We start from the raw sequence: 109,516 nt of genomic DNA on the forward strand, positions 1-109,516 counted from the left end.
GTTTCTGGAAGCCATTGCCCAATGCGGTCGGCCTGCGCGCCGACAACAGCTTTTTCATGAAGCGCACCGAAGTCCATTGCCGCCGCTGCGGCGGCCATATCGGCCATGTCTTCGACGATGGGCCGCGCCCGACCGGCAAGCGCTATTGCATGAACGGCGTGGCGATGCGCTTCGCCCCCGCCTGACGCTCAGGCCGCGATCGGGAAGCGGAGCAGCCGGTCTGCCACCGGCACCAAAGCTTCGGCGGACCCGCCGACGGCGCGGATGATCTCGGGATGGCAGGCATCGAGCCCGCCGGTGAGCGACCCGAAGGCGGGGAGGATCAGCTTGCGGTCGGTGGCGACGAAGCAGCGGCGCGAAATGTGCCGCCCGCGCTGCGTGATCCGCAACTTGGGGTGGAAGTGGCCGGACAGTTCGGGCCGAGTCTCCGCCGGATCGGCTTGGTGCCGCAGCAGCAGCCCGTCGACCTCGGCCTCCTCGACGATCTCGCCGCCGCAATGGTCGGCGAAGCCGGGATCGTGGTTGCCGGTGATCCAGGTCCAGCGCGTCGCCGCGGTGAGCGCGAGCAGCCGCTCGCGCGCCGGGGCGGGCAGCCGGTCGCAGCCGTGGCGGTCGTGGAAGCTGTCGCCCAGGCACCAGATTTCGCCGGCGCCGGTCGCTTCGACGATCGCGCTCAGCTCGGTCAGCGTCGCGATCGAATCATAAGGAGGGAGCATCTGCCCCAGCCGCGCGAACCAGCTCGCTTTTTCCAGATGGAGGTCCGCCACCAGTAGCGCGCGCCGCGCCGGCCAGAAGAGCGCGCCCTGCGGCAGCGCCATCAGATCGTGTCCGGAGAACGAAAAGCGAACCATTGCCCCGCTATAGTCGCGCGGCGGCGCGGTTCAAGCGCGCTCGGTTCAGGCCTGGAGTTTTTCGACCGCCTGCGAGATCTGGCTGCTCTCTTCGGTGGAGACGCTGCGCGGCTCGTTGGGCGCAGTGGCATAGAAAATGACCGCGCCGGCGACGAAACCCTGGACGACCAGTGCGAACGGGTTCTGGAGCTTCTGCTTCATCTTCATAGTCTTTGCCTTCGTCCCACCGTGGTGCTGCACGCCTCACAAGACGGTTGCAGACCCTTCCGGCGGCGGGTCCTTACGCTGCCGGAAATAAATTTGCATCAACAAATTCGGGTCTGCCGAAGCTCACCTAAACCGGGGCTGAATCGGCGACGACCGCCGCGCGACCAAGCCGCTCAACTTAGCGACGAAAATGTCAGCTCTCGCCGTGATGCTTGCCGGGCAGGAAACGCTCGACGGCGCGGACGGCGGTGAGCAGCACCAAGGCAAAGCCGAAGCCGACCGCCACCACCCGGTAATGGCCGAGCCCGCAGGCCATGCCGACCGCGGCGGCAATCCAGATGTTGGCGGCAGTGGTCATGTTCACGACCGCGCCGCGCCGGACGAAGATCAGGCCGGCGGCGATGAAGCCGATCGCCTGGCTGAGGCCCTGGATCGAGCGCAGCGGATCGGGCGCGAAATTCTCGGTGCGGAGCTGCTGGTAGACGATCAGCGACGAGATCATGATCATCGCCGAGCTGAGCGCCACCAAAGCGTGGGTGCGGATGCCGGCATCATGGCCGCGCACTTCGCGGTCGAAGCCGAGCGCGAGCCCCAGGAAGGACGCGAGACCGAGGCGCAGCAGCAGTTCGCTCCAGGTGAATGGCGTCATCGGGTCGCTGTCAAACATCGGCCCGGTCTACAATGCGCCGAGTCCCGGCGTCCAGCCATGGAGCCCCGGCGCCGGGCGGTGCCGGCGCCGGGTAGTCAGGTCAGGCCGCTTCGGCCTCGGCCTCGATCGTCCTCGTCTCGTCGGCCTGGGCTTCGATCGGACGCGCCGCGCCCGAGTTGATCGCGATCTTCTGCGGCTTCATCGCCTCGGGAATCTCGCGCACCAGATCGACGGTGAGCAGGCCGTCCTTGAGTTCGGCATTCTCGACCCGCACGAAATCGGCGAGCTCGAAGCGGCGCTCAAACGCCCGGGTGGCGATCCCCATGTGGAGATAATTGCCGTCACGCCCGCGATTCTCGGCCTTGCGGCCGGCGATCACCATCAAATTCTGGCGGGCCGTGATGTCGATCTCGTCCTGGCTGAAGCCGGCGACGGCTAGCGTCACGCGGTAGCGGTCGTCGCTCACCTTCTCGAGGTCGAACGGCGGATAATTGTCCGACGGTTCGGACCGCGCGGCATTTTCCAGGAAGTCGAACAGCCGGTCGAAGCCGACCGTGCTGCGGCGGTAGGGGGTAAAGTCAAAAGCGCTTCTCATGATCACATCCTCCATTGAGCAACATGATGATGAGGGGCGTTCGGCAGAGCAGGACGCCCCGTCGTCGGGCACCTTTTGGCCACCCGACGGCGGGAATCTAGGAAGGCCATTTTCGGCCTTCAAGACCCCCGCTTGGGCGTTTTTTCGACTTTATCGGACCCGCGGGCGGATCAGGATTTCTGCGCGCCCTTTTCGGCCGCGCGCATCACGCGCAGCAGGTTGCCGCTCCAGATCTTCTCGATGTCCGCGTCCGAATAGCCGGCCTGGTGGAGCCGCGCCGTGATCCTCGGCAAAATCGTGATGTCTTGCATGCCGTTGAGGCCGCCGCCGCCGTCCCAGTCGGCGCCGAGGCCGACATGATCGACGCCCATCACCTTGATGGCGTGAAGGATGCTCTTCATGAACAGGTCGAAGTCGCCGGTCATGGCCGGCTGCTTGGCGTCCAGCGCCGCCTGGTCGGCGATCAGCTGGCGGCGTTGCGCGGCGGTGAGGTCGAGCCACTTCGCCTTGCGCTTCTCGATCGCGCTCCGCTCCGGCGAATTGTCGCTGGCGGCGAGGAAGACCGAGTTGATCTGCATCACGCCGCCTGCCTTGGCGAGCCTGCGCAGCCGCTCGTCGTCGATGTTGCGGGGATGGTCGTAAAGCGTCTTAGATCCCGAATGCGACAGGATGATCGGGGTTTTCGACAGCGCGAGCAGCTGGTCGAAGGCCGCGTCCGACGAATGGCTGCCGTCGATCACCATGCCGAGCCGGTTCATCTCGGCGACCCATTGCTTGCCGAGCGGGCTGAGCCCGTTCCAGCGCGGCTTGTCGGTGGTGCTGTCGGCGAGTTGGTTGTTCTTCGAATGGACCGGCCCGGCCATGCGCACGCCCATCCGGTAGAAGGTGCTCAGCAGCGACAGGTCGTTGCCGAGCGGATAGCTGTTCTCGATCGACTGATAGACGATGCGCTTGCCGCTCTTGTGGATCCGCTCCGCATCGGCGGCCGTGTAGGCCAGCTCCATCTTGTCGCGATTCTGGGCGACCACGCGCTGGATGGCGAGGCCGCGCATCAATGCCCTGTCCCGCGCCTGCTGGAAGCCGGCCGGCGTCAGCTCGCCCTGCGGCGTATAGATGACGAAGAAGCCGCCATCGAGGCCGCCCGCTTCCATGCGCGGCAGATCGACCTGGCTGTGGTCAAAGCCATATTCGTGCCACTCGTCGAAATTCCAGCCGTTGCGCTCGAACAGGACCGGCGTGTCGAGATGGGTGTCGAGCACCAGCATCTGCTCGTGGCGCAACCGGTCGACGTCGCCGACCGTGTCGTGCGCCGAAGCGGGAATGGCGAGCAGGAGGGGCAGCGACAGGAACAGGGCACGACGCATCGGATACTCCTTTGGTTTCGGCCGCAGCATGGAAGCCGCTCCCGGCGAAGGCAAGTCGTTGCGGATGCGTCAGCCGAGCGGAGCGGGATCGAGCGCGATGCGCCCGCTTGCGAGCCGCAGCCGCGCCGCGAGCACGGCGCGGAAGCTCTTGTAGCCGCTCGTCCCGGCTGGATAGGCATGGAGGAAGAGGGTCGGCTGCCCGTCCGGGCCGGCGGCGACGGAGGGGTGGCCCGGGCCCCACCATTCGGCGGTGGACCGGATCAGCGGCGCGCCCGCCTTGCGGAAGGGACCTCGCGGGCCGGGCGCCACCGCATAGCCGATGCCGTAATTCGCGGTGGAGAAATCGTTCGCCGAATAAATGAGATAATAAAGCCCGCCGGCTTCCCACAGGCACATGCCCTCGATCAGCGCGCCCTCCCACGGCAGGTCGTTTTCGATGACCGGGAAGGGCTCGTCCACGAGCCGAAGATCCGGCGACAGGCGCTGTCCGCGGACGGGGGTGCGGAAGGCCTGGACGATCGGAGCGATCGCCGCTTCCTCGCCGGCGATGCCGCGCAGCCGCGCCTCCACGCCGGCGAGATCGTCGCTCACCGCCTCGATCAACAGCTGGAGGATGGAAAAGCGCTCCATCGGCTCGCGGGCGGCGGCGAACGGCCAGAGCGAGGCAAGGAAGCACGCCGTGCGGCGATCCTCCTCGGCCGGAAAGATCTGGTCCGCCAGCCCCGGTCGGCGATGCAGCAACTCGGCCAGCAGCGACGGCCAGCGGCCGTTATTGTCCTCCTTCCAATAGAGATAGAGGCTGCCGTCGCGATCGGCGAACAGGTGCGAGTCGATCACGCCGCCGGTCAGCAGCGGCTGAGGCGCCGCTTCGTACGGCCCTTCCGGCCGGTTCGACCAGGCAAGGCCGATCGCCAGCTCGCGCGACTGCTGCCGTGCCGAGAAGCAGAGGATGTAGCGGTCGCCGCTGCGGATGATCTCGGGCGCCCAGAAGTCGCCGACGCCGAAGCCTGTCGTCGCCCAGGCCGGCGTCGCGCCTTCCGGAAAGGCGAAGCCCGCCAAGCTCCACGCGCGCAGATCCTGCGAGCGCAGGATCGGAAAGGCGGCGGGCGCATCGTTCGACGTCGCCGCCAGATAATAAGCGCCGTCCGCATGAAAGACCCACGGATCGCCGTAGCCGTAGAGGATCTCCGGCGACACGCTTTGCGTGAGGAGCGGCTGCAAGCCCGGGTTCGAGGGCGCCGGGGCGCGCTCGGCATGGCTGCCCGGCTTGCGCGTCCCGAAATCGTCGGCGAGGCGCGCGAAAAAGGCGCGCCAGCTATTCTGATCCGGGCCGTGCACCCGATAGTCCAGCCTGCGCCCCTCCGCGGTCACGGCGATGCGGCGCAAATCGCCCTCTTGATCGATCCGAAGCTGGAAACCCACGCCCGCTGCCATCCGCGGACAATCCCCCGGGGGCAAAATGTTTCCCGGGCGACCGGAACCCTCGCCGGGCCGCGCCGCTTCTAGCTGCCGACGGGAGACTGAGCATGGCTGCATCCACCACCGAGTGTCGCGCGGCGACGCCGGCCGAGATTTCCGGGCAGGGGTGGAAGCAGGTGCTCGTCCGCACGTGGAAGGAAGCGTCCCGCGACAATCTCAATCTGATCGCCGCGGGCGTTGCCTTCTACGCTTTCCTCGCCTTCGTGCCTTTATTGGGCATTTTGGTGCTGACCTACGGGCTGGTGGCCGACCCCGCTTCGGTCGTGGAGCATTTCCAGGCGCTGACGCGGGTGATGCCGCCCGAGGTCGCGCGTATCGTGGGCGAGCAGATGCAGTCGATGGTCGGCACCGCGACCGGCCAGAAGGGCTTCGCGCTCCTGCTCGCCTTGCTGATCGCCATCTACGGCGCGATGCGCGGCGCGAAGTCGATCATCACCGCTCTCAATGTCGTCTACGGCGTCGCCGAGGATCGCGGCTTCCTCCGCACGACCGCATTGGCGGTTCTGATCACGCTCGGCGCGGTCGTCGCCCTGCTCGCCGGCATCATTGCGATCTCGGCGCTGGCTGCGCTGGAGGCATTGCTGCCCTTCTCCTCGCCCTTCGTCCGTGGGCTGCTGAAGAGCCTGTTCTGGATCGCAGCCGCGGCGGCGGTCACCTTCGTCATCGCCGTCATCTACGGCTATGCGCCGAACCGCCCCAAGGCGAAGTGGCGCTGGATTTCGCCCGGCTCGATTGCGGCCACTCTGGTGTGGCTGGCCGCGACCCTCGCCTTCGGCTTCTACGTCGCGAATTTCGGCAGTTACAACGCCACCTACGGGTCGCTGGGAGCCGTCATCGTGTTCCTGACCTGGCTCTATCTGTCCGCCTACATCCTGCTGATCGGCGCCGAGCTCAACGCCGAGCTTGAAAAGCAGACGGCGTGCGATACGACCGGTCCCTAGATGGATTGGCAACTGATCTGGACGGCGTCAGGCGCCAGCTTCGCCGCGGGCATGGCCACCACCGTCGGCGCGCTGCCGGTGCTCGCAATCCGCAGCATCTCGCCCCGGCTGCAGAGCGCCTTTCTCGGCTTCTCGGCCGGCGTCATGCTCGCCGCCTCCTTCTTCTCGCTGATCATCCCGGGGCTCGAGGCGGTCGCGGAGCAGGGCGGCACTCCGACCACGGCCGCTCTGGTCATCTGCGCCGCGATCCTGCTCGGCGGCATAGTGCTGCAGACGGTCAACCGCTACGCCCCGCACGACGTCTTCACCAGCCGCGCCGGCGCCGGCGTGGGTGCAAGCGTGTCGACGCTGCGCCGCATCTGGCTGTTCGTCATCGCCATCACGCTGCACAATTTTCCCGAAGGGCTCGCCGTCGGCGTCAGCTTCGGCGGCGGCGCGATCGACAACGGCACCGCCACCGCGATCGGCATCGGCCTGCAGAACATCCCCGAGGGGCTGGCGGTGGCGGTCTCGCTCGCCTCGGTCGGCTACAGCCGCCTTTATGCCTTCGTTGCCGCGATGCTGACCGGACTGGTCGAGCCGATCGGTGGCTTTCTCGGCATCGCCGCAGTGTCGATCGCGGAGCCTCTGCTGCCCTGGGGTCTCGGCTTCGCCGCCGGCGCGATGATCTGGGTCGTCACCAGCGAGATCACGCCCGAAATGCACCGCGAGCGGCGCCAGGAAATGGCCACCGGCGCTTTGATGTTCGGCCTGGCGCTGATGCTTTTCCTCGACTGGACTCTGGGCTAGACCTGCCACTCCAGCACGAAGTCGCGCAGAGCGCGCGCGTCGTGCAGCGCATTGTGCGGCACCTTGCTGATCGCCGCGGTGGAGAAGCCGGGGCTGCTGACGAACTCGAACCGGAGGCTGCCGACAGGCGCCATGTCGCCCGCCTTGGTGACCAGCAGATGGCAGAAATAGGCGATGTCGTCCGGCCAGTCGGCGACGATCAGCGCGTCATTGTCGTGCTGCAGATAATGCGCGATCTCGGCCGCCGCCTCCAGCCGCGACATCGGGCGCGGCTCGAGCTGCGGCGGCACCGAACGCAGGTAGGGGACGACGTTGCGCTCGACCCAGGGATGGAGGACGTCGGGCAGGTCAAGCAGCACGTAGAGCTCCTCGTCGCCATGTTCGGGCACCAGGGCGACACTGATCAGCTCGCCGCCGAAGCCGTTGAATTCGGTGTCCAGGAAATAGCGCATCAGGCTGGACGCTATCCCCGTTTCGTCCTTTACTGTCCACTTTGGCTTACCGAGGGGGAATTGCATGCACGACGAACCGCGCTTCCAGGCCGACCGCCGCACTCTGATGAAAGGCGCCGCGGCCGGAGCGATGCTGTTCGCCCCCGGCGCCGCCCTCGCCGCGTCCGGAGACCTCGCCGCGATCCGCAAGGCGGTCGAGGCGGGCCATGACGAGAGCGTCCGGCGCATCCAGGACTGGATCCGCAATCCCTCGATCGCCGCCGAGAACCTCAACATGGAGCAGGGCGCCGATTACATGGTGCGCCTCGCCCGCGACGCCGGCTTCCAGCATGTCGCGAAGGTCCCGACCGACGGCCATCCCGGCGTGTTCGCCACGCTCGACGCCGGCGCGAAGCGGACCATGGGCATCTATTTCATGTACGACGTGAAGCAGTTCGACCCGAAGGAATGGTCGTCGCCGCCGCTCGAGGCGCGTCTGCTCGACAAGCCCGGCTTCGGCAAGATCATGATGGGCCGCGGCGCGGTGAACCAGAAGGGCCCCGAGGGCGCCTTCCTCGCCGCCCTCCACGCCTTCCGAGCCGCCGGCCGCAAGCTGCCCGTCAACCTCGTCCTGATCGCCGAGGGCGAGGAGGAGATCGGCTCGCCCCACTTCCACCAGATCGTGCGCCGCCCCGAGGTGCTTGCCGCGCTCCGCAAGTGCGAGGGCGTGATCATTCCCTCGGGCTGGCAGGATCCGGACGGCAGCGTCCAGATCAATCTCGGCGCCAAGGGCGTGATCGAGATGGAGCTCGTCGCCAGCGGCGAGAAATGGGGCCGCGGGCCGAAGAAGGACGTCCATTCCAGCCTCAAGGCCCAGGTCGACAGCCCCGCCTGGCGGCTGGTCGCGGCGCTGCAGACCCTGGTCACGCCGGACGGCAACACGCCCGCGATCGACGGCATCTTCGAGAAGGTGCGGCCGCTGACGCCGCGCGAGAAGGCGCTGATCGCCGAGACCGCCCGCGTCAGCAACGAGGCCGACGCCAAGAAGGCGCTCGGCGTCAGCCACTGGATCGACGATCTGCCCTGGCAGCAGGCGCTCGAGCGGCTGGCTTCGCAGCCGACGGTCAACATCGAGGGGCTGGTCGCCGGCTATACCGGTCCGGGCGGCAAGACCATCCTGCCCTCGCGCGCGGTCGCCAAGCTCGACATGCGCATCGTGCCGAACATGACCAAGGACGACACCGTCGCCAAGCTGCGCGCCCATCTCGACAGACGCGGCTTCCAGGATGTGGAGGTCAACGTCTCGGGCGGCTACGATCCGACCGAGACCGCGGAGAACAGTCGCGTCATCCGCGCCCAGCAAGCGGTCTACAGCCGTGCCGGCGCGCCCTTCACCCTCTATCCGCGCCTCGCCGGCTCGTGGCCCGGCTTCGTCTTCACCAGCGCCCCGGTCTCGCTGCCCGCCGGCCAGTTCGGCCTCGGCCACGGCAACGGCGCCCACGCCCCCGACGAATATTTCGTCATCGAGAGCAGCAACCCGAAGGTCGAAGGGCTCGACGGCGCTACGATGGGCTTCGTCGACTTCCTCTACGAAATGGCGACGATCAAATAGCGGTCAGCCGCCGAGATTTGCCTCGAGCGTGATCTCGGCGTTGAGCAATTTCGAGATCGGGCAATTGGCCTTGGCGTCCTCGGCGATCGCGCGGAAGCGGGCTTCGTCTATGCCTTCGATGGTCGCCTGCAGGCTGAGGTCGGAGCGGCTGACCTTGAAGCCCTCGCCCTCCTTGTCGAGCTTCACCCGTGCCGTGGTCTCGAGCGTGCCGTCGCTGAGCCCTTCCTTGGCGAGCGCGAACGACAGCGCCATGGTGAAGCAGGCGGCGTGGGCGGCGGCGATCAGCTCCTCCGGGTTGGTGCCGGGCGCGTCCTCGAAGCGGGTGTTGAAGCCATAAGGATTGTCGGAAAGCACCCCCGACTGGGTCGAGACATGTCCCTTGCCGTCCTTGCCGAATCCTTCGTAACGCGCCGATGCCGTGCGAGTGATCATGTGCCGCTCCTGCTTGCTGGTCCTTCGTGAACGGTCAGGACGATGGAAAGTTCGCACCCTTCGGGCGTTGCAGGGCCGTCACGATAACAAGGGGGAAGTCGCTTGCATCTCGTCTCCGGCGCCGAACCGGCTCTGCTGGACCTCATCGCCGCGCTCGATCGCGCCGGCTATGATTTCGTGGCGCCGACCCCGGCCACGCACGCCCGCGTCCTCGCGCGACCGGGCAAGGCCGTGGCGAGCGACCTGCGCGACATATTCGGCTGGAGTCTTCCTTTCCGGCCCGCTTTGCTCCCGGCGGAGATGCTCGCCTGCCTCGAACGCGCGGGGTTGGCCAGCCGCGAGGGCGAGCTGCTGAAAAGCGGAGTCCGCGTCTCGCGCATCGGCAGCCAGCTGTTCCTGCATTCGGCCTATCCGACCGACGATGCGCAGAGCGTCTTCCTCGGTCCGGACAGCTACCGCTTCGTCGATTTCATCCGGTCCGAAATCCCGCGCACCGCCGGCGTCCGCCGGCTGGTCGATATCGGCGCCGGCGCCGGCGTCGGCGGCATCATGGCCGCGGCTTTGCTGCCGGGCGCGCGCATCACGCTGGTCGACGTCAATCCGGCGGCGCTGCGGCTGGCCTCCGTCAATGCGCGCCATGCCGACGTCGAGGTCGAGCTGCTCGAAGGCGAAGGAATCGGGGCGGTATCCGGGCCGATCGACCTCGCGATCGCCAACCCGCCTTTCATCATGGACGAAGGCGGCCGCACCTATCGCGACGGCGGGGACATGCACGGCGCGCGTCTCTCGTTCGACTGGGCACTGGCCACGGCGCGGCGGCTGGAGCCGGGCGGGCGCATGCTGCTCTATACGGGCGTGGCGATCGTCGACGGGAAGGACGAACTGCGGACCGCGCTGGAAAGGGAATTGCCGGCGCTCGGCTGCACCCTGCGCTATCGCGAGCTGGACCCGGACATATTCGGGGAGGAGCTTGATCGTCCGTCCTATCGCGACGTCGAGCGCATCGCGGCGGTGGGCGCGGTGGTGGAGGCCGCCCGCTAAAGGCGGCCCCGCACGATTATTGGGCCACGTCCTCTTCGATCTTCTCGACCCACTCCGGGTAGAAGGCCGGCTCGCGGTTCGACCAGCCCGGCGCGGTCGCGGCGGCTTCGCTGATCGACTGGAGCAGGCTGCGCCGACGCTCCGGGTGGAGGTGCGGCAGCGCGGCGGCGGCGCAGAAGGCCGCCGGCAGCCACGGCCGCACCGCAGCGCCGATCAGCCGCTCGTAGAGGAAACGGTAGGACGCGAAATCGGGCAGCCGGTCCTGGCCGAGGTCGAATGCGCTCATCGTGACGAGCGGAGCCATCATCGGCTCCATTACGTCGAGACCGCTGTCGTCGGGGACATAGTCGCGGATATGATCGAGCCGCTGGTAGATGCGGGCCTGGGCGCGGATGCTGGCCGCTTCGCCGACGTCACGGGACCAGCGCTTCATGGCGTTGCGGCGTCCGAGGCCGATATCGAGCGAGCGACGGATGTAGCGCTGCGTGCCCTTCGAGAAGCCCGCAAACTCCTTCATTTCGACCAAGGTCAGCGCGCCTTCGGCGGGCTTGGTCTGCGTACCCATGATCCCACTCCTTTTACCCTGGCGAGGATCATACGCTCCAAAGCTTTTCCAAGCGCTTAACCAGAACCTCGCCCCCCGTTCATAATAGAATCAGAAGTGGAGTCGGGCGGCAATGTCAAAGATGGGCAGGGCCTTCCTTGGTCGGGGAATTGTCTCATTTCCGCAACAGCGGGTGCGTAACGATCCAGCATTTCCGCGGCCTCTTCACGGCCGCTTTCGGCTGCAACACTTTTCCGCATCGGCGGATTTGCGGTCACTACTTAAGAGATGCTTTGCGGTTACTACTTAGCCGCGCCGCCGGCTTCGTCAGCTGCCGGATCGACACGCTTCACGCTCACTTCCTGTCGGCACAGCTCAGCGCTGCCGTCGAACACGGTCATGAAGCTGATGTCGCCGGCATCGCGACCCACGCCGATCCGCACCAGGCCCTCGACCGGCGCGAGGCCGGTGGCGTCGACCAGATACCAGCCGCCGTCGAGATAGACCTCGACTACAGCGTGGAAGTCGGGCGGGTCGAGCTGCCACGCGTAAGCGCTGACCATCCGTGCCGGAATGTCGAAGGCGCGCGCGAAGCTGATTAGGACATGCGCGAAGTCGCGGCATATCCCCTGGCGCTGGTGAAAGCTGTCATGGGCGGTCGTGCTAGCGTCGCTGCAGCCAGGTTCGTAGCGCATGGTGCCGCGCGTCCATTCCGCCATCGCCGCGACCGCCGCTCCGCCCTCCAGATGGCCGAACTGCTCGACCGCAAACTCCTTGAGCGCTTCGGACTGGCAATAGCGGCTCGCCCACAGATAGTGGATCACCCGCCCGGGCAGCTCGCGCCGCGGCACCGGCGCGATCCGCGCCAGGTCCGGCGCGGTCCGCATCACGTCGACCAGGGCGGTGTAGCGCGCCTCGAAGCGGAACTCGCCCGCCGTCCAGAGCCGCCGCCCGATCCCCTGCTGTCCGGTGACCGGCGTCAGCGGGGTGTCGCTGGTCACGGTCAGCCGGTCGCTGGCGAGCAGCTGGTCGGGCATCTGCGCCACTTCCAGCTGCAGCAGCACGTCGGCTCTTTGCGGAAAATAATAATCGAGCGTCGCGTCGATCTGCAGGCGCATGCGGTCCGGGTCTCCTCTGCTCCACGAACCGCTCACCGGCGGCTCCGTTCCCGGTGCGAAACGGAAAGGGTGCATCCGGCCCAAATGCGCTATAAGCGGGCAACACACCGGGAGGGTGGATGGCCGATCGAGTCGACCAGCGCGTGGAATTGGACCGTCTTTTCGGGCCTGATGCGACCGGTTACACACCGGCCGGACGCGCTTTTTCGACCAACGCGCTCCGCGCTTCTGCCAACGACCCCGCGCGGGAACGCTTTCCGCTGAATGCTGCGTTAACAGGGGCTATGGATTTGCAGCACCGTTCCGCGGTCGTGCGCCGCCTGCCCGACATCGGCATCGCCGTGAAGTCGATCATCGGCTTCTGGCTGCTCTACATGCTGCTGGTCACCTTGCGGTCGATCGTGCTGCAATATCCGGAATTCTGGGATCTGGTCGCGCGGCGCTCCGTCGCCGCCACGGTCGGCGCCTCGCTCACCTTCCTGGTCTACCTGGCGCTGCGACCGCTCGCGCTCGCCAGCCTCGAGTTGAAGGCCGGCATCGCCGCCTTGCTCTGCCTCCCGGCCTCGCTCGCTTTCTCCGGCTTCAACTATTTCATCTTCTACATCATGAAGCCGCTCGACGATTCCAAGATGGACAGGATGTGGAAGGGGATGAGCGAGGCCGAGATGGCGTTCCGCTCGATCGTCGAGGGGTCGCTGAGCTGGTACTTCCTGTTCGCCGCCTGGGCCGCGCTCTACGTGGCGATGAGCTATGCCAGGCAATTGCGCGCCGCCGACAACCGGGCGGCGGCCTATGCGCGCGAGGCGCAGGAAGCGCAGCTGCGCGCGCTCCGCTACCAGATCAATCCGCACTTCCTGTTCAACACGCTGAATTCGCTGTCGTCGCTGATCCTGTCGCAAAAGGGCGACGTCGCCGAGCGGATGATCATGAATCTCTCCACCTTCTTCCGCACGACCTTGTCGGCCGATCCCACCGCTGACATCGCGCTCGAAGAGGAGATCAAGCTCCAGCGCCTCTATCTGGATATCGAGCAGGTCCGCTTCCCCGATCGCCTCAAGGTCGAGACCGACGTTCCCGATGCGCTGCGCACGGTGCGCGTGCCGGTGCTGATCCTCCAGCCCATCGTCGAGAATGCGATCAAATATGGCGTCGCCAAGTCGCGCGGCACGGTGACGGTGCGCATCTCCGCCTATGAGGAGGCCGGCCGTCTCCACATCAAGATCAAGGATAATGGCGACGCGCCGCCGCCCGAGCATGACGGCCGCGATTCCTGTGGCGTCGGCCTCAAGAATGTCTGCGAGCGGCTGATCGCCCGCTACGGCGTCCAGGCCGGCTGCTTCCACGGCCCCGATCCCGAAGGCGGCTATACCGTCCACGTCATCATGCCGGTGATCCGCAATGCCTGAAGCCCAGCCGCTGCGCGTCCTCGCCGTCGACGACGAGCCTCTGGCCGTCGAGCGGCTCCAGCTCCTGCTCGCCCGCTGCCAGGGCGTCAGCCTCGTCGGCACGGCCTCGGACGGCGAGGCGGCGCTGCGCATTGCCGAGGCGGTCGAGCCCGACGTGATGCTGCTCGACATCGCCATGCCGGGGATGGACGGAATCGAGGTCGCCCGCGCCCTCTCCGCGTCGCGGATCGACCCGGCGGTGATCTTCGTCACCGCCTTCGACAATTTCGCGGTCTCGGCGTTCGACGTCGCCGCGGTCGACTATCTGATGAAGCCCGTCGATCCCGAGCGCCTGACGCGCGCGCTCGAACGCGCCCGCGAGCTTCTCTCGCGCAACGGCGAAAGCCGCGGCCCGGCGCCCGGCCGCTATGTCGAGGAATTCTGGGTGCCGGACCAGACCGGGCTGGTCCGCATCGCCGTCCGCGACGTCGATCGCATCACCGCCGAGCGCGATTATATGCGGCTCCATGTCGGCCGGCGCAGCTGGCTCATCTACCGCACGATCGCCAAGCTCGAATCGGAGCTGGACCCCGAAATCTTCATCCGCGTCCACCGCTCGGCGATCCTGCGCCGCGACACGATCGTCGGCCTGACCCGCGACGCGATGGGCCACTGGGCGGCGCGCCTCGTCGACGGCAGCGAGCAGCGCATCGGCCGCAGCCATATCGCCGACGTGAAGGCGCTCGCCGGCCGCGCCTGAAGATTAGCGCGTGTGGCGCATCGACCAGATCAGCAACCGCCCGAGCAGCGGCCAGCCGCCACGATGATGAGACATTGTCGACAAACCCCGCATGACCGACTCCTTTCGGTTTCAACCGATGAGGAAAGGTCGCACACGAGCGTTGCCGTCGCGTTACCTGGCTGTTGCAGAACGATGACTCGTCAGGCGACCCGCTTCAAATCGTGCTGGCGGGTGCCGACCTTGCGGTAGACGCGCGGGCCGAGGTCGAGCCGGAACGGCGCCATCTTGGCCGCCGGGGGATCGCTCTCGCGGCCGACGATATAGGATTGCGCGGTCTGCCCCTTGCGGCCGTCGCCCCAGTCGTAGAGCACATTCACCGCCACCAAAGGAATGAATAGGCTGCGGTCCTGGATCTGGATCACCTTCAATTCCTCGCGCGTCATCGCGAGCGCGCCCTTGAAGCTCTCCTCCGCGCCCGGCACCAAGGTCCGCGGCGCGCCGACCGGCTCGAAATCCTCGGCATAGAATTCGGTGAGCCGGGCGTTGAGGTCCGGCGTCGTATTCATCATCTGGCCCGTGATCCGGACCCGGTGCGCCGGCAGGTCGCCGCGGTTGCGGACGATCAGCTCGAACTGGAGCACCGTCTGCTCCTGGGTCGCGCTCGCCGTGCCGGGCCGGAATTCGACCTCCAGCCAGGGGCGCGGCTCGGCTGCGGGCGTTGGAGCGACTGGGGCGACGGGCCGTGCCGGCGGCGACGGCTGGACCAGAGGCGCCGCGGCCTCCTCGACGGCGCCGAAGGGCTCGACGGCCTCGTCCGTGCCGCGCCGACGGCGGCGGAGCAGGAGAAACCCCCCGATAAGCAGCGCGGCTAGCAGCGCGCCGCCGCCCCAAATCATCCAGTCGTCCGATGCCGCCGGCGATGCGGTCTCGAGCGCAGCCTCGGGGGCGGGTTCGGCGGCCATGGGCGCGTCGACCGGCGCGGCTTCGGGCAGCGGTGCGGGCGCAACTTCGGGCGTCGGGATCGGCTGCGTCTCGGGCGGCGCCTGCGTAGCCGGATCGCTCCGGGCCGGGGCCGCGGCCGGCGCGCGCACCGGTTGCGGACGGGTCTCGGTCGGCGTCGGCCGCGCGCTGGACGGCGCGGGCTGGATGACCGGCGGCGGCGGCGCGATGACGGTCGGCTGCGTCTGCGCCGGTGCCGGCCGCTTGACCGGTGCGATCAGCGGCTCGTCGGGCGCCACGGGTTTCGGATCCGGCCGCAGCTGGAAGTCGCGCAGTTCGGGCGGCGAATTGGGAATCGCCTCCTGGGCCAGCCCGGCGCCGGCCGCGACGGCGAGCGTGAGGGCGAGAGCGCCAAGAATCAGGGACCGGCGAATGTTCGGCATGGACAACAAGGAACCTCGTGATGGGGCCGTCATCCTAGGCGCGCTGCGGCGCCCGGTCCATATTTTCGGGCCGGCTCCGTCGCGGCGCGCGGCGGCGATGCGCCCAGCACAGCGGCAAATGCGCTGAACCGCCACTGAATGCAGCCCTGCGCCGACGGAGCGACGCCCCGGCAGCGGCCGACAAAAAGGCGGCGGGCCGGGGCCCGCCGCATTCTCCCCGCAGAGAACTGGGAAACTACGAGCCGGGCGCGATCAGCACGGCATAATGCGGCGCAGCCGAGCGCAGCAGCTGGTCGCGCGCGCTGGCGGTGAAATTGTCGCGGCACTCCTGCGCGCGCGTGGTTGCGGCGCTGCCGCAAGCCTGGAGCGCGCCCTCGGCGATCCTTCGCTCGAGCGCGGACCTGCCACGGCTGGTGGCGAGATCGATGTCGCCGGCCGAGATGGTGACGAGATAGCTTCCGCCGGCATGGGCCGGAAGGGCGAGGCTGGCGGCGGCTGCGGCGGCGAGCGCGAGGGCGACAATCTGCCGATTCATCGGGCGGTCCTTCCCTTGGGCCGGAATGGGTTCGACAGGGAGCCGTGCCGGCGGGGGGGCAACAGCCTGGAACAACTCCCTGTCTCGTTTTCCATTAGGCCAGGCCGGCCGCGCCGTGCTGCCGTGCTTCGACCATCGCCGCCGATTCATCGTCAAACCCGCTGGCCATTCGACGAAGGCCGCATTTGGCGAGACGAACGGACGGAAACGGGGGCTTTCTCGGCTTCGCGGCGCCGACTCAGGCCAGAACTTTGTAGACGCCCCAGAGGCTGGTCAGCACCAGCACCGTGCCGACCATCACCATCAGGCCGCGGGCAGGGACGCGCTTGGCGAACATCGCGCCGAACGGCGCCGCCGCGACGCCGCCGATCAGCAGGCCAGCGGTGGCGACGGTGAACGCCTCGAACCCCAAAGTGGCGATGAAGCTCGCCGAGATCGTCATCGATAGGAAGAATTCGACGGTGTTGACGGTGCCGATCACCTTGCGCGGCTCGGCGCCCTGGACGAGCAGGTTGGAGGTGACGATCGGCCCCCAGCCGCCGCCGCCGCTCGCATCGAGGAACCCGCCGATCAGGCCGAGCGGCTCGATTACCTTGGGCCGCTTGACCATCGGCGCCGTGCGGACGCCGCGCCACAGCAGGTAGATGCCGATCGAGGTGAGGTAGATGAGCACGAACGGGCGCGCCGTTTCCGCATGGATGTTGCTCAGCACATAGGCGCCGAGCACGCCGCCGATGACGCCCGGGACGATCAGCCGCGCGAACAGCGTCCAGTCGACATTGCGGTGCGCGACATGGCTGATGCCCGACACCCCGGTGGTGAAGGCCTCGACGGTGTGGACTCCGGCCGATGCCGCCGCCGGCGGGACACCGAGGCTGAGCAGCAAGGTGTTGGAGATCACGCCGAACGCCATGCCGAGCGCGCCGTCCACGATCTGTGCGGCGAAGCCCACCATGATGAAGGGGAGGATGTCGAGCAGCGTGACGTCGGTTAGATCGAACATGGTTCTTCTGCCGCTCGGGATCCCAAAATCGCCCCTTGCGTCGGTTTCGGCCGCGGCACAAGCGGTTTGGATTCTCGGCGCCGTATCGATCTTAAGGTCGCCGCTCGCCCCGTCCCGCTCCGGGACAGTGGGAAATGGGCCGAAGACACGTGGCCCGGCAAGGGTTTAGCGTCCTTGGGCAGGCATTTTGGCCCGCACCCCGATCGGCGGTCTATGGCAAGATTCTGGCACAAGCGGAGGCGCATGCGGCGAATGCTGCGGCCCCGCGCGCCCGCCGCATTGCTGCTGCTGCTCGCCACGGCATCCTGCATTCACGAGGGCGGCCCTTCCAGGCTCGTCCCGGCCGGCACCATGCCGCGCGTCGCGACTGTCCCGCCGGCCGCGCTCGCTTTGGCCGATGCCGCGCCTGCCCCGCCGTCCGGTCCGAGCCTGCCGCCCGCGCAGGCCGAAGCCGCCAATGCCGCCCTTCCGTTCGCGGCCGGAGCCGTCACGCCCGCCGCCGCCTTCCGATTGAACGGCGCCGTTCCGGACCGGATGCGCGCGCTCGATTGCCTCGCCGACGCCATCTATTACGAAGCCGCCAGCGAATCCGAGGAGGGCCAGCGCGCGGTCGCCCAGGTCGTGCTCAATCGGGTCCGCCATCCCGCCTATCCGAACAGCGTCTGCGGAGTCGTCTACCAGGGGCCGATGCGCGCTGGCGGCGGCTGCCAGTTCACCTTCACCTGCGACGGGTCTCTGCTGCGCGGACGGGCCGGAGCGGCCTGGGCCCGCGCCCGCCGCATTGCCGCCGACGCGCTTGCCGGCCGGGTCGACACGCGCGTCGGGCTCGCCACCCATTATCACACCTCGGCCGTGTTCCCGCACTGGGCCCCGAAGCTTGAGAAAGCGGCGGTCATCGGCGCCCACATCTTCTACCGCTTCCCTGGAACAGCCGGGAAAATGACGGCCTTCGCCCAGGCCTATGCCGCGCGCGAGGCCGGCCGGCGCCCGTTCGTCGCGCCCGAGATCGCCTTGGCCCGCCGCGCCGCCGCGGCCGGAGCCGGGACGTTCGCCCTGGTCTCCTCGCCTCTGGCCCCGGCCGCCGCAGCGCCGGCCGCGCCGGCCGAAAGCGACCCGCTGCCGCCCTCCACGGTCCGCGAGGAATATCGCCATGCGGGCGCATGGCGCGACGGACTGAACTGAGCGCGGTTGCAGCCCCGCGCTTCCGGCCGCACAGTCTCCGCATGACCAGATGGCGTGCGATCCAGGCCGACATCACGACGCTCGCGCTCGACGCGATCGTCAACGCCGCCAATAGCTCGCTGCTCGGCGGCGGCGGGGTCGACGGCGCCATCCACCGCGCCGCCGGTCCCGGCCTGCTCGCCGAATGCCGTACCCTTGGCGGCTGCCCGCCGGGCGAGGCCCGCATCACCGGCGGCTACGACCTCCCGACCCGCCATGTAATCCACACCGTCGGGCCGGTCTGGCGCGGCGGCTCCGCCGGCGAGCCGGAGATTCTTGCCGCCTGCCACCGCAACAGCCTCGCCCTCGCCCGCGCGCATGCTCTGCGCACGATCGCCTTCCCGGCCATCTCGACGGGCGTTTACGGCTATCCCGTCGCCGCCGCTGCGGACGTGGCCGCTCGAACCGTCGCGACCGAGCTGGCAGATTTCGACGAGATCCTGTTCGTTTGCTTCAGCGCGGATGCGCTGGCCCATTATTCGACCGCGATCGCGCGCCACCGTCCGCGCTGAGCGGCGGGCCTCCAATGTTCCCCGGCGAAAGCCGGGGCCCAGACGCACCCAACCTGACATACGCGCAGAAGCCTGGGCCCCGGCTTCCGCCGGGAAACAACAATTCCCTGACCCACCCTTCAGGCGGCGATCGTCGCCCTGATATGGGCGCAGCAGACCGGGCAGAAGGGCGCGGCCGTGCTGCGCATGCGGCAATCGGCGGCCGGGCGGTAGCGGCCGAACTGCCGATAGCGCGCGCCCTCGAACGTGCCGACCGTGCCCGCCGGGACGCTGAGCGGCGCCCCGGCAGCGCAGGTCGGATCGTGGGACAGGCCCGGCGAACATAAAGGCGCCCAGCCTGTCTGCGCGGCGTTGCGGGCGCGGCTGACATTGGGTTCCAGCGTCGCCGGCTCGTCGCCGACCCCGGTCGCTTCATATTCGTCGGCCAGGCCGAGGCTGTGGCCGAGCTCGTGCAGCGCTACCGCCTGCCACTCCTCCCCCTGCGCGCCGGTGATCGTCGACCAGGCCGGCTCCTTGCCAACACCGCCGGCCCCGCCGCGCTTCGGACTGTCGATCAGCACCAGCACCTTGTGCCCGCGCACCCGCGCTTTCTTGACGAAGTCGCGCACCAGCCGGCCGTCGCCCAGGATGCGCCGCACCACCGTCTCGGCGGTGTTGAACAGGCCGCCCGGGCCGCTCCTCCAGAACAGGCCGGTCATTCCGAAACGCGATTGCACGCCGGCCTCGTTGAAGGGCGCCTCGCGCGTGATGAACTGGAAGAGCTGGTCGCAGGCGTCGAAGAAGCGATCCTTGTCGCCGAACATCTCGGACACCACGATCAGGGTCCAGCCATCGCTCGCGCCCCAATGGCGGGTCGCGTCCGGCCTGCGCGCCCGTCCGGCGCGAACCGCGGCCAGCGGGAAATCCCGGGCAGTCCCGCCGGCGGCGGCCCGGACCGCGACCGCCTGCCCGGCGCCGTCGAGGTCGAGCGAGAGCGGCGGCCGCACCTCGCTCCAGCCCGGCCCCTCCTCGGACCAGCTTTCCACGGCGATCGGCTCGGGCAGAGCGAGCGCGATCGGCTCCGCCACCTTCTCACCCTTTTCGTCGAGGAAGGTGATCTCGATCGATTCCGGCTCGGCAGCCGCAGCCGCGGCCCGGCTGCCCGGCGGCGGCACGATCGCGTCCAGCCACAGTGACATCGTCTCGGCCATGGCGCACCTCCCGATGCGCCATGTTACCGGGCAGCAGCGGCGTCCTCAATCGAGACGGGCGAAAGTATCGGAAATGGACCTACTCTATATCCAAAGTTGTAAATCTGGATTTTAGCTATTGTTCGTAGCTGCCTAGCGAACTGAAGGCCACTTCACCTGTATCCTTTCTACAACAGCGGTGAAGCTTTCGCGTAACTCCGCTTGTACGGATGTACGGCACGGATATTCTTCTCCGAAATAAAGCAGACCGGAGGAACGCTATCATGTCGAGCCCGAAGCCCGTCTCGTGGAAGAGAGCCGCTCTCGCAACCGGAACCTCGCTCACCGCCTTCCTTGCCTTCAGCTCGGCGGCCGTGGCCCAGACGGGCACTGCGACGCAGGACACGACCGCCGCTACGCAGCAGGGCGATGCCATCATCGTCACCGCGATGAAGCGCGCCTCGACGATCCTCGACGTGCCTTTCTCGATCAACGCCCAGAGCGAGGAAGACATCCAGCGCTCGGGCGCGACCACCGTCGAGGATCTCTCCCGCAACGTCGCCGGCCTCACCGTGCAGAATCTGGGACCCGGCCAGAGCCAGGTGTCGGTGCGCGGCGTCTCGGCCGGCCAGATCGTCCGCGATCAGCCGGGCGTGAAGGAGCAGGTCGGCGTCTATCTCGATGAATCGGTGATCTCGCTGTCGCTGTTCACGCCCGATCTCGACCTGTTCGATCTCAATCGCGTCGAGACCCTGCGCGGGCCGCAGGGCACCCTGTTCGGCTCGGGGTCGGTCGGCGGCACGATCCGCTACATCACCAACCAGCCCAACGTCGATCGGCTCGAAGGCCAGGTCGAAGGCAACCTCAACCTCGTCGACGGCGACGATCTCGGCGGCCATTTGAAGGGCGCCATCAACCTGCCGCTGGTCGACGGCATCATGGCCGTGCGCGCGGTCGCCTATCACACCCAATATGGCGGCTTCATCAATGCGCGCCGCGAAGGCGGCGGGATCGACGAGGACGTCAACAGCGGCCACCGCACCGGCGGCCGCCTCGCGCTCAGCATCCAGCCGAGCGACAATGTCACGATCACGCCGCGCGTCGTCTACCAGAAGATCGAGGTCGACGGCTTCAACCGGCAGGAGGTGTTCAACCTCTATGCCAATCCGCTCACCAACGCCGCGGCGCCGGGCGGCCGTCCGCCGGTGACATTCGACGAGCGCGAACACTTCCTGCTGCTCGACGAGAAGTTCAAGGACGAGACGGTGATCGCCGATCTGACCGCGAGCTTCGGCTTTGGCGGCGTTGAGCTGACCAGCGTCACCAGCTTCATCGAACGCGACATCCTGGTCAGCCGCGATGCCAGTGCGCTCACCGGCAGCGTCTCGGTCGATCTCGGCTTCCCCGATGCCGGCGTGCTGCTGCCGTCCAACCTGCGCGACACCACCGATCTCCAGACCTTCACCCAGGAACTGCGCATCGGCTCGACCGGCACCGGTCCGCTGCAATGGGTGATCGGCGGCTTCTATTCGGACATCAAGCGCGTCTACGAGCAGCGCCTGCCGACCCCGGGCTACGACGCCTTCACCGATGCCGAACTCGGCGCCGGCACCTCGGCCGCGGTCGCCAACGGCTTCGGGCCGAACTCGCCCTACAATGCCGACCTGCCCTACGACATTAAGCAGAAGGCCCTGTTCGGCGAGGCGAGCTACGACCTCACCGATCGCCTCACCGCTACCGCCGGCGTGCGCTATTACGACTTCAGCGAGGAGCGCGACTTCATCTCGGGCGGCCTGTTCGCCAATGGCGACCGCCGCATCGGCGACAAGACCTCGTCGAGCGGCTTCACGCCGCGCTTCCTCGTCACCTACGAGGCCTGGGACAATGTCAATTTCAACGCCCAGGTGTCGAAGGGCTTCCGCCTCGGCGGCGTTAACGATCCGCTGAACCTGCCGCTCTGCACCGACCAGGACGAGGCGATCTTCGGCCCGTTCGCCGGCTCGTTCGACGACGAGACCCTGTGGAACTACGAAGCGGGCGTGAAGGCGCAGGTCGGCGGGCTGAGCTTCAATGCCGCCGGCTTCTACACCGACATCTCGAACCTGCAGGTGACGCTCGACGCCGGCTCCTGCTCGTCGCGCATCGTGTTCAACGTGCCCGAGGCCCATACGATGGGCGTCGAGTTCGAGCTCGCCGCCACGCCGATGGAGGGGCTGGACCTGTCGCTCGCCGGCAGCTGGGTCGAGGCCGAGTTCGACTCGACCGTCACCACCGGCACCGGCGCCGTCGTCGGCGGCATCCGCGAGGGCAACCGGCTCCCGACCGTCCCCAAGTTCCAGATCGCGGCCAGCGCCTTCTACACTGTGCCGTTCGATGCGCGCGGCACCAATGGCGTGTTCGGCGTGACCTTCCAGCATGTCGGCAGCCGCTACACCCAGCCGAGCGACCAGGAGCCGGGGGCGGGCCTGTTCACGCACAATCTCGCTCCGTTCGGGGGCCTGCCGCCGGGCGCGACGACCCTGATCGATCTCAAGCTGCCGAGCTACGAACTGGTCAATCTCAGCGCCGGCATCGAATGGGACAACGGGCTCAGCCTCACCGCCTACGTCAACAACCTGTTCGACGAGAATCCCTTGCTCTCGTTCGATCGCGAACGCGGCGGACGGGCGCGGCTCGGCTTCAACGTCGGCCAGCCCCGTACCTACGGGATCACCGGCCGCTTCCGTTTCTAAGGCGGGCGGCGTGGCCGAGCTAACCCGCCGTACGGCCCTGCTCGCCGGCGCCGGGGCGGCCACGGCGCTGGCCGCCCCGGCGTTCGCGCAGGGCGGCAGGGGGCCACGCAGCGTCGTCATCGGCGCCGGCGTGTTCGGCGCCTGGACGGCCGAGCAGCTTCGCCGCCGCGGCCACCGCGTCACCTTGGTCGACGCCTGGGGCCCGGCCCACAGCCGCGCCTCCTCGGGCGGGGAATCGCGGATGACGCGCGGCGCCTACGGGCCCGACGAGGTCTATGCGCGCATGGCCTGGGAATCGCTGGCCGAGTGGCGGCCTTTGTCCGACCGGGCGGGTCTGCCAATCTTCCACAAGACCGGCGTCCTATTCTTCTTCCCGAAGATGGAGGCCTATGCCGAGCAGTCGCTGGCCGTCCATCGCCGGCTCGGCTTCCCCACGCAGGCACTCGATCCCGCCGCCCTGCGCCGGCGTCTCCCGCAAATGGACTGGAGCGGAGTCGCGCTCGGCCTCTACGAGCCCGAATTCGGCGCGCTGATGGCCCGCCGCGCGGTGCAGACCCTGGTCGCCGAGTTCGTCCGCGGCGGCGGCCGCTACCTCCAGGCGGCGGTGGCGCCGCCCGCGCCGGCTTCGCGCCTCACCGAACTGCGCACCGAAAATGGCGACAGGCTCGAAGCCGATTTCTTCGTCTTCGCCTGCGGCCCCTGGCTTCCCAAGCTGTTCCCGGCCTTGCTCGGCAAGCGCATCTTCCCGACCCGGCAGGAGGTCTTCTTCTTCGCGCCCGAGGCCGGCGACGACCGCTTCGGCCCCGCGCACCTCCCCGGCTGGGCCGATTTCAACGGCGGCGACATCTATTACGGCTTCCCCGATCTCGAGGCGCGCGGCTTCAAGATCGCGCACGACGCGCACGGCCCGGCGATGGACCCGGACAGCGCGGACCGCCGGCCGACCGCGCAAGCGCTGGCCGACGTGCGCGCCTTCATGCGCCGCCGCTTTCCCGCCCTGGCCGAGCGTCCGCTGACCGAGGCGCGCGTCTGCCAATATGAGAATAGCGGCAATGGCGACCTGCTGATCGATCGCCACCCGGACTGGGCCAATGCCTTGCTGGTCGGCGCGGGCTCCGGCCACGGCTTCAAGCACGGCCCGGCCGTCGGCCGCTACGCCGCCGGACTGCTGACCGGAACGCTCGCCCGGGTCGAGCCGCGTTTCTCGCTCGCCAGCAAGAGCGAGACCGAGGCCCGCGCCGTCCACTGACGCGGGTTGTCAGTGCCGTTTCGGGCACGGGTCGCCGCGCGCGCCTGTGCCGATTTTCGCCATTTTGTGATATACTTCGCGTCTGCTGAGTCTTCGAAGGAGACGGGCCATGGCCGATACCAATCCGGTCATCGACTACGGACACGAATTGATTTCGTCGCGCCGTGTGGAAGGGACCCCGGTCTACAACCGGGCCAATGAGAAACTGGGTACGATCCATTCGGTGATGATCGAGAAACGGAGCGGCAAGGTCGCCTATGCGGTCCTGTCGTTCGGGGGTTTTCTCGGCGTCGCCGAACATGTCCACCCGGTGCCGTGGGACATGCTGACCTACGACGTCGATCTCGACGGCTATGTCGCCGATATCGCCAAGGACCAGATCAAGAATGCCCCGGCCTTGGGCCTCGACGAAGCCGATCGCCCGCGCGACCGCGCTTATGACGAGGAAGTGTCCGGCTATTATGGCCGGCTGCCCTGGTGGGGCCTGTAAGGATCGATCGGCTGACGGCCGCTCGATCCGGTCCCGAAAGCACCATCTTTCGCGCGCCGTCGCGAAGGGGCGTTTCTTGCGCCCCGGCCGGGCTGCATCTCCGCCCGACTTTCCGCCGCATTGGACCCAACAAGACCGCGCATTCGATGTAGCGTGGAGCGCCCTGTTAAGGGGGATCCGCATGATCGCTCTGCGCGCGGCCGCGGCCGCCTTTCTCCTGGTCCCGCCGGCGATCGCGCCGGCCCAGTCCGCAGCCTCCGCCCAGGGCCGGCCGCATTGCGTGGCGCCCGCCAGCGCCGCCCGCGATGCCTGGCGCCGCGACCACCTCTGGCGCTACGCCAGCGCGGAGGATGCCGATTGCGCCTATGTCCTCCTCTACCGCAGCCAGACGCCGTGGCCGAGCTGGCACAGCCCGAGCTACCGCTATCTCCCCGCGGGCACGCGCTTCCAGATGGCGTTCAGCCCGGGCCAGCCGCCCGAGCGGCCCGGCGCGTTCGGCACATTCGATCCGATCCCCGACGTCCGCTACGTCCGACAGGCGCTGGCAGTGAAGGAGGCGTGGAAGCCCAAGATAGACCGGGTCGTGACGTTCGAGGTGCTGGAGCCGCTGCCGGTCGACGCCGGCACCGTCGGCCCGCAGATCGACGGCGTCCGCTATCTGCCCGGCGGCGGCTCGCAGTTCCAGATCCTCGTCCCCGGCGCGGTCCGCATCGCCTATTTGAAGGTGGTGGACGTCCGCCCGATCCGGTGAGGGCGCCTCAGCTCGGCTTGCGGAAGCGGTAGACGACGCGGTCGGTCTTGCCGCGCACCGCCGGGTCGAACACGTTCTTCTGATGGTCGTCGGCCGGGTTGCGCAGCAGCGCGCTTTCGCCGTCGAGGACGAAGCCGGCGCGCTCGAAATCGGCCTTGATCACCGCCGGATCGATCCGGTGCAATGTCTCCACCACTTCGCGCGTGTCGCCGCCCGGCGTCGCGACATGGTCGATCACCCCGACCACGCCGCCCGCCTTGGTCGCCGCGAACAATTTGCCCAGGAATTCCCCCGGCTCCATCCGCGGGAATTTGTACTTTTCGCTTTCCCAATATGTGTCGTGGTAATTGAGGTGCAGCATCGTGAAATCGAAGCTGTCCGGCGCCAGCACCAGGCCCTTGGCGTCGCTGACCAGCAGCCGCACGTTGGGCGTCCGCGCCGTCAGCTCGGCCAGCGCCTTCTTGCCCGCTTCGTCGTAGAAATTGGCCGGCTCCCAGGCGACGACCGAGCCGTCGCGGCCGACGGCTTTGCCGATCAGCTCGGCATAATACCCACTGCCGGTGAACAGATCGAGTGCGCGATCGCCCTTCTCGAGCCCGAGAAACCGCAGCACCTCCGCCGGCCGCCGGCCCTCGTCCAGCTTCACCGCCTCGGCCGGCCGTCCCTTGCCCGCCACCGCCGCCGCAACGTTCGCCGGCGCCGCGAGCGCGGGCACGGCGCCCGCCAGCAGCATGGCCGCCACGGCCGTCATTCCAATCCCCTTCATGATGGTCCTCCCGTCTGGATCGCCCCGCCGAAACGGCCCGAAGCGCCCGGCGACAGCCGCTTTCGACGGAACGCCGCCAGGCTTCTGCGAACGGCCGCCGGCTTCGTCCGAAACGGTCCAAACAGATTCCATAGTCGACACGGTTCCAATGGCCGTCGGCGCGCCCGCGGCCGATGCTGCGGCGATGAGCAACCGGCTCTATTATGCGGACAATCTCGACGCGCTCCGCGATCACGTCGCGGACGCCAGCGTCGATCTCGTCTATCTCGACCCGCCCTTCAATTCGAACGCCAATTACAACATCCTCTTCCGCTCGCCCGCCGGCCGCGCCGCCGACAGCCAGATCGAGGCGTTCGAGGACACGTGGCACTGGAACGAGGCGGCCGAGGACGCCTTCGAGCAGGTGATGCACGCCGGTCGGCCCCGCGCCTTCGAGCTGCTGCGCGCGATGCGCAGCTTCCTCGGCCACAATGACATGATGGCCTATCTGTCGATGATGGCGATCCGCCTGATCGAGCTCCACCGCGTGCTGAAGCCCACCGGCAGCCTCTACCTCCACTGCGATCCGACCGCGTCGCATTACTTGAAGCTGCTGCTCGACGGCGTGTTCGGGCCGGACAATTATCTGAATGAGATCACTTGGAAACGCACGACTGCGCACAGCGATTCTGGCCGGTTCGGGCGCAACACCGACATCATCTTTTTCTACGCCAAGGGGCCAAAGCGGGTCTGGAATCCGGGGTACAGCGCCTACAGCAGCGACTATGTGAGCCGCTTCCGCAACCGCGATCCGGACGGCCGGCGCTGGATGGACGACAATCTCACCGCCAAGGGTTTGTCGGGCGGAGGCTACACCTACGATTATAAGGGCCGGACTTCACTGTGGCGGGTCCCTCCGGAAACGATGCGCCGGCTGGACGAGGAAGGCCGGCTCCACTTCACGCGTGCCGGCGGCATCCGTCTCAAGCGCTATCTCGACGAAGCTAAGGGCATCCCCGCACAGGCTCTGTGGGACGACATACCGGCCATCAATTCCCAAGCGCAGGAACGGCTCGGCTACCCCACCCAGAAGCCGCTGGCTTTGCTCGAGCGGATCATCTCGGCCTCGTCCAACCCCGGCGATGTCGTGCTCGATCCGTTCTGCGGCTGCGGCACCGCAATCCATGCGGCCGAGAAGCTCGGTCGGCAGTGGATCGGCATCGACATCACCCATCTCGCCATCTCGCTGATCGAACGGCGCATGAAGGAGGCGTTTCCGGACGCCCGCTTCACGGTGGAAGGCACGCCCAAGGACCTTGCCTCGGCGCTCGATCTCGCCCGCCGCGACAAATATCAGTTCCAATGGTGGGCGGTGGCGATGGTCGAGGGCGTGCCCCTGGACGGCAAGAAGAAGGGCGCCGACGGCGGCATAGACGGCCTCATCTATTTCAAGCCCGACGGCAAGCGCACCGAGAAGGCTCTGGTCTCGGTGAAGGGCGGCCAGCATGTCGGCGTCCAGGCGGTGCGCGACCTGCACAGCGCGATGGAACGCGAGAAGGCGCCGATCGGAATCATCGTCACCGCGGCGCTTCCGACCGGCCCGATGCTGCGCGAGGCCGCCGCCGTCGGCCGCTTCACCGACGAATGGGGCCGCGGCTGGCCGCGTCTCCAGATCCTGACCCTGGCGGAACTGTTCCGCGGCAAGCGGCCGGCCATTCCCTTTGCCGACCCGCTCGCCGCATTGCGCCGCACGCGCCGCGAACCGGCGGAGAAGCAGGACAGCTTCCTCTGATCCCCGCTCCGCGCTTCAGGCGAAGGCGCCGCTGCCCCAGCGCTCGCCGGCGAGCTTGGCCTTCACCTTGCCGATCTCGGTCGCGACCGTCTTCACCCGGTCCTTCCAGCGCACGTCGCTGCCGCCGATCTTGGCGAGGGCGGCGTCGGGGTCGCTCGACTGGATCGCGTCGCGGATCGTCGCGTAGCGGCCGCGGCCGTGGTGCAGGATGTCGGCGACCCAGATCAGCCGGTGCACGGGCTGCGTGGCGAGGTTCACACCGTAGCCGCTGCCGAGCCGGTTGACGCGCTGGGCGAAGCGCTTGATCCCCAGCGCGACCTGCGCCTCCTTGACGTCGTCGGACTCGATCGACCAGCCCATCAGCCGCGCCGCGCTCTCGACCTCGGTCGGCGAAACCGAGGTCGCGTCGGGATTGAGATAGGCCATGAAGTCGGTCAGCCGGCCGTTGGCGCCGACCTTCTCGAGCGAGGCCGTGCCGCTCGCCGTCCGCCGGTGGATCTGCCCGTTGACCAGGCGAAGGTCGGGGAACCAGCGCTCCGCATCCGGCAGCGCCATCAGCCGGCGGAAGAGCAGGATCAGGTTGTCGTCCGGCGTGTGCGAGGCGAACTGCAGCGCGCCAAAGGTGAGGCCGGCGCCGTCATAGGTATTGACGCGGCCGAACAGCCCGCCGCTCTCGGCGATGATGGTCGGCGCCAGGAACCAGGCCCACGGCCCCTGCGCGCCCAGCGCCGTTTCCCAGTCGCTCGGGTCGTAATGGCCGCCGGGCAGGTTGGGCAGCTTCGCGGACGGCTGGTAGATGCCCTGGAAGCTCGCCCATTTGACGCTGGTGCCGACATAGAAGCCCTGGCCGCCGTCGATCTTGGCCGTCCAGTCCTTGGCCTTCTGCTCGACGGCGATATCGTGCGGCGGCGCCGGCAGCGGCGGCGGCGTCTCGATGATCGCGATCGACGGCCGCGGGTCCTCCGACGGCAGCGTGTCCACCACCGCGTCGGCCAGCGTCGGCAGCGTCACGCCGAGCGCGGCGGCCGTATTGGGCCCGACGATCCCGTCCGCCTTGCCCGTGCCGAACTCGCGCGTCTGGAAGGCCATCAAGGCTTCGATCGTGTCGCGCCCGAAATCGCCGTCCACCGCGCCGAGCTCGTAGCCCTTGGCGATCAACGCCGTCTGCACCGCCTCGACCAAGGCGCCGGACGATCCGAAACGGACCGATTGCCGGACCTCGCTGGCCGGCTTGCCCGCCACCATCGCCGCCTCGGCCCCGCCGAACAGCATATAGGTGAAGCGATTCTGGTTGCCGCCATAAGCGGTGTCGATGAAGCGCTTCCACGGCCCGGTCTCGGGCCTGTTCTGCCGCGCCGGCGATTTGGGATGGCCGCACACGACCTGGCAGCCCGCGCTGCTGAAGCCCGGCGTGTCGAGATTGTCGTGATAGGCGCAGTGGAGATTGTCCCACACCAGGTCGCCGTCGAGATCGGGCGCGTCGCTGAGGTCGTAATCGAGATCGTCGCTCGTCCGCCACACCGGGAAGAACACTGCCTGGCGGAAGGCGCGATGCCCGCCCGGCCGGCCGATCTTGTGGACGCCGCGGACAAAGGAATAGCGGCCGAGCATCAGCATGTTGGCGCCCACGCCCCGCCGTGCCCGCGCGGCGATGATGTTGGCCATCGACGGCACGGTCGAGCCCGGAAACACCGCCAGCCCGCTTTCGTCGCCGCGCATCTGCCCGAGCGTGCAGCGCATCCGGACATGGTCGATGTCGGTCAGCCGCATCACGTGGCCGGCCGCGAACGGCGTGCCCGATATGTCGAGCGGCAGCGCCCCGCGTATGCCGAAGAAGACGAGTGCGTCGTCGGGCATGAGGAAATTGTTGCGCGCCGCCAGCCGGCCGAGCAGCGCCTGCGTGATCGTGAAGTCGGCCATGGGAAGTCCTCCCGCCCCGCTCGCGCATCGACTCGCGACGCGCGCTCCGATCTTCCGCCCGGGCCTTCGCCCCGCAAAGCGTTATTGGAACCGGAACGGCGCGATCATGGCCGATCTTGCGCATCCGCCCGCGCGCACCCATCTCCGTTGAGCCGCGTTGACGACGTCATGCTGCCCCCTTGCACCTCAAGAACAAATATGGAACAGCCTCCCTTATGCTGACCCACCTAAGCGTCCGCGGCGCGCGCGAGCACAACCTCAAGGGCGTGGACATCGACATTCCGCGCGAGACGCTGACGGTGATCACCGGGCTGTCCGGATCGGGCAAGTCCTCGCTCGCCTTCGACACCATCTATGCCGAGGGGCAGCGTCGCTACGTCGAGTCTTTGAGCGCCTATGCGCGCCAGTTCCTCGAGATGATGCAGAAGCCCGACGTCGACCATATCGAGGGCCTCTCCCCGGCCATCTCGATCGAGCAGAAGACGACCTCGCGCAATCCGCGCTCGACGGTCGCCACCGTCACCGAGATCTACGATTATATGCGCCTGCTCTGGGCGCGCGTCGGCGTGCCCTATTCGCCCGCCACCGGCCTCCCCATCGCCGCCCAGACCGTCAGCCAGATGGTCGACCGCGTCATGGCCCTGCCCGAAGGCACCCGCCTCTATCTGCTCGCTCCCGTCGTGCGCGGCCGCAAGGGCGAGTATCGGAAAGAGCTGGCCGAGTGGCAGAAGGCCGGCTTCAGCCGCGTCCGCATCGACGGCATTTTCTACGACATCGAGGACGCGCCCGCGCTCGACAAGAAGTACAAGCACGACATCGAGGTCGTGGTCGACCGCCTGGTCGTCCGCGAAGGCATCGAGACCCGCCTGGCCGACTCCCTCGAGACCGCGCTCAAGCTCGCCGAAGGCCTCGTCTACATGGACCCGGCGGATCCCCCGAAGGACCAGGCGGACGCTGGAAACTCCGTTCGCCCTGAGCCTGTCGAAGGGCTTCCTTCTTCGGAAGAGGGGAAGGCTTCGACAAGCTCAGCCCGAACGGTTCTGGGCGACAACGCCCCCCCGGGCCGCATCACATTCTCCGAGAAATTCGCCTGCCCGGTCTCCGGCTTCACCATCGCCGAGATCGAGCCGCGCCTGTTCTCGTTCAACGCTCCCCAGGGCGCGTGCCCGGCCTGCGACGGCCTCGGCGAGAAGCTCTATTTCGACCCCGACCTGGTCGTCCCCAACCAGAATCTCTCGATCAAGAAGGGCGCGGTCGTGCCCTGGGCCAAGTCGAACCCGCCCAGCCCTTATTACATGCAGGTGCTCGGCTCGCTCGCCCGCCATTTCGATTTCAGCCTCGACACCCCGTGGAACCAGCTGCCCGAGGAGGCGACCGACGCCATCCTCCACGGCACCAAGGGTAAGCCGGTCACCCTGCGCTTCATCGACGGCCGCAAGTCCTACGAGGTCAAGAAGCCGTTCGAGGGCGTGATCGGCAATCTCAACCGCCGCATGCTCCAGACCGAATCCGCCTGGATGCGCGAGGAGCTCGCCCGCTACCAGTCGGCCGCGCCGTGCGAGACCTGCGGCGGCGCCCGCCTCCGCCCCGAGCCGCTCGCGGTCAAGATCGCCGGCGAGGACATTTCGATGTCGACCCGCCGCTCGGTCGTCCAGGCGCTCGCCTTCTTCTCGACGCTCGAGGAGAAATTGAACCCGCAGCAGCGCGAGATCGCCCGCGCGATCCTCAAGGAAATCAACGAGCGCCTCGGCTTCCTCAACAATGTCGGCCTCGATTATCTCAACCTCGATCGCACCTCGGGCACGCTCTCGGGCGGCGAGAGCCAGCGCATCCGCCTCGCCAGCCAGATCGGCTCGGGCCTGTCGGGCGTGCTCTACGTGCTCGACGAGCCCTCGATCGGCCTCCACCAGCGCGACAACGACCGCCTGCTTGTGACCCTCAAGCGCCTGCGCGATCTCGGCAACACCGTGCTCGTCGTCGAGCATGACGAGGACGCGATCCGCACCGCCGATTATGTGATCGACATGGGCCCGGGCGCCGGAGTCCATGGCGGCACGGTCGTCGCCGCCGGCACGCTCGACGAGGTGCTCGCCAACGAGAACAGCCTCACCGCCGATTACCTGACGGGCCGCAAGGCCGTCGCCGTCCCCGCCACCCGCCGCAAGGGCAACGGCCGCAAGCTGACCGTCCACGGCGCCACCGCCAACAATCTCAAGGACGTCACCGCCGCGATCCCGCTCGGCACCTTCTGTTGCATCACCGGCGTCTCGGGCTCGGGCAAGTCGAGCTTCACGATCGACACGCTCTACGCGTCGGCCGCGCGCCAGCTGAACGGCGCCCGCATGCTCGCCGGCAAGCACGAGAAGCTCGACGGCCTGCAATATCTCGACAAGGTGATCGACATCGACCAGTCGCCGATCGGCCGCACCCCGCGCTCGAACCCGGCCACCTACACCGGCGCCTTCACCCAGATCCGCGACTGGTTCGCCGGCCTGCCCGAGAGCCAGGCGCGCGGCTACAAGGCCGGCCGCTTCAGCTTCAACGTCAAGGGCGGCCGCTGCGAGGCGTGCAAGGGCGACGGCCTCCTCAAGATCGAGATGCACTTCCTGCCCGACGTCTACGTCACCTGCGACGTCTGCCACGGCCAGCGCTACAATCGCGAGACGCTCGAGGTGAAGTTCAAGGGCAAGAGCATCGCCGACGTGCTCGACATGACGGTCGAGGACGCGCACGCCTTCTTCAAGGCGGTGCCGCCGATCCGCGACAAGATGGCGATGCTGGAGGAAGTCGGCTTGGGCTACGTCAAGGTCGGCCAGCAGGCGACCACACTCAGCGGCGGCGAGGCCCAGCGCGTCAAGCTCGCCAAGGAGCTCTCCCGCCGCGCCACCGGCCAGACCCTCTACATCCTCGACGAGCCCACCACCGGCCTCCACTTCGAGGACGTGCGCAAGCTGCTCGAAGTCCTCCACGCCCTCGTCGACCAGGGCAACACCGTGGTCGTGATCGAGCATAACCTCGAAGTCATCAAGACCGCCGACTGGGTGATCGACCTGGGGCCGGAGGGCGGCGACAAAGGCGGCGAGATCGTCGCGACCGGCACGCCCGAGCAGGTCGCCGAGGAGCCGCGCTCCTACACCGGCCACTATCTCAAGCCGCTGCTCCAGGGTTCGAATGTCGAGGTGGTAGCCGCAAAGCCCAGGAAGAAACGGGGATCCTCCTCAATGCGCCAGCGAGAGGCGGCCGAATAGGCCGCTGTCGCGCCCGTAGGGCCGGCCGTCCGGGGGAATGAACGGGACCGGCATGCCCGGGGCATGCCGCAGGCCGTTCAACGGATCGAGCATACGCGTTAGCGAGCGGCCATCAAGCTGGAGGAAGAAGTTTCGGCCGTCGCGCCACGCTTGGATCGAAAGAAGCGGACATCCGCCTCGAGTCGCGGAATAGATGCGGTCAAATGGAGGCTGTAGGGCGAGCTAGGTTGTCGAGCTTTTGATCGTCGTAAACAGGCCCCTCTTGCCATTTCCGCCATGACATGATTCACACGGATCTAAGCAGCAGGAGCACTTGATTGATCACCATCGGTCTGAGAGCCGCACCGCGCTCAGTCACCTTTGCCGTCTATGATACGGATGTGAACTCAATATTGAATGTTGAGGAAATTAGAGCGCCCGCTGCATTTGCTACGCCAAACATACTGAAATTCCTGAGGATTAATCTCTTAGACGTTCTGCGCGAATACAAGGTGAAACGAGCGGGCATCCGACTAGCGGAGCCAATGGCGCAGTCCCCAAATCTGGAGCGCATTCAAATCGAGGCGGTGATGCAAGAAGCTTTCGCGAGCAGCACCCTCGACGGGTATTTTGCTGGTCCAATCGCAACGATAACTGCCCGTCTTGGGATGGAGCGTTCGGACTTCAAACCGCACGTCGAAGGTCAGCGTGAGTATCCCCTAGAAGGGTGGGCAAATATGTCGCCTGTTCAACGGGAAGCGGCTCTTTGTGCCGTGGCTGCGGCCGATGTTTAAGGCATACAACCGCGCCGAGCTGCAGTTTGATCTGGTTCATGAGATCGGTCATGCCGGAAAGAACTCTCGCACCTTCACGGCACGTGATCATCAACTGAATGCGGACATCGTTATGAAGCGCCTCGAGAAGGCGCGCATGAACGACCCTGCAGAATTTTTTGCAGAATCAGCCGCTCTCTATGCCAGTTCTCATCCGCATGTCGTGCAAGTTCACTACGCCTGCGAAGACGCCGATTTTGTCTACTTGGCTATGCCATATTATCGCCAAGGCTCCGTGAAAGGCCTCATGGCCGCCGGATTTCTCACCGTTCGAGAGGTGATTACGCTCGGCGCGCAGACGCTTAGCGCGCTGCACAACATCCATTCCAAAGGCCTTATCCACTTCGATGTGAAACCTGACAACATACTTTTGTCAGATCGGCGAGAGGCCCTGCTTTCTGATTTCGGGTTGGCGCGGCAAGTCCGTGGAGGTCTAGCTGGTCAAGACAGACTGTACCTCAAAATGGTACCGCCTGAGGCTTTCGCTCGTGATCACTTCGATAGGACTTTCGATATCTTTCAGCTCGGGTTGACGCTGTACCGCATGTGCAACGGAGACGAAGTATTTTACCAACAGTTTGATCGGTTTGGGGCAGGTGCCGCTTTCGATCGACATACCTTCCGACACGCGGTGGCAAACGGGCATTTCCCCGATCGGTCTCGGTACCCTGCCCATGTGCCGCTGAAGCTTCGCAACGTGATCCGCCAATGCTTGGCGACCGACCCGAATGATCGATATCAGTCTGCTCTAGAGGTATCCAACGAACTGGCTGATATCAGCGGCCGCCATTTGGACTGGCGGCTTGCACCTCACCCTGATCGTAGGGTATGGACCAAGAACATTGAGGGAACAGAATTTGAATTCGAGGTCACCTGCGCTGGGGTTTCCACACTTCGGCGCCGTTCGCCTGGCGGTGCCTTCAGGCGCATTGGAGATGGTTGTCGAGCAGGAGTGTCAGAGACGGACGTAAAGCGGATTTTGGGAGCGTACTAATGGGTAAGATTAAGCACGACCCGAAGCGATACCTTCGCCGTTCCGACATAGGCTTTGATGCGCTCGCCGTCTCACAGAACCGAAAGACCAAGACCAAGACGGCCAAGTCTTTGCTCAATGCTGTGGTAGACTCAGGGTTTTACATCGATTTTAAGCCTGGCAAAACCACCTAGCGACGGCCACCTGCAGCGCTTACGCATCTTCCGGACTCCGACGCCACAGTTTTTCTTTACCGATCAGTTGGTGCTGAAGCAGGTCACTTGAGATCGTATTCCGGCCTCAACTCCTCCCAAAGTGCGAGAATGCGCTCGTAACGGGCTGCAAATAGCGCCTCCTCGTCACCTCTCAGGAACGTCGACGCGCCAGAGAACGAACGCCCACGGAGGACGTCTAGGATTTCCATACCCGACAGCTCGAACTCCGATAGCGCATCGCCCATCAACCAAAGCCCTACGCGCGCCCATTTTTCCTCCAGAGCAGGTTCCTCCGAGAAGTACGGGTAAACGAGTCGATGTTGGTCTTCGCCCAGCTTGAGGGCCAAGATGTTATCTACCTTTACTGTAAGCTCCATGCCGGGCACGACATAATGGGTGTGCACCTGCTCTTCGCTCCAACCTATTGTCAGGTTCGTGTTACGGCGAAACAGCTCGAACCAGCGAAGGAAACCTTGGGTTAGGAGTGGATAGAGACGCTTTCGCCCCGAAACTTCGCTCAAACGATCAGTGGCCTCGCGAAGATCTTCGAGACCGACCGCGTGATCCTTGGCTGCGTCCCACCAGGGATAATGAAAATGACCACCGCCGACCTTACGGCCGATCATCTTGTTCCGCTCTGTTCGGAGGTCATTCCTCAGTGCTGAGATCAGTTTATTTTCTGACAGTTCGCAGAGACATAGGAGTTTGTTGAGGTTGATGACCTTAATCGACATCAGACAACACCTTTCGTAGCTCGACCCACTATCTGGGCGACACCTGCTCCCCTTCCCCGTTAATTATGTTGTGTTATGAATGATCTTTAGCACTCGCCGCCGTTGACTGCCATACGTTTCTGATGCGTTCCGATTAAGAAGAGCTCGTTTTTTTGGGCTCGCCTCTAACGCTCGCCCCCTCGTTCCACTACCGCTGGCTCGGCAGCGGCAGCGCCTCTCCGTCGGGCGGGTCGCGGGTGAGGTCGAGCCTGGGGCCGCCGATCTTCATGTTGCGCTCGGCGAGGCACGGCATGCAGCGGGCGTAGCGCTTTACCTCGATCAGATGGTCCGGCTTGCCGCGCAGCGACAGGCGTAGCCACAGCGCCGCCGCGTGCAGCACGCGGGCGTGGCCGCACTTCCAGCAGGTGAGCCGCACGTTCCAGCCAAGACGCGCCGCCTCGAAGATGCTCTCGATCTGGGGCGGCCTCTCCGGCCCGGGCGACTCGCTCATCGCGAACATATAGCGAACGCGGATCGTCCCGGCACCCGCTTGCGCCTCTTCATTCGCGCCGCCGCAGCCGCTACACCGCATGCATGTGCAACGAACAGCGCCGCCGCATCGCGCTCGACCAGATCCGCAACGACTGGAGCCAGACGCGCATCCCGCTGCGCTTCCCCGAAGGCCTCCCCAACCTCGCCCCGCTCGACTCGATCCGCATCACGGACCCCAATGCGATCATCCGCGCAGCAGCGCCCGCGAGCAGCGAGGCCGGCGCCGATGCGCCGCCCGAGCAGCAACCGGAGTCGCTGCAAGCCGGCCGACCGGCAGCGGAGCTGACCGAATCGACGGGGTCAGGCCGCCCTGACCCCGCAGCAGCGCCCCCCGCAGCAGGCAGCAAAGAGGGTCCCCATGAAAGTACCACTTTCATGGGAGAAGCCGAACTGATCATCCGCCGCTGGTCCTGGCCCGGCCCGGGCGGCAAGCCGGTCTACAATTTCCGCTCGGACGGGCGCGAGTTCGGCAACAGCGCGCGCGGCGGCCGCTGCCTGATCGTCGCCGACGGCTTCTACGAATTCACCACGCCCGAGGTCGCGCCCGGCCAGCCGAAGCCGAAGCGCAAGCACAAATGGCTGTTCACCAAGCCCGGCGAGGAGTGGTTCTGCATCGCCGGCCTGTGGCGCGCCACAGCCGAGGTCGGCGAGGCCTATACGATGCTGACCTGCCCGCCCGGCCCGGACGTCGCCCCCTATCACGGCCGCCAGGTGGTGGTGCTCGACCGCGCCGACTGGGCCGCCTGGCTCGACGATTCCAACCCCGCCGCCCGCTTCTGCCGCCCCCTCCCCGCCGGCACCCTGGCCGTCGAGCAAGTCCAGTAAAGGGCCGCTTCCTTTGCGCCTTGGCGCCTTCGCGTGAACCCTTACCTTCTCCTCAGAACAAACAAAGAACTTGCAAAATAGGATTTCGTCTGTTGGGATGGAACCGCCTCGGTTTTTCCGGTTGCCGTCGGCGGCAGTCGGGGCCCGTCGCCGCTTGCTCTTTCTCAGCCCGCAACCCGCATTCAGCCCGCCTGGAAGGACGGCCTGCCCGATCAAGCGTTTTGGTGTGACCCAAGTGTGACCTTCCGCGCCAAGCCGCCCGGCCGCAGCGAAGCCGGCGCACGCGCCGCCTGAGCAGCGCGCGGAGTCGGCGCAGGCCGGCCGGCGGGGCGCTCGGCTCACCCGAGCGAACCCGTCCGACGCGGTCAGGCCGCCCTGACCGCGAGCCGCCCGCAACGACCCACCCGCGTTCCCCGGCGAAAGCCGGGGCCCAGACTCCACCGCACTGGACCCCGGCTTCCGCGGTCCCCGCAAAGTACTACTTTGCGGGGTGCCCTTCCGCCGGGGAGCAGCTCTCCGTCCACGCCACCACCCCGTCATTGCGAGCGCAGCGAAGCAATCCAGCCCCTCGGGCCAAGCCGCCGCCCCCCGAAAAATGCTATGACCCTCCCGCCCCCACGGAAGGAAAACCCATGCTGAAGGACCATGACAGCTCCGCCATCCTCGCCGTCGCCGATCTCGCCCGCGCCCGCGCCTTCTACGGCGAGACCTTGGGCCTCGAACTCGACGAGGAGGGGACGGAGGAAGGCGTGCTCGTCTACCGCACCGGCGCCACCCGGCTCGTCGTCTACCGTTCGGACCATGCCGGCACCAACCGCGCCAACGCGGTCGTCTGGGGCGTCGGCGAAGAGCTCGACGAGATCGTCGCCGCGCTCGAGGCCAAAGGCGTGACGTTCGAGCACTATCCCGACATCGGCCGCCTCGAAGGCAATATCCACGCCGCCGGCGACGCCAGGCTCGCCTGGCTCAAGGACCCCGACGGCAACATCCTGCATCTCAATAGCTTGTAGCCAAGCCGCCCGGCCGCAACGAAGCCGGCGCGCACGCCGCCTGAGCAGCGTCCGGAGCCGGCACAGGCCGGCCGGCGGGGCGCTCGGCGACCCCGAGCGAGCCCGTCCGACGCGGTCAGGCCGCCCTGACCGCCTAGCCGCCCGGACGCAGCGAAGCCGGACCACGGCCGCGCGAGCAGCGCCCGGAGTCGGCGCAGGCCCGGCCGGCGGGGCGCTCGGCCCGTCCGAGCGAACCCGTCCGACGCGGTCAGGCCGCCCTGACCGCCACTCACCCCTCCCGCCAGCGCCGCATCGCCTCCCGATAGGCCGCCTCTTCCGTCTCCCGGAGCGCTGCGAGCCGGGCGCGCTCCTTGTCCTGGCGCGCCTCGAGCGCCTTGCGCTCCCGCGCCAGCGCCGCCTCGCGCTCGCCCAGGCCCTTCAGCTCCGCCGCATACCGGCCTTCCGCCGCGGCCAGCGCGGCGTCGGCATCGTCCAGCTTCGCCCGGGAAGGGCGCGGTTTCGGCTTGGGAGGCGGCTTCGGCTTCTCCTTGCTCCCCGGCGAAAGCCGGGGCCCAGACCTGGCGCCCGAACTGGACCCCGGCTTTCGTCGGGGAACATCCGCAGGCTCCCCCTCTCCCAGCGCCGCAATCTGCTCCGCCGCCGTGCCGCGCAGCCGCTTGATGACCTGGCCGGGGCTGGCGAGCGGCGCCTCCGTCAGCGCGGGATCGGTGACCAGCTCGGCCTCCTTGCGGGCGAACACGCCGCTGTCCGTCCCCCACGCCTCCGCCGCCGCCTTCTGGCTCGGCGCCGCGACATAGGCGTCGTGGAAACCGATCGGCAGCCGGAACACCTTGAGCTTGGCGGCCCGCGCCATCGCTCAGCCGCCCGCCATCTCGATCCCGGCATAAGGCCGCGCCTGCAGCAGGCCGGCGAGGTGGGCGGCATTGGCCGCGGCCATCGCCGCCGATTCCCGCACCTTGTCGGGGATCGCGTCCAGGTCGCGGAAGTCGATCTTGCCCATCGCCTCGCCGACCCAATAGGCCACGGCCGAGGCCGGGATCGTCCAGCCGGTGTCGGCCAGCGCCTGGTAGAGATGGGCGCTGACGCCGTGGGCGCCGTCCTCGTTGCCGACCACCGCCACCAGCGCGACCTTGCCGAAGCTTGGCATCCGCCCCCGATCGTCGGTCTCGCCGAGGAAGGCGTCCATCCGCTCGGTGACGCGCTTGGCGATGCTCGACATCTGGCCCATCCAGATCGGCGTGCCGAAGATCAGGATGTCGGCGGCAAGGATCTTGGCGCGGATCTCCGGCCATGCGTCGCCTTCGCCCTCGTCGGAGGTGACCCCGGGCTTCACGTCATGGTCGGCGATGCGGATCGTCTCGGCGAAGGCGACGCCCTGCTTCATCAGTTCGGAGACGACGAGCCCGATCATCTTGTCGGTCGACGAGACCTCGTCGCCGGCGCTCCCCTTCAGGGTGCAATTGATCGCGATCGCGGTGAGCGCCATGGCCGTCTCCTCCTCGGGAAGCCCCGTGTCTTCGGAGACGCGCCACGGCCGCGCCCGGTTCCCGCTCCGGCCTAGCCGCCGGCCAGCGCCCGGGCGAGCCAGTCGGGGAGGAATGCGTCGCCCAGATCCTCGACGCGGCGATGCTCCACCGCCAGGCCGAGCTCGGGATAATGGATCCGCGTGCGCGCGCCGGGGGCGTCGGCGGGCACGACGACGAGGCGGCGGTTGACCTTGGAGCGGTAGTTCATCCGCGCCGTATTCTCCTGGCCGACATAGCAGCCCTTGGCGAAGCTCACCCCATTGAGCTCGGCGGCGTTGCATTCGAGCCAGAGAATCTTGTCGGATCCGAGCTCGGCCACGCCCTCGGTCACGCCCAGGCCGAGGCGGTGGGCGAGCCAGCCCTCGGCCGGCTCCGAAGCCGGCGCCAGCCAGCGCCAGCCGAGTGCGGCCAGGCGCGGATCGGGCACGCCGGCCGCGCCGTCGGGAGCCCAGTGCACGGCCAGGCCTTCGTCGCGGGCGATCGTGATCGGGCGGCGCAGGCGGTAGAGCGAGAGCCGCCTGGCCAGAGCCTCGGCCTGGTCCGCCTCGCAGTCGACCAGCACGTCTTTGCCATCCGCCCACAGGATGAAGTCGAACAATGCCTTGCCCTGCGGCGTCAGCAGGCCCGCCCAGAGCGGGGTTTCGGGGGAGAGCAGGGCGACGTCGTTTGTGACGAGCCCCTGGAGGAAGCCGCGCACGTCCTCGCCGGAGAGGCGGAGCAATGCGCGATCGACAAGGGTGGTTGCAGCCATGGTCCTTTGATAGGGGGGCGGCATGAGCGAACCAAGCACTCTCGTCATCCGCCGGCCCGACGACTGGCACGTCCACCTGCGCGACGGCGACATGCTTCGCGCGGTCGCGCCCTACACCGCCCGCCAGTTCGGCCGCGCGATCGTCATGCCCAACCTCGTCCCGCCGGTGACCGACGTCGCCGCCGCCGCCGCCTATCGCGAGCGCATCCTCGCCGCCTTGCCGGAGGGGAGCGGCTTCACCCCGCTGATGACCTTGTACCTCACCGACCATGCCGATCCGGACGGGATTGCGCACGGCCATGGCGAAGGCGTGTTCACCGCCGCCAAGCTCTATCCGGCCAATGCCACCACCAACGCCGCCCACGGCGTCAGCGACGTCAAGACGCTCTATCCGGCGCTGGAGGCGATGCAGCGGATCGGCATGCCCCTGCTCGTCCATGGCGAGGTGACCGACCCCTCGGTCGACATCTTCGACCGCGAGGCGGTGTTCATCGAGCGCGTGCTGACGGGCGTCGTCCGCGACTTCCCGGGCCTCAAGATCGTGCTCGAGCATATCACGACCGCGGAAGGCGTGGCCTTCGTCGAAGGGTCGGGGCCCATTATCGCCGCGACGGTGACGCCGCAGCATTGCCTGATCAACCGCAACGCGATGTTCGAGGGCGGCATCCGCCCGCACGCTTACTGCCTGCCGGTGCCCAAGCGCGAGCTGCACCGCTCCGCGGTCGCCAGGGCCGCGACGTCGGGCTCGCCCAAATTCTTCCTCGGCACCGACAGCGCGCCGCATGCCGTCGAGCGCAAGGAGGCGGCCTGCGGCTGCGCCGGAATCTTCAACGCGCCTTATGCGCTGGAAACCTATGCGATGATCTTCGAGGCCGCGGGCGCGCTCGACCGGCTCGAGGCCTTCGCCTCGCTGAACGGCGCCAATTTCTACGGTCTGCCGGTCAACGGCGAGACGGTGACGCTGGAGCGGTCGCCGGTCGACGTGCCCGAGACCCTGCCCGGCGCCGGCAGCGCGATCGTTCCGTTCATGGCCGGTCGCACTTTGCCCTGGCGGCTTGCAAGCTGAGCGGCAGGCGGCTGGCCCCTCGGCGGGCCAAAAGCTCCGCTATGGACGTGATGCGGAGGGCCGCTCGCGCCGCCCGCCCTTTCTGCTATCCTGCTTCCGATCTGAGCAGGGGGGAGCGGTGGCAGTCGCGCGAAGGTTCGGCCGGCACATTTGGATCGCACTGCTGCTGCCGGCTTTGCTCGGCGCCTGCGCTCTGTTCGCACCCGCTTACGACGCCGAGATCGGCGCCCGCACCAACGAAGCCTATGCCGCGCTCGCGCAGCTGCTGTCCGAGGCCGAATATGGCAAGTTCCGGACACCGGCGACGTTCGAATCGGCGCTGGACCGCTATGCTGCGATCGATGCGCAGCTCCAGACCATAGCTTTGCGCGCCGGCGCCTTGCCGGTCTCGACCCGGCGCGCGGGCGCGGCCCGCGACCTTCTCGTCCGCCAGATCGAGGGCTGCCGCAGCCGGGTCCGCACGCTCGCCGGGATCCACCAGCGCGAAGGCATCGCCCCCGGGGCCGGCCTCACCGAGAATGCGCGCGTGTCATGCGACCTTGCGGCGCGCGCGGCCAACGCGATGCGATAGGAGCCGCCATGACGGATCTCAGCCAGTTCAACCCGACCAGTCTGGACGCGTTGCTGGACGCGATGCTGACAGAAGGGCGCAGCGCCGTTGAAGGGGTGCTCGACGACGCCATTACGGTCCGCGCACATCTCAAGACGCTCGCCGATGCCAGCCTGAAAACGATGAAGGCCTTGGGCGAAGGTACGATCAGCGCCGAGACAGCAGCCGAAATCATGGAAGAACGCAAGAAGGTGCTTGGTCAGATGCTCGAATTCGAGCTGTTCCTGGCCCATGTCGCCGCGCAGAAGCTGATCGACGCCATATTCCGCGTGATCGGCTGGGCGTTATTCAATCGCACCGGAATCAATCTAGTCCCCGGCCTCGTCCAGCCGGGCTAGGCGGATTAGAACGGCACCCAGCGGTTCTTTTCGGAGAAGCGCATGTAGCCGGCGTTGATGCCGAGCCGCAGGCCGACGCCGAGCCGGACCGGGATCAGGACGATGTCGCCCTGGCGGTGGTAGCTGGCAGTGAAGCCGCCGACGACATAGGCGTTGCCCTCCGCGCCCGGGAAGCGCTTGAACAGGTCCTGGCTGTCGTGGAGGTTGTAGACCAGTACGAAGACCTTGTTCGCATCGGCGCCGAAATCGAAGCCGACCGACGGCCCGGTCCAGTATACCGCGCGCTGACCCTCGACCTGGTGGTGCATCGTGCCCGAGCCGTAGCGGACGCCGACGACGAACGCGCCGCCCGCTTCCTGGCCGGCAATATAGGCCGAGGGCTGGCCCTGGTCCTTGAGGATCTTCTCGATCAAATTGGCGAGCCCTTCGGCGCCCTTGCCGAACACGCCCTCGGCGGCGCTGAACACGTCGTCGCGCGGCACGGTGTCGCCGCGGGTCGTGCCTGCAGGCGCACCCGGCGCCGGCGCCGTGGACGGCGTGCTGGCCGGCGGTGCCGAATCGAGCGGGACATAGTCGCTGGCGGGCGGGGCTTCGTACGGCGCATAAGGCGCGGGCTCGCTCGCCGGGACGCTGGCGGCCGGCTCATATTCCCCGGCATCGTTGGGATCGATCTGGGTGATCTGCGCGCTCGCGGGACCGGACAGGATCAGGCCCGCCGCGGCGAACAGCTTCAGAAACGCATCTTTGGACATCGTACAAACCCCCGGCACTCTCCACCGCTCATAGTGCCGGGGCGCCTTGCTCCACAATGAACGGGCGACGAGCCGAGTCCTTATCGCGACGCTTCGCCGCCGCGCTCGCGGCCGGATTCCACTTCCTCGGGGCCGAAACCGCCGGGTCGCGTCGGCGGACTTTGCCGGATCCAGCGGCTGGCGATCCATTTCTGCCCGTTGCCGACCGGGCAGCCGGCATGGCTCGAACGCGGATCGGGGCGGCCGTCGGGCAATGCGTTGCGGAACAGGAGGCCGTCGCCGCGCCGGCCCTTCACCGACAGGCCAAGCTCGGGAAAGGCCGTCTCGCCGCCCTCATAACCGTCGTTCAGATAGACGATCACTGTCAGGGCGCGCTGGTTCTCCAGTTCGGGCATCGCGTCGAGATGGAGCTTGTATTGCTGGCCGGGGCCGTAGCGCAGGATCTGGAGCGTCTCGCCCTGGGCCACATCGGTCGCGCTGGCCGCGGCGATGCGCCGGTTGAGCGCGTGCACCGCCGGCCATTCGAGCAGCAGCGGAAAGCCGGCCGCGTCCGAATCGCGGATCGGATGGCGGACGAAGCGCTGCATCTGCTCGTGGAAGATCTTGGCCGGCTGCAGCCGTGCCTGCACGATCTCCATCAGGAAGCGGCATTCGTCGTCCGAGAACAGGCCGGGCAGGCGGACAACGCGATCGCCCTGCGCGAGCGGCTCGCCCGCCGGCACCGCGCGCGGCGCTCCGTCCGCGTCGAGGTCCATCGCGGCGATCAGCGCGCGTTGCCGCTGCGCGACCGGATCGCGCTCGGCCCAGGCCTCGAGCACAGCGAGCGCCGCCGGCCAGTCGGGCGCGGCTCCGGCGCCATTGGCGAGCAGAGCGGCATGCGCCCGCGCTGCGTCGCGGCTCCCGGCGTCGGCGGCAGCGGCGATGTCGGCGCGCGCGCCCGGCAGATCGCGCGGCACCAGCCGACCCTCGAAGCGCCACAGGCCGCGCAGGAAGGCAGCGGTCGCGTCGCCGCCCGCTGCGGCCTTGCCGAGGAGGTCCGCAGCCTCGGCCACTTTGCCTTGGGCGGCGAGCGCCTGCGCCGTGCGCCAGGGAGGATCACTCTGCATCGCGCCTCTATGCCAGCCGCCTTGGGCGAGGGCCAGCCGCCCGCAAATCGGCTTTTATCGCGGACCGCATTGAGCCGGTTGAACAGTCGAAACCTCCCGGCTATAGCCGCGCTTCGGCGCATCCGGAGACGTGGGTGAGTGGCTGAAACCAGCGGTTTGCTAAACCGCCGTAGGGATAATTTCCTTACCGAGGGTTCGAATCCCTCCGTCTCCGCCAAGTCCACTTTCGTGGCCATTCGTCGCCCTTCGGCAACGCCCCCGAAAACTGCGACGGTTCCCTAGCTGTTCCTTCGCTGCCGTTCGTTGACATTCGCCTAAAGTCGGCTCATTGTGTGGGAACGCATGAGGTAACGGCTGTGCCCCTGACTGCTCTGCAAGTCCGCAACGCCAAGCCCGGCCGCCATTCGGACGGCAAGGGACTCTATCTGCTGGTCAAGCCAAAGCCGGGCGATCCTGAACAGGGCGGCGCCAAATCTTGGGTGCTTCGCGTCCAATATCGAGGGCAAAGGCATGATTTCGGCCTCGGCTCCGTCACGCTCGAAAAGTCGGGCGTCGATGATTCGGTGATCCCATTGACGCAGCGCAAGGCCCTGACGCTTACCGAGGCGCGAGAGAAGGCCCGTATCGGTCGGGAGCTGGCGAAGGCGGGCATTAATCCTTCGGAGGAGTGGCGTCGGGAAGAGCTGGTGGTGCCGACATTCGAAAAGGCGGCGCGGCAATATCACGGCCATGTCGAGAAGGCATGGCGCAACGGCAAGCACGGGGCGCAATGGCTCACGACGCTGGAAACCTACGCCTTCCCCACGCTCGGCTCTAAGCCGGTCAACGAAATCGACGCCTCGGACATTCAGGCGGTCTTGCTGCCGATCTGGTTGACGAAGAGCGAGACGGCGCGGCGCATCCGCCAGCGGGTCTTGGTCGTCCTCGACTATTGCAAGGGCAAGGGGTGGCGCGAGACTGAGGCCCCGGCCCGCGCGCTGTCCCAGCTCATGAAGGGGATCAAGCAGCCGAAGAAGGGCAACTTTGAAGCCCTGCCCTACAAAGAGATGCCGGGCTTCATGGCTCGACTTCGCGCGTCGGAGCCCTCGGTTGGTCGTTACGCGCTGCAGTTCCTTATCCTGACTGCGGCGCGATCGGGCGAAGTGCGAGGCACCAAGGAACAGCCGGCGACATGGCGCGAGATCGATTGGGAAGCCGCGGAGTGGCGGATTCCACCGGAGCGGATGAAGGCGGGCAAGCTGCATATCGTCCCGCTGGTCCCCGCTGCCATGGACATCCTGCATGAGATGAAGGGGCTCTTCGGGGTCGATCTCGATGCGCCGATCTTCCCCGGCATGAAGGGCAAGCCGCTAAGCGATGCCACGCTGGCAAAGGCCCTCCGGGTGGCGGGCGGCGGCTCTTCAACTGTTCACGGCTTCCGGTCCAGCTTCCGCGATTGGGCGGCTGACACCGGCTTTGCCGACGCCTGGGCGGAAGCGGCCCTTGCTCACACGGTCGAGGGCAAAGAGGGAAAGACGGTCGCGGCCTACAAGCGCACGGCCTACCTCGAGCAGCGGAGAGAGAAGTTGATGCCGGGGTGGGCCCGCTATGTGCTTAGCGACGGCTCGAACGTGGTCAGAATGGCGGCGGCTTCATAATGGCGGAAGAAACTCGACGCAGGTGCCTAGAAGAGGGTGAGGTGGTGCCTCCGCCTTTGTCGGCGCGGGCCAGAATGTATCTCGATCTTGCTGCCGAGCGCATCGCGGCAGCCGATATGGAGCCCGAGGGCAGCCCCGCCGCTCTGGCGTTGGCACAAGAGGCGATCGGCTACACGGCGTTCGCGGCAAGTCGGCACTTGGATGCCGCCTATCCTGCGACCGACATGAGGGAACGGGATCAATGGCTGGCCGTGCTGCGCTTCCTCTCAGGCACGCTGATGTTCCAGCAGCCCTTGGAAACCCTCACGCTCGCCCTCACGGAGTTAGATCGCGGAATAATCCCTGATGGGCTCAGGAAGACGGGGTCGGCTCAAGGCGGGGTGCCGACTGAGCGGAAGCTGCTGTGGATGCGACGGGCGGTCGAGGTAGCTGACGAGTTCGTCCGCCAGCATGGCGGCCACAAAGGAGACGCGGAAGCCTTCATGGACGAGCTAGAGGGGGTGTCCGCAAGCACAATCCGGAAGTGGCGGAAAGCTCTCGCCCGCTTGGCTCCCGAACATCACCCGCGCAGCTTTCGCCGTTGGATGCCAGGCCACGCCGACAAGACTGCGGTTCGATCATATGTCATCGAAGAAGGCTTAGGCGACCCGGACGACCCAGACACTGTTGGGGATTCAGAGATTATCAAGCGCGCCCGGCTGGCTCCACTGTCCAAGCAGCTCAAGACCTTCTGCGAGCTCGCGAAAAAAGATATTTCCTAGTCGATCCAAATGGTTAACCAGACTTCGCGCGGAAGCGTGGACGGGATTACCCGCTTCGCCGCCGGTATTTCTCTGCGTGTCGCTGGCGTTCGTAGCCAGCCGTTACGCGGAGACGAAGAATGGAACCTGTAGCAGTTAGGCCCAAGGACGCATTTGCCGCCATCGGCGTCGGCGTCACCAAGGGCTATGAGTTGATCGGCGCCGGCGAGCTGGAAGCCATCAAGATCGGTCGAGCAACCCGGATCACCGTCGCCAGCATCAAGGCACTCGTCGCCAGGCGTGTCGCCGAGCAGCGGATCGCCGCGTGAGCCCATGCCGAACCTCTGTAGGCACTCGCCCGAAAAGCGAGACAGCCGCCAGCCTGAAATGGGCTGGACGGCTCCCGTTTGTTTGCTTGGCGGCGAACTCCCCGTTGATAGCGAATATTGGGCCCAGACACAAGTTTTAGCGGCCCGCTATGGTATCTCGATACCGCGCGCGCACATGGTGCTGTCTATGCTTCGCGAGCGTCCGGAGCATTGGGCATGAGCGCCCGCATGCTCTCGGGGCAGCATCCCGACAAAGGGTTGCTGTTCGCGGCGATCGACCCGGCCGTACGCTTCACGGAGCCGAGGCTGGGGGATAGTCGGCTGGCAGCGCTGCTGGCGCCCTATCCATCGGAGGCGGACGCACGGGCGGCGCTGGAGAGCGCCGGGGCGGTGCTGCAATGAGCGTTGCACCGTTCACCGTGCCGCGCGATGCCGCCCTGTCCCTGCTCAACCAGGGCGGCCGGCTGACGCGCAAGGCCGGGAGCTTCCTCGGGCAGCTCGCGGTTGATCCAACCCCACTGACGGATGCGCAGCGGGGCTGGCTGGACACGCTGCTGCAGCGCGCCGGCCTGCCTCCGCTCGTCGATGGTGGCGAGCCATGAGCAGGTACAAAGGGCAGAAGCCTGACGCTCGCGGCGGTTCGTTCCTGCTGCTGCCACACTGTCTCCTGAAAAGCCCCGCGTGGCGGACGGCGTCATATCGCGCTCGAGCCGCGCTGCATGTCCTGTGCCTCAAGCACAACGGCTTCAACAATGGCTCGATCGCGCTCAGCTCGGCCGATCTGGCGGACGGCCTGGACTGTCAGAACTTCGCGGCGAACGCCGCCGCGGTGGGCGAGCTTTGCGCGCGGGGGATCGTCGAACTGACGAAGAACTATCCCCGCGGGGTGAGGATGGCGCGGGAATATCGCATTACCTTCATTCCGACCGCCAACGCGTCGGCCACGCACGATTATCTGACCTGGCGGCCGGGCGATGCGGGGACGAGAGGAAAAAAGAGGCTAGCGATAACCGCAAATGAAACACACGTTTCACTTGCGACCATCGCAAAGGAACGGAAACTTTCTATTGCGGTCATCGCAGATGAAAACGTTTCACCTGACGCGAAACAGCCAAATTTTCCAAAGCCCTCATTGGCGATAGTCGCAACACATATAGGTAACCATGTAGGGGGATCACCGGGTTCTGATCTGAATCCGAGTGAAAATGGCGGCGGGCCTCGCTCGCTTGCTTTCGGGATTTGTCCACAACCTCACGTCATCTCGTCGGCGCCGACTGCCGACGAGCTGCGGGAGCGCGTGCTTGCCCATCTCGGCACCTATGGCCGTGGCGCCCAAAGCCGGCTCGCCGAACAGGCGGACATCCCCGGCGGCACCTTCTCCAAGTTCATCAAAAGCGGCGGGCCCCTGAACGTCCAAGCCCGCCTTCGTCTCACCTGCTCCCTTCCGCGCGCAGCGGCCGAGGAGCGCAAGCTTGAAAGGGTCACTGCATGACTGGCGGTCTGAACGACAATGACACTCTCGATCTGTTCCCCAATCATCCGGGTTTCAAGGAACAGGGCGGCACCTCGGAAGATGCGGCGAAGCTGGCGGCCGAAACCGCGCCTATGCTTCGCGAGCGGTGCTTCGATCTCATCCAGGCGTCGCCAACCGGACTGACGGGCGATGAAGTCGCGGAGAGGTTGGGCTGGGGAATCTGCTCGATCCGCGCTCGCTGCTCTGAGCTCTACGCTATGGGCTGGGTCCGGAAGTACGGACGGCGCGCCAACCGACATAGCCGCGCTTCGTCCGTGGTCTGGAAGGCTGTCCCTGCCGGCGAGCGTGAGAGTGTCGCGGCGCACGTCAAGGCGGAGGCCAAGCGCCGGGCATCGGCCCGGGCGGCTCTTGTGGCGGAGGCGGCATAATATGGCGGATTTTCGCTTTTTTAGAGTCCACGTCTCGGCTTCTCGACGCTGATAATACAGCGCCGAATAAGCGACCGGGCGAGCCGTAGCATTCTGCCAGCCCGCCCGCAGGGGCAGCGCATGTTGACAAATGTTGACATCGGGAGCGCGCCAAAATCACGCATCAGGTTCAGGAAGCGCGGAAATTCGCTTTTCTGCAGTCCACCTCCGGGCGTCGATCGCGCGTGACAGTCAGTGACGCGCAAGGGCGGAACCTGAGAAAACCTGAAGTCGATGGGCGAGTTTCAGGAGCAGTACGCGCGCTCGAGGCCGCGGGCTCGAGCATGACCACGACGGATTTTGTCAGGCCCTAAAAAAGGATCGGATGTTAAGGAATGTTCAGGTTGCCGAGGCCAGTCAGCCGGGCAATCCGGGCAACCCAATGGGCAACGACCGTTGAACGAGCGTTGAGCCCACCCACGCTGTTAATACAGCGTGGAAACAGCGTGGCGGGCATTTCGCGTCGTCACTAAAATAGTGGGAAATAGTGTCGCGCAAGCCAATGGCTGGGTCCTTTTTTGGGGCGTCGATCGCACAGACAAGTCAGCTAGTTTTTCCTACGTTAAATCAGGCACTTGGCGCGGGCTACAGTAGCATCTCCGCGAGAGCGACAGGGCCGAGAACCTTACAAAACCTGACATCGCCGCGGCTTGAAATTTGCGCCGTTTTGTGTCAAGGTCGGCGCGCTTGGTTGGCGATAATTCGCTTACGAGCGTGAAGCGGCCCTCAGTGGGCGAGAGGATGCGGAGCCAAGGGCTCCCGACCAATCACCCCGACAGGAGGCCGCGATGGCTCTGCAAATCGAAGAATATCGGGAGCCGGGACGCACTGCCCCTGTCCCGCTGCATCCGCCTTTGGCGATCCAGGCCGTAGCCATTGGGGCCAGCTCCATCCAGTCAGTGACCCTCAATGCCTCTACCCGGATTGTGCGGCTCATCTCGGACGCCGAGTGCTATTACAAAGTCGGTCAGAACCCGACAGCAGCCGCGGGCAGCACGTCGTGCCGCCTACCGGCCAACACCTTCCTTGATATTGGCGTGGACACCGGAGTCAAAATCGCGGTGGTGCAAGCCTGATGCCGGGGTTGATGATGGGCATGGGGCTGGGCTTCGTCACTCAGCGAAGTCCCGCCGCGCCCGCGATTCAGGTTCCGGCGATCCTCGAGGCGCGTCGGGCGCTGAGTGCGCCGAGCTACACCGATCCGGCTTGGCCGGTATATACAGTGACATCTTTGACGGCCGACGCATCGACTGCGGGTTCGTTAAAAAATGGCCTCAACACCGCGCCGACGACGGGTCGGATCCTGCAATTTGCCGTTGGCGGCACGATCGATCTGACATCGGGCTTCACGGTCACGAAGCCGAACATCATCTTCGCCTGCGAAACGGCGCCCAGCCCGATCGCCTTCGTGGGTCCGATCACGTTGTTGCGGGTCCTGGCCCCTGGCGTTCTGGTTCGCCACGCCAGCTTCGTCACGACCGGGCCTGAGACGATCGGTGACAGCACGGAAAACCGTGATCCGGCCCAGGTCGAAACCGGCGTCGGCGGTTATGCGGCCAATATGGAGAAGGTCGCTTTCGTCAACTGCGCCTTTTACGGCGGCACAGACGAGAACGGCGTCAGCGTCTTTCCGAACATCAACTATCCGAGCCGGCTCTTCTCGAAGTTCCTGTTCTTCCGCTGCCTCTTTGCAGATCCTGTCGGTGGCCCAACCGTCCGCCCCGGTGATCCGAACCACGCCTTCGGTCCCGGCGTCGGCTCGCCCAGCCTGCCAGCGACTCCGGTGGAACAGGCGATGTACCTTCAATGCCTGTTCCTTTCGCACCGGGACCGTCATCCGCGATGGGGTCACGGCTCGTCGGGCTGGAAGATCAACTGCCTGACCGTGAACTACGGGCGCCGGGCCAACGAGTTCGGCTTCGATCCGCTGCTGGTCCCTTATGCGACGGCCGCTGCCGGACTGGCGGCGCGGCCCACCGAGGGCGCCTATTGGCCCGCATACGATGCCAGCGAAGTCTATGCCTATCAGACAGTCGGCGGCGTCGCGGTCAAGGGGCCGGCCATCCCGTCGAAGCTGTCGACCCGTGTCTCGTTCGTCGGCAATTCGAAATATCGCGGCCTCGACACCGAGGACACGCAGTGGGGCATCTTCTTCGAAGGCGTTCCCCCGCTGTCGAAAGCATGGTGGGACAACAACTGGAGCGAGGGCGTCACTGAAACGATCACGGCTGCCGATATAGCGGAAGCAATGGCTTCGGGCGCGACTGACCCCAGGGCGGGGGTTAGCACCCACCCGATCGCGCTCCCGGCCAACCTGTCCTATTTCCATGACGCATTGGACATCCCGATCTCGATCATCACCGACCGGGCCACGATGGAGCAGACGGTCCTGACCAACGCAGGCCCGATGCCGCATGTGCCGCAGTTCCTGAACGAGCGTGCGATCCATGAGGCCTCGACCAAACAGGGTGCCCGCATTACCGACCAGTGGCGCACCCGCGTCTCAGTTGCCGCGACGGTGCCGACACTGAGCTCCAACACTGTGAAGCGTTACGCCAAGCCGGGAACTGTCATCGGCGCTCTGTCCGGCTTCGCCGAGGCTGCGGTGGTGCCCTTGCTCAACACGACGGACGGCAACAGGCTCGCCACGTCGAAGCGGAATATTCTTGTCGGATCTGCAGGGGTGGCAGACCGGCGCAACTCAGGGATTGCGATCAACGTCCTTCAGGACTGGTACGGGCAGACGCCTCGCCAAGTCACTACTCCGTTCACGATCCAGGTCAGCGACGATGCCGACGCGCTCAGTGTCGATGCGCTGGCAACATCGCTATCGGCAACCCGCAAGTGGAAAGCCGCAAACGTCACCAAGACCGGAGCTAATTGCACGGCCTGGGCGAGCGACATCGGAACGCACAACATCCCCGCGCTCGGGGTCCCCACGTACAATACCTCGGGCATCGGGTGCGCTGGGCCTTTTGTCAGCTTCGACGGTGTCGATGATGCTTTCCGCACTGCCGGCGGTGCAAACCCCGCCAACATGGCGTCGGGAACGGATCCTTGTTGGATGGTCGCCTTGATGCGCGATAGCGCCTCGGACCTCACCAACACGCGGACGGCCTTTGGGTATGGCGGCACGGGCGCCTCGGACGCGCGCTGGATTGGCTCGCTGCCAAACGGGGGCACGCGCCGGTTCCGGTATGGCAAGGGCTCGAGTGGCGGCGTCACCGACGCGAATAGCAACCTCCGGACTTCTGGCTGGGTCCTCGTGGTCGCCAACTTCGTCAACACGCCAGGCGTGAGCGGGCAGGTGGACGGGGTTGCCACTAGCTCGGGCGCGCTCGCCTTCTCGAACCCGGCGACCGGGGTTCGTACCGCCATCGGCTGCGATCTCGGCTCGACCGCTGGTCAGTTCTGGGGCGGGGATTTGGCCTTCGCCCTCTACGGTCTCGGCAACCTCAATTCCACACAGATGGACGAGGCGCTGAAAACCGGCTGGGCCTATCTGCAGGGCTTGGCTGCCTAAACCATGCCCTGCAGGTGAGCGACTAACACCGTGATTGCGGCGGCGCCGCAGATCATGAGGACGATGACAGCTTCTGCGAAGAGGTCGCTTCTGTGCATGGGCGGCTCGCGAGCTCGGGTTTCGGAAGCCTGTGGCCGAGGTTCCTGATCGGGGTCTCGATCAGCTTGAACGACAGTCCGCAGACGACGAAGGTAAGCAGGAGACAGGCCGGGCCCGCGATATATTTGGGGAGTGGGCCGGCGAACTTCTCAATGATGTCGGGCGTCCAATTGTGGACGACGTAGAGGCCGTAGGAGATCTTGCCCGTGTAGACGGCGGCGGGGTGCACCAGGATCGTTCCCAGCGTTCCCTGAAAGCCTGCTGCGGCACTGAGAACGAGCCAGCCGTAGGCAACCGCCATCGCGCCATCCATGACCAGATAGCGCAGCGGGTTCGGTCCCGGCAGCGAGACGACGACGGAGAAGACGAAGGCTCCGGCGGCAAGATGGAAATAAGTCCGCCGCCGAGATGGGGTGAACCACTCGAGCTGGTTCGGCTTGCCGCCGCGGAATGAAACGATCGCAAGGAAACAGCCGACCGCCAGGGGCTCCAGATTGCCCAGGAGGGCGGTGTTCACCGCGGGTCTGTAGAGTCCGAACAGGAGACCGCTGAGCTTCCATAGGACGGCGGTGAGGAACATGGCGGCACAGACCGGCACGAGCCAACGCCGAGGCGCGAAGGCGATAACGAACGGCCACAAGACGTAAAACTGCTCTTCAACGGCAAGCGACCAGAACACGGTCTTGTCGCCGCCAGCTGCGACGAGAAAGTTCGAGGCGTAGAAGGCGTGCCAGTGCCAAGTGCTGGCCATCGCACCGATACCCATAACAGCCAGGGCAGCAACGGCCATGTATAGCATCGGCGTCAGCCGGAGCAGGCGGCGGACGTAGAAGTCGCGCCAGGCAATGGCCTTATGCTCGGTGCCGGTGAAGGCGCCAAGAAGAAGCCCGGTGATCAGGAATCCGCTAAGCGTGAAGAACAGATTCACGCCGAGTGCGCCTGCTCCGATCGGAACGAAGCGGTTGAGCGCTTCGCCTCCAAAATGTTCGAACATCACTGCTGCAACGGCAAACGCTCTAATGCCGTCCAGTTGCGGCATATACTGCATCGGGAGTCTTCCTTCCCTCGCTTAGTGGGGAAATTGCTCCTCGGATTCACATAGGTCAACGCCCGCCCAAAGTGGGATTGGTCCAAACTGGATGTAGTCTCGGTCTATGTCGTCGGAGCCCACTACCGCCGACCGTCGATCGAATCCTTATCACAAGCGGTTCGGCTGACATGGACTCCGCCGCACTCGACGGCGTGAGCGTTGCTATTCCGCCACTTTCGCAAACATCACTCCGATCGCTCCCTCATTTGATCCCCCATTTCTTGCGCGCGTAGGCGTGTTGTGGTAACAGGATACCACTACGATCGAGGAGGTTATCGATGCGCCGTTCGGTCCATGATTCCACCGTTCGCTTTCGGGCAAATGAGGAACTTGTCGCTCAGGCAGAGGCCAAGGCCCGCGAAGAGAAAATGACGCTTTCCGAGCTGATCCGGCAGGCGGTGCGCCGCGAACTGCAGGACGCCGCCTGATGGCTGATCAAGATCTCGTCGAAGAGGGTTTGCTGAGGCGGGCTCTGGACGGCGACCGCCAGGCCGACACCGAGGTCAGTGCCCGCGCCATGGCGGGAAGCTTCCGGTGCCAAGTCGGCTTGCTCTACGCGCTGGGCTCGGCCCTTAGCGCTGGTCGCATCTCGGCCGGCGATTATCTCGAACATGCCGAAGCACTCGCTCGGATGTCTGCGGCGACTGGCGACAGGGCCGAACGTCGCCGGCTCGCGTGTCTGCTCGACCTCAAGGCGCTCGATCTTCGCGGCCGGGGAGCGGAAAACGCGTCGAAGATGGCGCATATCGAGTGCGCGATCCTCCTGACCCGCCTTGCTGACGAAGGCGATGACGACGCGCTGTCGCTGCTGAACAATCTCTCGGGCGGCATGCACCCGGACTCCCTCGCGGTGGCGAACATGGGGCTAAAGGCAATGGCGCCGCCCTTGGAAAGGGCTGAGTAATGGTTGAGATTCGCTGGGACGTACTTCGGCCCGTCAATGTTGCGGACGCCTTCAACCAAGGCTTCGACCGCAGCCGCGCGATGCGAGAGCGCCATGATCTGCAAAGCGCGATGGTGCGGCTGTCGAGCAATCCCGACGATCCAGAGGCGAGACAGGTGGTGTCGGCTTTGTCACCCCAATCGCTCTATGCGCTCGACGATGCCACCTACCAGCGCGGCGAACGCCAGCGGGCGGGTGAATTTCGCAGCGCGCACACGGAGTATTTGCTTGGCGGGGATGGTGCCGCGCCCAATGCCCTGTCGCCAGCTCCTGCGGAGGCTCATTCAGAACAGCCCGCGCCTCAGAACGCGCTGCTTGGCATGATGGCGCAGGGACCCGCCTCTCCGGCCGGCTCGGTAGCAACCCCGGCAACCCAGGGGGCTGCGGCTCCGCCTCCCCGCTCTGCCTTCGAGCGCTCAAGCGCATGGCGGCGGATGGTTCAGGCGGATCCGGCTGCTGCCCAGCAAATCCGCGGCAACCTCGCCAAAATGACGAGACTGGAAGTGGATGCGGTCGATGCGACCAACGATCAGGCTTTGGAAATACTCGCTACGGTCACCGATCAGGCGAGCTACGAGGCGGCGAAAGAGCGGGCCCGCGCGATGTATCAGCAGTACGGGCAAGACCCCTCGCTGATCGACACGCTCCCCGGCGCCTATTCGCCCGACACGATCCGTTCGCTCCGCACCCAAGCGATGGAGACGAAAGACCTCCTGACCGCGCTGCGGCACGACCGGAAGCTCGAATGGGACATCGAGGACGACGAGATCGACAATCAGCGCGACGATCGCAACGTCGATAGTCAGGTCGATTATCGTCAGGGCCAGCTTGCCAACACCCGCCGCGGTCAGGACTTGACCGACACGCGCGGCCGACGCGGACAGGACATTGGCAGTCGCGACCGCCAGCGCGGGCAGGACATCGGCAGCCGTGACAGGACGCGGGGCCAGGATCAGTCCAGCGCCGATCGCCGGCGGGGGCAGGATCTCCGTGGGCGCGGTCGGGGTCGTGGCCGAGGTGGTGGCAGCAATGCCGTCGTGGCTGAAGGCACCGTCATTCAAGGGCCGAACGGCCAGAAGGCGGTCAGGCGCGGCGGCCGGTGGGTTCCTGTTCAATGAGCAATTCCGATATTCCCCCCGGCTGGTCGGTCGTGTCGGAGCCGTCGCGTCGGCGCTCACCTGCGCCTGACCTGTTCGACCTTGAGCCGGCCGTGGCGCTAGGCCGGGAGTTCGGCGCGGTCACGAGCACGGTGCGCGATCCCGCCCGCAACCAACGCGTCGGGGGCGCGGCGAAGTCGTACCATCTCCCCTCCAGTGGGGGGCGGGCGGTTGACATCGCCCGCGCGCAGGGCGTGTCCCATGCTGACATTGAGGCCGCTTACCTCGCCAGCGGTGCTGAGCTGCTGGAAAGTCTGGACGAAGGGGATCACAGCCACTTCGCCTTCAAGGTTGGCCCGCGTACCGAGCGGAACATGTCGGCTCAAACGGTGGAGTCCGACATTTCGCCCGGCTGGGAGGTCATCACGCCGGAACAGGCCCAGCCCAATCCGGATCCGCTGCCGCCCGCCGATGCCGGGCAGGCTCCGTTGGTGCAAGGGACGAACGCGGGCATTGCCTTCAAGGATGAACTGCCGCCCGAAGTGCGGTCGAAGCTGCGGCCAGACCAGATAGCGAAGTGGCACGCGCTGGCGCGCGATCCCAAATCGACGCCGGAACAGCTCGAGGCCCTTGTGGGGGGCTTCGGCTTCACCCTTCACAATGCCAGCGAGATCGTGGACGCGCGCACCAAGGGGCTCGGGGTCCGCGAGGATATCGAATATCGTCACAATGCTCCGCGCGACACCGGGACGGGTCGCGGTGGCGCGATCATGCGGGCCGGGGCCAATGCGCTCACGGGCAACTTCGCCGCGGAGATTCAGGGCCTCGGCCGCACCGCGCGCGATTGGATCAAGGGGGATATTCCGGAGGGTTCCGGCTTCGGGGATCAGCTCGGCCGCAATACCGACTTCTTCGAGGGCGCCTACGCCTATGATCGGGAACGGTATCCTGTTGCCACCTTCGCCACTGAGTTGGGCACGGGCATGCTCATTCCTTTCGGCGCCGCCGCTCGAACGCCCAACGCGCTCGCCAAGGTCGGTGCTGCCTATGGTGCCGTGTACGGCGCGGGGGATGGCAGCGGGGACATCGTCGATCGCATCCCCAACGCGCTGCTTGGTGCCGGAATGGGCGCTGCCGGCGGCTATGCGCTCGGCAAGGGCATAGACGTTGCCGCTCCCCTCGTCCGCCGGGGCTACGAAAACCTGCGCGGGCGCATGGCGGGCGCCACGGCCCCGTCTGCCGACACTCTCGCTCCGGTGGCGCGCGAGGCGGCCTATGAGGCTGCGCCGATCGTTCAGGACGGGGCACAGGGGGCGCCAGGCTATCGGCCGGGAACGGCTCAAGGGGCTGTGGACGCGGCACATGACGCGCGGGCGCTTACGCGTGAATCGGTCGCCGCTCCTGACCCAGCGCAGCCCTCCGTTGGCCGGCTCTGGCAGGCGTCCCGCGCTGATCTGGAACAACTGCTCGCCGAAAAGGGGATGTCGGACAACGACAAGCTCGTTCAGGCGCTCGGGCCGGAAGGCGCAAAGCGGTTTGAAGTTCTCGACCGGATGCAAAACAGCACGAATCCTCGGATTGCGGACGAGGGCACTCGCCTCTTTGATGCCGAGTTCGGCAAACTCACTCCGGAGCAAGAGCGGCTGGTCTATGGGATTGGGGAAACCGACGCCCAAGCCGATGACATCCAAGTGCTGCTCGATGCCCACAACGATATGCAGTTGGGCGACGATCCGGACTGGTCGGCCTATATGGCAGCGGTCGCCGCCCGTCGTGTGGACCCGGAAGATTTCGCCGCGGTCGCTCGCGGGGAAGGTAGCATCACGGCTCAAGCGGGCTTTATCCGCATGGGGCAGACATATGAGAACCTGAAGCGTGCCGGCGTTTCCACGGCCGACATTCCGCACCACATGGCCGAGGCGCTGGTCCAGCGTGGCGGCTGGGATGAAGCAAGCGCGGCGGAAGTCGTCGGCCGCTTCGTCGAAGGCATGAACGGCTTGCGCGGCGCGGCGCGATCGGGCGGTGACAACTTCGCGGCCATGGCTTCCGACATCGACGTTCCGACGCTCACCGGGCCGGCTCCTCGCGAACGTGACTATATCCGGCTCGAGGATCTTCCGCCGATCCCGGAGGGCTTCAAGCTGGCCGACGACGTGCCGCTCGGCCGCACCCGTCCGATGGGCGAACAGCCGACGCCGGAGGAATTGGCAGCCGTGGCGCGCGGGATGCGCCCGGAGGACGTGACGCCTATTCCGTCCAACACGGTCGAAAGCCTGGACGAGTTCGAGCGCATGGGCGACCCCCGCCCACTGCTAAATGCTCCCGATGAACGCGCCGAGCTTTCGATGCGGACCCTTCCCAGCGGTCGCCGTCGTCGCGGGCCGCTCGACCTGATAGAGGACATCCGCTCGCAGCCTTGGGGGCTGGTCGACGAAGGGGGCGAGCTTGCCGCCATGGGCATAGGTCGGCGGCGTGACTTCGTCCGCGGCGAGGGAACGCTGGGGCGCATCATCGCCAGAGACGGGGACGAAGCCCGCTCGCTCGACATCGCCGCAGAATGGGCATGGGAGCGGGGCTACTTCCCGCATCACTCAGACCGGCCCACGGTCAACGAATTTCTGGATCTGCTCGACGAGACGAACCGGGGCACGCACCGCGCCTACAAGCTCGACGATCTGGACGAACTGGAGCGGTTCAACGAAGCTCAGGCTTCGCGCTTCGGGATCGAACAGGCTGCCGAGGAAGGGCGCCCGCTGGCTGACGACATAGGCCAGCCGATCGGGCGGGATGACCTGAAGGCCAATGAACCTCCGGCAACCGCCTACGAGGACTTGCCCAAGGTCGGGGCTCGGGTCGGCAATATCGACACGTCGAAGCTGGACACGCCACGCGCGATCGAACGGGCCATGAAGAACATCGAGTCTCGTGTCGGCGGCTTCGACGCTGCGAAGCGGGGCAAGATCACGCACGCCGAAACCGAGGCGCTGGCCGGCGAACTTGGGATGACGGTCGATAGCCTGCTCAAGGCGCGCAAGGGCCGGGCGTTCAATGCTGAGGAAGCGCTTGCCGCCCGGACCATCCTTGCCAAGTCCTATGACGAACTAGTGGACATGGCGCAGAAGTATGGCTCGGGCGCCTCTGACGAGGAATTGGCTTCCTTCCATGCCGCCCTGCTGCGGACGGCGGCGATCCATGAAAAGGTGACGGCGGCCACGGCCGAGGCGGGCCGGGCTCTCCAGTCCCTCAAGATCCACGCCAAGAGCAAGGCGATCCGGGGGCGCATCCATGAATCGATCGTCCAGGGCGCGGGTGGCCGGGACCGGCTTGAACAGGTCGCGCAAGGGATCATCGAGCTCCAGAACACGGGCCATGGCCCGGGCGAGGTTGCCAAGTTCGCGAAGGACGCGCTCAAGCCGCGCTGGTCAGACTATTTCGTGGAATATTACTACAACGCGCTGCTGTCGGGCATCTCAACCCATGTCGTAAACACGGTTTCCAACTTGGCGACCCAGCTTAGCCAGGTGCCCGAGTTCCTGATAGGTGCGGGTGTCGGGGCGGTGCGCCGGCCCTTCAACAAGGCCACGGCGGAACGGGTCACGCTCTCCGAAGTCGGGGCGCGCGCGATCGGCATGGTTCAGGGCGCGAAAGAGGGCCTGCACGCCTTCGCCAAGGTGATGAAGACGGGCGATCCCACGGACCCGCTCACCAAGATCGAGGCGCGGCGGCACAAGGTCATCCCCGGCGTGGCCGGCTCGATCATCCGCACGCCGACGCGCCTGCTGATGGCGGAAGATGAATTGTTCAAGGCCACGGCGCGGCGCTCGTCGCTGGCTGGTCTCGCCACGCGCAAGGCCAGGATGGAAGGGTTGAGGGGCGAGGAAGCCGGCCGCCGGATCGCGGAGCTGATGGCCAATCCTTCGGACGATATGCTGGAACAGTCGTTCGATTACGCTCGCTACATGACATTTCAGAATCCGCTCGGCGCGGTCGGCCAATCGCTTTCGCGTGCGACCGAGGCGGCTCCGGTGCTCAAGCTGGTTATCCCGTTCATCCGCACGCCGGTTAACCTGTTCAAATATTCGCTGGAGCGGACGCCGGGCGCTCAGCTCGCGCTCAAGCGGGTTCGCGACGATTACCGGGCCGGCGGCGCCCGTCGCGACATGGCGGTCGCTCGGGCCACGTTCGGCGGTGGCATCGGCGCAATGGTCACGATGTACGCTGCAGATGGGAAGATCACCGGGCGCGGGCCGTCCGATCCTTCGACCCGTCGCCTGCTCATGGCCGGCGGCTGGCAGCCCTACAGCGTCAAGATCGGGGACACCTATTACAGCTATTCCCGGCTCGACCCGTTCGCGACCATGATGGGGATGGCGGCCGATCTGGCGACCTATAACGAGCATCTGACGGAGAAGCAGAAGGGGGAGGCTCATGTCGCGCTGATCGATTCCATCCTGTCGCAAATCGAAAGCAAAACGTGGTTGTCGGGCATGAGCGACCTCGTCCAGGCGCTCGACGATCCCAGCCGCTTCGGTGAATCCTATGTCTCCCGGCTGGCGGGCTCGTTAGTCCCCACCATCTCGGCGCATGTCGCCAGTTCGATCGACCCTGTTGCACGCCAGACGGTCGTCAACGGGGACATGGGCGCATCGATCGCGAACCGCGTGCGCTCCCGCATCCCCGGCCTCTCGCAGGGCCTTCCGGAACAGCGAGACGCCTTTGGGCAGCCGATCCGGAAGGATGCTGGCCCCATCGCCAATCTCACTTCTCCTTTCTACACGCGGAAGGACAAGAACGATCCGGTCGCCAAGGCGATGCTTGATGCGGGCGTGGGCATGGGGCGGCCCAAACGGTCGCTGTCGGACGGCATGGGCGGCGATCGCGAGTTGAGCGATGCCGAGTTCGGCCAATATCAGGAGCTGGCCGGGCGCTACATTCGCGACGACGTCGCCGCCGCGGTGGCCGATCCGGAATGGAAGCGGCTCGGCGAGGCCGAGCAACGCAAGGAGATTAAGGCGATCGTGCGCGACGCGCGGGCCGATGCTCGAGCCGACATGTTCGGGGATCCGGAGGATTGGGGCGGGGGCGATGCGCCGGCGGTGGTGCCGCCTGCAGCCAACCTCCCGCCCCTTCCGCCCGGGTTCACGCTGGCCCAATAGCGACGTCCGCCCGTTCATGGTATCAGGGGCACATGGCAAGCTGGCTTTCGTCTTGGCTCACCTATTATCGACGGCTCTATGTGGCTGGCGCCATGGTGCTGCTTCTTCTCTGCGCATCGGCTTTCGTTGCCTTCCTTGCTGTTTTTGTTCCTTTGGTGCTGACGGCCGGGCTGGTCGGCTGGGACGTGGGTCAAGCCATGGCTGCGCTGGTTGCGGCGGTTGTCGCACTTCCGGCCGCGCTTGGCGGAACTCTGCGCTATGTTCCGAAGGGCTACGGTGCACCGCCGCGTCCCCCTAGCTGGCGGTTGTTCAAAGCGGGGGTTTTCCCTCCCCAGCTACGAGGCAACTAAGGCCCGTACAGCGCCCGGCCGGTAAAGTGGCCCTGCACCCCTGAAAACGCCTTAACCCTTCTGGCTGCTTGACTGGCTGTCGCGACGGTGGAGTTTTGTCAGGCCCTAAAAAGGTGGCAATTTTGTAGCACGGGATTCCCATGGGGGAGTCAGCCGTGCTACAACCATTAGGTTGACTCGGGAGCCGGAACCCGGCGCGCCCTGCGAGGCGTTTACCCGTTTGAAACCACGCTGAGCCCACAGTGTGACAGAGAGGCCGCTATGCCAACGACGGAAATCAAAACTGATCCTAAGCTGCTCGCGCGGCTCTCCGCCGCTGTGCACACGAAAATCTCCCGCGAGCAGCTGCGCAGGCAGCGGGTTTCTTTCATTTATGGAAATCTGCCGTCCGACAGCTCTATCACGCGCGACCAAGTAGAGTGCGCGCTGGAGAAGCTTGAGGGGTGATAGGTTAGGCGACGGGAGCCTCGTCGCCTCCATTCCTCAATGACTCTTGCAACAGCCGCGTGACGAGCGCGTGAAGCGGACCCAGGTCTAAGCCGCCAGACGCAAACGTCGCGTCCGCGTGCTTTAGGGCGGCGACATACTCATCACGATGGGCTCTCAGAAGTTCTGGAAGCAGGACATCGCTATCCATCCACCCACCAAGCTTGAGGCACAGCACGAAGTAACAGACCGCTCTGGCTGTGCGCCCATTCCCGTTCACGAATGGATGGATGTGGTTGAGCCGCCAAAGCACCCAGGTCGCTAGATACACAGCGTCAGCCTGCTCCCAAAATCTGTTCACCTCATCAATGAACATGTGCATGAGGCCAGGGACCTGATGGAATGCGGGCGGCACGTAGTCGCCGACCGTCACCTTGCACGGCCTCCATTGCCCTGCGCTTCCGTGAAGGCAGGTAATGGCATGGTAGTTGAGGGACTTCAGAACCTCTGCGGATAGCAGCGGGCGGTTAACCGACATGGATGCTATAACTAGCGATCGCAGTAGATTGTACTGCCGGTCGAGGTTGGCGATGGTCAGCTCTTGATAGGCGGCGTGATTTTCCGTCCCAACAATCTCGAATATAAGCACGCTAGCTCCCATCAGGCTCCGGTGGCGGCTTTTGCTTAGCTACCTTCCACAGGCCTTCCTGCCAACGCTCTTCATTTTCATCGCTTTCAAGCTGGCGAGGGAGGTTCTCTGGACTTGTCCGATTGACCCTTTCCGCGGTCTCTGATCCCGTTTCATTCACGCCTCGTTGGGCGCCCGACCATCAGCCGTCCGCCGACATCCAGAAGGCCCAGACTGCGGAGTGCGGCTGGTAGGCCCCGATCATCTCTATTGCCGTGGTCATGTCAGCCTCCCATGCTAGCGGCTAGAGCGGTCGCCCCGACGATCAGCGCCCAAGTGGCGAACCGGATCGCAAAAGCTTGGCGAGGGGTGAGGGAGGCCGAAGCCTCCGCGTGCTGGCGGGTATCCATGGCCTCACGCTCCTGCCGGGCGGCTGTGGCCTTCGAGCAGCCGCTGCGCGTCAGCCGAGATAACGGCGAAGGCGTCGGGCTCGCCTGTATGGCCGCACACTTCCCACCGGCTCTCCAGCATTTCCGCTTTGTAGGCGACCGCGTCGGCGTCCGGTGCGAGCGCCTCGAACAGGGCCTGTGCGGCGGCGCGGGCCGGGCTGTAGACCGTCTCCATGTGGTGCAGCAGCGCCGCCTGTTCCGCGTCGCTGGCGGCGGCGAAGGCTGCGCGGGTCTCGGCGCTCGGCTTGTAGCCCAAATCGTCAAGTGCCTCGCTCGCGTCCAAGTTGGCCTGGCCGAGCGGCCCGTCGTGCTCGTCCGCGCTCACCAATGAAGCGAGGATGAGAAAGCGAGCCTTTGCCAACTCCCAATTCTGACGGCTCGTGCTATCTGTTTCGGTCGTCATGTCGGTTCCTCTCGGGTCCGGGGTGATGGGCTCGGGCAGGGCGCCAATCCCTGCTCGGGCCGTCCGCTGCTGCGGCTGGAAGGACGGCAATCGCACTGCCGCCCCTCGGGTCGCGTCAGGCGCTGGCGGGCATCGTCGCTGCGACGAAGTTGGGCGACAGGTTGCTCATGCCGAGAAACCGGCGCTCGCCTGTTTCCAGGTCGGGCTCGATCGCATAGACCGGCAAACACGGCACATCGTTGAGCATCTGTTCGCGCTCATCATCAGCTTCTTGGTCGTGGGGTTCGTCCAAGACATTGCCGCCGGCCGGATCGTCGTCCTCAAGGTCCGGGTCGCCGTCCATCTCGTCCATGCGCTCGATGGATCGCGCGACTAGCCGGGCTAACACGGGCCGCGGAAGGCTCGGGATCGCCGCCAGCAGCGCGTCAAGCGGCGTGTCTTGATGGGCTTTCGTCGCCATCACGCCCTCCCCTCGCCAAGCTGACGGAGATAGGCCAAGACCTTCTCGCGGGTGCCTCGCCTTGGCCGTCGCCCGTTCCGCAAGTCGTGAACGAACATCGGATCATTGAGCGCGCGCTGGCCGAGCTCGGTGGCGCTTATGCCGCGAGCCCGGATGGCCAAGTTGATCTCCCGCAACAGGTCGCGGGCGACGGGGCCATGTTGTTCGTGGCCGGTGCGAAGCCGGGGCGGCGTGACGTAATTGGTGCGGTAGGCGATCATGGCTCAAGCCTCCCCGCTCAAGAGGCGGCGGGCGTCCATCAACGTCGCGCGGATTTGCTCGATCGGCAGGCTGTCGCCGTGGGAACGGTCGTCCCCCTCGACCTCGGCCTCGGTGCTCCAAAGCAAATTCAGCTTGAAGAGAAGGGCGCCGCTGTCGGGCGCGGGCGTCGCGATCAGCAGCTTTTCCAGCGAGTAGGTGAAGTCGTTTATCTCATCAAACTGGTGCTGCAGCCCCTTCAACTCGGGCGCGACCTCCTGAGCAATCGCATCGCGCTGGCGAAGCCAGCGCTGCACGACATCCCGCGCCGCGCCTACGGGGCGGGTGCCGATCCGCTTGGCAGCGGCCTCGTCGACCGTTGCCTCAAGGGCCTGGCAGCGGGCGTCCAGTTCGTCGGCCTCCCGCTTGATGTCCTGATACTCGCTCCAGATATACTCCCACGTCTGCGGGATCGGAGCGGCAAGGGCTTCGATCTGTGCGCGGTTTGCCTTATACGTGTTGGTAGCCATGACCTGTCTCCAGAAAGACGGTGGTGGTGAGGCTCCGGGGTCGGGTGCAACCTTCCCCGGAGCCGTTCGATCAAGCCGCGCTAAGGCGCTTTGTGTCGGTGATGATCGCGTCGAACATCGGCTCGCAATCGACCCACATGCCGACGTCATTCTCCCGCCAGAGCTCCAGCTTAACGGTGAGCGCGGCCACGGCGGGTGCGGGGGTTAACAGCAGCGCCTCCAATGCGAGGCTGCGGGCACCGGCCAGTTCGTCGAACCGTTGCTCATAGGGCGCATAGGCATCGTGCGCGGCGGCCAGTTCGGCGCGCTGGTCGGCGGGAAGCTCATCGACCAAACGCGGCCGGGGATGCTTCTTCTCGATGGCCTCGAACGCGTCATAGGCCCGCTGCTGCGGCCCCTTGGCCCACGCGTCCATTTCGTCATCGGCTTGGCGATACGCGGCGAGTGCATCCGCCCATACGCTGGTCGATGCGCCTTGCGCGGCGGTGGCGAGGATCGTGCCGCCGACAACAGCGGCAACGGCTGCACCTGCGCCGATCACGGTCCCTGCGGTCAGCAGTTCGCGGCGGTTGGGGGTGGTGGTCTCCATGGTCACTCTCCCGCCAGGAGGGCGACAAGCGCGACGAGCGCGGCATAGAAGCCGAGCGGCCCGGCGACGCGCCAATCGACGCTCGCCGGAAGTGTGGTAAGCTGTTTGATAGTCATAGCGTGGTCTCCCCATGCTGTGGTTAGGTCCGGGGCTGGCGGGGCCTAATCCGCCACCTCGGGCCGTCCGGGCTTTGCGCCTCTGCGACCGCTACAAAATAGCGCTATGAGCGGGGTTGTCAAGCGGGTGTAAGCTATTTATTATCGGTTGCATGTTGATGACCCCAGAACAATGCCGCATGGCTCGCGCGGCTCTGAACTTGTCCCTTGCCGATCTGGCGAAGGCGACTGGCGTGCGGACAATGACAATCAGCGAATTTGAGCGCGGGGCCGATTCCAGGCGCTCGACTGTCGAGAAGCTGCAGGCGGAATTGGAGCGCGGCGGGGTGGCGCTGATCCCGCCGGGCGATGGGCTCGGTGCTGGCGTTCGGCTGCGCGATTGATGCGCCTGAACGTCGCTGCTCCTGTCGGGATTGCGGCTGCAGCGCTGGCTGGCTTCCTGCTGATCGATCGCGGCGGCGCGGAAAGCGCAGTCGCCTCAGGCGCGGTTCCCATTGTCGCGACCGGAACGCGCTTCTCCTGCACGCCTGTGGCGGTGTGGGATGGCGACGGGCCGATATGGTGCGCCGAAGGGCCGCGCGTGCGGCTGGAGGGCATTGCGGCGCAAGAAATAGACGGGACATGCCGGCCTGGTCATCCTTGCCCAAAGGCATCCGGGCTTCAATCGCGCGACTATCTGGTGCGGCTCCTCGGCGGTCCCAAAGGCGTGCTCTCGACTGGCCATGTCGCGGTCAACGGGCCGCGCCTCTATTGCGTCTCTGGCGGCAATGCGAAGGGCAAGCGAACCGCCGCCTTCTGCTCCGCTCCGCGCGTCGGGGATCTGTCCTGCTCCATGGTCAAGGGCGGCTATGCGCTGCGCTGGTCGCGCTATGGTGGGGACGGGGTGTGCCGGCAACCCTGAATAACAGGCTGGAAGTACAAACAGGACGAGAGGATTAAGCAAATCGGTCGCTAAAGGTCCACATTGGACATGTTAGTATGCTCCGAATTTCGCGCATGGTACTGTGCGGTCTGCGGGCGCGGAGGTGCAATGCAAGCATTGCTGGCTATGATCGTGGCTCTATGGCTGCTCGGAGGTTGCGCCACTTCGAGCGCTCCCGATGAGATTGTGAACCCGACCGGCGAACCTAGGGCTCGCTGGGGGGCTCTCCGGGGCGCAATAGCTGGTGGGGGCGTGAGTGCCGTGCGTGGCTTCAGCGTCAGCCGTTCAGGGCAAAAGGGGGCTGAGCCGCAGGCAACGGCTTCCAAGCCCGATTTACCGCCTTCGGTTGCGCCGGTTGTGCCCGATCCAAGCGCTCCAGATCCTGGCCCTGCAATCCAACCCGCGCTGGAACCAGCCGAGGCCCCACTTATCTTAGAGAGCCGGAACATGGCACTGGGAGGCGGCATGAGTTTGATAGCGACGGATGCCCCACTGCCCGACGAGGAGCTAAATAGACAGCGACGAGCAATTAGGATCGGCCGCGGCAAACTGAATATCGAAAGTCGGATGGTGCGCGATACCAGCTACCCGGCGATACTCGAGATCACCTCGACCGCGGATCCACTGCCCGCCCAAGGACTCCCGGCATTGGAGGTTGTAACTGGACCCAGCGGTTTGGCTTCACCGCCGCTTGTGTTTCCGGTTGGGGTGGGCCGCTGTATGTCTGCTCGACTATTCGGATCCGGGTTTGAGGTCGCGCCAGCCGGACCGGTTGACAAAAATCTCGGAGCGAGTTCCATCGAGACGTGGGATTGGCAGGTCACGCCGAGGCGCAAGGGCAATCTCCGGCTTACAGTCGATCTGCGGATCAAGGCCTACGTCAACGGCCGGTGCATCGAGCAACTCCAGGTCTATCCGCCGCAGACCCAATCCGTGGCTGTGACCGTCGGGTTCTGGGCCGGGATGACCGACTGGCTGAACGAGACGTCTCCGGTTCTCGGTCTGGCGAAGGGATGGCTTATTGGGCTCACGGCGCTCTTAACTGCCGCCATGTTGTTGATCGGACGCGTCCGCCGATTTTTGCGCGCGCTGCTAGGGAGGCGACGGGTCCACGCAAAGCCCGGGACGCAGCTTGCGGCTAACTGATGAGCCGCGGCGGGCGGCGACGTTGACTAGCGCGTCATGAGGCGATCGCCCTTGCGAAACGATCCCCACCGCGATGCGTCAACGGTGGGGATCGGCCCTCCCGCTCCGAGAGTGCGGACCAAGGTGCGGGTCCGCCTTTGCACAGCATCATGGATCGCGAGTCGCGGCAAGCGCTCCGCCAGGGCTGTCCGAACTTGGTACGGCCAACACACGTAAAGCGACCCGCTTTCGCCTGAGGCGGCTCGCGGATGGATTTGGGATAAGTGAGGTCATGGGGATGATGGGCGCAATTCGAGCCGGTCTCTGGGTCGCATTTGTGCCGACGGCAGCGCTAGCCCTGTTCTTCGTCAGCTACGCCCTGCTCTATCCTTCATTCTGGATGGATAACATTCCAATCGAATTGAAATTCTTCCAGCTAGCCGCAGCGGCGCTCCCCACGCTCATAGCGATATTGCTGTTTCGCGGGTCGCTCTTCAGCAGGACACACGACATCGCGGCACTACTCTTGCTGCTAGCGGCGGCCGAAATGAGCTTTGTGTTGCCGTCAATCTACCGAAGCCTAGGGCAGTTCTAAAGAAGGTCTGCACCGCAAACGACCCAAGTCGGGCGCAGGAAGTCATCAGCCGGATGCCCGAAAGCAGCTGTCCGTTTATCCCGCCCGCGAATGGCTGCAAACGACCCAAAGCGGACGTTCAGCGGGTGGCATTCTCGCGCTGGTCGCCGCAGCCTTCTGCTCGGCAGCCGAGGCTCACATAAGTGTCGGAGACGACCCGCCACTCGCCGGCGACCTTCGTCCAATGCGCAAAGTAACTGCCGTTGACGACCGCTCCAGCGCGCCCGTCGTCGCAGCGCCACTCGCCCGATTCAGCAGCACGTAACCGGTTCTCCACCGCCCCCACGTCCACCCGCCGTGGCGTTCGCGTGCAGCGCTGCGGGTCGCTCGCCCACAGGCTGCGCATTTGAGCGGCGCTGCGAACAATGGTGCCTCCTCCGGACACGAGAACGTAATCGGGGGCAGCGATCCGCATGATGCCCTCCACGTCCTGCGCGGCGATTGAGCGATTGTTATCAGCTCGCAATGCAAGGATTGCTGCCCGTTCCTCGTCATGCCCTTCTGCTGGGCGCACCGAGTCTTGGGATGCCACGACCTGCCAACGTCCTTGCCGGAACAGCCACGTGTCGGTCCAGATGAGGCGCCTGTCTGGCCCGCCATCGCCAGGTGTCAGCGTTTCGGCCCCTTGCGCAATCACAAGTGGTCCGTGGTGGTGGAAACGGACATAGTCGACGCGCGTAACCGGGTAAGGTGATGGTTCGGCTGCCAACTGGAGCTGTCGCACCCTGTTGCGGATCTCCCCATTCGAAGCGACGCCGACATAGTCTTCTGCGAGGAACCGGGCCATCGCCTCTCGGTCACTGGCCGCCCACTGCTCAGCGCTGCGCCTCAGAAAAGCCTCGGTTTCCGCTTCAGAAGGCAATGACGAAGAAGTGGCGGAAGGCGCGGGCAGCGAAAGATGATCGCTCGGCTGGACACCGGTCCAAGCCACTAGCAGCAGCGCGGCGAGCATACTTGATCCCCCTTCGTTCAAATCATCTGCCGCGCCCCGACGCAGCCACCTCTTAGCAAGCTACGGGAACACGGCGCGCCGGTCTAACCGTTTGCGTCTGCCGCGCATCCTGTTCTCGAATGTCCGCTTTCCACCCTTGTCAGACATTCACATCCAATCGGGCGGTTGGCCAAGCGGAACGGCCGGAATGGGTCGAAAGCCGACGTTGCGCCGCGCGGAAAAGCTACCGACTACTGTCCGCGAAATGCGGTGCGCAGGCGCTCGGCCATACGGTCGAGTTCCTCCCTCGGCACCGGATCTTGTGTTGCGCGTGGCGTGTTTGGGACAACGTGAAAGTGGACGTGGCAGACGTGCTGGCTGCGCGCATTATTCTGCTCGATCGAGAAGCCGGTCGAACCAAGGGCACGCTGCTGAGCGGCACCGACTTGCCGGGCGATAAAGAGAGCATGCCCCATCTCGGCCGGCGTCATGTCGAACAGGCTCCGCACGGGCCGCTTCGGGATGACGAGCGCATGCCCAGGATGATCCCACTCCAGCGGCAGCAGGACGATCACCTGAGAATCTTCGTAAACCCGGGATGCCGGCAACTCACCGCGAAGGATGCGGGCGAAAGGGTTGTTCTGTTGATACGGCTGGTTGAGCGGACAGCGCAAAGCTGGCGTGGGTGCTGTCTCTGGTGGCGGCGCGCCTGCCTGCGCTGGAGTGACTGCTGCCAGTCCCACTAAGAGCGCGTGCATAGCCATCACCTCCCCCCTCAGAAACCCCCTGCACACTCCCACGAGCCGCCAATGTCCGCAATGGGTCGAAAGCGGACTTACGATCGCTAACGGGTACGAATGGCAACCCCGCCCGAACCGGTTCGTTTAGCCGCAAAGACTGGGCAAGCCGCATGCGACCGCCTTGGAAGCCATCCGCCCGCCGCAGCGTTGTTTTGCTGCTGATCTTCCTCTTAATGCTGGGTGCGGCTGTGCTTTATTGGTGGCGAGCGGGCGACGCGCCCAACCCCTCGTCGACGGCGCCTGTTGAGACGTTACCCGCAGCCCCGCCGCCCCCAACACGTTGAGCTGAAACGGGTTTACGACGTTCTAAGACCCGTGCGCTAAAGTGGGCGCGTCCACCAGGATGAGTAGTGTCGGAGCGCGGCATCCCCCCAACCCAGTGCCGCGCTCCTCACTCGACCTCGCCTTGGAGCTGAACGTCTACTCTCCGAGGTCGCTCTCGACCGGGCACGCGCGCGCTAAAACCGCGCTAACGGATGGCCGGCCACTAGCCATCGCCGCCTTGTTCTGGCTATGTTCTCAATATGCAGAGAATCACTCTGACGCGCGATGAGGTCGCCCACACCCTAGCGATCTGGCTCGCCGTCGCAGGCCAGAAGCACCCGCACATGATCCGCGACCTGTGGACGAGGAAGGACGAATATGCGGATGACGCCAAGCACCGATTTGCTCGACGGTCGCTGGCCGACTTCCTCGCCGCAAAGCTCGAAATCGCCAAGCACGAGGTGACCCGAGAGGCAACCGCGTATGACGAGGCGCCGGGAGATTGAAGGGTGCGTTGACGGAAGCGCTAAGCCGCCCTTAGCATCAAACGATCATGGGCGAGGCTAGGACGAGGATGTCCAGAAGATGCCGCTCGGCACGGCACACATCCCTGAGGCGCTCATTGGAAGAAATTCACAGCGAGCGCTGTCATTCTACTCGAGACTTGGCGTCCGTCATTGCAGTCAGCGCGGCATATTAGCCCGGCGGAGAGAGGAAATGTGTCCCATCTCGCTGCCCTCGACTTCGATGTCCACTCGCCACGTAACCGTGCCGTGCGGGCTCATCGCCCCTAAGCCCACGCGAACGGCGTCGGCCACTGCTTCTTCGTGGCTAGGGAGCCACCGCCCAACCAGCGCGGCCGTGCGATAACGATATTGCTGTGACAAAAAAGATTAGCCTTCCGTGGGGGTCTCTTTGACCTCCCTTCGGAAGCGCTTTAGCAGCGTCTCGGATTTATCCGCTAGCGATTTTGCGAGCATGATGCTTTCCCGAAGCCCTACTGGCCGGCGGTCCAACGCTCGTTCAACTATCCGTCGCACGCGCAGCCCGGCCCTTTGTGGCATTCTTTATCGCGCGAGATGCAGGAGTCCCCGCAAGCCTTGCCCGCCTTGCACACCTTACAGCACGCAAATGAGCCGGTCGCCGCGAATGCAGGCGAAGAGCATGGGTTGAGCGCGGATGGGCCAATCAGCACCGAAGCGGCGGCCACCAGAATTGCCAATGTCTTCATATGCACCTCGAACCTCATTGTTCGGCAGCGCGAGCCGCTTGATCAGCAACGGCTAAGGCTAAGCAGGTTATTCGGCGGATAGCCATCGCCCTCTGTAGTCAAATATAGCCGGGCGGATTGAGGATGGCGCTGTGCAACGACCCACACGCTGCGCCCGTGAGCCGTAGTCCAATACCGATTGGTACCGCGTTGGATTTCGTCGATCAGCGTGTCGATGCCCTTCCAACCCCACGCTCCGCCGAGGCCCTGAATGCGTCGATCCATGTCGTTGTTGTCGGGCGTGTGGCAGGTAACTTGGAGATCCGCCATGCCGTTGCTCCTTCTGAGGCTTCATCTGCATGGGGACTTCTCAGGTCGGCGTGTTAGCTCCTGTGCATTGATATTCCTTTGTCACCATCCATCCGGTGCAGCCGTACATGCCCGTCTGATTGCAGACCTTGGTCACTCCGCCGAACGCCTCAGCGTCCGAATAACCCCACACCTTGCACCGATCGCGCGCGACGGAATGCGCTTGGGCCTCGTCGATCTGCGGGCTTTCGAAAGCGCCATATTCGAATGAGAGGCGAACCACGCCGTCAGAGCGGCTTCCTCCGGTGGCCTGAAGTGTTTTGGTCGTGGCACATCCGACCAAGACGAGGAACACGAACGCGGCGATCCATTCTCTCATCGGACACCCCCCTTTGCTTTGCTCTGTGGCGCAAGAGGCAATCTATCGAGGAAGATGAGTGAAGTTATGTCCGTGATGGACCCTTCAGGTGTCTATGCCGACAATAGGCGAGGAGATAGAAAGATTGCCAGCCGCCTTGGCGGTCAGAGCCGGGATTTGGATACCCCCTTATCCCGGCTCGTCTTGCTCAGGTGCGCCGAGGCCGCCTACTGTAAGCAACTCCCAGCCAGATAATCGAGGCGACGAGGAACGGGACCGCGATCGGCGCGAATGCCGATCCTACGGCGGTCACAACAATAGCAGCAACAGGTGCTTTCATACGGTATCCCCGAGTTGACGTATTGGAGGCGGCGTGGCCAAACCTATCGATATGCGCACGCAATGTTATGTCCGGAGTGGAGCAATCACCTCTTGGACAAGCAATGCCGACGCGGCGGCCGAACGCTACAACCTGCACGACGTTATTCGGATGACCCCATGCTGAGCGACTGGGAGCTCTGGGCCTGTGCCAACGAGGCGATGGTCCAGTATGGCGATCGAGCGCCGTTCGTCGCCGCCGTGCGCATCGCGGAATTGAGCAATTGGGGCGACCAGGAGGGTGTGGCGACTTGGAGGCACATAGCCTCACGGATCGAGGCTCTGGCTGGAGGAGCAGTGGGGTCCGCGCACCAGGTCGAGCTCCCCGACGATACAGGTTTCGTCATCGCTATCCGTGGATACCGACCTCCTGTCTTTCCCTGAAACGGAGATGGACAAGGAAGTCCCGCAGCTTCTTGGCCACCTGATAAGGAGTACCGAGATCGTAGCTCGACGTACTTCCGTCAGCCTCTACCAGGTTAATCCAGATATGACCCTCGCTGTCGGGGCCCAGGAGCGACCAATTGGTGAGCATAGCGGTCCTATTCGGCGTCGAGTAGTACACGCGCACACTGTAGGGACTATTACTTCAGGCCTGATGTCTATACCCAAATTTTTGTCGGCCGAGTAGCTAAATCCGGAAAGCTTGCGGCGCTCGGTGTAAACGAGAGGGTCAGGCTTCACCCCGTGATCGTGAACGCCTCCCGGAACGTCACCCGACACACCTCTTGCTCCGCTTCATCCGTGACCCGGACGTAGTGCTCCAGGTTGACGTCGCCGAACTCGTGGACGCTCTCACACCCCATGTCGCGGGCGGTTTCTAGAGCCCGTTGGTGGGCGGCTGAGGCATCGGCAAGCTCTTGGCCCTCCTCATCCTCTCTGTGACGTGATTGTGGACGTGGAAAAATAGCGGACCATGGCGCGGAGAACGGGGGCTACCTGTCACGTTCCGTTCGTTCCGGCAGATTGCCCTAATTCGCCCTCTTCCAGCAATCGCCAGTGCCCATGCGAGATACGGATCATCGGGGCTTTACACCAAACACACCGGCTTAGGTAATGTAAGCCGGTGTGCTGGATCTTGCGAAGCGAGCGCTTGTGTCCAAATATCCAGCAAATAAGCCGCATCGCCTCACCTTTAGGAGAACTACGAAGTTCTCCCTGGGTGTGTTCCGGGTTATTGGAAATTGGGAAAATGGGACGCCGGTGACGCAATATCCGAAAGGAGACGATCATGGCCGAGGCAGATGAAAGACGGAACGAGGGCCTATGCCCCTGGCGGCTGGCAGACCCGGACGAGAACGGCCACGTCGAGCTACAATACGAATGCGGGGGCCAAAAGGTGGCGGTGAACCTTGGGCGCATTGAGCCGGTCCTCGATGCGTTCTTGGACTTTACCGAACGCCATCAGTGGCGGGACTAGGCCCCCATCCCTGCCACCGCGTCGATGGTGGCGAGCACCCGCTGAAAGCATGGCGGGAGTATCTAGGCTGGGATCTCCAGCGCATCAGGGAAGCCACTGGCATCGGCGTCGAGAAGCTCGACAAGATGGAGCGCGGGATAATCCGCCTCACCAACACGGAAGCCGTCAAGATCGGGCCGTGCCATGGGGATAGCGGCTATCAACCTCATGCCGTTCGCCGGCGGCACATGCTCAGACCTGGATATGGACGACGGCTAACTACCGCTTTGTAGCGTGCGTGAATGCTCCGCATTGTGCTAATGTAGTTCGTCATGTCGGCGCCTATCCGGCCCGGTGTGATGGGCTCTGACCGCGGGGAGCGCGCCCGAGCCGTCCGCACTGTTGCGGCGAGGAACGCACCCCGCCCCTGTTGCACGCTCCACGTCGTGACAGTGCGGCTTTATCTCCCGTCACGACCCCAGCCCTTGCTGGATCACGACGCGGATGATCGATCGTACGAAGCGCTGGGTGCGCCGGCGCCCGATGAATTGGTGTGCAGCCATGGTGTCGCGAAACGGCTGAAACGACGTGCGCGGCGACAGCCCATACTCACGGGGAGGGCTCAGCGCCTGCTTCAAGCTATCGGCGCCAACGTCCGCCATCGCCGCGCGATTCCTTAATACTCTCGTCCCCTTTTCATCGCAATGAAACCACCATGGCTTCGGCGATTGCGTTGAGCAGCACAGCTCGTGGCATGGGCACGCCGGTCGAGGCTGTGCGGGAGGACGAAGACCCAGCGGGCGGGACATCCGAGTCTTCGTCGGGCCGGTCGAGCAATCAAGCGAAAGCTGAAGTTTCCGCAGGAATCTGCTCGATCGTCCGTCGTCCGCCTTCATTGCCTCGGGCTACATCTAAACTCAGGTTGCCCCAGGGGTTCGCGAAGGCTTGGAATATGCGGCCTCGTACTTTCTTCACACCATCTGCCAACTGGTCTTCCTTTATCCGGCCCTCCAGCACCTCGAGATACGCTTGGCTGATCATGTCATCCCGCAACGTGCAGTCGATCCCGCGTGGCACAGCCGCTGAGATGCGCGCGTAAAGGGGGTCAGTGGTGGGGTCCGTCGCCTTGGGCTTAGTAATCGACCTCCTCAATGCATCTGCTCGCCGCCGGCCTGCACCGACACGAAAAGCGGCTTTTCGTTGCTCGCGCTCGTCCCGTGTAAAAGTCTGAACAAACGAGAGAATTTGGGATCTTTTAAGGCCCACCCGTTCCGCAACCGTTCGCATGGCTTCACCGCCCAGCAGGCGACGCCGAACATCGGCTCGCATCTCGGGCTCCATGGTGACAAGGGACCTCATGCCAGCGTTCATCATGTTCTGCCTCTGGCGTGCCCAGCATAACCGCGGGTGGTGCAGATATTGGCCGCAATCGCACCGTGGAAGTTCCCCTCCCGCCTGGACAAGCTCGATATTGAACCGGTGGCGTGCAATAGCGACTGTCCCATGACTAACCCCGGTCTCAGCAGCGATCTCGCGGTTAGACTTCGAGGTTGTACGCAATAGCTCTTGCACAAGTGCATGCTGCTGAGCGTCGATAGGGCCTCTTGATCGCTTGGCTAGCGTGACGCCACCCTTCCGAAGCGCGTCCTCAATGCGGGCAACCGTATCACTTCCGATGCCGTAGAGTTTGATAATCGAGCGCCGTGACTCGCCGATAATCAGTCGGGCGCACACATCGGCAATCTCCGCTGCACAGAGCCTGCATTTCGGCATTGTTCATTCCTTGGTCGGATCGGCTCCGGCCAGACCTGGTCGTCAACAATGGCGGCTCGCGATCCGGCAACGCCGATCGGGCTGCGTGCAATTCACGCCAGCGCCGCTGTCGCGCACTAGTCTTGTCCCTGCGACCAATGAGAGGCGAGCAGATCCATTTTTGTGCCGACCGGCTAGGCTCGCCCGTGTCGCGCAGGTCCCCCGCTACTCCGACTGCGTCTTCGTGCTAAGATGGGCGGGTGCCCGACATTCCGCCCAGACTAATCGCTCTGGGGTAACGAATGAGGGAATGACTGCGCAAAAGCGGCCACTCTCTCTCCAAGGTTTGGCAGCCTCCGTCTCCGCCATCCTGCTTCGCGCGCCGCGCAAGCCTCCACCATCGCCTTCCTTGTCAGCGCCGCGCCGGTTGCTCTACACGCGCGCTTTCCGTTTCCTTCGAGGGCCCGCCGTGCTCAGCCTGAATTTCATCCGCGAGAATCGCGATCCTGTCGCCAAGGCGATCGCCGACAAGAATGTCTCGGTCGACCTGGACGCGCTGCTGCGGCTCGACGGCGAGGTCCGCGCGCTGAAGCAGGAGGTCGAGGAGTTGCGCCGCCAGCGCAAGGAATTGAGCGGCACGTTCAAATCGACCCCCGCCGACCAGCAGGCGGCTTTGCGCGAGCGCGTCAACGGCATCGCCGGGACGATCGGCGACATCGAGACCCGGCTCAGCGAGCGCGAGGAAGCGCTGAATGCACTGATGCTGCGGCTGCCGGGCATACCCTGGGAAGGCGCGCCGGTCGGACCGGACGAGAATTCCAACGTCGTCGTCCGCACCGAGGGCGCGGTCCCAGCCTTCGATTTCGAGCCGCGCGACCATGTCCAGCTGATCGAGATGAACGACTGGGCCGACCTCAGCCGCATCACGCAGGTCGCGGGCTCGCGCACCTATGCGCTGAAGGGGCGGCTGGCGATGCTCGAGAGCGCCCTGATGTTCTGGGCGCAGCAGAAGCTCGCCAATGAGGGCTTTACCTTGATGACCGTGCCGGCGCTGGCGCGGCCGCAGGCCTTCGTCGCAACCGGCCATTTCCCCGGCCACGAGGAGGAAGCCTATGAGATCCCCAAGGACGATCTCTATCTCGCCGGCACCGGCGAGATCGCGCTGACCAGCCTGCATTCGGGCGAGATATTGGAGAGCCAGCAGCTCCCGATCCTCTATGCCGGCTTTTCGCCCTGTTTCCGCCGCGAGGCGGGCAGCGCCGGCCGCGACGTGCGCGGGCTGCTGCGCGTCCACCAATTCTACAAGCTCGAACAATATGTGATCTGCGAGGATGACGACGCGGTCTCGGCCGAATGGCACGCGAAATTGCTCGCCAATGCCGAGGCTTTGCTCACGGACCTCGAAATCCCCTACCAGGTGGTCGAGACCTCGACCGGCGACATGGGCCTCGGCAAGTTCCGGATGAACGACATCGAGTCCTGGGTGCCGTCGTTAGGCAAATATCGCGAGACCCACAGCTGCTCGACCCTGCACGACTGGCAGGCGCGCCGCGCCAACCTCCGTTGGCGCGACGGCGAGCGCAAGGTGCGCTTCGTCCACACGCTCAACAACACCGCTCTGGCGTCGCCGCGCATCCTCGTGCCCCTGCTCGAGAACCACCAGCAGGCCGACGGTCGTGTGAGACTCCCCAAGGCGTTGCAGCCGCTGATGGGCGGGGAGTTCCTCTAAGGCCCGCGCGCCCTTATGTTGGCCCGATGAGAACCGACGACCAGCCGCCGCCGCTTCGCCTCTTCGCGCGCGAAGGGGTGGCGATCGCGGCGCGATTCTACCGCGCCTTCGGCCGCCTGGGCGAGCATGGCCCCCCGGACGGCGAGCCGCTGCTGGTCGTGCCGGGCTTCCTCGCCACCGACCGCACCACGCTCGGCCTGCAGCGCGCGCTCGGCAAGGAAGGCTATCGCGTCGCCGGCTGGGGGATGGGCCTCAACAAGGGCGCGCGCGCCGACATCCTCGACCGGCTGGTCGAGCGGGTCGAGCGCCACGGCCACGGCCGCCCGGTGACCCTGGTCGGCTGGAGCCTGGGCGGACTGTTCGCGCGCGAGGCGGCCAAGGCGCGGCCCGACATCGTCAGCAGGGTCGTCACCCTCGGCTCGCCATTTTCGGGCGATCTGCGCGCCAACAATGTCTGGCGGCTCTACGAATGGGTGAGCGGCCATCCGGTGGACCGGCCGCCGCTCGATCTCGACCTCGAGGCCAAGCCGCCGGTGCCGACGCTCGCCATCTGGTCGCGCCGCGACGGCATCGTCGCCCCGGCCTGCGCGCGCGGCTGCGACGGCCAGAGCGACCGCCAGGTCGAGCTCGACTGCAGCCACATGGGCTTCGCCGTCTCGAAGCGCGCCTATCCCCAGATCGCCGCGGCCCTGCGCGACTTCTAGGCTCCCGAGCCGCCCCCGTCATTGCGAGGCGCGGCACGCGCCGCGGCAATCCAGTGGGCGCTCGGGGGCGGTTTCTGGATTGCTTCGCTGCGCTCGCAATACGGAGCGCGCTGCGACCGCTAACCCAAAAACGGCGCGACAACCTCCGGCGGGACGCGGATCGGGCGGCCGCTGGCTTTGTCGATGATCGCCCAGGTCGTCTTCGCCCGCACCCGGACCTTGCCGTCGGCGCCGACGAACTCGACGTGGCGGTCGAAGCGCGCGCCCTTGGGCGCCTCGCCGACCCAGGTGCGGCCGGTCACCGTCTCGCCCGGTCCGGCGGCGCGCAGATAGTCGATCTCGTGGCGGATCACGACCCAGATATAGGCTTCGGCATGGGCCGGATCGGCGACCGCATACCAGTGCGCGGTGGCGACGTCCTGGATCCAGCGCACCCAGGCAGCATTGTTGACGTGACCGAGCTCGTCAATGTCCTCGTCCCGGGCAGTGATCTGCTTCTCGAAAGGGGTCATAGGAGCCTCAATGCGCCGTCGGGCGCGCGTTCGAACGGGACGCCTGCGCGGGCGAAGAGCGTGGCGAGCGCCGCCTCGGGGTCGCTCGCACCACGGTCGAGCAGGCGCGCCATGTCGCGGCCGAGGCGGCGGTCGCCGCTGCTCGCGTCGAGCGCGGCCAGCCATTCGCCGCGGCTCAGCAGTCCGTCGGCGCGATTGGCCTCGATCAGCGGCCGCAGCCACTGCGCGAACGGCCGGCCCGAGGCGCTCTCGGCGACCAGGGCGAAGATGGCGCCGCAGGCATAATAAGCGCGATGCTCGCCGCGCTCTTGCGCGCTGGCGACCGGCCTCCGCGCCAGCTTCACGCACTCGTCGAGCGCGCGCTGCAGCTCGGCGCGCGCGTCGTAGCCGGGGTCGATGGCGGATACGGCGCGGATGGCGAGCAGGTCGGCGCCGCCCTCGGTGATCCAGGAATCGCGCGGCGTTTCGTAGGCGACGGCCTGCCCGAGCCAGAAATGGGCGCTCTCATGGGCGATGAACCAACGCGTCTGGTGGCGCAGGCCGGGCCGCTCGGCGGCCACCCCCGCGCCTTCGAACGTCATCACGACCATGCCGGGCAGGACGCTGCCGCTCATGCTGACCATGCCCGGCGTCGGCCCGGACCAGCTCACCATCACCGTCGGCTTCACCCCGGGCGGTGGGCCGAGCGCATCGGCGAAATAAGCCAGCATCTTCGGCGTGGAATCGAGGAGGAAGGTGCGCAGCCAGGCCGGCAGCCCGGGATCGATGATCGTCGCCATCGTGTCGCTGACGAGCGGCGCGGCGGGGCCGAACAGGACGTAGGTGTCGGGATCGTCGAGCGTCACCGAGGGCAGGCGCTGCCCGGCGTGGAGAACCCGGCCGTTGGCGTCGCGGAAGGTGACGCGGGTCGGCGTGCCGGTGCCCTCGATCGTCGACGGATCGATCGGCAGCGCCCGCGCCTTGCTCCGCGAGGGTAAAGGGAAGGCCTTGAACTGCTCGCCATAGAGCGCCACCGAGCCGTCGGTGAAGATCAGGGCCGGATCGTAGCTGGTCTCGATATCCTTGCCGAACGGCGTGAAGCGAATCCGCACCCGCTCCGGCACGGCGCCCTTGTCGGCGACGAACGCATCGTACCAGCCGAGCCGTTCGAGCCGCACGCCCGGGGTCAGCACGGTCCAGCTTTCGGGCCGCCACGGCTGGTTGCTTGTCCGCGCCAGCGGCGAACGGGTGAACGCCCAGACCGGGGCGGCGGAGCGGAAGCGGAAGTCCGCGGTCCAGCCGTCGCCGTCGCGCACGACCTCGACGTCGGCCGCGGCCTCAGCCGCCGCGCCGAAATCGGTGGAGGCTGCCGGCCTGACCGCCGCCGCGCCGGCCCCGCAGGCCGACAAAGCGAGCAGGGCCAGGCCGAGCAGCGCTCTCACTGGGCGCCGTCGCCGATCTGGGTCAGCACGAACGCATAGGCCTCGGCATTCTCGCGCAGCCGCTCCCAGCGGCCCGATCTGCCGCCATGGCCCGCGCCCATGTTGATCTTGAGGAGCAGCAGATTGTCGTCGGTCTTCAGTTCGCGCAGCTTGGCCGCCCATTTGGCCGGCTCCCAATAGGTCACGCGCGGATCGTTGAGTCCGCCGGTGATCAGCAGCGGCGGATAGGCCTGCGCCTTCACCTGGTCGTAGGGCGAGTAGGAGCGGATATAGTCGAACGCCGCCTTGTCGGTGATCGGATTGCCCCATTCAGGCCACTCGCCGGGCGTGAGCGGCAGGCTTTCGTCCTGCATCGTGCTCAGCACGTCGACGAACGGCACGTCGGCGACGACCGCGCCCCACAAAGCCGGATCGCTGTTCACCACCGCGCCCATCAGCTCGCCGCCGGCCGATCCGCCCTGGATGCCGATATGGCCCGGCTTGGTGAAGCCTTCGGCCACCAGCCCCTTCGCCGCGTCGACGAAATCGTTGAACGTGTTGGTGCGCTTGGTGAGCTTGCCGTCGAGATACCATTGGTAGCCGAGGTCGTCGCCGCCGCGGATATGGGCGATCGCATAGGCATAGCCGCGGTCGAGCAGGCTCATCCGCGTGGTCGAGAAGCTCGGCGGCACGGCATAGCCGTAGGCGCCATAAGCGTAGAGGAAGAGCTTGCCCTCGCCGTTCTTCTCGAAGCCCTTCTTGTAGACGACCGAGACCGGCACCGTCTTGCCGTCGCGGGTCGGAAGCATCAGCCGCTCGGTGGCGTAGAGGCTGGGATCGTAGCCCGACGGAATTTCCTGGACCTTCAGCGTCTCCAGCCGGTCGTCGGCGGGATGGTAATCGTAGACCGTGGTCGGCGTGACCATCGAGCTGTAGCTGACGCGATAGGCCTTGGGCGCATATTCGGGGTTGGAGCCGAGCGAGGCGGTGTAGCTCGCCTCGGGGAAGCGGATGCGCTCCTCCTGGCCGTCATAGGAACGGAGCCGGATCTGGTCGAGGCCGTCGACCCGTTCCTCGATCGCGAGATGGTCGCGGAAGGCGGTGGCGCCGCGCAGGTAGACGCGGTCGGAGCCCGGGATCACCGTCTTCCACGCGCCCGGACGTGCGGGATCGGCCTCGGCGATGCGGAAGTTCACATGGTCGTCGTTGGTGAGGATCCAGAGCTTGCCGTGGCTCGCATCGACCGAATAGAGCCGGTTGGTCTTGCGCGGCGCGATCAGGGTCAGCGGTGCTTCCGGGTTCGATGCGGGCACGAAGCGCACTTCGCTGGTGGCGTTGTCGCCGGTGCCGATGAAGATCAGGCTACGGTCGTGCGACCGCGAAATGCCGACCGTGAAGCCGAGCTCGTCCTTCTCCTCGTACAAGGTCTTATCCGCGCTGACCGGCGTTCCGAGCTTGTGCAGGCGGGCGCGGTAGCTGCGCCAATTCTCGTTGACCTCGGTGAACACCACCGCCTTGCTGTCGCTGGTCCACACCGGCGAACCGATGCCGACCTTGGTCACCGTCTCGATATCCTTGCCGGTGGCGAGATCGCGGATGCGCAGCTCGAACCGCTCGGCGCCGTTATCGTCGACCATGAGCGCGGCGTAGCGGCCGTCGGGGCTCAGCTCCAATGCGCCCAGCTTATAGAATTCCTTGCCCGCCGCCTCGGCGGGCTCGTCGAGCAGGACCTGCTCGGCGCCGCCCGCCGCCGGCTTGCGATACCAGGTGCGATATTGCGCGCCCGGCTTGAACGCCCACCAGGTGAGCCAGTCGCCATCCTTCACCGGCACCGAGGATTCGTCCTCCTTGATGCGGCCCTTCATCTCCTGGAACAGGGTCTCGACCAGGGCCGCATGCGGCTTCATCGCCGCCTCGAAATAGGCATTCTCGGCTTTGAGATAGTCCAGCACGTCGGCGTCATCGACCTTGGGATAGGTCTGGTCCTTGAGCCAGAAATAGGGATCCTCGATCCGATAGCCGTGACGCTCGTAGCTGTAAGGGCGCTTTTCCGCCTGGGGCGGTGCGGGCAGGTGCGTGGCGTGGTTCATCGGAGCTTTCTGAGGCTGGGCCGCGAGCGGCGTGCTGGCAAGGAGAAGGATAAGAACGAGACTGCGCATGAGATGGTCCCCCGGGGTTCCGCGCACTGGCGCGGGCTCGTGATGGGCTCTATTTAGGGAGCGATCCCCGCTTTCGGAAAGAGCCAAATGTCGACCTACGAAGCCCGCCTCGCCGCCTTGCGCGAACAATTGAAGTCCGAGCGCCTCGACGGCTTCGTGGTACCGCTCACCGACGAGCATATGAGCGAATATGTCGGCAGCTACGCCCAGCGCCTCGCCTGGCTCACCGGATTCCAGGGCTCGGCCGGATCGGCGGTTGTGCTTCCGCAGGAGGCGGCGATCTTCACCGACGGCCGCTACACCCTCCAGGTCCGCGAGCAGGTCGATGGCGCGCACTGGAGCTACCAGTCGGTGCCCGAGACCAGCATCGCCGACTGGCTGCGCGAGCATGCGCCCGAAGGCGGCCGCATCGGCTACGATCCCTGGCTCCACACCAGCGACTGGGTGAAGAAGGCGCGTACCGCTTTGGCCGCGAAGGGCGCCGAACTGGTCGCCGTGCACCGCAACCCGATCGACGCCGTCTGGGACGGACAGCCCCAGCCGTCCAAGGCGCGGTTGGTCGTCCACCCCGATTCCTTTGCCGGCAAGTCGTCCGCCGCCAAGCGCCAGGAGATGGCCGACTGGCTGAAGGGTGAGAAGGCCGACGCCGCCGTCCTGTCCGCGCTCGATTCGATCGCCTGGACCTTCAACGTCCGCGGCGAGGACGTCGAGCGCACGCCGGTCGCCCTGTCGTTCGCGCTCGTCCACGACGACGGCACTGCCGATTTGTTCGTCGCCTCCGAAAAGCTCGGCGACGACGTCCGCCAGCATCTCGGCAACGGCGTCCGCCTGCACGAGCGCCACGACTTCGAGCCGCATCTGCGCACGCTTTCCGGCAAGACCGTCGTCGCCGATCCCGAGCGCGCCGTCGCCGCGATCTTCGAGGCGCTCGAGGAAGCTGGCGCCAAGGTGCTGCAGAAGCGCGACCCGGCCGTCCTTCCCAAGGCGATCAAGAACGAAGCCGAGGTTGCCGGCCACAAGGCCGCGCAGGCGCGCGACGGCGCCGCGATCGTCCGCTTCCTCCACTGGCTCTCGCTCGAGGCGTCCAAGGGCGGCATCGACGAGCTGTCGGCCGCGGCGAAGCTTCGGCAATTCCGCGCCGAGGGCGGCGATCTTCGCGACCTCAGCTTCGACACCATCTCCGCAGCGGGGCCGCACGCGGCGATTCCGCACTATCGGGTCGACGAGGACAGCAACCTGCCGCTGGAAATGAATTCCATCTATCTGGTCGATTCGGGCGGCCAATATCCCGACGGCACCACCGACATCACCCGCACGATCATCGTCGGCGAGCCCACGAACGAGATGCGCGACCGCTTCACCCGCGTGCTCAAGGGCCATATCGCCGTCTCGGCCGCGCGCTTCCCGGCCGGCACGCGCGGCACGCAGCTCGATTCCTTCGCCCGCCAATATCTCTGGCAGGTCGGCCTCGATTACGCCCACGGCACCGGCCACGGCGTCGGCTCCTACCTCTCCGTGCACGAAGGGCCGCAGCGTATTTCGCCCGCCGGCAGCAGCCAGTCGGGCGGCGACGAGCCGCTCCGCGCCGGCATGATCCTGTCGAACGAGCCGGGCTATTACAAAGCCGGCGAATACGGCATCCGCATCGAGAATCTGATCCTGGTCGTCCCGGTCGAGGTGCCCGGCGCCGAGAAGGAGGTGCTCGGCTTCGAGACGCTCACCTTCGCGCCGATCGAGCGCAATTTGATCGACGCCACCATGCTCGCCGCCGACGAGCGCCGCTGGCTCGACGATTATCATGCCGAGGTGCTGGCGCTGATCGGCCCGCAGGTCGAGGGCGAGGTGCTGGAGTGGCTGCGCGCCGCCTGTGCGCCGCTCTAGTCGCGCTCGCCGGGCGCGGGGGTGACGGGGGTCTCGCCATCGGGCTCGTCGCCCCGCGCCTGCGCCTTGCGCCGCCGCAGATTGGCGCGCAGCGCCTCGGCCAGCCGTCTCGCCCGTTCGTCATCGCTCTTGCTCATCACCCTGCCATAACGCCGTGTCGCGCCGCGAAAAAGTAACTCCGTTGGTGGGTTGACACCGCGCCGGGCCTTCCCCCATAGCGCCGCCGTCCGAACCGCCGCACCTGCGGCGGGCTGGCGATGCTGCCGTAGCTCAGTGGTAGAGCGCATCCTTGGTAAGGCTGAGGTCGTGAGTTCAATCCTCACCGGCAGCACCATCGCTTCCTTCCGTGACAGACGCCTTCACCAGCCGTCATCGCAGCCCGGGGGCGCGCGCCAGTCCTCGCCCGGAGGTTAACGGCGCGTACCGTGAGGTTGCGTCACGTAGAACACCTACATTCCCGCTCTTTCGCCCAGCGTCTATCCCCGAAGCTGCGCCGTGCCGCGGCACCGCATCAGCGCTGAGGAACAATGACCGACCTGTCCCCGATCCGGCCCGACGTCGCCGACCAAGCCCGGGACAGCCGGACGCTGAAGCGGGACAGCGCCCTGCTCGGCGAATTGTTCGAGCATGCGCCGAGCTTCATCGCACTCGCCTACGGCGCCGATCATCGCTTCGCCTTCGCCAACCGCGCTTTCCAGGCGCTCGCCGGCGAAACCGACCTCGTCGGGCGGCCGGCGGCGGAGGCGCTGCCGCAGCTGGCGGCCTTGGGCTTCCTCGGCCTGGCCGACGAGGTTTTCGCCTCGGGCCGCGTCCATGAGGGCCGCGAGGTCGAGATCGCGATCTCGGGCACCGACCCGGTCGAGCGGCGCTATGTCGATTTCAGCTATCGGCCTTTGTTCGATGACGGCGCCGTCGCCGGCGTCCTCGTCGTCGGCTACGACGTGACGGGGCAGAAATTGGCGCGCGACGAGGTCGCCTTGCTGCGCACCAACCTGATCCACATTTCGCGATTGAGCGCGATGGGGACGATGGCGTCGACGCTCGCCCACACGCTCAACCAGCCGCTCACCGCGATCGCCAATTATGTCAGCGGCTGCGAGCGCCTGCTCGCCAAGCCGCAGGCGGGCGCTGTCGCCGACCTCACCTTCGCCCTCAACCAGATCAAGCAGAGTGCCCTCGAAGCGGGCGACGTCATCCGCAGCCTGCGCGAGCTGGCCGGGCGCGACGACGGCGACAAGACCAGCGTCGACCTCGCGGATGCGGTCGGAGAGGCGCTGGCGCTCGCCCGGACCGGCGGGGCCGCGCCCGATCTCGCCTGCGACATCGATCTTGGCGGGCTCGACGTCCGCGGCGACGCGATCCAGGTCCAGCAGGTTCTTTTCAACCTCGTCCGCAACGCGATCGAGGCGATGGCGGGCCGCGCTGACCAAATTTTATCGGTCACCGCGCAGCGGCAGGGCGCGATGGTCGAGATCGTGGTCGCCGATAATGGCCCCGGCTTTCCGCCCGGCGCGCATCACGCCGCCTTCGACGCCTTCATGACGACGAGGAACGGCGCGATCGGCCTCGGCCTGCCGATCTGTCGCACGATCGTGGAAGCGCATGGCGGCCGCATCGCCGCGGAGCCCAATCCGGGCGGCGGCGCCCGGCTCGTCCTGTCGCTGCCCGCCGCGGACTAGGCCCGGCTCACCACCATCGACAGCACGGCGGGGTGCAGCGGCCGCACGAACTGGCAGCCGACCGCGCTGCCGCGAGTCCATGCGACCCGGGCGTGCAAGGCCTCCAGGCCGGGCAGCTTCAGCCACACGTCGGTGCCGGACGCGAGTTCGAGGTGGGTCGAGGCGCGAAAGCCCTGGGTCGAAAGGTCGATGATCTGGACGGTGACGCCGCTGGCCCCGCGCTGGCGCAGGCCCGCGCCGATCTCGCAATGCTGGCGCTCTTCCTTGCGACCCGGGGGCGCAGCGGGGATTCCGCTCATCGCCAGCTCGCCGGTCAGTCCTGTCGCACTCGCTTCGAACATCGGTCACGTCCCTGGCGATCCCCACCGCCGTTGGAATGAAATCAGCGCGGCGGGGCGATCCCCACCGACTTGGCCCAGACATGGGCGAGCCGCCGCTCCTGCTCGCTGATATCCTCGCTGAGCACGCGCGGGCGGCGGAATCGTTGTTGCGTCTGGTTGGAGGGGCGCCGCGTGACGTGCACGAGCACCTCGCTCTCGTCGATCTCCTGATGGAATTCGAGGCCCGCGCGGTTCCCGCCCGTCCAGGCGACGCGTGCCGAGACGATTGTCTTTCCGCGGGCGAACACCACTTCGTCGCCCAGCACCAAAGGCTGGGCGAGTTCGATCAAGGCGCCTTTCTGCGAGAGGTCCCGCAGACGCACGTCCACTTCGCCGGCCGCCGTCCGTAGCTTGGCCGCCAGCAGCACACGCGCGCGTTTCACGCTCCGCTTGCCGTCCATGGTCGTGTCGTCGGGGGAATCTGCGTCCATTTTTCCCTTGTCGTCTCTTAAGAGGCCTGGATCGTAGATAGGCGGGCGGGCCTAAATAGAAGTAAACGGAGCGGTAGGAGTTTGCGAGGAATGGCGCGTTGCCCGGCGTGCCGATTGACCTCTCGCCGCTGGCCTCTATGGGGGCGGACATGCGCTTTTTCTCCGACAATGCCGCCGCCGCCTGCCCCGAGGTCATGGCCGCCCTGGTGGAGGCCAACCGCCTCGAGACCGCGTACGACGGCGACACGTACAGCGCCCGGCTCGACGCCGCCTTCTCGGCTTTGTTCGAGCGCGAGGTGCGAGCGCTCTGGATTCCCACCGGCACCGCGGCCAATTCGCTCGCGCTCGCCGCTTTGTGCCCCCCGCACGGCGCGATCCTCTGCCACCGCGACGCGCATATCCAGAATGACGAATGCGGCGCCCCCGAATTCTACACCCACGGCGCCAAGTTGATGCTGGCCGAGGGCGAGGGCGCCAAGCTCACGCCGGCGAGCGTCGGGGCCCTGCTCGCGACGATCCGCAACGACGTCCACCAGGTCCAGCCGCACGCTCTCTCGATCACCAATGCGACCGAATATGGCCTCGTCTACACGCCCGCCGAGGTCGCCGCCCTCGGCGGCATCTGCAAGGAGCGCGGCCTCGGCTTCCACATGGACGGCGCCCGCTTCGCCAACGCGGTGGCGCGCCTCGGCTGCACGCCGGCCGAGCTCACCTGGAAGGCCGGGGTCGACGTGCTGAGCTTCGGCTTCGTCAAGAATGGCGGCATGTCGGCCGAAGCCCTGATCTTCTTCGACACCGCGCTCGCCGACGCCACCCGCTACCGCCGCAAGCGCGCCGGCCATCTACTCTCCAAGGGCCGCTATCTCGCCGCGCAGCTGCTGGCGATGATCGAGAACGACGTCTGGCTGCGCAACGCCCGCGCCGCGAATGACGGCGCCGCCCGGCTCGCCGCTGCCGCCGGCGAGCGGCTCGTCCATCCGGTCGAGGCCAACGAGCTGTTCCTTAAGGTCGCTCCGGCCGAGGCGCAGGCGCTGCGCGACCAGGGCTTCGATTTCTACGACTGGGGCCCGGGCGAGGCCCGCCTGGTCGTGAGCTGGGACCAGCAGCCCGAGCATATCGAGGCGCTGGCCCGGGCGATCGAGGCGCTGTGACCGAGACTCCGGCGGCGACGATTATGTCGCCGCGCGTCCTCATTCCGTTCGTGGTCATCACCCTCATCTGGGGGTCGACCTGGATCGTCATCAAGGACCAGCTCGGCACGGTGCCGCCGACCTGGTCGGTCACCTACCGCTTCATCATCGCCGGCACGGCCATGTTCGCTTATGCCGCCTGGAAGGGCTTCCCGCTGCGCATCGACCGCAAGGGCCATCTGCTCGCGGCCGGCTTCGGCATCCCCCAATTCTGCCTGAACTTCAATTTCGTCTATGCGGCCGAGCATTACATCACGTCGGGCCTCGTCGCAGTGGTGTTCGCCCTCCTGCTGGTGCCCAATACCGCGCTCGGCTGGCTGTTCCTCAAGCACCGCATCACCGCGCGCTTCCTGGTCGGCTCGGCGATCGCGACCGTCGGCGTCGGCCTGCTCTTCGTCCAGGAAATGCGCAGCACGTCGTTCGATCCGGGGACGGTGCTGATCGGCATCGGCCTTACTCTGCTCGGCGTGCTCAGCGCTTCGGTGTCCAACGTCATGCAGGCGGGCGAAGGCCTGCGCGCGCGTCCGATCGCCAGCATGCTCGCCTGGGGCATGGCCTATGGCGTGCTCGCCAACGCCATCTTCGCCTTGATCGTCTACGGCCCGCCGGTGATCGAATATCGCGTCGGCTACTGGCTCGGCCTCTTCTATCTCGGCATCGCCGCCTCGGCGCTCGCCTTCACTTTCTATTTCGGGATCATCCGCGCGATCGGCCCAAGCAAGGCGGCTTATTCGAGCCTGCTGGTGCCGATCATCGCCATGGGCTTCTCGACCGTCTTCGAGGATTATCACTGGTCGACGCTGGCCGTCGCCGGCGGCATCCTCGCATTGGCCGGGCTCACCATCGCCTTGCGCTCGCGCCGCCCGGCCTGAAGCGGCTTCGGGTCGACCGCCGGCCGGTTGTGCGCCCGCGGCCCGCAGCCTAGATTGGGTTCATGCTCGACGCCCAGAATGCGCCCGCCGTCCCGCCGGCTACGATCCGCCGCGAAGACTATCGCCCACCCGCATGGCTGGTGCCCGAGATCGCCCTCGAATTCGACCTCGCGGCGAAGCGCACGATCGTCAAGGCGACGCTGACCATCGAGCGCAACCAGCCCGGCGAGCCGCTTCGCCTCGACGGCGAAGACCTGAAACTGCTCTCGGTCAAGATCGATGGCCAGCCGGCCGCGCACAGCCATGCCGACGACGTCCTCACGATCCCGCTCGACGCGCGCAGCGCCGTGGTCGAGACGATCGTCGAGATCGCGCCCTCCGCCAACAGCCAGTTGATGGGCCTCTATGAATCGGGCGGCATCCTCTGCACCCAGTGCGAGGCCGAGGGCTTCCGCCGCATCACCTTCTTCCCCGACCGACCCGACGTGCTCAGCCGCTACAAGGTGCGGATGGTCGCCGACAAAGGGGCCTATCCGGTCTTGCTCGCCAATGGCGATCCGATCGCACGGGGCGATCTCCCCGATGGCCGCCACTGGGCCGAATGGCACGATCCCTTCCCCAAGCCCTCCTATCTGTTCGCGCTGGTCGCCGGCGATCTCGTCGCCAACCGCGATACGTTCGTCACCAGCTCGGGCCGCACGGTCGATCTCGGCATCTGGGTACGGGCCGAGGACCTTCCCAAGACCCAGCATGCGATGGACGCGCTCAAGGCCTCGATGGCCTGGGACGAGCGCGTCTACGGCCGCGAGTACGACCTTGCCGTGTTCAACATCGTCGCCGTCTCCGATTTCAACTTCGGCGCGATGGAGAATAAGGGGCTCAACGTCTTCAACTCGCGCTACATCCTCGCCGATCCGGATACGGCCACCGACGCGGATTACGACGCGGTCGCGGGCGTGGTGGCGCACGAATATTTCCACAATTGGTCGGGCAACCGCGTCACCTGCCGCGACTGGTTCCAGCTCTCTCTCAAGGAAGGCTTCACCGTCTTCCGCGATCAGCAATTCTCGGCGGATCAGGGCAGCCATGCGGTGAAGCGGATCGAGGACGTGCGCGCCCTTCGTTCGGCGCAGTTCCCGGAGGACGCCGGCCCGCTCGCCCATCCGATCCGCCCCGAATCCTATATCGAGATCTCGAACTTCTACACCGCGACCGTCTACAACAAGGGCGCCGAGGTGATCCGGATGATGCACACCATCCTGGGCCCGGAAGGCTTCCGCGCCGGCAGCGATCTCTATTTTGGCAGCCATGACGGCACCGCCGCCACCTGCGAGGATTTCGTCCGCGCGATGGAGCTGGCGACCGGCGCCGACCTCGAGCGCTTCCGCCGCTGGTACGCCCAGGCCGGCACGCCGCGGGTGAAGGCGACGCTTACCCATCGCGATGGCGACGGCCGCGCGCACCTGCTGCTCGAACAGACCGTTCCACCGACGCCGGGACAGCCCACCAAGCAGCCGATGCCGATCCCGCTCAAGATCGCCTTGTTCGGTGACAAGACCGGCGAGAAATATGTCGACCAGCTTATCCTGCTGGAGGATTCGAGCCACGAAGTGATCTTCGAGGGCATCGGCGAGCGCCCGGTCCTGTCGATCAACCGCGATTTCTCGGCGCCGGTCATCATCGAGAGCAACCGCTCGACCGAGGACCTCGCTTTCCTTTCGGCGCACGATGACAATCCGTTCGCGCGCTACGAGGCGATGCAGCAACTGATGCTCGACACGTTGATCGCCGCGGTCACCACCGGCAGGGCGGACCACGCGCCGGTGATCGAGGCGGTGCGCAACACGCTGGCCGACGACCGGCTCGACCCGGCCTTCATCGCGGAGGCAGTGCTGCTGCCGACCGAGGCCTTCATCGGCGACCATCTGCTGATCGTCGAGCCGGAGGCGATCCACAGCGCGCGCGAGCGGCTCCGCGCCGAGCTCGGCATCGAGCTCGAGCAGCAATGGCGCGATTTCTATGCCGCCGCCGCCGCCAACCGGTTCGAATATTCGCCGGCCGCCAAGGGCGCGCGCCGCCTGCGCACCGTCTCGCTCGGCTATCTGTCGGCCGGCGGCGCCGAGGACGCTCCGGCCCTGGCGATGCGCCAGTTCGCCGAAGCCGACAACATGACCGACCGCCAGGGCGCGCTCGGCACGCTCGCCAACAGCGAGGCCCCCGAGCGCGGCGAGGCCCTTGCCGCTTTCTACGAGCGCTACCGCGACAACGCCTTGGTGCTCGACAAATGGTTCATGGTGCAGGCGCTCTCCACCCGCGACGATACGGTCGATGCGGTGCTGGCGCTGGCCGAGCATCCCGATTTCACGCTCGCCAACCCGAACCGCATGCGGGCCCTGATCAGCGCCTTCGCCGCCAACCAGCGCGCCTTCCACGACGCGGACGGACGCGGCTACCGCTTCCTCGCCGATACGATCCTCGCCGTGGACAAATTGAACCCGCAGACCGCCGCCCGCCTCGTCCCCCCGCTCGGCCGCTGGCGCCGCTTCGACGAGATCCGCGCCGAACTGATGCGCGGCGAGCTCCAACGCATCGTCGACACGCCAGGCCTCTCCAAGGACGTGTTCGAACAGGCCTCGAAAAGCCTGGGCTAGGACCATCCCGGCCTGCGCCGGGACGACGTCAGCCGATCCAGTCGGCCACTTGCGCGGCGACCTGGTTGGCGGCTTGGTTGATTGCGGGGCCGGCGCTGGCGACGTCGATTGCAGCGACGGGCACGCGCGCTTCGAAGCGGCGGCTTTCGACCCGGTTGGCGCCGCGCGCCACGGCGGCGTCATAGACGACCACCGCCTCGTTGGTGGTCGCGTCGAGGCCGAAGCTGCGCAACTGCCCGGTGAGGCGCACGCCGGGATCGAAGGTGAACTGCATCGGATCGAGCACGACGCGGCCGGTGCGCGCGGCGATCACGTCCGACACCAGCCGGCCGAACAGGGCGCCGGGCGCCTCGACCCATTGCGCGTCCTTCAGATAGGCGACCGTGCCGCCGCTGCGCACCGGCACCCGCGTCGTCCGCAGCTCCTGCGGCGTCGTCGGCACCACCACCGTCACCGCCTCGCTGGCGGCGACGTTGCGGGTCGCTGTTGCGGGGACCGTTTCCGAAGGGCTGAGGCGCAGCAGCGAATCGGGCACCTTGCCGCCGAAGCTGAAGCAGCCCGACAAAGCGAGCACGAGCCCGAGGGCGGGAAGGATTCTGGTCTGTTTCATCATTTCGGCTCGTAATCCGGAAGTTTCGACCCGCCGATCAGCGCGCCCGCGCCGCCCTGCTCGACCTTTTCGCTGACCGCGCGCAGCGATTGCGACGTCGCCCTCAAATCCCGCACCAATTGGCCGACCTCGGGCAGAGTCTGCTTGGAGAAGGCCTGGATGCCCGGGCGCGCGTCGTTGATCGCGGCGTCGAGGTTGCGCATGCTCGTCTCCGCCGCCTGCACCGTCTTGCGAAGGTCGTTGACCAACGGCTTGGCGTCGTCGTTGAGCAAGCCGTCCGTGGTTTCGGCGAGGCGGCCGAATTCCTCGGCGGCGTTGCCGGCTTGGCGGATGGCGATGCGGGCGTCGGCGAGCGTCGCCGCGATCTCGGGGCTGCGCTCGGCGATCGAGCCGCTGATCTTCTCCATATTGTCGAGGATGCCGGCGATCGACGCTTGGTTGCGGTCGGAGACCAGCTCGGTCAGCCGTTCGGTCAGGGTCGAGACGCGCTCGAGCAATTCGGGCGCGCTGTTGAGCAATTGGCCGAGCGCGCCCGGCTTGGTCGGGATCACCGGCACGCCATAGGGACACGTGCTCTCGAGATTCTCTTCGGGGCAGGCGAGAGGCGGCGATCCGGCCGGCGCCGGATCGAGCTGGATCTGCGAGACGCCGGTGAAGCCGACACCCTGGATCGTGGCGGTCGTGCCCTGCAGGATCGGCGTGTCGTCGCGCGCCGTGATGCGGACGCGGACGAATTCCGGGCTCTTGGGCTCGAGATTGATCGATTCGATCTGACCGACGGGGACGCCGTTGAAGGTCACCGCCGAGCCTTTGGCGAGCCCGTCGACGGCCTGCTTGAAGAAGATGTCATATTCGTTCTTGCTCTCGCCCGACACCTGGCTGAGCCAGATGATGAAGCCGAGCAGGGCGACGACCATGGCGAGCACGACGCCGCCGACGAGGATATGGTTGGACCGCGTTTCCATCAGCCTTCAGCGCTCCCCACCCGCGATGCCGCGGCCGTCGCGGTCTGGGCTGCGCGTCCGCGCGGCCCCCGGAAATATTCTTGTATCCATTCGTGGTCCAAAGCCAATAGTTCCGGAATCGTTCCGACCGCGATCACCTTTCGGTCGGCGAGCACCGCGACGCGGTCGCAGATCGCGTAGAGCGTATCGAGATCGTGGGTGATGAGGAAGACGGTGAGTCCGAGCGCCGATTGCAGCTCGCGGATCAATTCGTCGAACGCCGCCGCGCCGATCGGATCGAGGCCGGCGGTCGGTTCGTCGAGGAACAGAAGCTCGGGATCCATCGCCAGCGCCCGCGCGATGCCGGCGCGCTTCTTCATGCCGCCGGACAGCTCGGCCGGGAATTTGGGCCCCGCCTCAGGCGCGAGCCCGCTCATCACGATCTTGAAGGCGGCGATCTCGTCGAGCAGGTCGGCGCCGAGCTTGGGATAGAATTCGCGCAGCGGCACCTGCACGTTCTCGGCCACGGTCAGCGTCGAGAACAAGGCGGCGCCCTGGAACAGGATCCCCCAGCGCTTGCGAATGCCCTGCAGGTCGGCCTCGTCGCGGTCGAGCGTAGGCTCCCCAAAGACGTGGACCTCGCCGGCGACCGGCTGCTGCAGCCCGATGATCGAGCGCATCAGCACCGATTTGCCGGTGCCCGATCCGCCGACCACGCCCAATATCTCGCCGCGGCGCACGTCCAGGTCCAGATCCTCGTGGACCACCTGCTCGCCGAAGGCGTTCTTCAGGCCCCGCACCTCGATGATATTCTCGCTCATACCCAGCCGATCTCCGTGAAGAAGACGGCGAAGAAGGCGTCGAGCACGATCACCAGGAAGATGCCCTGCACGACCGCGGCGGTGGTGCGCAGGCCCACTTCCTCGGCATTGCCCTTGACCTGCAGGCCCTGGAAGCAGCCGGCCATAGCGATGATGAGGCCGAACACCGGCGCCTTGATCAGCGCGCCCCAGAGGTCCGTCATCGGCACGACCTCGCGGATGCGCTGGACGAAGGTGACGGGCGGAATGTCGAGCGCGACGAAGCTGAAGATGCCGCCGCCGATGATCGAGATCAGAGCCGCGTAGAAGCCGAGCAAAGGCATCAGCAGCACCGTGGCGAGCACCCGCGGCAGCACCAGCGCCTCCATCGGCGAGACGCCGATGGTGCGCATGGCGTCCACTTCCTCCGCGAGCTTCATCGATCCGATCTGCGCGGCAAAGGCCGAGCCCGAGCGGCCGGCGACCATGATCGCCGTCATCAGCACGCCCAGCTCCTTCACCGACATGCGGCCGATCAGGTTGATCGTGAACACTTCGGCGCCGAACTGGCGGAGCTGGACCGCGCCCTGCTGGGCGATGACGATGCCGACCAGGAAGCTCATCAGGCCGACGATGCCAAGCGAATGGACGCCGACCACCTCGAATTGCTGGACGACGGCGTTGAGCCGGAAGCGGCGCGGGTGCGTGATCACGGTCCAGAACGAGATCATCAATGCGCCGAAGAAACCGAGCAGCCCGAGCAGGGTGCGTCCCGCCTCCGCGGTGGCATCGCCGACCTCGCCGAGGACGCGGTACAGCGGCGGCGTCCGGTCCGGCCGCACCTTCACCGGCTGGTCGGACTGCGACACCTGCTCGAGCAGCTTGGCTTCGTCCTCATCGACGCCGATCACATCGGCCTGATGGTCACGGGCCATTCGATGAACAAGCCAGGCGCCCACCGTGTCCATCCGCGGCACGGCCGTGAGGTCGAGCACCAGGCCGTCGCCGGGCACGGCGTTGAGCCGTTCGGGCAGGTCGCCGATGCAGGCGAGCGTCAGGTTTCCGCTGAAGCGGAGCACCTTTCTGTCGCCGTCATCGGCCAGGCTGAAATCGGCGGCAGAACTCATGCGGCAGCAGGATGCTTCAATTTGGAGGGTCCGGCAAGCGCCGGGGATGGACAAGGGCTACGATCCTGTGCTTGCCGGGTTCCATCGAAGGGAGTGAAATGAAGAGCGCGCTTGCCATTTACGACATGGACCGGACGATCACGAAGCGGGCGACCTACACGCCGTTCCTGATCCACGCCGCGCTCCGGCTCGCGCCCTGGCGGCTCGTCTTCCTCCCGCTCGTCGGGCTGGCGATGCTGGCCTATGTCGCCAAAATGCTCGATCGCGGCGAATTGAAGGAGGTCAACTACCAGCTCCTGATCGGCGGCGCGCTGGATCCGACGCGGCTCGAGCCGGTCATCCAGAGCTTCGCCGACCGCCAGGTCGCGACCAACATCCTGCCCGGCGCCCGCGCCAGCCTGGAGGCGGACCGCGCCGCCGGCCGCCGCATCGTCATGGCCACGGCCTCCTACCGCCTCTACGCCGCCGCGATCGCCGAGCGCCTCGGCATACGCGACGTGATCGCCACCGAAACCCAGCGCGACACGGCCGGGCGCGTCGTCGCGCGCATCGAGGGCAGCAATTGCTATGGCGACGCCAAGCTCGCGATGATCCAGGCCTGGCTGGAGCGCGAGGGGCTGACCCGCGAGGCGGTCCACATCCGCTTCTATTCGGATCATATTTCGGATTCGGTCGTCCATCACTGGTCGGACGAGCCGGTTGCCACCAATGCCCACGACCGGCTGGTCAAGCTGGCCAAGGTGGAGGGCTGGGAAGTGCTCGACTGGAGCAGGACCTGAAGCGACGCATGAGGGGAACGGGAATGACGCTGACGCTCTATTATCACCCCTTCTCCTCTTACTGTCAGAAGGTGCTGATCGCGCTCTACGAACGCGCCGTGCCGTTCGAACCGCGCCTGATCGATCTCGGCGACCCTGCCGCGCGCGCCGAACTGGTATCGGTCTGGCCGTTCGCCAAATTCCCCGTCCTGCGCGACGAAGAGAGCGGCCTTACCGTGCCGGAATCCACCTCGATCATCGAATATCTGGACCTGCGCCATGTCGGCCCGCCACCGATGATCCCGGAGGACCGCAACCTCGCTCTGCTGGCCCGCACCTTCGACCGCGTGTTCGACAATTATGTGATGACGCCGCTGCAGACGATCGTCGGCGACAGCCTCCGGCCCGAGGATGCGCGCGATCCCTATGGCGTCGATCGCGCCCGCGACCTGCTCGCCAAGGCCTATGCCTTCCTCGACAAGGAGATCGGTGCGCGGACCTGGGCCGCGGGCGACGCCTTCACCCTCGCCGACTGCGCCGCCGCGCCGGCGCTCTTCTACAGCGGCATGCTGGTCCCGTTCGGCGACCACGCCAACCTGGCGGCTTACTTCGCCCGCCTGCGCGAGCGCCCCGCCTTCGCCCGCGCCGTCGACGAAGCCCGCCCCTACCGCCCCTTCTTCCCCCTCGACTGGCCGGCCGGCTACGACTAAGGGCCCCGCATCGCGCAATGACGCTGTTGGAATGGCCGCGCAAAGCCCCTAGACCGCGGCCAACATTCTCAAGGCCCGAGGCACAATGACCACGATCATCCGCGAGGCGGACCTCATCGAGAGCGTCGCCGACGCCCTCCAGTACATCTCCTACTACCATCCGATGGACTATATCCGCGCGCTCGGCGATGCCTATCAGGCCGAGCAGTCGCCCGCGGCCAAGGACGCGATCGCCCAGATCCTCACCAACAGCCGGATGTGCGCCGAAGGGCACCGGCCGATCTGCCAGGACACCGGCATCGTCACCGTGTTCGTCAAATGGGGACAGGATTGCCGGTTGGAGAGCGCGCGCAGCCTGCAGGAGGTGATCGACGAGGGCGTGCGCCGCGCCTACCGCCACCCCGAAAACCCGCTGCGCGCCTCGATCCTCGCCGATCCCGCCTTCGGCCGCGTCAACACGAAGGACAACACGCCGTCGGTGATGCATGTCGAGATGGTGCCGGGGAGCACGGTCTCGATCGACGTCGCAGCCAAGGGCGGCGGCTCGGAAAACAAGACCAAGTTCAAGATGCTGAACCCGTCCGACTCGATCGTCGACTGGGTGCTCGAGATGGTGCCGCAGATGGGCGCCGGCTGGTGCCCGCCCGGCATGCTCGGCATCGGCATCGGCGGCACCGCCGAGAAGGCGATGCTGCTCGCCAAGGAAAGCCTGATGGGCGCGATCGACATGGCGCAGCTGAAGGCGCGTGGGCCGCAGAGCAAGATCGAGGAACTGCGCATCGAGTTGTTCGAGAAGGTGAACGCGCTCGGCATCGGCGCGCAGGGTCTCGGCGGCCTCTCCACGATCCTCGACGTCAAGATCCTCGATTGGCCGACCCATGCGGCGTCGAAGCCGGTGGCGATGATCCCCAATTGCGCCGCCACCCGTCACGCCCATTTCACGTTGGACGGCTCGGGCCCCGCCTACCTCGAGACGCCGAACCTCGCCGACTGGCCCGACGTCAACTGGACGCCGTCGAAGGAAGCGATCCGGGTCGATCTCGACGCCCTCACGCCCGAGATCGTCCAGAGCTGGAAGCATGGCGACCGGCTGTTGCTCAACGGCAAGATGCTGACCGGGCGCGACGCCGCCCACAAGCGCATCAAGGACATGCTCGACCGCGGCGAGGCGCTGCCGGTCGAGTTCAAGGGCCGCGTCATTTATTATGTCGGCCCGGTCGATCCGGTCGGCGAGGAAGTGGTCGGCCCGGCCGGTCCCACCACCGCCACCCGCATGGACAAGTTCACCCGCATGATGCTCGAGAACGGCCTGCTCGCGATGGTCGGCAAGGCCGAGCGCGGCCCCATGGCGATCGAGGCGATCCGCGACCACAAGTCCGCTTACCTGATGGCGGTCGGCGGCGCGGCCTATCTTGTCGCCCGCGCCATCAAGGGCTCGAAAGTGGTTGGCTTCGAGGATCTCGGCATGGAAGCGATCTACGAATTCGAGGTCCAGGACATGCCGGTCACGGTCGCGGTCGACGCCAATGGCGAGAGCGTCCACCACCTCGCCCCGCTCGTCTGGCGCGACAAGATCGCGAAGATGAAGGCGCTCGAAACCGCCTGAACTGCGGCCGGCCGAGCCGTGCAAGCGGCGAGACGCTGAACGGGAGGCGCATCGCCACGTTTATACCGGTGCAGAGAGTGCCAAGTCCCCCCATAGGGCGTCGCGACTATGTTCGCGGCGCCCTTTCTCTATTCGCGCCAGAAGTGTCCTACCGCACGCAGTTTGTCGAAGGCCTTGGACGCCGCGGCAAGGTGGCGCCTCTCGGCCTTGGCGCCGCTCCCGTCCGTCGGAATCTCCAGATCGAGCCCTTCGAGCAGGATGCGCGCCGTGGCGGCGTCGTTGAGCGCGCCGAGATGCTCCTGGATCGCCTCGAGCGCGCCGAGAAAGGCCTTGCGCGGCTTGGCCTTCGCCTTGTCCGTGTCGAGTCCCTCCAGGAATTCGACCGCATAGCGCAGTTTCTTGACGTCAATGCGGAAGCGGTGGCGCGCCTCTTCGTCCACTTGCCGCAGCTGGCCGCCCGCCTTGCGGACCTTGCGCCAGCGCCGGTCGAGCCGGTCGAGGGCGAAGGTGCGGAGCGGCTGGCGCGCCGGCGGCTCCTGCCGCCACGCGCCGATGGCAAGCCACGCCACCAGGTCGAGCAGCAGCATGCGCAGCCGCTGCGACCCGAGCGCGGCGAGCACGCGATCATAGGCCTCCTCGCGCGCCGCCTCGAGCTTTGGCCTCCACTCCGCATGAAGATCGTTCCGGCCGAGGAAAACATCGAGATTGCGGGCGTCGCCGAGCTGGCCCGCGAACCACCGCAATTCCTCGCGCAGGCGCGCGCCTTCGTCGTCGCGAACGACGGGTCCGAACAGCGAGAAGGCCGCGCGCAGCCTTCGGATCGCCACCCGCGCCTGGTGCAGCGCCGCCGGGTCCCGCTTCGCCACCAGGTCCTCGTTCAATCGGAAATGCTTGAGGCAGGCATGGGCGATCGCCGCAAAGCCGGCGCCCGCGTCGGCTTCGGGATCGACCCGAACCGGGCCCGCTTTGGCGACCTTGCCGAGGCGGCCGTCGGCGAGCGCGAAGCCGCGCTCGGATTTGCTGAGCACGCCGATGCGCAGCGGCAGGTCGCGGGCGAGGGCGCGCGCAAGATCGAACAGGGCGGCCGCCTCGCCCCGCTTCAGCTCCAGTTCGATCTCGTCCAGCGGCTTCTCGCGCGTGTCGCCGCGGATTGAGCCGTGGTCGAGGATCAGTTCGATCTCCGCGCCTTGCCATTCCAGCAGCCAGATCGTCCGCTCGACGTCGGACACGGTGACCGGCGCCAATGACGCGCGCAGCTTGGGCTTGAGCAGCCCGGCGAGCGGAGTCTCGGCGAGCGCGGCCTGGTCCAACCCTGGGCCTTCGATGTCCCGCTCCCATTCCGGCCGGTCGAACAGGCCCGCCGACCCGGCCGCGTCCTGCTTAACCGTCTGGACGAACCGACCCTCGGCCGCCCGCACCCGCAGCGAGTAACCGGCTTTGCGCAAGGCCGCTTTGCCGGTGTCGTAGTAGGTCGAAACTTGGCGCAGGCTGCGGCGCGCCCGCCCGGCCAGCGCCGGATGGCGCGCCAGCGCCTCGGCCGCGTCCGCGTCGACCTCGAGCTTGAGCTCGACCTCCTGATCCTCGCGCATGCGCTCCTCGCTCGGCCGACTCGGGCGGCACCCCTGTAACCCTCCCCGCAGCGGCCGCCAAATCGGGCTCCATTTGCGACCAACTTCAAATCGCGAGACATTCGGGACTGCAGGCAGCATCGTGGAGCCCCACCCTTCCCCCGCCGCCTCCGGCTTGCTAGAGCGCGCGCAACCGCCGCGCCGGACTCCGCCCGGCGCGAAGTCTCACTTCGCGACGAGGACATTATGACCGCCATCGGCAACAACAGTCTCAACACCCGCTCCACCCTCCAGGTCGGCGGCAAGAGCTACGCTTATTATTCGCTGAAGAAGGCGGCCGCGGCGCTCGGCGACGTCTCGCGGCTGCCGATGTCGATGAAGGTGCTGCTCGAGAACCTGCTGCGCTTCGAGGACGGCAAGACCGTGCTGCGCGAGGACATCCAGGCTTTGGTCGACTGGCAGCAGACGCGCAGCTCGGTCCGCGAAATCCAGTATCGCCCGGCGCGCGTGCTGATGCAGGACTTCACCGGCGTGCCCGCGGTCGTCGATCTCGCCGCGATGCGCGACGCGATGAAGGCGCTCGGCGGCAATCCGGAGAAGATCAACCCGCAGGTTCCGGTCCACCTCGTCATCGACCACTCGGTCATGGTCGACGAGTTCGGCAATGCCCGCGCGTTCGAGAAGAACGTCGCGCTCGAATATCAGCGCAACATCGAGCGCTACCAGTTCCTGAAATGGGGTGCGACCGCGTTCGATAATTTCAAGGTCGTGCCGCCGGGCACCGGCATCTGCCACCAGGTCAATCTCGAGAATATCGCCCGCGCCGTCTGGTCGTCGCAGGACGCGTCGGGCACCGAAGTCGCCTACCCGGACACTTTGGTCGGCACCGATAGCCACACGACCATGGTCAACGGTTTGGGCGTGCTCGGCTGGGGCGTCGGCGGTATCGAGGCCGAAGCCGCGATGCTCGGCCAGCCCGTCTCCATGCTGATCCCCGAAGTGGTCGGCTTCCACCTCACCGGCGCGCTCGCCGAGGGCATCACCGCCACCGATCTCGTCCTCACCGTCACCCAGTTGCTGCGCAAGAAGGGCGTCGTCGGCCGCTTCGTCGAATTTTACGGCCCCGGCGTCGCCGCGCTCAGCCTCGCCGACCGCGCGACGATCGCCAACATGGCGCCCGAATATGGCGCGACCTGCGGCTTCTTCGGCATCGACGGCAAGACGCTCGACTATCTCCGCCTCACCGGCCGATCGGACGAGCAGGTCGCCCTGGTCGAGGCCTATGCCCGCGAACAGGGCCTGTGGCTCGATCCGGCCGCGCCCGAGCCAGTCTTCACCGACACGCTGACGCTCGACATGGGCACCGTCCAGGCCTCGCTCGCCGGCCCGAAGCGGCCCCAGGACAAGGTGCTGCTCGCCGACATCGACGAGGAATTCATCGCCAACCTCCAGAAGGAATATGGCAAATCGGGCGGCATCGGCGAGCGCGTCCCGGTCGAGGGCAGCGACGCCGGCCTCGCCAATGGCGACGTCGTCATCGCCGCGATCACGTCCTGCACCAACACGTCCAACCCGTCGGTGCTGGTCGCCGCCGGCCTCGTCGCCCGCAAGGCGCGCGCGAAGGGCCTGACCAGCAAGCCCTGGGTCAAGACCTCGCTCGCCCCGGGCAGCCAGGTCGTCACCGACTATCTCACCAAGGCCGGCCTTACCGAGGATCTCGACGCCCTGGGCTTCGATCTGGTCGGCTATGGCTGCACCACCTGCATCGGCAATTCGGGCCCGCTGCCCGAGCCGGTCTCCAAGGCGATCCACGCCAACGACCTCGTCGCCGCCTCGGTCCTCTCGGGCAACCGCAACTTCGAGGGCCGCGTCTCGCCGGACGTGCGCGCCAACTACCTCGCCTCGCCGCCGCTCGTCGTCGCTTATGCGCTGAAGGGCACGGTCACCGAGGATCTGGTCAACGCGCCGATCGGCCAGGCCACGGACGGTTCGGACGTTTATCTGCGCGACATCTGGCCGACCAATCTTGAAATCCAGCAGATGATCGACGCCCACGTCAACGCGGACATGTTCCGCACCCGCTATGCCGACGTCTACAAGGGCGACGAGCAGTGGCGCGCGATCGACGTCACCGGCGGCGACACCTACGCCTGGTCGCCCTCGTCGACCTACATCGCCAATCCGCCTTATTTCGAAGGCATGTCGATGACCGCGGCCGGCATCGACGACATCGTCGGCGCCCGTCCGCTCGCCATCTTCGGCGATTCCATCACCACCGATCACATCTCGCCCGCCGGCGCGATCAAGCTCGACAGCCCGGCCGGCAAGTATCTGACCGAGCATCAGGTCGCCCGCGCCGACTTCAACAGCTACGGCGCGCGCCGCGGCAACCACGAGGTCATGATGCGCGGCACCTTCGCCAACATTCGCATCAAGAACGCCATGACCCCCGGCATCGAGGGCGGCGTCACGAAGCACGTCCCCACCGGCGAAGTGATGGCGATCTATGACGCGGCGATGCTCTACAAGCAGGCCGGCACGCCGCTCGTTGTCCTCGCCGGCAAGGAATATGGCACCGGCTCGTCGCGCGACTGGGCGGCCAAGGGCACCAACCTGCTCGGCGTCCGCGCCGTCATCGCCGAGAGCTACGAGCGCATCCACCGCTCCAACCTCGTCGGCATGGGCGTCGTTCCGCTCCAGTTCGTCGACGGCGAGAGCCGCGAGAGCCTCGCTCTCAAGGGCGACGAGACCTTCACGATCACCGGCGTCGCCGCGCTGCAGCCGCGCCAGGATGTCGAGGTGCATGTCACCCGCGCCGACGGTTCGAGCTTCAGCTTCAAGACGCGCTGTCGCATCGATACGCTGAACGAGCTCGAATATTTCCGCGCCGGCGGCATCCTTCACTACGTGCTGCGCAACCTCGCCGCAGCCTGATCCGGACCTGCGCGGCCCTGCCTCGGCAGGGTCGCGCAGTCCCGTTCCGGGCCAAAACAGAAGTTAACAAAATATTTTCGGCGCTGTGGCTTTTCGGTTCGTCGCGTGGCCAAAACGGGCCGTCGCCGCGGCTTTGCGCAGTTAACAGGGTGCCGCCCAAGGTAAGCGGTCAATGCGCGCGGCGCCCGTTCATCCCAAAGCCATGAAACCGTTCCGAAACATCGCACGTTGAGCCTCCAAGTTGTTTGACAAGGAGCCACTCATGGCGACGAGTATTCTGGAAGCCCGCGGCGGTTGCGTTATCCCCCAGGCGAGTCTGCGTGGGTACCATATCGTGTATCGCGAGCATGAGACCAACCATTGCCCCGGCTGCGGGCACACCCATTGGTATATCGGCCGCACGATGGCCGAATGCGCCTTCTGCACGACTGCGCTTCCGCTTGAGAACGCTCCCCTGGTTGCGGGCGGCCAGATCGTGCGGACCATTCGCAGGCCCGTCTACGGCCGTGCCGAACATGCCTATGCCGCCTGAGGCGGTTTCTCCTTCAGTTGCGGCCGAGGCCGCACGCGCGCGCCAGCCTTAGTCCCCCCTCTCAGACCGGCTGGCGCGCGCACCTTAACCCTCTCTTAGACCAGACCCTTTAACCTCGCCGGCATGGCAGGCCATGGCTTCTGGATCATGAGTGTCGCGATACTGGCGGCAGGTGCGCTGTTCTCCCCGCGCGCGGAGCCGCCGCCCGAGGCCGCTGCGGAGGAATTCGCGGCTGCTCCCCAACCGACGCCGATCGGCAACGGCGCAGCCGCGACGACGTTGCGCCGCGCGCCCGACGGTCATTTCTACGCCGACGCCCAGGTCAACGGCGCACGCCTGCGCCTGCTGGTCGACACCGGCGCGAGCGGCCTCGTCCTCACCCGCACAGACGCCCAGCGCGCCGGCGTCGCAGCGGGCGATTTCACCGCCATCGGCAGGGGCGCGGGCGGAACGGTCCGACTGATGCCGACGACGCTCGGCCGCGTGGCGCTGGGCCCGCTCAGCGCCGACAACGTCCCGGCGATGGTCGCCGAGGACCAATTGCCCGTGTCGCTGATGGGCCAGAGCTTCCTCGCCCGCATCGGCACGGTCACGATCCGCGGCGACGAAATGGTGCTGCGCTAGGGCTTCCGTCGCACCGGCACCGGCGCATTGCAGATATCCACGCCGCCCGCCGGCCGGTCGAAGAAGTCGCCGCCGCGATTGGCGCGGCCGGTGACGTAGGCGCCGAACGCGTCGTGATCCGATCGCAGCACCTCGTAGTTCGGCCGCGCGGCGGCCGGCATGTCGGCCGCGAGCATCACGCGCGCGATGCGGACGTCCTGCGCACGGTCCTTGTAGAAGCCCAGCGCCTCGGTGCCGCGCGGACGGGCCGAGAGGCGGTCGATGCCGTCGATCACGCGGCCGACCGTCGCGATGTTGCGGTCGAGGTGGCGCGGGGCATGGCCGATGACGGCGTAGAGCTCCCCGCCGGTGCCGGTGTCGGGCGAGAGTTCGCGACCGGCGCCGACCATCGCATAGCAATGGGTGAGCCAGGCTTTGCCGTCCTCGGGATCGTAGGCGACCGGCCAGCTTCCGGCGTGACCCACCATCGGCGCATAGCTGTCGGGAAAGCCCAGCGGCCGCACGTCCATGCCCTCGAGCAGGCGCTCATATTCGGCCGGCGGCTTAGCGGTCACGCCCTGCGGCAGCGGCTTGTCGCTTTCGTTGACGCCCCATTGCGCGACATAATTGTCCTGGACGCGGTAGACGGCCGAGCCGTTCCAATAGCCGGCACGGGCGAAAGCGCGGATGTTCGCGACATGGACCGGCGCGAAATCGGCCGCCAGTTCGATCGCGACGCGGCCGCCGTCGGCGAGGTCGAGGATCAGCAGATTCTCCGGATTGACCGCGCGCCAGGCCTCGGCGGGAGCGCCCTTCAGCACGTCGGCAGGCTCGGTCGCGCCCTCGACCGGGGCGGGCCGCCAGAATGTGTAGCGCGCGGAGGCGTCGGGATCGGCCGCCTGCCCAGTCGCCTGGTTGCAGGCCGCCAGCAGCCCGAGCAGTGAAACGGCCATCAATCTACGCATGCCTTGCTCCCCGTCCTTTTCGGCAAGGCATAGCGGCTGCCTTGGGCGCGGGCCAGATGCCGCGCGCCTCTGCCGCTTCACCGCGTCCGGCAAAGCCGCTAGGCTTGGACGTTATGGGGCGCACGACGCGGAGAATTTATGCTCAATCTGTTGCTTGCTCTGGCGGTCGGCGGGATCATGGGCTGGATCGCCAGCGTCGTCATGCGGACCGATCGGCAGCAGGCCAAGGTATTCAACGTCGTCGTCGGCCTGCTCGGCGCCTTCCTCGGCGGCTTCGTGCTCGGCCCGGTGATGGGCGGCGGCAACCTGCTGGAGAACCGCTTCGATCCGATGAGCCTGGTTGTCGCCTTCCTGGGCGCGATCGCCCTGCTCACGATCGTCGCTTTGTTCCGCCGCCGACGCATGCGCAGAGGACGCGACGTCCCCGGCGATCAGTAACGCGAGTTGATCGAGATCGGCGTCGCCAGTTCCTTGCGCTGGACGGCGCCGCCCGCGCCATAAATCGCGTGGCGCGTGCCGTTCAGCCTTTTGGCCTCGGCCGCGACCGCCGCCATCATCTCCAGCGACAATTCGATATGGCGAGAGAGCACGCGCGCATTGGGCTCGGAGACTTCCTTGAGCTCGGCCAAGGCGGCAAGAAGGGCGTCCTTCGCTTCGGGGTCGAGCGTCTCGACCCATTCCGGGTTCGCACGGGTGAATTCGGCCGACCGGGCTTCGAGGATGCCGACCAGCCGCGCCTTGGCAACGGCGAGTTCGGCGAGCTCCGGTGCGCGGCCGCGCGTTTCCAGCGCTTCCGTTTCCTCGCGCATGATCGCGATCAGCGACTGGATCGTGTCGACGAGCTCACTGACCATTGCCATTTCCTCCCTGCATCTTGATGATCTGCTCCATGACGGCGGGAGCGATGCCGACGCCGCCGGCACGGGCCATCTCCGCGCCCAGTTTCTCCGCGAGCACGCCGCGGAACATTTCCTCGCCGTGGCCGCCCGAAAATTGGTCGCCGATCTCGACCGTCTCCATCATGATCTTGGCCATCTGGCCGAGGAACACGGCTTCGAACTCGCGCGCGGTCGCCTGCGCGGCGCTCTCGCGCTGCGGCACCGGCGGACGCGACGGCTGCGGCGCCGCGAGCGGCGCCTGGGCGATATCGTTCATCACTGGACCTCGATCTCGGCCTGGAGAGCGCCGGCGGTCTTGAGCGCCTGCAGGATGGTGATGAGGTTGCGCGGGCTGACTCCGAGCGCGTTGAGGCCGCTCACCAGCGAACTCAGCGAGGAGCCGCCACCGACCATCGCGAGCGAAGCGCCGCCGCCGTCGTCGACCTCGATCGCGGTGCGCGGCAGAACCACGGTCTGGCCGTCGGAGAGCGGCGCCGGCTGCGATGCGACCGGCGTCTCCGAGACGCTGATCGTCAGGCCGCCCTGGGCGATCGCGACCGGGCTGATGCGCACGTCCTTGCCCATCACCACGGTGCCCGAGGCCTCGTTGATGACGATCCGCGCCGGCTGGTCGACCTTCACTTCCAGATTTTCGACCGCCGACATCAGTTCGACCACCGATCCGTTGCGCGGCGTGATCTGGACGGTCGCGGGATCGAGGACTTCCGCCGCGCCGGGCACCTCGCGGTTGATCGTATCGGCGATCCGGCGCGCGGTGGTGAAATCGGGGTTCTTGAGCGCCAGCTTCAGGCTCGACGCCGAATTGAAGGCGAACGGCACCTCGCGCTCGATGATCGCACCGCCGGCGATGCGGCCGGAAGTGGTGACGCCGCGCGTGACGCTCGCGCCGGCGCCTTGCGCCCGGAATCCGGACACGGCGACCGGGCCCTGCGCGACCGCATAGATCTCGCCGTCAAGCGCGCGCAAAGTCGACACGATCAACGTGCCGCCCTGCAGGCTCTTGGCGTCGCCGATCGCCGAGACCTGGACGTCGATCTGCGATCCGGCGCGCGCGAACGGCGGCATGGTCGCGGTGACCGACACCGCGGCGACGTTCTCGGTGCGCATCTGCGTGCCTTCGACGCTGACGCCCATCCGCTCGAGCATGCCCTTCATCGATTCCTCGGTGAACGGCGCGTTTCGGATGCGGTCGCCGGTGCCGGCGAGGCCGACGACGAGGCCGTAGCCGACCAATTGGTTGGCGCGGACGTTCTCGACGTCGACGATGTCCTTGATCCGGGGCGCCGCCTCCGCGGCCGCAGGCAGGGTCCAGGCGGCGAACGCGAACAGGCAGGCGGAGAGGAGATGGGAAGAGCGCATAATCACCCGGCTGGTGGAAAAGTGGCAGCCTTCTTCTTATAGGATAAGGAGGGAACACTTTCCCGAAGTCGACAGGAGAATTCCGTGCGCATCTCCGGCGTTCCGCCCATTCAGCCGCGCGACCTGTCGGCGACCCGGTCCAAGTCGGGCGTGTTCACCGTCTCGGGGGAAGCCCCGGCCCGCCCGGCCGGCAATCCGGTCCAGCCGGCGACCTCGGTCTCGATGCTGGTGGCGCTTGCCGCCGCCGACGACGAGGTCGAGCGCCGCCGCCGCATGGCCGAGCAGGCCGAACGCGGCCTCGACGCCCTCGAGCAGCTCGATCGGGACATGGCGGAGGGCCGTCCCACCGTCGACAAGCTCCGCGCCGTCGCGGCCTGGTCGCGCGGCGTAGCGCCGCCGGCCGATCCCGAGCTCGCCCGCTTGGTCAGCGACATCGAGCTGCGCGCCCTGATCGAACTCGCTAAGCAGGAACGCGACGACTGATCCTTTCGGCGCGCCGGCCGCGCCGCTCCTTCCGGACGCAGAAAGGCCGGCGGAGTCTCGCGACGCCGCCGGCCTTTTGCTTGAGTCAACCGATCAGAATTCGTTCCAGTCGTCCACCGCCTCGGCGAGGTTGGACTGGAGCTTCAGCGCGACATTGCCGCGCGAGACCGGGCGCGGCGCCGGCCGGGGCCGTGCCGCTGCGCGAACCGGAGCAATCTCCTGGCCGGTCTGGAAGCGGCCGACCAGATTGCTGAGCCCCGTCGCCTCGTCGGAGAGGCTGCGCGCCGCGGCGGTGCTTTCCTCGACCATCGCCGCATTCTGCTGCGTGACCTTGTCCATTTCGGTCACCGCAGTGTTGACCTGCGCCAGCGCCGAGCTCTGCTGGTCGGCGGCCATCGCAATCTGCGACACCAGCACGCTGATCTCGTCGACCGAGCCGATGATCCGCTCCAGCGCATTGCCGGCGTCGCCGACCAGCTTGACGCCGCTGTCGACCTGCTCCGTGCTGGTCGAGATCAGCTGACCGATCTCCTGCGCGGCATCGGCCGAACGCTGGGCAAGGGCCCGCACTTCGTTGGCGACGACCGCGAACGCGCGCCCGGCTTCGCCGGCATGCGCCGCTTCCACGCTCGCATTGAGCGCGAGCAGATTGGTCTGGAACGCGATCTTCTCGATCACCGTGATGATCTGGGAGATTTGCTGCGAACTCTTCTCGATGCCGGCCATCGCTTCGACGGCCGCCGACACGACCTTGCTGCTCTGCTGGGCATCGGCCTGGGTGGCCGCGACCAGCTTGTTGGCCTCGCCGGCGCCGATCGCGCTGCTCTGCACGGTCGCCGTGATCTCGGTCATCGCCGCAGCCGTTTCCTCGAGCGAAGCGGCCTGCTGCTCGGTGCGGCGCGAGAGGTCGTCCGAAGCCTGGCTGATCTCGCCCGAACCGCCGTGGATGTTGGCGGTGGCGCGGGCGATCGCTCCCATCGCCGAGCCGAGTTCGGCGACGGCGGCGTTGAAATCGTCCTTGAGCTTCTGGAATTCGGGCGGGAAGGCGACGTCGAGATTGTAGGTGAGGTCGCCCCCGGCCAAAGCCGACAGGCCGTCGGCCAGCGCGGTGGTGACCCGCTCCTGGATCGCGGCCGCCTCGGCGGCGCGCTGGCGCTCCTTATCGACGACCGAGCCGCGGAAGGCGTCGACCGCGCGGGCGATGTCGCCGATCTCGTCCTTCTGCTCGGTGTGCGGGACGGCGGCGTCGCTATTCTCGCGCGCCAGGCCGTGGATCGTCGCGCCCAGACCCTTGATCGGGCGCACGACGCCGCGGGTCACGACCATGAAGGTAGCGAACGCAGCGGCGAGGCCGGCCGCGGCCAGCACCAGCATCAGGACGAACATGAACTGGGCGTTCTTGATCGCGGCGTCGGTGTCGGCGCTGGCGATCTGGATCTGCATCTCGACCAGCTTGTCGATCACTTCGGAGATCGGGGCGACGGCCTCGTAGGTTTCCGTCTCCCAGCCGTCCAGCCCGGCGCGGTCGCCGCGCTCCATGATGCCCTGGAGGATTTCGACGTCCTTGGCGGCGCGGGTCATCAGACGCTCGGTCTCGGCCGCCAGCGCCGCTTCTTCGCCCTCCGGCTCGGTGGCGCGATAGGCCTTCCAATGGCCGTCGATAGCCTGGCGGCTCTCGCGGACCATGGTGGCGCCTTCGGCCATGCTGATATTGTCGTTGCGGACGCGGTGGCCGGCGTTGACGATGCCTTCATTATAGAGGTCGGCGACCTCCTTCAGGCTCTGCAGCGGCTTCACGCGGTTGCCGAGCAGGCCCGACAGCGCATCGCCGCTCTGGTTGGACGAATAGAAAGCGGCGGCCGAGATCGTCACCATGGCGACGGTCAGGAACAGGATGGCCGACAGGAGTTTGGTACGAAGCGTCATGGGCTCGGCTCCATCTGAGCGTGGTGCGACAGTCCCCATCGGGACTTCGGACGCGGCGCTTCGATGGCGATCATCGTCAGAGGTCCTGGCGCGCAGGCGATATTCCGCCCCGCGCCAGATGGTTACTTCGCTTGAATTATAGGATGGAGCCGGCCGGGGTGCGCAAAACCCTGCAGTATTTTCCTTTAAGGCGCGCCGCGGGCACAAAAAAAGCGGGGAGCGATCGCTCGCCCCCCGCCTCTTGCCATCAAGGCCAATCCGATCAGAATTCGTTCCAGTCGTCCACCGCCTCGGCGAGGTTGGACTGGAGCTTCAACGCCGTGTTGCCGCGCGCGACAGGGCGCGGCGCCGGCCTGGCCCGCACCGGCAAGGCGACCGGCGCGATCGACTGCTGGCCGGTCTGGAAGCGGCCGACCAGGCTGCTGAGGCCAGTGGCTTCGTCGGCAAGGCTGCGCGCGGCGGCCGTGCTTTCCTCGACCATAGCCGCATTCTGCTGCGTGACCTTGTCCATTTCGGTGACTGCGGTGTTGACCTGCGCCAGCGCCGACGATTGCTGGTCGGCGGCCATGGCGATCTGCGAGATGAGCGTGCTCACTTCATCGACCGAGCCGATGATCCGCTCGAGCGCGCTGCCGGCGTCGCCGACCAGCTTGACGCCGCTGTCGACCTGGGCGCTGCTGGTCGAGATCAGCTGCCCGATCTCCTGCGCGGCGTCGGCCGAACGCTGCGCCAGGGCGCGGACCTCGTTGGCGACGACCGCGAACGCGCGGCCCGCTTCGCCGGCATGCGCGGCCTCCACGCTCGCATTGAGCGCGAGCAAATTGGTCTGGAACGCGATCTTCTCGATGACCGTGATGATCCGCGTGATCTGCTGCGAGCTCTTCTCGATCTCGCCCATCGCGCTCACCGCGGCGGCCACGACCTTGCTGCTTTGCTGCGCGTCGGCCTGGGTCGACTGGACGAGCTTGTTGGCCTCGCCGGCGCCGATCGCGCTGTTCTGCACGGTCGCGGTGATCTCGGTCATCGCTGCCGCCGTCTCCTCGAGCGAGGCGGCCTGCTGCTCGGTGCGGCGCGACAAATCGTCCGAGGCCTGGCTGATCT

The 109,516-nt window shown here is 66.4% G+C and carries 113 protein-coding genes and 2 tRNA genes (2 of these 115 cut by a window edge); 60 read left to right on the plus strand and 55 right to left on the minus strand.

Annotated features, from left to right (window positions below):
• Window positions 1–185: the 3' end of a peptide-methionine (R)-S-oxide reductase MsrB gene (msrB, locus tag SH591_RS08445; RefSeq protein WP_324748742.1), read on the plus strand. 307 nt of this gene lie to the left of the window's left edge; only the last 185 of its 492 coding nucleotides appear in the window; the start codon falls outside the window, past its left edge; its stop codon occupies window positions 183–185.
• Between the two features lie 3 nt (window positions 186–188).
• Here msrB and pdeM read toward each other — a convergent pair whose 3' ends face one another.
• The 6 genes from pdeM to SH591_RS08475 all read right to left on the minus strand — a co-directional run bounded on the left by pdeM (window position 189) and on the right by SH591_RS08475 (window position 5,088).
• Entirely contained in the window at window positions 189–851 is a 663-nt protein-coding gene (gene pdeM, locus SH591_RS08450; protein ID WP_324748743.1) for a ligase-associated DNA damage response endonuclease PdeM, read from the minus strand.
• Between the two features lie 45 nt (window positions 852–896).
• Entirely contained in the window at window positions 897–1,058 is a 162-nt protein-coding gene (locus SH591_RS08455) for a hypothetical protein (protein WP_324748744.1), read from the minus strand.
• Between the two features lie 193 nt (window positions 1,059–1,251).
• A complete protein-coding gene (locus SH591_RS08460; protein ID WP_322831104.1) occupies window positions 1,252–1,725 on the minus strand; it encodes an MgtC/SapB family protein in 474 nt (157 codons plus the stop codon).
• An 82-nt stretch (window positions 1,726–1,807) separates the two neighbouring features.
• Window positions 1,808–2,302: an Hsp20 family protein gene (locus SH591_RS08465; protein ID WP_322831105.1), complete on the minus strand. Its 495-nt coding sequence runs from the start codon at window positions 2,300–2,302 to the stop codon at window positions 1,808–1,810.
• Between the two features lie 170 nt (window positions 2,303–2,472).
• On the minus strand, window positions 2,473–3,666 hold the full coding sequence (locus SH591_RS08470; RefSeq protein WP_324748745.1) for a dipeptidase: 1,194 nt from the start codon (window positions 3,664–3,666) through the stop codon (window positions 2,473–2,475).
• A gap of 69 nt (window positions 3,667–3,735) precedes the next feature.
• Window positions 3,736–5,088: a family 43 glycosylhydrolase gene (locus tag SH591_RS08475; RefSeq protein ID WP_324748746.1), complete on the minus strand. Its 1,353-nt coding sequence runs from the start codon at window positions 5,086–5,088 to the stop codon at window positions 3,736–3,738.
• 104 nt (window positions 5,089–5,192) lie between these two features.
• On the opposite strand from SH591_RS08475, the gene SH591_RS08480 reads away from it, so the two are divergent.
• The gene (locus SH591_RS08480; protein WP_324748747.1) at window positions 5,193–6,086 is read left to right on the plus strand and encodes a YihY/virulence factor BrkB family protein; all 894 of its coding nucleotides are present in this window, start codon (window positions 5,193–5,195) and stop codon (window positions 6,084–6,086) included.
• Window positions 6,087–6,875, plus strand: coding sequence for a ZIP family metal transporter (locus SH591_RS08485; RefSeq protein ID WP_324748748.1), 789 nt, complete (start codon window positions 6,087–6,089; stop codon window positions 6,873–6,875).
• On the opposite strand, the gene SH591_RS08490 is transcribed toward SH591_RS08485, so the two are convergent.
• Window positions 6,872–7,327, minus strand: a complete 456-nt coding sequence (locus SH591_RS08490; RefSeq protein ID WP_322831110.1) for a hypothetical protein — start codon at window positions 7,325–7,327, stop codon at window positions 6,872–6,874. The two genes, SH591_RS08485 and SH591_RS08490, sit on opposite strands and share 4 nt — an antisense overlap.
• A 64-nt stretch (window positions 7,328–7,391) precedes the next feature.
• Between SH591_RS08490 and SH591_RS08495 the strand changes: the two genes are divergently transcribed.
• The gene (locus tag SH591_RS08495) at window positions 7,392–8,918 is read left to right on the plus strand and encodes a M20/M25/M40 family metallo-hydrolase (protein ID WP_324748749.1); all 1,527 of its coding nucleotides are present in this window, start codon (window positions 7,392–7,394) and stop codon (window positions 8,916–8,918) included.
• Window positions 8,919–8,921: 3 nt separating this feature from the next.
• On the opposite strand, the gene SH591_RS08500 is transcribed toward SH591_RS08495, so the two are convergent.
• Window positions 8,922–9,350: an OsmC family protein gene (locus SH591_RS08500; RefSeq protein ID WP_324748750.1), complete on the minus strand. Its 429-nt coding sequence runs from the start codon at window positions 9,348–9,350 to the stop codon at window positions 8,922–8,924.
• Window positions 9,351–9,452: 102 nt separating this feature from the next.
• Here SH591_RS08500 and SH591_RS08505 point away from each other — a divergent pair, with 102 nt between their 5' ends.
• Window positions 9,453–10,391, plus strand: coding sequence for a methyltransferase (locus SH591_RS08505; protein ID WP_324748751.1), 939 nt, complete (start codon window positions 9,453–9,455; stop codon window positions 10,389–10,391).
• Window positions 10,392–10,407: 16 nt separating this feature from the next.
• On the opposite strand, the gene SH591_RS08510 is transcribed toward SH591_RS08505, so the two are convergent.
• Together SH591_RS08510 and SH591_RS08515 are read right to left on the minus strand one after the other, a co-directional pair.
• Entirely contained in the window at window positions 10,408–10,956 is a 549-nt protein-coding gene (locus SH591_RS08510) for a hypothetical protein (protein WP_322831114.1), read from the minus strand.
• Window positions 10,957–11,237: 281 nt separating this feature from the next.
• Window positions 11,238–12,053 (minus strand): transglutaminase-like domain-containing protein, encoded by an 816-nt coding sequence (locus tag SH591_RS08515; RefSeq protein WP_324748752.1) that lies wholly within the window; start codon window positions 12,051–12,053, stop codon window positions 11,238–11,240.
• Window positions 12,054–12,343: 290 nt separating this feature from the next.
• On the opposite strand from SH591_RS08515, the gene SH591_RS08520 reads away from it, so the two are divergent.
• On the plus strand, window positions 12,344–13,459 hold the full coding sequence (locus SH591_RS08520) for a sensor histidine kinase (RefSeq protein WP_324748753.1): 1,116 nt from the start codon (window positions 12,344–12,346) through the stop codon (window positions 13,457–13,459).
• Window positions 13,452–14,198, plus strand: a complete 747-nt coding sequence (locus SH591_RS08525; RefSeq protein ID WP_324748754.1) for a LytR/AlgR family response regulator transcription factor — start codon at window positions 13,452–13,454, stop codon at window positions 14,196–14,198. Before SH591_RS08520 ends, SH591_RS08525 begins: the two co-directional genes overlap by 8 nt.
• Window positions 14,199–14,380: 182 nt before the next feature.
• Here SH591_RS08525 and SH591_RS08530 read toward each other — a convergent pair whose 3' ends face one another.
• The 3 genes from SH591_RS08530 to SH591_RS08540 all read right to left on the minus strand — a co-directional run bounded on the left by SH591_RS08530 (window position 14,381) and on the right by SH591_RS08540 (window position 17,100).
• Window positions 14,381–15,562 carry a hypothetical protein gene (locus SH591_RS08530; protein ID WP_324748755.1) on the minus strand — a complete coding sequence of 394 codons (1,182 nt, stop codon included), beginning with the start codon at window positions 15,560–15,562 and terminating at the stop codon, window positions 14,381–14,383.
• Between the two features lie 235 nt (window positions 15,563–15,797).
• Entirely contained in the window at window positions 15,798–16,097 is a 300-nt protein-coding gene (locus SH591_RS08535; RefSeq protein ID WP_324748756.1) for a UrcA family protein, read from the minus strand.
• A gap of 238 nt (window positions 16,098–16,335) precedes the next feature.
• Window positions 16,336–17,100 carry a sulfite exporter TauE/SafE family protein gene (locus SH591_RS08540; protein ID WP_324748757.1) on the minus strand — a complete coding sequence of 255 codons (765 nt, stop codon included), beginning with the start codon at window positions 17,098–17,100 and terminating at the stop codon, window positions 16,336–16,338.
• A 252-nt stretch (window positions 17,101–17,352) separates the two neighbouring features.
• Here SH591_RS08540 and SH591_RS08545 point away from each other — a divergent pair, with 252 nt between their 5' ends.
• Together SH591_RS08545 and SH591_RS08550 are read left to right on the plus strand one after the other, a co-directional pair.
• Window positions 17,353–18,282: a cell wall hydrolase gene (locus tag SH591_RS08545; protein ID WP_324748758.1), complete on the plus strand. Its 930-nt coding sequence runs from the start codon at window positions 17,353–17,355 to the stop codon at window positions 18,280–18,282.
• 41 nt (window positions 18,283–18,323) lie between these two features.
• Window positions 18,324–18,833 carry an O-acetyl-ADP-ribose deacetylase gene (locus SH591_RS08550; RefSeq protein ID WP_324748759.1) on the plus strand — a complete coding sequence of 170 codons (510 nt, stop codon included), beginning with the start codon at window positions 18,324–18,326 and terminating at the stop codon, window positions 18,831–18,833.
• A gap of 119 nt (window positions 18,834–18,952) precedes the next feature.
• On the opposite strand, the gene SH591_RS08555 is transcribed toward SH591_RS08550, so the two are convergent.
• Entirely contained in the window at window positions 18,953–20,023 is a 1,071-nt protein-coding gene (locus SH591_RS08555) for a M64 family metallopeptidase (RefSeq protein WP_324748760.1), read from the minus strand.
• A 263-nt stretch (window positions 20,024–20,286) separates the two neighbouring features.
• Here SH591_RS08555 and SH591_RS08560 point away from each other — a divergent pair, with 263 nt between their 5' ends.
• From SH591_RS08560 to SH591_RS08575, 4 genes are all read left to right on the plus strand, one after another.
• Window positions 20,287–22,734 carry a TonB-dependent receptor gene (locus SH591_RS08560; protein ID WP_324748761.1) on the plus strand — a complete coding sequence of 816 codons (2,448 nt, stop codon included), beginning with the start codon at window positions 20,287–20,289 and terminating at the stop codon, window positions 22,732–22,734.
• Between the two features lie 10 nt (window positions 22,735–22,744).
• Window positions 22,745–23,983, plus strand: coding sequence for an FAD-dependent oxidoreductase (locus tag SH591_RS08565; protein ID WP_324748762.1), 1,239 nt, complete (start codon window positions 22,745–22,747; stop codon window positions 23,981–23,983).
• A gap of 109 nt (window positions 23,984–24,092) precedes the next feature.
• Window positions 24,093–24,473: a PRC-barrel domain-containing protein gene (locus SH591_RS08570; protein ID WP_322831126.1), complete on the plus strand. Its 381-nt coding sequence runs from the start codon at window positions 24,093–24,095 to the stop codon at window positions 24,471–24,473.
• Between the two features lie 181 nt (window positions 24,474–24,654).
• Window positions 24,655–25,224: a hypothetical protein gene (locus tag SH591_RS08575; protein ID WP_324748763.1), complete on the plus strand. Its 570-nt coding sequence runs from the start codon at window positions 24,655–24,657 to the stop codon at window positions 25,222–25,224.
• Window positions 25,225–25,231: 7 nt separating this feature from the next.
• On the opposite strand, the gene SH591_RS08580 is transcribed toward SH591_RS08575, so the two are convergent.
• Window positions 25,232–25,990, minus strand: coding sequence for a class I SAM-dependent methyltransferase (locus tag SH591_RS08580; protein WP_324748764.1), 759 nt, complete (start codon window positions 25,988–25,990; stop codon window positions 25,232–25,234).
• 148 nt (window positions 25,991–26,138) lie between these two features.
• Between SH591_RS08580 and SH591_RS08585 the strand changes: the two genes are divergently transcribed.
• The gene (locus SH591_RS08585; protein ID WP_324748765.1) at window positions 26,139–27,761 is read left to right on the plus strand and encodes a DNA methyltransferase; all 1,623 of its coding nucleotides are present in this window, start codon (window positions 26,139–26,141) and stop codon (window positions 27,759–27,761) included.
• Window positions 27,762–27,776: 15 nt separating this feature from the next.
• On the opposite strand, the gene SH591_RS08590 is transcribed toward SH591_RS08585, so the two are convergent.
• On the minus strand, window positions 27,777–29,681 hold the full coding sequence (locus SH591_RS08590; protein ID WP_324748766.1) for a peptidoglycan-binding domain-containing protein: 1,905 nt from the start codon (window positions 29,679–29,681) through the stop codon (window positions 27,777–27,779).
• Window positions 29,682–29,896: 215 nt separating this feature from the next.
• Here SH591_RS08590 and uvrA point away from each other — a divergent pair, with 215 nt between their 5' ends.
• From uvrA to SH591_RS08605, 3 genes are all read left to right on the plus strand, one after another.
• Window positions 29,897–32,929, plus strand: a complete 3,033-nt coding sequence (gene uvrA / locus SH591_RS08595) for an excinuclease ABC subunit UvrA (protein WP_324748767.1) — start codon at window positions 29,897–29,899, stop codon at window positions 32,927–32,929.
• A gap of 317 nt (window positions 32,930–33,246) precedes the next feature.
• Window positions 33,247–33,702 (plus strand): hypothetical protein, encoded by a 456-nt coding sequence (locus SH591_RS08600; protein ID WP_324748768.1) that lies wholly within the window; start codon window positions 33,247–33,249, stop codon window positions 33,700–33,702.
• Window positions 33,695–34,735 carry a serine/threonine-protein kinase gene (locus SH591_RS08605; RefSeq protein WP_324748769.1) on the plus strand — a complete coding sequence of 347 codons (1,041 nt, stop codon included), beginning with the start codon at window positions 33,695–33,697 and terminating at the stop codon, window positions 34,733–34,735. Before SH591_RS08600 ends, SH591_RS08605 begins: the two co-directional genes overlap by 8 nt.
• Window positions 34,736–34,991: 256 nt before the next feature.
• On the opposite strand, the gene SH591_RS08610 is transcribed toward SH591_RS08605, so the two are convergent.
• Both SH591_RS08610 and SH591_RS08615 read right to left on the minus strand, forming a co-directional pair.
• On the minus strand, window positions 34,992–35,663 hold the full coding sequence (locus tag SH591_RS08610) for a hypothetical protein (protein WP_324748770.1): 672 nt from the start codon (window positions 35,661–35,663) through the stop codon (window positions 34,992–34,994).
• Between the two features lie 187 nt (window positions 35,664–35,850).
• Window positions 35,851–36,153 carry a hypothetical protein gene (locus SH591_RS08615; RefSeq protein WP_324748771.1) on the minus strand — a complete coding sequence of 101 codons (303 nt, stop codon included), beginning with the start codon at window positions 36,151–36,153 and terminating at the stop codon, window positions 35,851–35,853.
• Window positions 36,154–36,236: 83 nt separating this feature from the next.
• Between SH591_RS08615 and SH591_RS08620 the strand changes: the two genes are divergently transcribed.
• The gene (locus SH591_RS08620) at window positions 36,237–37,019 is read left to right on the plus strand and encodes an SOS response-associated peptidase family protein (RefSeq protein ID WP_324748772.1); all 783 of its coding nucleotides are present in this window, start codon (window positions 36,237–36,239) and stop codon (window positions 37,017–37,019) included.
• A gap of 632 nt (window positions 37,020–37,651) precedes the next feature.
• Entirely contained in the window at window positions 37,652–38,029 is a 378-nt protein-coding gene (locus SH591_RS08625) for a VOC family protein (RefSeq protein WP_324748773.1), read from the plus strand.
• A gap of 268 nt (window positions 38,030–38,297) precedes the next feature.
• Here SH591_RS08625 and SH591_RS08630 read toward each other — a convergent pair whose 3' ends face one another.
• From SH591_RS08630 to ygfZ, 3 genes are all read right to left on the minus strand, one after another.
• A complete protein-coding gene (locus tag SH591_RS08630) occupies window positions 38,298–38,882 on the minus strand; it encodes a hypothetical protein (protein ID WP_324748774.1) in 585 nt (194 codons plus the stop codon).
• Between the two features lie 3 nt (window positions 38,883–38,885).
• The gene (locus SH591_RS08635; RefSeq protein WP_324748775.1) at window positions 38,886–39,515 is read right to left on the minus strand and encodes a flavodoxin family protein; all 630 of its coding nucleotides are present in this window, start codon (window positions 39,513–39,515) and stop codon (window positions 38,886–38,888) included.
• A gap of 71 nt (window positions 39,516–39,586) precedes the next feature.
• Window positions 39,587–40,306 carry a CAF17-like 4Fe-4S cluster assembly/insertion protein YgfZ gene (gene ygfZ / locus SH591_RS08640; RefSeq protein WP_324748776.1) on the minus strand — a complete coding sequence of 240 codons (720 nt, stop codon included), beginning with the start codon at window positions 40,304–40,306 and terminating at the stop codon, window positions 39,587–39,589.
• Between the two features lie 22 nt (window positions 40,307–40,328).
• On the opposite strand from ygfZ, the gene pyrC reads away from it, so the two are divergent.
• The 3 genes from pyrC to SH591_RS08655 all read left to right on the plus strand — a co-directional run bounded on the left by pyrC (window position 40,329) and on the right by SH591_RS08655 (window position 42,320).
• A complete protein-coding gene (gene pyrC / locus SH591_RS08645; RefSeq protein WP_324748777.1) occupies window positions 40,329–41,372 on the plus strand; it encodes a dihydroorotase in 1,044 nt (347 codons plus the stop codon).
• Between the two features lie 118 nt (window positions 41,373–41,490).
• Window positions 41,491–41,943, plus strand: a complete 453-nt coding sequence (locus tag SH591_RS08650) for a hypothetical protein (protein WP_324748778.1) — start codon at window positions 41,491–41,493, stop codon at window positions 41,941–41,943.
• A gap of 8 nt (window positions 41,944–41,951) precedes the next feature.
• Window positions 41,952–42,320: a hypothetical protein gene (locus SH591_RS08655; RefSeq protein WP_324748779.1), complete on the plus strand. Its 369-nt coding sequence runs from the start codon at window positions 41,952–41,954 to the stop codon at window positions 42,318–42,320.
• Window positions 42,321–42,325: 5 nt separating this feature from the next.
• On the opposite strand, the gene SH591_RS08660 is transcribed toward SH591_RS08655, so the two are convergent.
• Both SH591_RS08660 and SH591_RS08665 read right to left on the minus strand, forming a co-directional pair.
• Window positions 42,326–43,072, minus strand: a complete 747-nt coding sequence (locus SH591_RS08660) for a DUF1134 domain-containing protein (protein WP_324748780.1) — start codon at window positions 43,070–43,072, stop codon at window positions 42,326–42,328.
• Window positions 43,073–43,152: 80 nt separating this feature from the next.
• Window positions 43,153–44,178, minus strand: a complete 1,026-nt coding sequence (locus SH591_RS08665) for a prolyl hydroxylase family protein (protein ID WP_324748781.1) — start codon at window positions 44,176–44,178, stop codon at window positions 43,153–43,155.
• Window positions 44,179–44,302: 124 nt separating this feature from the next.
• On the opposite strand from SH591_RS08665, the gene SH591_RS08670 reads away from it, so the two are divergent.
• From SH591_RS08670 to SH591_RS08715, 10 genes are all read left to right on the plus strand, one after another.
• A tRNA-Ser gene (locus SH591_RS08670) sits at window positions 44,303–44,395 on the plus strand.
• Between the two features lie 139 nt (window positions 44,396–44,534).
• Window positions 44,535–45,815, plus strand: a complete 1,281-nt coding sequence (locus tag SH591_RS08675) for a tyrosine-type recombinase/integrase (protein ID WP_324748782.1) — start codon at window positions 44,535–44,537, stop codon at window positions 45,813–45,815.
• Between the two features lie 74 nt (window positions 45,816–45,889).
• Complete coding sequence (locus SH591_RS08680) at window positions 45,890–46,576, plus strand: hypothetical protein (RefSeq protein WP_324748783.1); 687 nt, start codon at window positions 45,890–45,892, stop codon at window positions 46,574–46,576.
• Between the two features lie 119 nt (window positions 46,577–46,695).
• Window positions 46,696–46,884, plus strand: a complete 189-nt coding sequence (locus tag SH591_RS08685; RefSeq protein ID WP_324748784.1) for an excisionase — start codon at window positions 46,696–46,698, stop codon at window positions 46,882–46,884.
• A 216-nt stretch (window positions 46,885–47,100) separates the two neighbouring features.
• Entirely contained in the window at window positions 47,101–47,286 is a 186-nt protein-coding gene (locus SH591_RS08690) for a hypothetical protein (RefSeq protein ID WP_324748785.1), read from the plus strand.
• Window positions 47,283–47,486 (plus strand): hypothetical protein, encoded by a 204-nt coding sequence (locus SH591_RS08695; RefSeq protein WP_324748786.1) that lies wholly within the window; start codon window positions 47,283–47,285, stop codon window positions 47,484–47,486. The genes SH591_RS08690 and SH591_RS08695 overlap by 4 nt, the downstream gene beginning before the upstream one ends.
• Window positions 47,483–48,376, plus strand: coding sequence for a hypothetical protein (locus SH591_RS08700; RefSeq protein ID WP_324748787.1), 894 nt, complete (start codon window positions 47,483–47,485; stop codon window positions 48,374–48,376). Before SH591_RS08695 ends, SH591_RS08700 begins: the two co-directional genes overlap by 4 nt.
• Window positions 48,373–48,786 (plus strand): hypothetical protein, encoded by a 414-nt coding sequence (locus SH591_RS08705; RefSeq protein WP_324748788.1) that lies wholly within the window; start codon window positions 48,373–48,375, stop codon window positions 48,784–48,786. Before SH591_RS08700 ends, SH591_RS08705 begins: the two co-directional genes overlap by 4 nt.
• 827 nt (window positions 48,787–49,613) lie before the next feature.
• Window positions 49,614–49,901 carry a hypothetical protein gene (locus tag SH591_RS08710; protein ID WP_324748789.1) on the plus strand — a complete coding sequence of 96 codons (288 nt, stop codon included), beginning with the start codon at window positions 49,614–49,616 and terminating at the stop codon, window positions 49,899–49,901.
• Complete coding sequence (locus SH591_RS08715) at window positions 49,901–52,348, plus strand: hypothetical protein (RefSeq protein ID WP_324748790.1); 2,448 nt, start codon at window positions 49,901–49,903, stop codon at window positions 52,346–52,348. Before SH591_RS08710 ends, SH591_RS08715 begins: the two co-directional genes overlap by 1 nt.
• A 52-nt stretch (window positions 52,349–52,400) precedes the next feature.
• Here the strand turns inward: SH591_RS08715 and SH591_RS08720 are convergent, their stop codons facing one another.
• The gene (locus SH591_RS08720; RefSeq protein ID WP_324748791.1) at window positions 52,401–53,495 is read right to left on the minus strand and encodes an acyltransferase family protein; all 1,095 of its coding nucleotides are present in this window, start codon (window positions 53,493–53,495) and stop codon (window positions 52,401–52,403) included.
• Window positions 53,496–53,815: 320 nt separating this feature from the next.
• On the opposite strand from SH591_RS08720, the gene SH591_RS08725 reads away from it, so the two are divergent.
• From SH591_RS08725 to SH591_RS08745, 5 genes are read left to right on the plus strand one after another with little or no spacing between them, the layout of a single operon-like run.
• Window positions 53,816–53,965, plus strand: a complete 150-nt coding sequence (locus SH591_RS08725) for a ribbon-helix-helix protein, CopG family (protein WP_324748792.1) — start codon at window positions 53,816–53,818, stop codon at window positions 53,963–53,965.
• Window positions 53,965–54,441 (plus strand): hypothetical protein, encoded by a 477-nt coding sequence (locus SH591_RS08730; RefSeq protein ID WP_324748793.1) that lies wholly within the window; start codon window positions 53,965–53,967, stop codon window positions 54,439–54,441. Before SH591_RS08725 ends, SH591_RS08730 begins: the two co-directional genes overlap by 1 nt.
• Window positions 54,441–55,598, plus strand: a complete 1,158-nt coding sequence (locus SH591_RS08735) for a hypothetical protein (RefSeq protein WP_324748794.1) — start codon at window positions 54,441–54,443, stop codon at window positions 55,596–55,598. The genes SH591_RS08730 and SH591_RS08735 overlap by 1 nt, the downstream gene beginning before the upstream one ends.
• Complete coding sequence (locus tag SH591_RS08740) at window positions 55,595–60,733, plus strand: hypothetical protein (RefSeq protein WP_324748795.1); 5,139 nt, start codon at window positions 55,595–55,597, stop codon at window positions 60,731–60,733. The genes SH591_RS08735 and SH591_RS08740 overlap by 4 nt, the downstream gene beginning before the upstream one ends.
• Before the next feature lie 32 nt (window positions 60,734–60,765).
• Window positions 60,766–61,083: a hypothetical protein gene (locus SH591_RS08745; RefSeq protein ID WP_324748796.1), complete on the plus strand. Its 318-nt coding sequence runs from the start codon at window positions 60,766–60,768 to the stop codon at window positions 61,081–61,083.
• Between the two features lie 451 nt (window positions 61,084–61,534).
• Here SH591_RS08745 and SH591_RS08750 read toward each other — a convergent pair whose 3' ends face one another.
• From SH591_RS08750 to SH591_RS08775, 6 genes are all read right to left on the minus strand, one after another.
• Entirely contained in the window at window positions 61,535–62,158 is a 624-nt protein-coding gene (locus SH591_RS08750) for a Fic family protein (protein WP_324748797.1), read from the minus strand.
• A 393-nt stretch (window positions 62,159–62,551) separates the two neighbouring features.
• A complete protein-coding gene (locus tag SH591_RS08755) occupies window positions 62,552–62,989 on the minus strand; it encodes a hypothetical protein (protein WP_324748798.1) in 438 nt (145 codons plus the stop codon).
• A gap of 115 nt (window positions 62,990–63,104) precedes the next feature.
• Complete coding sequence (locus tag SH591_RS08760) at window positions 63,105–63,449, minus strand: hypothetical protein (RefSeq protein WP_324748799.1); 345 nt, start codon at window positions 63,447–63,449, stop codon at window positions 63,105–63,107.
• Window positions 63,449–63,709: a hypothetical protein gene (locus tag SH591_RS08765; RefSeq protein ID WP_324748800.1), complete on the minus strand. Its 261-nt coding sequence runs from the start codon at window positions 63,707–63,709 to the stop codon at window positions 63,449–63,451. The genes SH591_RS08760 and SH591_RS08765 overlap by 1 nt, the downstream gene beginning before the upstream one ends.
• 3 nt (window positions 63,710–63,712) lie before the next feature.
• Complete coding sequence (locus SH591_RS08770) at window positions 63,713–64,216, minus strand: hypothetical protein (protein ID WP_324748801.1); 504 nt, start codon at window positions 64,214–64,216, stop codon at window positions 63,713–63,715.
• A gap of 70 nt (window positions 64,217–64,286) precedes the next feature.
• Window positions 64,287–64,805, minus strand: coding sequence for a hypothetical protein (locus tag SH591_RS08775; protein WP_324748802.1), 519 nt, complete (start codon window positions 64,803–64,805; stop codon window positions 64,287–64,289).
• A 268-nt stretch (window positions 64,806–65,073) separates the two neighbouring features.
• Here SH591_RS08775 and SH591_RS08780 point away from each other — a divergent pair, with 268 nt between their 5' ends.
• From SH591_RS08780 to SH591_RS08795, 4 genes are all read left to right on the plus strand, one after another.
• A complete protein-coding gene (locus tag SH591_RS08780; protein ID WP_324748803.1) occupies window positions 65,074–65,304 on the plus strand; it encodes a helix-turn-helix domain-containing protein in 231 nt (76 codons plus the stop codon).
• Entirely contained in the window at window positions 65,301–65,822 is a 522-nt protein-coding gene (locus SH591_RS08785; protein WP_324748804.1) for a thermonuclease family protein, read from the plus strand. The genes SH591_RS08780 and SH591_RS08785 overlap by 4 nt, the downstream gene beginning before the upstream one ends.
• Window positions 65,823–66,410: 588 nt before the next feature.
• Window positions 66,411–66,989, plus strand: a complete 579-nt coding sequence (locus SH591_RS08790) for a hypothetical protein (RefSeq protein ID WP_324748805.1) — start codon at window positions 66,411–66,413, stop codon at window positions 66,987–66,989.
• Between the two features lie 271 nt (window positions 66,990–67,260).
• Window positions 67,261–67,563: a hypothetical protein gene (locus SH591_RS08795; protein WP_324748806.1), complete on the plus strand. Its 303-nt coding sequence runs from the start codon at window positions 67,261–67,263 to the stop codon at window positions 67,561–67,563.
• 118 nt (window positions 67,564–67,681) lie between these two features.
• Here SH591_RS08795 and SH591_RS08800 read toward each other — a convergent pair whose 3' ends face one another.
• Window positions 67,682–68,554, minus strand: coding sequence for a nuclear transport factor 2 family protein (locus tag SH591_RS08800; RefSeq protein ID WP_324748807.1), 873 nt, complete (start codon window positions 68,552–68,554; stop codon window positions 67,682–67,684).
• Window positions 68,555–68,784: 230 nt separating this feature from the next.
• Complete coding sequence (locus SH591_RS08805; protein WP_324748808.1) at window positions 68,785–69,297, minus strand: HIT family protein; 513 nt, start codon at window positions 69,295–69,297, stop codon at window positions 68,785–68,787.
• A 560-nt stretch (window positions 69,298–69,857) separates the two neighbouring features.
• Between SH591_RS08805 and SH591_RS08810 the strand changes: the two genes are divergently transcribed.
• Complete coding sequence (locus SH591_RS08810) at window positions 69,858–70,103, plus strand: hypothetical protein (RefSeq protein ID WP_324748809.1); 246 nt, start codon at window positions 69,858–69,860, stop codon at window positions 70,101–70,103.
• A gap of 612 nt (window positions 70,104–70,715) precedes the next feature.
• Here the strand turns inward: SH591_RS08810 and SH591_RS08815 are convergent.
• The 3 genes from SH591_RS08815 to yecR are packed head-to-tail and all read right to left on the minus strand — an operon-like array spanning window position 70,716 to window position 71,495.
• Complete coding sequence (locus SH591_RS08815) at window positions 70,716–70,877, minus strand: hypothetical protein (RefSeq protein WP_324748810.1); 162 nt, start codon at window positions 70,875–70,877, stop codon at window positions 70,716–70,718.
• A complete protein-coding gene (locus SH591_RS08820) occupies window positions 70,871–71,137 on the minus strand; it encodes a DUF3892 domain-containing protein (RefSeq protein ID WP_324748811.1) in 267 nt (88 codons plus the stop codon). Before SH591_RS08820 ends, SH591_RS08815 begins: the two co-directional genes overlap by 7 nt.
• 40 nt (window positions 71,138–71,177) lie before the next feature.
• Window positions 71,178–71,495: a YecR family lipoprotein gene (gene yecR, locus SH591_RS08825; protein WP_324748812.1), complete on the minus strand. Its 318-nt coding sequence runs from the start codon at window positions 71,493–71,495 to the stop codon at window positions 71,178–71,180.
• 519 nt (window positions 71,496–72,014) lie between these two features.
• On the opposite strand from yecR, the gene SH591_RS16285 reads away from it, so the two are divergent.
• Complete coding sequence (locus tag SH591_RS16285) at window positions 72,015–72,236, plus strand: DUF6961 family protein (protein ID WP_416385233.1); 222 nt, start codon at window positions 72,015–72,017, stop codon at window positions 72,234–72,236.
• Window positions 72,237–72,532: 296 nt separating this feature from the next.
• Here SH591_RS16285 and SH591_RS16290 read toward each other — a convergent pair whose 3' ends face one another.
• On the minus strand, window positions 72,533–72,760 hold the full coding sequence (locus tag SH591_RS16290) for a DUF6894 family protein (protein ID WP_416385234.1): 228 nt from the start codon (window positions 72,758–72,760) through the stop codon (window positions 72,533–72,535).
• A 323-nt stretch (window positions 72,761–73,083) separates the two neighbouring features.
• Here SH591_RS16290 and SH591_RS08830 point away from each other — a divergent pair, with 323 nt between their 5' ends.
• Window positions 73,084–73,272, plus strand: a complete 189-nt coding sequence (locus SH591_RS08830; RefSeq protein WP_324748813.1) for a hypothetical protein — start codon at window positions 73,084–73,086, stop codon at window positions 73,270–73,272.
• Between the two features lie 62 nt (window positions 73,273–73,334).
• On the opposite strand, the gene SH591_RS08835 is transcribed toward SH591_RS08830, so the two are convergent.
• Window positions 73,335–73,457 (minus strand): hypothetical protein, encoded by a 123-nt coding sequence (locus SH591_RS08835; RefSeq protein WP_324748814.1) that lies wholly within the window; start codon window positions 73,455–73,457, stop codon window positions 73,335–73,337.
• Between the two features lie 631 nt (window positions 73,458–74,088).
• Window positions 74,089–75,024, minus strand: a complete 936-nt coding sequence (locus SH591_RS08840; RefSeq protein WP_324748815.1) for a hypothetical protein — start codon at window positions 75,022–75,024, stop codon at window positions 74,089–74,091.
• Between the two features lie 448 nt (window positions 75,025–75,472).
• Between SH591_RS08840 and serS the strand changes: the two genes are divergently transcribed.
• Both serS and SH591_RS08850 read left to right on the plus strand, forming a co-directional pair.
• Entirely contained in the window at window positions 75,473–76,732 is a 1,260-nt protein-coding gene (gene serS, locus SH591_RS08845; RefSeq protein ID WP_324748816.1) for a serine--tRNA ligase, read from the plus strand.
• Window positions 76,733–76,758: 26 nt separating this feature from the next.
• The gene (locus SH591_RS08850) at window positions 76,759–77,436 is read left to right on the plus strand and encodes an esterase/lipase family protein (protein WP_324748817.1); all 678 of its coding nucleotides are present in this window, start codon (window positions 76,759–76,761) and stop codon (window positions 77,434–77,436) included.
• 119 nt (window positions 77,437–77,555) lie between these two features.
• Here the strand turns inward: SH591_RS08850 and SH591_RS08855 are convergent, their stop codons facing one another.
• The 3 genes from SH591_RS08855 to SH591_RS08865 are packed head-to-tail and all read right to left on the minus strand — an operon-like array spanning window position 77,556 to window position 81,438.
• Entirely contained in the window at window positions 77,556–77,948 is a 393-nt protein-coding gene (locus SH591_RS08855) for an acyl-CoA thioesterase (RefSeq protein ID WP_324748818.1), read from the minus strand.
• Window positions 77,945–79,369, minus strand: a complete 1,425-nt coding sequence (locus tag SH591_RS08860) for a M1 aminopeptidase family protein (RefSeq protein WP_324748819.1) — start codon at window positions 79,367–79,369, stop codon at window positions 77,945–77,947. The genes SH591_RS08855 and SH591_RS08860 overlap by 4 nt, the downstream gene beginning before the upstream one ends.
• The gene (locus tag SH591_RS08865) at window positions 79,366–81,438 is read right to left on the minus strand and encodes a S9 family peptidase (protein ID WP_324748821.1); all 2,073 of its coding nucleotides are present in this window, start codon (window positions 81,436–81,438) and stop codon (window positions 79,366–79,368) included. Before SH591_RS08865 ends, SH591_RS08860 begins: the two co-directional genes overlap by 4 nt.
• A 156-nt stretch (window positions 81,439–81,594) precedes the next feature.
• Between SH591_RS08865 and SH591_RS08870 the strand changes: the two genes are divergently transcribed.
• On the plus strand, window positions 81,595–83,388 hold the full coding sequence (locus SH591_RS08870; RefSeq protein WP_324748822.1) for an aminopeptidase P family protein: 1,794 nt from the start codon (window positions 81,595–81,597) through the stop codon (window positions 83,386–83,388).
• Here SH591_RS08870 and SH591_RS08875 read toward each other — a convergent pair.
• The gene (locus tag SH591_RS08875) at window positions 83,385–83,525 is read right to left on the minus strand and encodes a hypothetical protein (protein ID WP_324748823.1); all 141 of its coding nucleotides are present in this window, start codon (window positions 83,523–83,525) and stop codon (window positions 83,385–83,387) included. The two genes, SH591_RS08870 and SH591_RS08875, sit on opposite strands and share 4 nt — an antisense overlap.
• A 122-nt stretch (window positions 83,526–83,647) precedes the next feature.
• On the opposite strand from SH591_RS08875, the gene SH591_RS08880 reads away from it, so the two are divergent.
• Window positions 83,648–83,722: transfer RNA gene (locus tag SH591_RS08880), tRNA-Thr, on the plus strand.
• 193 nt (window positions 83,723–83,915) lie between these two features.
• Window positions 83,916–85,067 (plus strand): sensor histidine kinase, encoded by a 1,152-nt coding sequence (locus tag SH591_RS08885; protein ID WP_324748824.1) that lies wholly within the window; start codon window positions 83,916–83,918, stop codon window positions 85,065–85,067.
• Here the strand turns inward: SH591_RS08885 and SH591_RS08890 are convergent.
• Window positions 85,064–85,408, minus strand: a complete 345-nt coding sequence (locus SH591_RS08890) for a PilZ domain-containing protein (RefSeq protein WP_322831150.1) — start codon at window positions 85,406–85,408, stop codon at window positions 85,064–85,066. The genes SH591_RS08885 and SH591_RS08890 overlap by 4 nt on opposite strands.
• Window positions 85,409–85,449: 41 nt before the next feature.
• Window positions 85,450–85,878 (minus strand): PilZ domain-containing protein, encoded by a 429-nt coding sequence (locus SH591_RS08895; protein ID WP_322831151.1) that lies wholly within the window; start codon window positions 85,876–85,878, stop codon window positions 85,450–85,452.
• 149 nt (window positions 85,879–86,027) lie between these two features.
• Between SH591_RS08895 and SH591_RS08900 the strand changes: the two genes are divergently transcribed.
• From SH591_RS08900 to pepN, 3 genes are all read left to right on the plus strand, one after another.
• Window positions 86,028–87,029 carry a threonine aldolase family protein gene (locus SH591_RS08900; protein ID WP_324748825.1) on the plus strand — a complete coding sequence of 334 codons (1,002 nt, stop codon included), beginning with the start codon at window positions 86,028–86,030 and terminating at the stop codon, window positions 87,027–87,029.
• Window positions 87,026–87,940, plus strand: coding sequence for a DMT family transporter (locus SH591_RS08905; RefSeq protein ID WP_324748826.1), 915 nt, complete (start codon window positions 87,026–87,028; stop codon window positions 87,938–87,940). The genes SH591_RS08900 and SH591_RS08905 overlap by 4 nt, the downstream gene beginning before the upstream one ends.
• A 62-nt stretch (window positions 87,941–88,002) precedes the next feature.
• Window positions 88,003–90,591, plus strand: coding sequence for an aminopeptidase N (gene pepN, locus SH591_RS08910; RefSeq protein ID WP_324748827.1), 2,589 nt, complete (start codon window positions 88,003–88,005; stop codon window positions 90,589–90,591).
• Between the two features lie 28 nt (window positions 90,592–90,619).
• On the opposite strand, the gene SH591_RS08915 is transcribed toward pepN, so the two are convergent.
• From SH591_RS08915 to SH591_RS08930, 4 genes are read right to left on the minus strand one after another with little or no spacing between them, the layout of a single operon-like run.
• Window positions 90,620–91,204, minus strand: coding sequence for an ABC-type transport auxiliary lipoprotein family protein (locus SH591_RS08915; RefSeq protein WP_324748828.1), 585 nt, complete (start codon window positions 91,202–91,204; stop codon window positions 90,620–90,622).
• Window positions 91,201–92,166: an MlaD family protein gene (locus SH591_RS08920; protein ID WP_322831156.1), complete on the minus strand. Its 966-nt coding sequence runs from the start codon at window positions 92,164–92,166 to the stop codon at window positions 91,201–91,203. Before SH591_RS08920 ends, SH591_RS08915 begins: the two co-directional genes overlap by 4 nt.
• Window positions 92,166–92,966: an ABC transporter ATP-binding protein gene (locus SH591_RS08925; RefSeq protein ID WP_324748829.1), complete on the minus strand. Its 801-nt coding sequence runs from the start codon at window positions 92,964–92,966 to the stop codon at window positions 92,166–92,168. Before SH591_RS08925 ends, SH591_RS08920 begins: the two co-directional genes overlap by 1 nt.
• A complete protein-coding gene (locus tag SH591_RS08930) occupies window positions 92,963–94,072 on the minus strand; it encodes an ABC transporter permease (RefSeq protein WP_322831158.1) in 1,110 nt (369 codons plus the stop codon). Before SH591_RS08930 ends, SH591_RS08925 begins: the two co-directional genes overlap by 4 nt.
• 98 nt (window positions 94,073–94,170) lie before the next feature.
• Between SH591_RS08930 and SH591_RS08935 the strand changes: the two genes are divergently transcribed.
• The 3 genes from SH591_RS08935 (at window position 94,171) to SH591_RS08945 (ending at window position 97,146) form a co-directional block, all read left to right on the plus strand.
• A complete protein-coding gene (locus SH591_RS08935; protein ID WP_324748830.1) occupies window positions 94,171–94,851 on the plus strand; it encodes an HAD family hydrolase in 681 nt (226 codons plus the stop codon).
• Between the two features lie 29 nt (window positions 94,852–94,880).
• Window positions 94,881–95,540 carry a glutathione S-transferase family protein gene (locus tag SH591_RS08940; RefSeq protein ID WP_473964746.1) on the plus strand — a complete coding sequence of 220 codons (660 nt, stop codon included), beginning with the start codon at window positions 94,881–94,883 and terminating at the stop codon, window positions 95,538–95,540.
• Between the two features lie 85 nt (window positions 95,541–95,625).
• Window positions 95,626–97,146, plus strand: coding sequence for a fumarate hydratase (locus SH591_RS08945; protein WP_324748832.1), 1,521 nt, complete (start codon window positions 95,626–95,628; stop codon window positions 97,144–97,146).
• Between the two features lie 128 nt (window positions 97,147–97,274).
• Here SH591_RS08945 and SH591_RS08950 read toward each other — a convergent pair whose 3' ends face one another.
• Window positions 97,275–98,735 (minus strand): CYTH and CHAD domain-containing protein, encoded by a 1,461-nt coding sequence (locus tag SH591_RS08950; protein WP_324748833.1) that lies wholly within the window; start codon window positions 98,733–98,735, stop codon window positions 97,275–97,277.
• Between the two features lie 225 nt (window positions 98,736–98,960).
• Between SH591_RS08950 and acnA the strand changes: the two genes are divergently transcribed.
• The 3 genes from acnA to SH591_RS08965 all read left to right on the plus strand — a co-directional run bounded on the left by acnA (window position 98,961) and on the right by SH591_RS08965 (window position 102,804).
• Window positions 98,961–101,648: an aconitate hydratase AcnA gene (acnA, locus tag SH591_RS08955; RefSeq protein WP_324748834.1), complete on the plus strand. Its 2,688-nt coding sequence runs from the start codon at window positions 98,961–98,963 to the stop codon at window positions 101,646–101,648.
• Window positions 101,649–101,910: 262 nt separating this feature from the next.
• Window positions 101,911–102,180 (plus strand): hypothetical protein, encoded by a 270-nt coding sequence (locus SH591_RS08960; protein WP_322831164.1) that lies wholly within the window; start codon window positions 101,911–101,913, stop codon window positions 102,178–102,180.
• A 147-nt stretch (window positions 102,181–102,327) separates the two neighbouring features.
• Complete coding sequence (locus SH591_RS08965) at window positions 102,328–102,804, plus strand: retropepsin-like aspartic protease family protein (protein ID WP_324748835.1); 477 nt, start codon at window positions 102,328–102,330, stop codon at window positions 102,802–102,804.
• Here the strand turns inward: SH591_RS08965 and SH591_RS08970 are convergent.
• Window positions 102,801–103,748 (minus strand): peptidylprolyl isomerase, encoded by a 948-nt coding sequence (locus SH591_RS08970; protein ID WP_324748836.1) that lies wholly within the window; start codon window positions 103,746–103,748, stop codon window positions 102,801–102,803. The genes SH591_RS08965 and SH591_RS08970 overlap by 4 nt on opposite strands.
• A gap of 138 nt (window positions 103,749–103,886) precedes the next feature.
• Between SH591_RS08970 and SH591_RS08975 the strand changes: the two genes are divergently transcribed.
• On the plus strand, window positions 103,887–104,186 hold the full coding sequence (locus SH591_RS08975; protein WP_324748837.1) for a GlsB/YeaQ/YmgE family stress response membrane protein: 300 nt from the start codon (window positions 103,887–103,889) through the stop codon (window positions 104,184–104,186).
• Here the strand turns inward: SH591_RS08975 and SH591_RS08980 are convergent.
• The 3 genes from SH591_RS08980 to SH591_RS08990 are packed head-to-tail and all read right to left on the minus strand — an operon-like array spanning window position 104,180 to window position 106,006.
• A complete protein-coding gene (locus SH591_RS08980) occupies window positions 104,180–104,602 on the minus strand; it encodes a flagellar biosynthesis protein FlgN (protein WP_324748838.1) in 423 nt (140 codons plus the stop codon). The genes SH591_RS08975 and SH591_RS08980 overlap by 7 nt on opposite strands.
• Window positions 104,592–104,903, minus strand: coding sequence for a rod-binding protein (locus SH591_RS08985; RefSeq protein WP_324748839.1), 312 nt, complete (start codon window positions 104,901–104,903; stop codon window positions 104,592–104,594). Before SH591_RS08985 ends, SH591_RS08980 begins: the two co-directional genes overlap by 11 nt.
• Complete coding sequence (locus tag SH591_RS08990) at window positions 104,903–106,006, minus strand: flagellar basal body P-ring protein FlgI (protein ID WP_324748840.1); 1,104 nt, start codon at window positions 106,004–106,006, stop codon at window positions 104,903–104,905. Before SH591_RS08990 ends, SH591_RS08985 begins: the two co-directional genes overlap by 1 nt.
• 84 nt (window positions 106,007–106,090) lie before the next feature.
• On the opposite strand from SH591_RS08990, the gene SH591_RS08995 reads away from it, so the two are divergent.
• The gene (locus SH591_RS08995; protein WP_324748841.1) at window positions 106,091–106,489 is read left to right on the plus strand and encodes a flagellar assembly protein FliX; all 399 of its coding nucleotides are present in this window, start codon (window positions 106,091–106,093) and stop codon (window positions 106,487–106,489) included.
• 93 nt (window positions 106,490–106,582) lie between these two features.
• On the opposite strand, the gene SH591_RS09000 is transcribed toward SH591_RS08995, so the two are convergent.
• Entirely contained in the window at window positions 106,583–108,415 is a 1,833-nt protein-coding gene (locus SH591_RS09000; RefSeq protein ID WP_324748842.1) for a methyl-accepting chemotaxis protein, read from the minus strand.
• A gap of 262 nt (window positions 108,416–108,677) precedes the next feature.
• Window positions 108,678–109,516, minus strand: partial view of a methyl-accepting chemotaxis protein gene (locus SH591_RS09005; RefSeq protein ID WP_324748843.1) — the final stretch only. 1,021 nt of this gene lie beyond the right edge of the window; the window shows 839 of its 1,860 coding nt (coding positions 1,022–1,860); its start codon lies beyond the right edge, outside the window; its stop codon occupies window positions 108,678–108,680.

The sequence above is a fragment of the Sphingomonas sp. LY54 genome (genome assembly GCF_035594035.1).
Taxonomy (GTDB): Bacteria; Pseudomonadota; Alphaproteobacteria; order Sphingomonadales; family Sphingomonadaceae; genus Allosphingosinicella.

What these genes read in the sequence shown, in the direction of transcription:
- SH591_RS08765 (WP_324748800.1), bottom strand. Translation starts at nt 63,709, where the DNA reads ATGATCGCCTACCGCACCAATTACGTCACGCCGCCCCGGCTTCGCACC.
- SH591_RS08805 (WP_324748808.1), bottom strand. Translation starts at nt 69,297, where the DNA reads ATGGCTATGCACGCGCTCTTAGTGGGACTGGCAGCAGTCACTCCAGCG.
- SH591_RS08715 (WP_324748790.1), top strand. Translation starts at nt 49,901, where the DNA reads ATGCCGGGGTTGATGATGGGCATGGGGCTGGGCTTCGTCACTCAGCGA.
- yecR (WP_324748812.1), bottom strand. Translation starts at nt 71,495, where the DNA reads ATGAGAGAATGGATCGCCGCGTTCGTGTTCCTCGTCTTGGTCGGATGT.
- SH591_RS08540 (WP_324748757.1), bottom strand. Translation starts at nt 17,100, where the DNA reads ATGTTCGATCTAACCGACGTCACGCTGCTCGACATCCTCCCCTTCATC.
- SH591_RS08975 (WP_324748837.1), top strand. Translation starts at nt 103,887, where the DNA reads ATGCTCAATCTGTTGCTTGCTCTGGCGGTCGGCGGGATCATGGGCTGG.
- pdeM (WP_324748743.1), bottom strand. Translation starts at nt 851, where the DNA reads ATGGTTCGCTTTTCGTTCTCCGGACACGATCTGATGGCGCTGCCGCAG.
- SH591_RS08630 (WP_324748774.1), bottom strand. Translation starts at nt 38,882, where the DNA reads ATGGCGCGGGCCGCCAAGCTCAAGGTGTTCCGGCTGCCGATCGGTTTC.
- SH591_RS08660 (WP_324748780.1), bottom strand. Translation starts at nt 43,072, where the DNA reads ATGTCCAAAGATGCGTTTCTGAAGCTGTTCGCCGCGGCGGGCCTGATC.
- SH591_RS08850 (WP_324748817.1), top strand. Translation starts at nt 76,759, where the DNA reads ATGAGAACCGACGACCAGCCGCCGCCGCTTCGCCTCTTCGCGCGCGAA.
- SH591_RS08870 (WP_324748822.1), top strand. Translation starts at nt 81,595, where the DNA reads ATGTCGACCTACGAAGCCCGCCTCGCCGCCTTGCGCGAACAATTGAAG.
- SH591_RS08895 (WP_322831151.1), bottom strand. Translation starts at nt 85,878, where the DNA reads ATGGACGCAGATTCCCCCGACGACACGACCATGGACGGCAAGCGGAGC.
- SH591_RS08555 (WP_324748760.1), bottom strand. Translation starts at nt 20,023, where the DNA reads ATGGCCGAGACGATGTCACTGTGGCTGGACGCGATCGTGCCGCCGCCG.
- SH591_RS08960 (WP_322831164.1), top strand. Translation starts at nt 101,911, where the DNA reads ATGGCGACGAGTATTCTGGAAGCCCGCGGCGGTTGCGTTATCCCCCAG.
- SH591_RS08500 (WP_324748750.1), bottom strand. Translation starts at nt 9,350, where the DNA reads ATGATCACTCGCACGGCATCGGCGCGTTACGAAGGATTCGGCAAGGAC.
- SH591_RS08485 (WP_324748748.1), top strand. Translation starts at nt 6,087, where the DNA reads ATGGATTGGCAACTGATCTGGACGGCGTCAGGCGCCAGCTTCGCCGCG.
- SH591_RS08685 (WP_324748784.1), top strand. Translation starts at nt 46,696, where the DNA reads ATGGAACCTGTAGCAGTTAGGCCCAAGGACGCATTTGCCGCCATCGGC.
- SH591_RS09000 (WP_324748842.1), bottom strand. Translation starts at nt 108,415, where the DNA reads ATGACGCTTCGTACCAAACTCCTGTCGGCCATCCTGTTCCTGACCGTC.
- SH591_RS08695 (WP_324748786.1), top strand. Translation starts at nt 47,283, where the DNA reads ATGAGCGTTGCACCGTTCACCGTGCCGCGCGATGCCGCCCTGTCCCTG.
- SH591_RS08930 (WP_322831158.1), bottom strand. Translation starts at nt 94,072, where the DNA reads ATGAGTTCTGCCGCCGATTTCAGCCTGGCCGATGACGGCGACAGAAAG.
- pepN (WP_324748827.1), top strand. Translation starts at nt 88,003, where the DNA reads ATGCTCGACGCCCAGAATGCGCCCGCCGTCCCGCCGGCTACGATCCGC.
- SH591_RS08470 (WP_324748745.1), bottom strand. Translation starts at nt 3,666, where the DNA reads ATGCGTCGTGCCCTGTTCCTGTCGCTGCCCCTCCTGCTCGCCATTCCC.
- SH591_RS08610 (WP_324748770.1), bottom strand. Translation starts at nt 35,663, where the DNA reads ATGTCGATTAAGGTCATCAACCTCAACAAACTCCTATGTCTCTGCGAA.
- uvrA (WP_324748767.1), top strand. Translation starts at nt 29,897, where the DNA reads ATGCTGACCCACCTAAGCGTCCGCGGCGCGCGCGAGCACAACCTCAAG.
- SH591_RS08755 (WP_324748798.1), bottom strand. Translation starts at nt 62,989, where the DNA reads ATGACGACCGAAACAGATAGCACGAGCCGTCAGAATTGGGAGTTGGCA.
- SH591_RS08455 (WP_324748744.1), bottom strand. Translation starts at nt 1,058, where the DNA reads ATGAAGATGAAGCAGAAGCTCCAGAACCCGTTCGCACTGGTCGTCCAG.
- ygfZ (WP_324748776.1), bottom strand. Translation starts at nt 40,306, where the DNA reads ATGGCTGCAACCACCCTTGTCGATCGCGCATTGCTCCGCCTCTCCGGC.
- SH591_RS08835 (WP_324748814.1), bottom strand. Translation starts at nt 73,457, where the DNA reads ATGGCACGGCCCGATCTTGACGGCTTCCGTGTTGGTGAGGCGGATTAT.
- SH591_RS08605 (WP_324748769.1), top strand. Translation starts at nt 33,695, where the DNA reads ATGTTTAAGGCATACAACCGCGCCGAGCTGCAGTTTGATCTGGTTCAT.
- SH591_RS08550 (WP_324748759.1), top strand. Translation starts at nt 18,324, where the DNA reads ATGACCAGATGGCGTGCGATCCAGGCCGACATCACGACGCTCGCGCTC.
- pyrC (WP_324748777.1), top strand. Translation starts at nt 40,329, where the DNA reads ATGAGCGAACCAAGCACTCTCGTCATCCGCCGGCCCGACGACTGGCAC.
- SH591_RS08790 (WP_324748805.1), top strand. Translation starts at nt 66,411, where the DNA reads ATGGTGCGCGATACCAGCTACCCGGCGATACTCGAGATCACCTCGACC.
- SH591_RS08985 (WP_324748839.1), bottom strand. Translation starts at nt 104,903, where the DNA reads ATGAACGATATCGCCCAGGCGCCGCTCGCGGCGCCGCAGCCGTCGCGT.
- SH591_RS08970 (WP_324748836.1), bottom strand. Translation starts at nt 103,748, where the DNA reads ATGCGTAGATTGATGGCCGTTTCACTGCTCGGGCTGCTGGCGGCCTGC.
- acnA (WP_324748834.1), top strand. Translation starts at nt 98,961, where the DNA reads ATGACCGCCATCGGCAACAACAGTCTCAACACCCGCTCCACCCTCCAG.
- SH591_RS08865 (WP_324748821.1), bottom strand. Translation starts at nt 81,438, where the DNA reads ATGAACCACGCCACGCACCTGCCCGCACCGCCCCAGGCGGAAAAGCGC.
- SH591_RS08965 (WP_324748835.1), top strand. Translation starts at nt 102,328, where the DNA reads ATGAGTGTCGCGATACTGGCGGCAGGTGCGCTGTTCTCCCCGCGCGCG.
- SH591_RS08665 (WP_324748781.1), bottom strand. Translation starts at nt 44,178, where the DNA reads ATGCAGAGTGATCCTCCCTGGCGCACGGCGCAGGCGCTCGCCGCCCAA.
- SH591_RS08655 (WP_324748779.1), top strand. Translation starts at nt 41,952, where the DNA reads ATGACGGATCTCAGCCAGTTCAACCCGACCAGTCTGGACGCGTTGCTG.
- SH591_RS08560 (WP_324748761.1), top strand. Translation starts at nt 20,287, where the DNA reads ATGTCGAGCCCGAAGCCCGTCTCGTGGAAGAGAGCCGCTCTCGCAACC.
- SH591_RS08545 (WP_324748758.1), top strand. Translation starts at nt 17,353, where the DNA reads ATGCTGCGGCCCCGCGCGCCCGCCGCATTGCTGCTGCTGCTCGCCACG.
- SH591_RS08900 (WP_324748825.1), top strand. Translation starts at nt 86,028, where the DNA reads ATGCGCTTTTTCTCCGACAATGCCGCCGCCGCCTGCCCCGAGGTCATG.
- SH591_RS08950 (WP_324748833.1), bottom strand. Translation starts at nt 98,735, where the DNA reads ATGCGCGAGGATCAGGAGGTCGAGCTCAAGCTCGAGGTCGACGCGGAC.
- SH591_RS08515 (WP_324748752.1), bottom strand. Translation starts at nt 12,053, where the DNA reads ATGCGCCTGCAGATCGACGCGACGCTCGATTATTATTTTCCGCAAAGA.
- SH591_RS08980 (WP_324748838.1), bottom strand. Translation starts at nt 104,602, where the DNA reads ATGGTCAGTGAGCTCGTCGACACGATCCAGTCGCTGATCGCGATCATG.
- SH591_RS08810 (WP_324748809.1), top strand. Translation starts at nt 69,858, where the DNA reads ATGCAGAGAATCACTCTGACGCGCGATGAGGTCGCCCACACCCTAGCG.
- SH591_RS08680 (WP_324748783.1), top strand. Translation starts at nt 45,890, where the DNA reads ATGTATCTCGATCTTGCTGCCGAGCGCATCGCGGCAGCCGATATGGAG.
- SH591_RS08780 (WP_324748803.1), top strand. Translation starts at nt 65,074, where the DNA reads ATGTTGATGACCCCAGAACAATGCCGCATGGCTCGCGCGGCTCTGAAC.
- SH591_RS08890 (WP_322831150.1), bottom strand. Translation starts at nt 85,408, where the DNA reads ATGTTCGAAGCGAGTGCGACAGGACTGACCGGCGAGCTGGCGATGAGC.
- SH591_RS08935 (WP_324748830.1), top strand. Translation starts at nt 94,171, where the DNA reads ATGAAGAGCGCGCTTGCCATTTACGACATGGACCGGACGATCACGAAG.
- SH591_RS08710 (WP_324748789.1), top strand. Translation starts at nt 49,614, where the DNA reads ATGGCTCTGCAAATCGAAGAATATCGGGAGCCGGGACGCACTGCCCCT.
- SH591_RS08690 (WP_324748785.1), top strand. Translation starts at nt 47,101, where the DNA reads ATGAGCGCCCGCATGCTCTCGGGGCAGCATCCCGACAAAGGGTTGCTG.
- SH591_RS08855 (WP_324748818.1), bottom strand. Translation starts at nt 77,948, where the DNA reads ATGACCCCTTTCGAGAAGCAGATCACTGCCCGGGACGAGGACATTGAC.
- SH591_RS08840 (WP_324748815.1), bottom strand. Translation starts at nt 75,024, where the DNA reads ATGCCGAAATGCAGGCTCTGTGCAGCGGAGATTGCCGATGTGTGCGCC.
- SH591_RS08585 (WP_324748765.1), top strand. Translation starts at nt 26,139, where the DNA reads ATGGCCGTCGGCGCGCCCGCGGCCGATGCTGCGGCGATGAGCAACCGG.
- SH591_RS08725 (WP_324748792.1), top strand. Translation starts at nt 53,816, where the DNA reads ATGCGCCGTTCGGTCCATGATTCCACCGTTCGCTTTCGGGCAAATGAG.
- SH591_RS08925 (WP_324748829.1), bottom strand. Translation starts at nt 92,966, where the DNA reads ATGAGCGAGAATATCATCGAGGTGCGGGGCCTGAAGAACGCCTTCGGC.
- SH591_RS08495 (WP_324748749.1), top strand. Translation starts at nt 7,392, where the DNA reads ATGCACGACGAACCGCGCTTCCAGGCCGACCGCCGCACTCTGATGAAA.
- SH591_RS08820 (WP_324748811.1), bottom strand. Translation starts at nt 71,137, where the DNA reads ATGGCGGATCTCCAAGTTACCTGCCACACGCCCGACAACAACGACATG.
- SH591_RS08590 (WP_324748766.1), bottom strand. Translation starts at nt 29,681, where the DNA reads ATGGCCGACTTCACGATCACGCAGGCGCTGCTCGGCCGGCTGGCGGCG.
- SH591_RS08770 (WP_324748801.1), bottom strand. Translation starts at nt 64,216, where the DNA reads ATGGCTACCAACACGTATAAGGCAAACCGCGCACAGATCGAAGCCCTT.
- SH591_RS08705 (WP_324748788.1), top strand. Translation starts at nt 48,373, where the DNA reads ATGACTGGCGGTCTGAACGACAATGACACTCTCGATCTGTTCCCCAAT.
- SH591_RS08490 (WP_322831110.1), bottom strand. Translation starts at nt 7,327, where the DNA reads ATGCGCTATTTCCTGGACACCGAATTCAACGGCTTCGGCGGCGAGCTG.
- SH591_RS08465 (WP_322831105.1), bottom strand. Translation starts at nt 2,302, where the DNA reads ATGAGAAGCGCTTTTGACTTTACCCCCTACCGCCGCAGCACGGTCGGC.
- SH591_RS08740 (WP_324748795.1), top strand. Translation starts at nt 55,595, where the DNA reads ATGAGCAATTCCGATATTCCCCCCGGCTGGTCGGTCGTGTCGGAGCCG.
- SH591_RS08795 (WP_324748806.1), top strand. Translation starts at nt 67,261, where the DNA reads ATGGGGATGATGGGCGCAATTCGAGCCGGTCTCTGGGTCGCATTTGTG.
- SH591_RS08945 (WP_324748832.1), top strand. Translation starts at nt 95,626, where the DNA reads ATGACCACGATCATCCGCGAGGCGGACCTCATCGAGAGCGTCGCCGAC.
- SH591_RS08615 (WP_324748771.1), bottom strand. Translation starts at nt 36,153, where the DNA reads ATGAGCGAGTCGCCCGGGCCGGAGAGGCCGCCCCAGATCGAGAGCATC.
- SH591_RS08735 (WP_324748794.1), top strand. Translation starts at nt 54,441, where the DNA reads ATGGTTGAGATTCGCTGGGACGTACTTCGGCCCGTCAATGTTGCGGAC.
- SH591_RS08745 (WP_324748796.1), top strand. Translation starts at nt 60,766, where the DNA reads ATGGCAAGCTGGCTTTCGTCTTGGCTCACCTATTATCGACGGCTCTAT.
- SH591_RS08525 (WP_324748754.1), top strand. Translation starts at nt 13,452, where the DNA reads ATGCCTGAAGCCCAGCCGCTGCGCGTCCTCGCCGTCGACGACGAGCCT.
- SH591_RS08730 (WP_324748793.1), top strand. Translation starts at nt 53,965, where the DNA reads ATGGCTGATCAAGATCTCGTCGAAGAGGGTTTGCTGAGGCGGGCTCTG.
- SH591_RS08570 (WP_322831126.1), top strand. Translation starts at nt 24,093, where the DNA reads ATGGCCGATACCAATCCGGTCATCGACTACGGACACGAATTGATTTCG.
- SH591_RS08875 (WP_324748823.1), bottom strand. Translation starts at nt 83,525, where the DNA reads ATGAGCAAGAGCGATGACGAACGGGCGAGACGGCTGGCCGAGGCGCTG.
- SH591_RS08620 (WP_324748772.1), top strand. Translation starts at nt 36,237, where the DNA reads ATGTGCAACGAACAGCGCCGCCGCATCGCGCTCGACCAGATCCGCAAC.
- SH591_RS08530 (WP_324748755.1), bottom strand. Translation starts at nt 15,562, where the DNA reads ATGCCGAACATTCGCCGGTCCCTGATTCTTGGCGCTCTCGCCCTCACG.
- SH591_RS08915 (WP_324748828.1), bottom strand. Translation starts at nt 91,204, where the DNA reads ATGATGAAACAGACCAGAATCCTTCCCGCCCTCGGGCTCGTGCTCGCT.
- SH591_RS08580 (WP_324748764.1), bottom strand. Translation starts at nt 25,990, where the DNA reads ATGAAGGGGATTGGAATGACGGCCGTGGCGGCCATGCTGCTGGCGGGC.
- SH591_RS08535 (WP_324748756.1), bottom strand. Translation starts at nt 16,097, where the DNA reads ATGAATCGGCAGATTGTCGCCCTCGCGCTCGCCGCCGCAGCCGCCGCC.
- SH591_RS08920 (WP_322831156.1), bottom strand. Translation starts at nt 92,166, where the DNA reads ATGGAAACGCGGTCCAACCATATCCTCGTCGGCGGCGTCGTGCTCGCC.
- SH591_RS08720 (WP_324748791.1), bottom strand. Translation starts at nt 53,495, where the DNA reads ATGCAGTATATGCCGCAACTGGACGGCATTAGAGCGTTTGCCGTTGCA.
- SH591_RS08700 (WP_324748787.1), top strand. Translation starts at nt 47,483, where the DNA reads ATGAGCAGGTACAAAGGGCAGAAGCCTGACGCTCGCGGCGGTTCGTTC.
- SH591_RS08830 (WP_324748813.1), top strand. Translation starts at nt 73,084, where the DNA reads ATGGCCGAGGCAGATGAAAGACGGAACGAGGGCCTATGCCCCTGGCGG.
- SH591_RS08800 (WP_324748807.1), bottom strand. Translation starts at nt 68,554, where the DNA reads ATGCTCGCCGCGCTGCTGCTAGTGGCTTGGACCGGTGTCCAGCCGAGC.
- SH591_RS08775 (WP_324748802.1), bottom strand. Translation starts at nt 64,805, where the DNA reads ATGGAGACCACCACCCCCAACCGCCGCGAACTGCTGACCGCAGGGACC.
- SH591_RS08510 (WP_322831114.1), bottom strand. Translation starts at nt 10,956, where the DNA reads ATGGGTACGCAGACCAAGCCCGCCGAAGGCGCGCTGACCTTGGTCGAA.
- SH591_RS08460 (WP_322831104.1), bottom strand. Translation starts at nt 1,725, where the DNA reads ATGTTTGACAGCGACCCGATGACGCCATTCACCTGGAGCGAACTGCTG.
- SH591_RS08885 (WP_324748824.1), top strand. Translation starts at nt 83,916, where the DNA reads ATGACCGACCTGTCCCCGATCCGGCCCGACGTCGCCGACCAAGCCCGG.
- SH591_RS08990 (WP_324748840.1), bottom strand. Translation starts at nt 106,006, where the DNA reads ATGCGCTCTTCCCATCTCCTCTCCGCCTGCCTGTTCGCGTTCGCCGCC.
- SH591_RS08575 (WP_324748763.1), top strand. Translation starts at nt 24,655, where the DNA reads ATGATCGCTCTGCGCGCGGCCGCGGCCGCCTTTCTCCTGGTCCCGCCG.
- SH591_RS08480 (WP_324748747.1), top strand. Translation starts at nt 5,193, where the DNA reads ATGGCTGCATCCACCACCGAGTGTCGCGCGGCGACGCCGGCCGAGATT.
- SH591_RS08625 (WP_324748773.1), top strand. Translation starts at nt 37,652, where the DNA reads ATGCTGAAGGACCATGACAGCTCCGCCATCCTCGCCGTCGCCGATCTC.
- SH591_RS16285 (WP_416385233.1), top strand. Translation starts at nt 72,015, where the DNA reads ATGGTCCAGTATGGCGATCGAGCGCCGTTCGTCGCCGCCGTGCGCATC.
- SH591_RS08635 (WP_324748775.1), bottom strand. Translation starts at nt 39,515, where the DNA reads ATGGCGCTCACCGCGATCGCGATCAATTGCACCCTGAAGGGGAGCGCC.
- SH591_RS08760 (WP_324748799.1), bottom strand. Translation starts at nt 63,449, where the DNA reads ATGGCGACGAAAGCCCATCAAGACACGCCGCTTGACGCGCTGCTGGCG.